The sequence below is a fragment of the Enterovirga aerilata genome (genome assembly GCF_013044135.1).
GTDB lineage: Bacteria > Pseudomonadota > Alphaproteobacteria > Rhizobiales > Beijerinckiaceae > Enterovirga > Enterovirga aerilata.
Genome location: NZ_JABEPP010000004.1, coordinates 506,615 through 618,774 on the forward strand (window position 1 = coordinate 506,615; position 112,160 = coordinate 618,774).

Here is a 112,160-nt window from a genome sequence, read left to right on the forward strand (position 1 = left end):
AGCCGAACACGACGCTGCGGTGGACGAGCTGTCCCCCGAGCTGGCGCGTGTAGCCGTAGAGCGAGCCGTGGTTGAGCCGGCCCAGGAACTCGGAATATCCGGCCGGGTCGGCGAGCGTGTCGCGCCACCATGCGGCCGCCTGGCCGCCGATCGCCGGGAGCCCCGGAAGCCATGCCGGCACCGCGATCCCGTGCCGGCGCGCCTCCTCCATGGCCGCGTAGAGGATCCGTGCCTCGCGTGCGATCTCCACGCCCGCGATGCCCAGCGGCACCAGCACGACGAGCGCGACGGCCGTCGTGAACAGGGCAGGAAGAACGAGGTCGTGCCGGCCGGCGGGCCAGCGCGCCCTGGCCCGCCGGTAGAGCGGCCAAGTGGCGATGACCAGGATCGCGGCCCAGACCAGCGCCGGCAGGAAGGCCTTCACCGTCCAGAGCCCGATGAGGACGAGGGCGAGGGCGAGCGCAAGCCGCGCCCTCGCCTGGAAGCCGGGCCGCTCGGCCCGGCGGTCCTCGTCGGAGGCAGGCTCGTCTGTCGTCATGGTCGGGTCGGAGCTCGCCGCGGCGGCGGGCAACCTGCCCGAAGGGCCGGCCTGCGGCAATGCGGTGCCGTTCGGGCGAGCATTGGGCACCCCACCCATGTATGTAGCGCGCACCGGCACCGGGCCCGCCGCAATGCCCAGGAGATCAGGAATGCAGGAACGCCGCCCCGTCATGCTCGCCATCCTCGACGGATGGGGCTGGCGCGAGGAACGTGCTGACAACGCCGTGCTCCAGGCGAGGACGCCGAGCTTCGACCGTCTCTGGGCCGAAGGCCCCCATGCCTTCCTGCGCACCTCGGGCCGCGATGTCGGGCTGCCCGAAGGCCAGATGGGCAATTCGGAGGTCGGGCACCTGAATATCGGGGCGGGCCGGGTCGTCATGCAGGATCTGCCGCGGATCGGTGCCGCGATCGCGGACGGCAGCCTGGCAGGGAGCCAGGAACTCGCGGGCTTCATCGCCAGGCTGAAGGCGAGCGGCGGCGCCTGCCACCTCATGGGGCTCGTGTCGCCGGGCGGCGTCCACTCGCACCAGGACCACGGGGCGGCGCTCGCCCGCATGGTGGCGGAGGCCGGCGTGAAGGTGTTCGTCCATGCCTGGACGGATGGGCGCGACACCCCGCCACGATCGGCCGGCGACGATCTCGCGCGACTCGCATCGGCGCTGCCTCCCGGCGCGACGGTCGCGACCGTCTGCGGGCGCTACTACGCCATGGACCGCGACAGGCGCTGGGAGCGCGTCTCCAAGGCCTATGCCGCCGTGGCGGATGGGGAGGGGCCCCGCGCCCTGGATGCGGCCTCCGTGATCCGCGAGAGCTACGCCCGGGACGTCACGGACGAATTCGTGGTGCCCACCGTGATCGGCGATTATGCGGGCATGAGGGACGGCGACGGGCTCATGTGCTTCAACTTCCGGGCCGACCGCGTCCGCGAGATCCTGGACGCGCTGCTCGATCCCGCCTTTGCCGGCTTCCCGCGCAGGCGGACGATCCGGTTCGCGGCGGCGGCCGGCATGACGCAGTACTCCGCGGAGCTCGACCGTTATCTCACGACTCTCTTCCCGCCCCAGGATCTGAGAAACGTGCTTGGCGCCGTGGTCGCGCAGGCGGGCCGCACCCAGCTCCGCATGGCCGAGACGGAGAAGTACCCGCACGTCACCTACTTCCTCAACGGCGGCGAGGAGACGCCCTTCCCGGGCGAGGAGCGCATCATGGTGCCCTCGCCGAAGGTGGCGACCTACGACCTGCAGCCCGAGATGTCCGCCCCCGAGCTGACCGACAGGGCCGTGGAGGCGATCCGGTCGGGCAGGTTCGACCTCATCGTCCTGAACTACGCCAATGCCGACATGGTCGGCCATACGGGCAGCCTGCCGGCTGCGACGAAGGCCGTCGAGGCCGTCGATGCGGGGCTCGGCCGCATCGCGGATGCGGTGCTCGCGGCGGGCGGCGCACTCCTCGTCACGGCCGACCACGGCAATGCCGAGATGATGCGCGACCCGGTCACGGGCGGGCCGCACACCGCCCACACCACCAATCCCGTGCCGGTCCTCCTCGCGGGCGTGAACGGGGCGAGGCTCCGTGACGGCCGACTGGCCGATCTTGCGCCGACGCTTCTGCAGCTGATGGGTCTGGAGCAGCCCGCCGAGATGACGGGCCGATCGCTTCTCGGCTGAGGCGGACGGGTTCCGTCAACCGTAACCCAAGCCTGGCGGGATCGATCGGCCTGAAGAGACGTTTTCCGTTGCCGGCGAGCATTCGTCCGGGGGAGCGTAGCCTGTCGACATGGCCGAAGGTTTCTCGTCGAGCAGCCGCGGCCAGGTGGAGGCCACCGCGCCGCCGCTGAGCGGCAACGCCGTCACGGTCGCCATCGGCATCGTTGCCGCGCTCTATTTCGGGCGCGAGGTCTTCATCCCGATCGCGGGCGCGATCCTCCTGAGCTTCGTCCTCGCGGTGCCGGTCCGGCTTCTCCAGGGCTGGGGTCTCGGCCACCGGCTCTCCGTCGCGCTCGTGGTCGTGCTCGCCTTTGCGGGCATTCTGTCGGTCGGTGCGATCCTGGTCTCGCAGCTCACGCAGCTCGCCGGCGATCTGCCGCGCTACCAGTGGACGATCCGCGACAAGATCTCGGCCTTCAAGGAGACGGCCGGCGGGCACGGCCCGCTCGGACGCGTGGCCGACATGCTGCAGGACCTCACGGACGAGATGAAGCTGCCGCCGCGGCCGAAGCCGGGCGAGACGGGGCCGGCGCTCGACAAGGCGCCGCCGGAGCGACCCGTGAAGGTGGAGGTGGTGGAAACACCCAAGAGCCCGATCGAGACGATCACGGCCTTCGTCTCGCCCCTCCTTCATCCGCTCGCGACCGTCGCGCTGGTCGCGATCTTCGTCGTCTTCATCCTGCTCCAGCGCAACGACCTCAGAAACCGGCTGATCCGGCTCGCGGGCTCGCACGACCTGCAGCGGACGACGGCTGCGATGAACGACGCCGCGGCCCGGCTGAGCCGCTTCTTCCTGACGCAGGTCACGCTGAACGCCTGTTTCGGCGTCGTCGTCGGGCTGGGGCTCTGGCTGATCGGCGTGCCGAGCCCGGTCCTCTGGGGCATCCTGGCGGCGATCTCGCGCTTCATCCCCTATGTCGGGGTGGTGATCGCGGCGGGCTGCCCCCTCCTGCTCGCGGCGGCCGTGGATCCAGGCTGGTCCATGCTGCTCCTGACGGCCGCCTTCTTCGCGGTCATCGAGTTCACGGTCGGGCAGGTGGTCGAGCCGCTGCTCTACGGCCATTCCACCGGGCTGTCCCCGATCGCCGTGATCGTGTCCGTGACCTTCTGGACATGGCTGTGGGGCGGCGTCGGCCTCCTGATCGCGACCCCGCTCACCGTCTGCCTGGTCGTGCTGGGCCGGCATGTGGAGCAGCTCGAGTTCCTGGACGTCATGCTGGGCGACCGCCCGCCGCTCACCGAGGCGGAGATCTTCTACCAGCGCATGCTCGCGGGCGATGCGGGCGAAGGTTTCGAGCAGGCCGAGATGTTCCTGAGGGAGCACGCCCTCTCGACCTATTACGACGAGGTGGCGCTGAAGGGCCTGGCGCTGGCCCAGCTCGACGCGAGCCGCGGCGCGCTCGACGAAACGCGCCTGTCACGGGTCGAGGAGACGGTCTGCGAGCTCGTGGACGAGCTTTCGGATTACGAGGACCTGGTCCCCGCCCCGGACGCGAAGCGGGGCGAGGGCCAGAAGCCCGGGACGAAGCGGGCCGATGGCGATGCGGGTCTCGACGAAACGCTCGAACGGGCCGACGAGCGGACGGAGACGCTGCCGGTCCTTGCGGAGGAGGATCTCGCGCCGGACTGGCGCGGCGGTTCGGCGATTCTCTGCGTCGCCGGCCGCAACCAGCTCGACCGGGCAGGCGCCCAGATGCTGGCCCAGCTGCTTGCGAAGCACGGGCTCGGCGCGCGGGTCGAAGGCCCTGACGTCCTGGCCACCAGCCGGATCGCGCCGCTCGACACGGCGGGGGTGCGCCTCGTCTGCGTGTCGTTCCTCGACACGACCGCGCCGGTGCATGTCCGTTTCGCCGTGCGGCGGCTGCGGCGCCGCGTGCCGGACGCCCGCATCATGGTCGGGGCCTGGGGGCTCGACCGGGACGCGGCGGACTCGCTCTGCGCCGCGTCCCGCTCGGATGCCTGCGCGACGCGTCTGAGCGAGGCGGTGCGCTACTGCCTCGAGGCAGCCCGCGCAGAACCGACGGCGGCGGCCGATCCGCCGCCCGCCCGGGCGAGCGCGGCGTGAACGCCGTTCAGATCCTGGGCACGGAATGGGGGTCCTGCGCCTCGGCAGCCGGCGAGGCGGCGGAAAAGCCCGGCGCGTCCACGTGCCACAGCAGGTTCCGATCGGCCAGGACGGCATAGGCAGCCTCGACCTCGGCCTTTCCCGCTCGCACCGCGGCATCGAACGTTGCGAGACCCTCCGGGAGGCGGTCCGGCGCGGCCGAGGCGAGCCTCCCGGCCACGGCGTCGCGCCATGTCTCTCCGAGCTTGCGCTTGATGATCGCGGTCATGCTCCGCCTCTCGCGGCCGCCGCGCGACCGTACAAGTTGCCGTTTCGGTTGGGAAATCGCGCGCCGGAGCGGCCGCCGCCATCCTCAGATCACAATGTGTGCACAACTGGACGGAGTTCACGGACTTCCCGGTTCGATTTGCTTAGGTCCCCGGCTGAGTGCCCTGCGCTCGCCAGTTTAGGTGTTTGATGGCGGTTGACCTGAAGGCGGAGCTAACGCGGCCGCCGGCGCTGATCCTGGCCGCGCTTGCCGCACTCGGCTGGGTGCTGTTCGCGCTGTCGTCATGGTCGGCGACCTCGGTCCAGAAGGCGCAGCGGCTGCAGATCGCGGATCTGACGGCGAGGAGCGAACGTCTCGCGGCCGATCTCGCCCGGCAGGTCGAGATGGCGGGCTCGCTCGCCGACCTCCAGACCAAGGTTGCCGCAACACGCGAGGAGCTGACCCGCGTCACCCAGACCCGTACCGACGTGCAGAACGAACTCGCGGCCGCCCAACGCAACCTCCTCGGCGTGCGCCGCGACCTCAGCGAGGCGGACCGCAGCCTGCAGAGCCAGGCTCAGAAGCTGAACGAACTCGCGACTAATGCCGAATCGACTGCAGCGACGGCCGACGACCAGCAGGCGAGCCGCTCCACCCGGCGCGGCCGCAAATGGTCCCGCCGCGGCCGGTCGGCCTCTATCGGCCGGTCCCGCTGACGCTCAGCAGGCGATGCTCTCCGCGCCTGCGACCGGACGGCTCGTCGCGCCGATCTTCGAGGCCGCGATCACGGCCTGGGTGCGGCTGTCCACGCCGAGCTTCTGCAGGATGGCCGAGACATGCGCCTTCACGGTCGCCTCCGACACGTTCAGCTCGTAGGCGATCTGCTTGTTGAGAAGCCCCTCCGACAGCATCATCAGGACGCGCATCTGCTGCGGCGTGAGGCGGCCGATGCGGCGGACGAGGTCCAGCAGCTCGCGGTCCTCCGCCGCATCGAGGTCGACGTCCGGCGGCGCCCAGATGTCGCCCGAGAGCACGGTCCGGATCGCGTTGCCGATCCCCTCGGTGTCGAGCGACTTCGGGATGAAGCCCGAGGCCCCGAACTCGACCGCGCGCCGGATGACGACCGGCTCCTCGCTCGCCGAGACGACGACGACCGGCACGTCCGGGAACTGCGCACGCAAATAGATCAGGCCTGAAAAACCCTGCGCGCCGGGCATGGCGAGGTCGAGAAGAAGAAGATCGACGTCGCGTTCCTCTGCAAGAAGCGCGTTCAATTCGTCGAGACCGCTCGCTTCCCGGATCATGCAGCCGGGCATGAACGCCTCGATTGCGCCCCGCAGCGCGCCGCGAAATAGCGGGTGGTCGTCGGCGATGATGAGCTTGGTTGAAGACAGAGGCGTAACCTCCCCGAATGCGGCCGATCTAGGACTACGCTCCACCGATTTCATTAACCGACCTTAGACTTTCGTCAGGAGCTCGACAACCGTCCGCTGTGAATAGATCGGCGTTCACGTTCCGGTAAGGTTGATGACGATCTCTCGCCGGTGCGGGCGATCCCGGTGCTCGACCAGATAGATGCCCTGCCAGGTGCCGAGCGCGAGCCGGCCGGAGACGATCGGCACGGCGAGGGAAACGCCGGTCAGCATCGCGCGGATATGGGCCGGCATGTCGTCCGGCCCTTCGGCGTCGTGGGCATAGGGCAGGTCGCGCGGCGCGAGGCGGTCGAGCGCGGCCAGGAGATCGGCGCGGACATCCGGATCGGCGTTCTCCTGGATCGTGAGCGAAGCCGAGGTGTGCCGGCACAGCAGGGCCGCCAGCCCGTGTGCGATCCCGCTTCCGGCGACGAAGCGCGCGATCGGCTCGGTGATCTCCGCGAGGCCCGGCCCGCGCGTGTCGACGACCAGGCGGCCCGCGACCTGGAGCCGGACGGGTCCGGACGAGATCGGCTCGACCCGCATTCAGCCCGCCTTCCTCATCGGGTGGAGCTCGGTCTCGCCCTTCTGCAGGATGCGCTCGAGATATTCGATCCGGTCCGCCTCCCTGGCCGGCTTGTCCCATCGGATCCTGTTGATCCGGGGGAAGCGCATCGCGACCCCGGATTTGTGCCGCGTCGAGCGCTGCAGACCCTCGAAGGCGACCTCCAGCACGAGGCCCCTGTCGAACCCGTAGGTCACCTCCCGCACGGGCCCGAAGCGGTTCACCGTGTTGTTGCGGACGAAGCGGTCCAGCTTCAGGAGTTCCTGGTCCGTGAAGCCGGAATAGGCCTTGCCGACGGGCACCAGCTCCTCGCCCTCCGGTCCGTCGCGCCAGACCCCGAACGTGTAGTCGGAGTAGAAGGACGAGCGCTTCCCGTGGCCGCGCTGGGCATACATCATCACGGCATCCACCAGGAACGGATCGCGCTTCCACTTCCACCAGGGGCCCTTGGGGCGCCCGGGCAGGTAGGGCGAATCCGCCCGCTTCAGCATGCAGCCCTCGATCGCATCGGCATCGAGCCCCGCCCCGGCGCTCGCCGGGTCGGCGCGGGCCACCGCGAGCTCGCCCCAGGTCGAGAAGGGGACGAGGGGCGAGACGTCGATGCGTGGCTCGCCGAGCCGCGCGACGAAGGCTTCCAGCCGCTTCCGCCGCTCGGCGAAGGGAAGGTGGCGCAGGTCTTCGCCGTCCTCGGCCAGGATGTCGTAGCACCTGAGATGCGCCGGGTATTCGAGGAGCATCTTGGGCGTGACCACCTTCCGGTTCAGCCGCTGCTGCAGCACGTTGAAGCTCTGGACGCGGCCGTCGCGCAGGATCAGGAGCTCGCCGTCGAGCGTCGCCTCGAAATCGAGCGCCTCCACGAGGTCCGGGAAGGCGCCCGACACGTCCTCGCCTGTCCGGGAATAGATGCGCCGGACGAGGCGGCCATGCCCGTCGCGGCCGGTCGCGGCCTGAAGCCGGATGCCGTCCCACTTCCATTCGGCCATGAACTCGGCGGCGTCGAGCCGGGCGAGATCCTCCTCCTCGACCGGATGGGCGAGCATCGGCGGGCGGAAGGGCGCCGGGTTCTCTCCCTCCGGCCGCGGGCCGCGCCCCTCGACCCAGGCGAAGAGCTCCTCGTAGGGCGGCGCGAGCCCGTGCCAGACATGCTCGATCTCGTCGGGATCGAGATCGCCGAGGCTCGCCACCGCCGTCTTGGCCAACCTGGCCGAAACGCCGATGCGGAGTTCGCTCGTGATCAGCTTCAGGAGGGCCCAGCGGCCGGTCTCGTCGAGCGCGTCGAGCCAGGTCGCCAGAAGCCGCGGCAGCTCGGTCTTGCCGGCCGTCGCGAGGCCCTCGACGACTTCCGACAGCGACGGCACGTGCGGAAGCGGTCCTTCGAGGGCGACCGGCTCGCCCGACGCGTCGAGCGGCTCGGGCGGATTGTTGTGGCCGATGGCGGGGAGCGGCGCCGTGTCGTCAGGCGCCCGCCACATCAGGGCGACGGTCTCCGACAGGTCGCCGACATAATCCCAGGAGAGGCCGAACAGGACGGGATCCGAGCGCTCGGCCATCAGGCCCCGGATGAGGTTCGGCTTCGCGTGCCGGAACGACAGCGCGCCCGTGAGCGCCGCGAGCGCGAAGCCGCGCTCGGGATCGGGTGTGTGCCGGAAGTAATCGGCCATCAGCCGGATCTTGGCGTTGCGGCGCGGCTCGTAGCCGATGCGGTCGATGAGGTGGGCGAAGCGGTTCACTGGTCCCCTCCCCCTTGCGGGGAGGGCGGACTCGGCGAAGCCGAGCCGGGTGGGGGTGGCGCCAGATGAGGCTCTAAGGTGGAGACATCCTCGTCCTGCCCCCCACCCCGCCTGCCTTCGGCAGTGGATCCTCCCCGCAAGGGGGAGGGCAGGTCGCCCCCTTCGGCCTCCCCCGGAACAACGTCCGCATCCCCCTCCTCGTCTCCGTAGCCGAGCAGGTGCAGCGGGCGCGCCTTGATGCCGCGCGACAGGCACCAATGGACCAGCGCGTCCTCCTGGCCGTGCGTGACCCAGACCTCCCCGGCCCCGGTCTCCAGGATGGAGCGGCAGAGGTCGTCCCAGTCGCAATGGTCGGAGATCACGAGCGGCAGCTCGACCCCCTTCTGGCGGGCGCGGGCGCGCACGCGCATCCAGCCCGACGCGAACGCCGTCACCGGGTCCGGGAACTTGCGCGCCCAGATCTCCTGGATGGCGGAAGGCGGGCAGATGACGATCTCGCCCGCAAGCTTCGGGCGCTCGTCCGGTGCGACCCGTGGCGTGTCCCCCAGCCCCACGCCCTGCTCCTTGTAGAACGAGGTCAGCCGCTCCATTGCGCCATGCAGATAGATCGGCCGGTCGTAGCCCGCCTCGCGCAGCAGCGCCATCACGCGCTGAGCCTTGCCGAGCGCATAGGCGCCCACGATATGGGCGCGTTCCGGGAAGAGGCGGGCGGATTCGATCAGCTTGTCCGTCTCGGCCCGCGCGTCCGGATGGCGGAAGACGGGCAGGCCGAAGGTCGCCTCGGTGATGAACACGTCGCAGCGGACGGGCTCGTAGGGCAGGCAGGTCGGGTCGCGCCCGCGCTTGTAGTCGCCCGACACGACGAGCCGGCACTTGCCCTGCTCGATGACGATCTGCGCCGATCCGAGCACGTGACCCGCCGGAACGAAGGTGACCAGGACGTCGCCGATCCGCATGACCTCGCCGAGCACGGCCTCCTGCGCCCCGCCGGCGAAATCGCTCCCGTAGCGCACGGCCATGATGGCGAGCGTCTCCGCGGTGGCCATCACATGGCCGTGGCCGGAGCGCGCGTGGTCGGAATGGCCATGCGTGATCAAGGCCCGCTCGACGGGCCGGGTCGGATCGACGTGGAAGTCGCCGCCCGGGCAATACAGCCCCTGCGGCGTCAGCGTCAGGAGGTCTGCCGCACGGGTCGCCATCGGAGGAATATAGGCATTCCGGTCCTGTCAGGAACGGGCTGGACCGGAAACCTAGTCCGGAAGCGGACGTTGGTTCCGTGCAGCGACATGGAGGCGAAGATGGCCCAGAGTACCTATGCGGGCACGACCGGGTCGGGCGCCGGGAGCGTGCAATCGGCCTCCCCGAAGGCCCTGATCGAGAGCGACCGGGTGGAGGGGACGGCGGTGTTCGGCGCCGACAACAGCCATATCGGCACGATCAAACGGCTGATGATCGACAAGAAGTCGGGCCAGGTCGCCTATGCGGTGATGTCCTTCGGCGGCTTCCTCGGCCTTGGCGAGGACACCTATACGATCCCGTGGAGCAAGCTCGACTACGATACCGATCTCGGCGGCTACAAGACGGACATCTCGCCGGAGACCATCAAGGGCGCGCCCGACTTCTACCGCGAGGGCGACTACCAGTGGAACGACCGCGAGCACGAGCGGCGGCTCCACGATTATTACGGCGTGTCGCCGTATTGGGGCCTCTGACGCTCAGGCTCGACCGAACCACCAGGCGGCGAGGACGAACCAGGCCTCGCCCGCCAGGATCCCGAGAACGAGCGAGCGGCGCAGCAGGAAGAAGGCCGCGATCCCGACCGGGAGGGCGCTCGCCCGGATCGCGAGCGGGACCTGCTCCAGCGCGGCGGCCGGCGAATAGATCAGCCTGCAGACCACCGCCGCGAGCAGGGTCGTGGCCACGACCCTGATCCAGCGGAAGAGCTCGGATTCCTCGTCGATGCCCCGCGACAGGAAGACCGCGGCGACGCGGAAGATCTCGTTCGGCAGCACTCCCGCGAGCAGGATCACGAGATAGGGCCAGAGCGCCTCGCTCATGCTGCCCGCCGCGGCAGCCAGCGGCCGAGCAGATAGGCGGCCGTGCCGCCCACAAGCCCCGTCGCCAGGAGGTCGAAATCCCTGCCGACCGTGATCTGCGCGACCGGCACCAGCCCGACGCCGAGCGCGATGGCGAGCCAGTCGGGCGCGTTCCGGGCGCTGCCGACGAGCGCAATCATGAAATAGAGCGGCGTGAGACAGAGAAGCCCCGCGGCCATGGGGCCGGGAAGCGCCCCGACCAGCAGGAAGCCCAGGGCGGTCATGGTCGAGCTGACCGCGACGCAGGCGGAGGCGAAGCCGAGGTAGTACGGCACGCGCCGGTCGGGCTCCATGCCGGGGAGGTGGCGCGTCGCATCGATCCAGGATGTCGCCGCCACAAAGTGCGCCATCAGGAGCTGCAGCCAGAGCGGCTGGCCGGGCCGGCGCAGATAGGGCCAGATCGAGAGCACCATCGGCAGCAGCCGGATGGCCGAGAGGCCGACCGCCAGCGCGGCCGCGACCAGAAGCCCGCCGCTCGCGATGGTCCCGTACAGGATGAGCTGGGCCGGCGCGGCCCAGATCAGGATCGTGGAGAGGACGGCCGCTCCGATCGGGTGGCCGGCGTCGCGCGCGAGGCTGCCGACCCCGAGCAGGGAGAAGCCGACGATCCAGGCCGGAAGCGCGAGCGCTCTCCCGAAGCCCCAGACGAAGTCGCGCCGGAAGGCGGAGCTCATCGCGCCTCAGGCCGCGCGCGCCCTCGCCTCCCGGATGGCTCGCCAGACCTTGTCCGGCGTCGCCGGCATGTCGAGGTGACCGATCCCGTACTCGCCCAGCGCGTCCACGACGGCGTTCATCACGGAGGGCAGCGCGCCCGCGACCCCCGCCTCGCCGCAGCCTTTGGCGCCGAGCGGATTGGTGGTCGCCGGGACGGGGCGGCTCATGAAGGGCGCGAAGGGCGGTGCGTCATGCGCCCGCGGCAGGGCGTAGTCCATGAAGGAGCCCGAGACGAGCTGCCCCTCCGGATCGTAGGCGGCGCGCTCGAGCAGCGCCTGGCCGATACCCTGGAGCACGCCGCCATGCGCCTGGCCCTCGACCAGCATCGGGTTCACGACGGTGCCGAAATCGTTGACCATCGTGTAGCGCACGACCTCCGTCGTGCCGGTCTCGGGGTCGATCTCGACCTCGGCGATGTGGCAGCCGTTCGGATAGGCGGCGGGCGAGTTCGCATGCACGTGCTTCACGTCGAGCGAGCGCGGCGTCGCGTCGGGCAGGCTCACGCCTTCGCGGAGCCGGTGGGCCATCTCCATGATGCCGATGCCGCGGTCGGTCCCGACCACGGTGAAGCGGCCATCCGCGAACTCGATATCCGCCTTGCCGGCCTCGAGCATCTCGGCCGCGATCTCGCGCCCGATCTCGATGACCTTCTCGGCGGCTTCGAGGATCGCGGCGCCGCTCGCCATCAGCGATTTCGAACCTCCCGTGCCGCCGCCGGCGACGAGCTGGTCGGAATCGCCCTGGACGAGCCTGATCCGCTCGAAGGGGATGCCGAGCTTCGACGACAGGACCTGCGCGAACGGCGTCCAGTGGCCCTGGCCGTAATCGAGGGTGCCGGTGACGATCGTGACATCGCCGTCCGGCTCGAACCGGATGCCGCCCATCTCGTTCACGGGCGGGGCCGTGACCTCGAGGTACTGCCCGATGCCGCGGCCGCGCAGCTTCCCGCGCCGGGCGCTCTCGCGCCGGCGGGCCTCGAAGCCGTCCCAATCGGCGGCCGCGAGCGTCTTGTCGAGGAGGGCGGTGAACTCGCCGGAATCGTAGGTCGTCTCGACGGGCGTCTCGTACGGAATCTCGTCCGGGCGGATGTGATTCAGCCGGCGGAGCGCGACGGCATCGCGGCCGGTCTCGCGGGCGGCCGTCTCGATAAGCCGCTCCATGATGTAGTTGCCCTCCGGCCGGCCGGCGCCCCGATAGGCGCTGATCGGCACCGTGTTGGTGAAGGCGCAGCGGATATCGACCTGGATCTGCGGCGTCCGGTACACCGAGGCCACGTTCTTGGCGATGTTCACGGAGGAGAAGATCGGCGCCACCGGCGTCAGATAGGCGCCGAGATCGGCCAGGCCCTCGATGCGGATGGCCAGGAAGCGTCCGTCCGCGTCGAGGGCGAGCTCGGCCTCGACCTCCAGGCCGCGGCCGTGATGGTCCGACAGGAAGCTGTCCGAACGCTGGTCGGTCCATTTCACCGGCCGCCCGAGCAGCTTGGCGGCGTGGAGAAGGCAGACATATTCCGGGAAGGGGCTCGCCTTCATGCCGAAGGAGCCGCCGACATTCGGGGTGATGATCCGGAGCTTCTCGACGGGCTCGTTCATGGCCGCGGCCATCGCGGCCCGCATGCCGAAGGCGCCCTGGCTGCCGAGATGAAGGGTATAGCGGCCGCTCTCCGGGTCGAACTCGCCGAGCGCCGCGCGCGGCTCCATGGGGTTCACGACGAGGCGCTGGCTCAGGAGGCGTAGCCGCGTGACATGCGCCGCGCCCGCAAAGGCTTCCTCCACGGCGGCGGTGTCCCCGTGATGGTAGTCGAGGAAGACGTTGCCGGGGACCTCGTCGTAGAGGGCCGGCGCACCCGCCGCGACGGCCTCCTCGGGTGCGATCGCGGCGGGAAGCGGCTCGATGTCGAGCGCGATCGCCTCGGCCGCCTCGCGCGCCGCGAAAGGCGTTTCGGCCACCACGAAGGCGACGGGATCGCCCACGAAGCGCACGCGTCCCTTCGCGAGCGCCTCCCGCGGCGGCTTCTTCATCGGCGAGCCGTCGCGGTTCTTGAAGGTCATGTTGTTCGGGAAGGGCCCGTAAGCCGCGAGGTCGTCGGCCGTGTAGATCCCGAGCACGCCCGGCATGTCGCGCGCCGCGTCCGCGTCGATGCCGCGCAGCTCGCCATGGGCATAGGGGCTGCGCACGAAGGCGGCATGAAGCTGACCGGGGAGCGCGATGTCGTCCGTGTAGCGGCCCCGGCCCTGGACCAGCACAGGGTCCTCGCGCCGATGCACCGGCTGGCCGATGCCGAACTTCATCCGCGCGGGGTCGGCGGCGGCCGACGATCCGCCCGGCCGGTCCGAAACGTCAGAGGGATATTGCCCGGAGAGCCCGCTCGCCCGCGTCATGCGCCGTCGATCCTGGTGGAGAGGCGCGCAACCAAACATGTCGGGAAGCCGCCCGCAATGGAGCGCCGCGAATGGCGGTCCGGCCAGTCATGCTCCCACCGCCCCGCTCCCACCGCCCCGCTCCCCGCGCAGAGGTTCAGCGGCCCTGATAGCCGGCGTTGGGGTGGACATAGACCCGGCCGCGGCGCGGGGCCGGGGCGTAGCCGCTGCCCGGGTCGTAGTAGCCGCGCGCCGCCATCTGCCGGTCGACCCAGCCTTCGTAGGGCGCGCCGATACGATAGCGGGCCGGGTCGTTCTCGGCTCCCGGCTCGATGAAGCGCGGGTTCTTCTGCGCGTCGTTGATGTAGGTGTCGCCGAAATTGTCGCCGCCCCTGCCGCGCTGGGCGAGAGCGTCGCCGGAGCCGAGGGCCGCGGCCCCGATCATGCCCGCGGCAAGGAGGAGAACCGGTTTGGAGGCGAACATGACTGCGTCTCCGGAAGGAGGTTGATGGACCGAAACGCCCGAGACGGGCGCTGGTTCAGACGGGTGCCGCCCAGCGGGAGGCAGCCGCGTCGTCCGCCTCTTTGGCGGCCACCCAGGCGCCGAGCTCGCCGGTTGCGAGATGCTCGCGCTTCCAGAACGGGGCGCGCGTCTTCAGATAGTCCATCAGGAACTCGGTGGCTGCGAGGGCGGGCTGGCGGTGAGACGAGGCAGCCGCGACGAGCACGATCCGCTCGCCCGGCCGGATAAGCCCATAGCGGTGGATGACGGTCAGGCCGAGAAGCGGCCAACGCCGCGCGGCCTCTCCGGCGACGCGCGCCACCTCCGCCTCGGCCATGCCCGGATAATGCTCGAGCTCCAGCGCCGAGAGCCGCCCCTCTTCGTCGCGGCACAGGCCGACGAAGCTCGCGACCGCGCCGATATCCGTGCGCCCCGACGCGAGCGCGTCCATCTCCGCCGCCGGATCGAAATCCTCGCTCTGGATGCGGACGGCCGGGTTCACGGCGGGTCAGCCGCCGGTCATGGGCGGAAAGAAGGCGACCTCCCGCGCCCCCTGCAGCGAGGCGTCCGGCCTGGCATGGACATGGTCGATCGCCGCGCGGATGACGCGCTCGTTCTCGAAGGCATGCGCATAGCCCTCGCCGCGGGACTTCAGCCATGCGACCAGCTCGGCGACGGTGCCGATCCCGGCCGGCGGCTCCACGTGTTCCTCGGCACGGCCGACCCGCTCCCGCACCCAGGCGAAGTAGACGAGCTTCATGTCAGGTCGAGCCGTTCATGGCGTGGTCGATGCTGGTCTTCAGGTAGTCCCAGCCGGTATAGATCGTGAGCGCGGCCGCAAGCCACAGGAGCACGAGCCCGATCGCGACGGTGCCGGGCAGGACGGCTTCGCCCGCCGGGCCGGCGATCAGGAAGCCGAGCGCGACGAGCTGGAAGGCGGTCTTCCACTTCGCGACGCGCGAGACCGGCATGCCGACCTTGAGCTCCGCCAGGTACTCGCGCAGTCCGGACACGAGCACCTCGCGGCAGAGGATCACGATCGCGGCCCAGAGATGGACGCCGCGGATCGTGTGATCGTTCGTCAGCATCAGGAGACACGCCGCGACGAGCAGCTTGTCGGCGATCGGGTCGAGCATGCGCCCGAGCATCGATTGCTGGGCATAGGCGCGGGCGAAATAGCCGTCGAAATAATCCGTGATCCCGGCCGCGATGTAGATCGTGAGAGCGATCCACCGGGACCAGAAATCCTCCGGCCAGAAGAGGAGGCCGGCGACCACGGGCACGGCCGCCACGCGCGAATAGGTCAGCACGTTCGGCAGGCTGAACGCCGAGGAGCGTCGCATCGGCGAGGCCAGGGTCATGGGCCGAGGAAGCATGCGGGGCGGGAGAGCGTCAACATTCGTGGAGACATGGCGGCTCAGCTCGCTCCGCCCCGGAAGTAGTCGTAGACCGTGCGGGCCGTCGCGGCGTTCACGCCGGGCGCCCGCATGAGGTCGTCGAGCGCGGCACGCTCGATCGCCTTCATGGTCCCGAAATGGTGCAGGAGCGCGCGCTTCCTGGCCGGCCCGATCCCCGGGATCTCGTCGAGCGGGCTCCGGGTCAGCTCGCGCTTGCGCTTGGCGCGGTGCGCGCCGATCGCGAAGCGATGCGCCTCGTCGCGCAGGCGCTGGACGAAATAGAGCGCGGGATCGCGCGGCGGGAGCCGAATCGGCTCGCGGCCGGGCATGAAGAAGGTCTCGCGCCCTGCCTCGCGGTCGCGCCCCTTGGCCACTCCGACGATCGGGACGCCGGTCGCGCCGACCTCCGCGAGGGCTGCACGCGCGGCTTCGAGCTGCCCCCTGCCGCCGTCGATCAGAACGAGATCCGGCCAGGCGGGGAAGGTCTCGGGGTCCTCCCCTGCTGGGAAGGACGGGCTCGCGCCTTGCGCGGGCAGGGTGGGGCTTGGCGGCTCCCCGGCTTCGGAGGCGAGCTGTCCCCCTCCGTCGATCCCCGCGGGGCCGCGACCTCCTGCAGGGGGAGGATCAGTCCGCGGGCTCTCCTTCACGAGCCGGGCGAAGCGCCGGCGCAGCATCTCCCGCATCATGGCGTAGTCGTCGCCCGGCGTGAGGTCCTCCGACCGCATGTTGAAGGTGCGGTAATGCGTCTTCATGAGCCCGCCCGGCCCGGCGACGATCATGGCGCCGACCGCGTTCGTGCCCATGATGTGCGAGTTATCGTAGACCTCGATGCGCCGGGGCGGGGAGGCCAGCCCGAAGGCCGCCCCAAGCGCGGCGAGCAGCTTCGCCTGGCTCGATGTCTCGGCAAGGCGCCGGCCCAGCGCCTCCCTGGCATTGCGGAGCGCCGCCTCGACGAGCTGGCGCCGCTCGCCGCGCTGGGGCACGGAGATCTCGACCTTGCGCCCCGCCTTCACGGTCAGGGCGGCCGCGACCAGCGCGCATTCCTCGATCTCCTCCGACAGGAGGACGAGCCGGGGCGGCGGCTTGTCGTCATAGAACTGCGACACGAAGGAGCCGAGCACCTCGGCCCGCGACATCGACCTGTCCGCCTTCGGAAAATAGGCGCGGTTGCCCCAGTTCTGATGGTTCCGGAAGAAGAAGACCTCCACGCAGAACTGTCCGGCCTGCTCGTCGATGGCGACGATATCCGCCTCTTCCGTGTTCTGTGTGTTGATACCCTGCGTCGACTGCACGGCGGAGAGTGCCGCGAGCCGGTCGCGGTAGCGCGCGGCGCGCTCGAACTCGAGCTCCTCGGCGGCCTCGTTCATCTCGGCCGCAAGCCGCTCCTTCACGGCGCTCGACCGGCCGGACAGGAATGCCCGCGCCTCTTCGGCGAGCTTGCCGTATTCCGCGAGGTCGATCTCGCCCGTGCAGGGCCCCGAGCAGCGCTTGATCTGGAACAGGAGGCAGGGCCGGGTCCGGTTCTCGTAGTAGGAATCGGAGCACGAGCGCAGGAGAAAGGCGCGCTGGAGCGCGTTGATCGTGCGGTTCACCGCCCAGACGCTGGCGAAGGGGCCGAAATAGAAGCCCCTGCGGTTGCGGGCGCCGCGGTGCTTCACGACCTGGGGCGCTTCGGAATCCGCCGTCAGCAGGATGTAGGGGAGCGACTTGTCGTCCCGCAGCACCACGTTGTAGCGCGGCCGGAGCTGCTTGATGAGGTTCGCCTCCAGCAGCAGCGCCTCGGTCTCGGTCGCCGTCGTGACGAACTCCATCGAAGCCGTCTCGGCGATCATGCGGATGATGCGGTTCGAGTGCCCCTGGCCGCGCACATAGGAGCCGACGCGCGCCTTGAGGCTCTTCGCCTTGCCGACATAGAGGACGTCGCCCTTCCGGTCGATCATCCGGTAGACGCCAGGGGAAGGCGGCAGCGTCGCCCAGAAGCGGCGGACCACCCCGGTCCCGGCTTCGATCGAGGCGGGCGTCGCCTCGAAGTCGAGCTCGACGCCCGAGCCCGCCTCCGGCGCGAGCTCCTCCTCGTCCCGCTCCTCGTCGAGGAGGTCCGGCGGCACGTCGTTGGCGGCGACACGACTCATCCGCCGTGATTTAGGCGGGCGCAGGTGGCCGGGAAAGCGGCCCGTTGCCGCCGGCCGGTGATGTTGCAGATGCGAACTGTTCCGGTTGTGACCGAACCGTGACGCTGCTAAGAGCGCGGCGCCGAAGGCTGCCGTCGCGCGGCCTCCAATCGCGTGGCGTGAATACCTTCCGATGAAGCTTGTCGCGGGGAACTCGAACCGGCCGCTTGCGGAGGCGATTTCCCAGTACCTGAAGGTGCCGCTCGCGCGTGCGACGGTGCGCCGCTTCGCCGACATGGAGATCTTCGTCGAGATCGGCGAGAACGTGCGCGGCGAGGACGTGTTCGTCATCCAGTCGACGTCGTACCCGACGAACGACCACCTGATGGAGCTCCTGATCATCGCCGATGCGCTCCGCCGCGCCTCGGCGCGCCGCATCACCGCCGTGATCCCGTATTTCGGCTATGCCCGGCAGGATCGGAAGCCCGCGGCGCGGACGCCCATCTCGGCCAAGCTCGTCGCCAACCTGATCACGCATTCCGGCGTGGACCGGGTGCTGACGCTGGACCTCCATGCCGGCCAGATCCAGGGCTTCTTCGACATCCCGACCGACAATCTCTTCGCGGCGCCCGTCATGGTCCGCGACGTGAAGGACCGGATGAACCACACCGACAAGGTCGTCGTGTCGCCGGATGTCGGCGGCGTGGTGCGCGCCCGAGCCCTCGCCAAGCGCATCGACGCCCCGCTCGCGATCGTGGACAAGCGCCGCGAGCGGCCGGGCGAATCGGAGGTGATGAACATCATCGGCGACGTGGCCGGCCGTTCCTGCATCCTGGTCGACGACATCGTCGATTCCGGCGGCACGCTCTGCAACGCGGCCGATGCGCTGCTCGACCAGGGCGCCAAGGATGTCTACGCCTACATCACCCACGCCGTCCTGTCCGGCGGAGCGGTTTCCCGCATCGCGAGCTCCAAGCTGAAGGAGCTCGTCGTGACCGATTCGATCCAGCCGACCGAGGCCGTGAAGGTGGCCCGCAACATCCGGGTCATCACGATCGCTCCCCTCATGGGCGAGGCGATCGCCCGCACGGCGACCGAGTCGAGCGTGTCGAGCCTGTTCGATTAGGGCGTGACCGGCGCCGGTTCGGGGAAGTACGTCTTGTAGCGGCGCAGACCGCGCGTCACGAGCCGAACCTCAATGCCGCTTCTCTTCCGCCGGGCAGCGCCTCCGCCGGAGCCCTCCACCATCGAGGTCCGGCATGCCGGGGCGTCCTTCGAGGTGGCGCTGCGACGCCGGCCCGGCGTCCGGCGACTGACCCTGCGCGTCTCGAATGCAACGGGCCAGGCGGTGCTGACGATCCCCGAACACGCGACCCTGGCCTCCGCCCGCAGCTTCGCCGAGGCGCATGGCGGCTGGATCGCGGCCCGCATCGCCCGGGTACCCCCGCGGGTCGGCTTCGTACCCGGGTCCGAGGTCCCGATCCGCGGCATCCCACACCGGATCGCGCATCGACCGGGCCTGCGCGCGGTCGCGCGGACCGAGCGGGACGGGGCGGAGGGCGCGCTCCTCCTCGTCTCCGGCCTCGAGGAGGCGGTGCCGGGTCGCGTGCGCCGCTACCTGACGAGTGAGGCCGGGAAGGACCTGCGGGCGGCGGTGGCCAGGCACACGCAGGCTCTCGGCATCCCGGCCCGCCGCATTGCTATCCGGGACACGAGGAGCCGCTGGGGCTCCTGTTCCTCCAGCGGGACGCTCAGCTTCTCCTGGCGGCTGATCATGGCGCCGCCCTTCGTGCTCGACTACCTGGCCGCGCACGAGGTCGCGCATCTGAAGGAGCTGAACCACTCCAACCGCTTCTGGCGTCTGCTCCGGGAACTCTGCCCCGCCACCGAGGAGGCCGAAAGCTGGCTCAGGCGCCACGGCGCCGGGCTGCACCGCTACGGGTAGCTACTCCGCGGCCACTCGCGACCGCGCCGCCCGACCCATGTCGCGGATGCGGCGCATGTCGTCCACGAAGGCCGTATAGGCCGTCCGCTTCGCATCCTCGTCCGGCAGGCGCAGCAGATAGGACGGGTGCACGGTGATGTAGCCCGGAAAATCCTCCAGCAGCTTCGCCGGACCGCGGGCACGGGTGATCGGCACCTGCTTGCCCGTGAGCGCGAGCACCGCCGTGCCCCCGAGCGCGACCACGAGCTTCGGCTCGATCAGCTCCAGCTCGCGCATCAGCCACCAGCGATAGTGGCTGACCTCGCCGGCGGTCGGCTTCGCATGGATGCGGCGCTTGCCGCGCTGCTCGAACTTGAAGTGCTTTACCGCATTCGTGAGGTACACGTCCTTGCGGTCGATGCCTGCCTCGGCCATCGCCCGGTCGAGCAGGCGGCCGGCCGGACCGACGAAAGGCCGGCCCTGGATGTCCTCCTCGTCGCCCGGCTGCTCGCCGACGAAGATGATGTCTGCGTGTTCCGGGCCTTCGCCGACCACCGCCTGCGTCGCGCCCGGCACGAGCGGGCCGGAAGACCTGATGATGGCATTGAGCTCGGCGAGGCTCGCGGGCGCCTGCTCCAGCATGGCGGCGAGCGCGCCCTCGGGCATGCGTTTCGTCGGCACCGTCGGCCCCTCCTCCAGCATGCGCTCAACGCGCGAGGAGGCGGAACGGACGAGGTTCGAGATCGTGGCGGCTTCCGGCATGTTGCGCCAGTACTTCTTGGCCATGTGCTGCTGCATCAGCTTCGGGTTCGCGCGGGCCGGGTTGAAGGTGCTCTCGTAGTACCCCGTCCAGCCGGCCTCGAACGCGTCGCCCGACGGAACGTCGGCTCGGCTTCCGGACGGGCCGAAGCGAAGCGTTACGCCGTCCCACTCGGCCGTGCCGATCGGCGTGACGATGCGCCAGCGCATCGCCCGGAACCGTTCGACGAAGAACGGCGTCGCGGCCTGGAGGATGAAATAGTCGGGCTCGAACCAGGCGGCGTAGCGCTCGGGCTCGCCGGGCGCTGTCTCGATCTGCCGGAAACGGACATAGGCGTGCATCTTGTGGATGTCGCGCCGGACCGATTTCCGCATCAGCTCCAGCCGATGCACGACGGGGTCGCTCGCGATCTCCAGCAGCCCGCGCCGGCCGTGAGTGACGCGCCAGATCACGTCGTAGAGCAGCGCGTAGCGTTCCGGATCGCGGTGGGGAACGACCTCCTCGACCAGTTCCGCGACGGGGCGCGGCAGGCGCAGGGGAGGGGCGTCGGACCGGGCATCTCCCGCCGGCTCCGCCCCGAAGAGGCTTGGCTCGGCCACGGTCCATTCGATCTGCTCCGGCGGTATGCCGTCCGCGACCAGCCCGCGCACGGCCTGACGAAAGCCGGCGAGATCGGCGCCGGGCTGGAGAGCGATCTCGCGCATCAGGTCGTCCGCGCGAGCGGCGTCCGGAGGTAGAGCTCGCGCAGCTGGCACACGAGGCCGAGAACCGGGATCGAGAGCTCCGCATCCGGACCCTCGATCCGCTCCGCCCTCCAACCGTCTTCCGCCCGCAGATGCAGGACCGCCTCCATCCGGTCCTGCTCCACGACCAGCACGGCCTCGCAGCCCGGGAGCGCTCGATACCGCTCGGTCTTCACCTCGATCTTGCGCCCGAGACCGCGGCCGATACGCCTCCGGTCGCTCGGGGAGACGACCTCCGCCGCCACGATGCACTTCGCCGTGTAGCTGGAGGTGAGATCGACCCCATGGCTGTCCAGCACCATGACATCCGGGATGTACATGTTGCCCGGGAAGACGCCGGTCAGGTCGACCATACCTTGCGGGACCGCGGCCCAGGACGGGTCCGTTTCGGCCGTCGCAGCATCGATCAGCTTCGCCAGGTTGAAGGCGATGATCTGATGATCGAGCCGGGGGCTGGCCTGCATCAGCGGCACACCATCGAACAGCTCCCAGCGCTCTTCGTCGGGCCGATCCTCGAGAAAGGCCAGAAAGCCCTCCCGGCTCAGCCCATCGGCTTCGCTCAGCCGTGCGCTCATGGCGCCCTCCATCGGACGAGGACGGCAAGGAATGTCGATGCCCTCGCCAGTGCCGTCAACGCTTCTCCGTGTACCATGTACATCGTCAGAACAGCGCTAATTGCTTGGCCGCCGGCTGCACGAGCCGCGCCCGCAGGTCGGCGCGGTCCGTCGAGCCGCCCGGATGGTGGTCGGCCGCGATCAGAAAGGGCAGGCTGCGCTTCAGCGCACCGGACAGGCGCTTCAGGTCGTCGAGCCGCAAGGTCGTGTGCCGGCGCGCCCTGACGATCTTGTCCACGGCCCGGGCGCCGAGGCCCGGCACGCGCAGCAGCATCTCGCGGTCCGCCTTGTTCACGTCGACCGGGAAGCGCGCGCGGTTCTTCAGCGCCCAGGCGAGTTTCGGGTCGACCTCCAGGTCGAGCATGCCACCCTCGGTGGCGGAGGCGATCTCCTCGACCCCGAACTCGTAGTGCCGCAGCAGCCAATCGGCCTGGTAGAGGCGGTTCTCGCGCTGCAGCGGCGGGGCCTTGGCCGGGAGCCTGGACGTGCTGTCCGGGATCGGGCTGAAGGCGGAGAAATAGACGCGGCGCAGCGCATAGCGATCGTACAGGTTCGCGGTGGTGCGCAGCATATCGGCATCGCTCGCGCCATCCGCGCCCACGATGAGCTGCGTGGACTGGCCGGCCGGGGAGAAGGAGCGCCTCTCCGCCTCCGCCTCCTCGATGCGCTCGCGCATCTGGCCCATGGCCGCCTTGATGGTGCCGGCCTGCTTTTCGGGCGCGAAGCTCTTCAGCCCCTCATCGGTGGGAAGCTCGAGGTTGACCGAAAGCCGATCGGCCCAGAGCCCCGCCTGCTCCACCAGCCAGGGGCTCGCTTCGGGAATGGTCTTCAGGTGGATGTAGCCACGGTAACCGTGCTGCTGGCGCAGCGACTTGGCGACCAGGACCAGCTGCTCCATCGTATAGTCCGGCGAGCGGATGATGCCGGAGGAGAGGAACAGCCCCTCGATGTAGTTCCGCTTGTAGAAGGCGATGGTGATGTCCACGACCTCCTGCACCGAGAAGCGCGCCCGCTCGACGTTCGAGGAGCGGCGGTTGATGCAATAGGCGCAATCGAACAGGCAGTAATTGGTCAGCAGGATCTTGAGCAGGGAGACGCAGCGCCCGTCGGGCGTGTAGGAATGGCAGATACCGATCCTGTTCGTGGACCCGATGCCGCCGCGTCCCGCTGAGCGCTTCGGCGCGCCCGAGGAGGCGCAGGAGGCATCGTATTTCGCCGCGTCCGCCAGGATGCGGAGCTTTCGCGTAAGCCGCTCGTCCATCGAATGTTCGCCGAATGTTCCCGTATGTAGGCGGGGTGTTCGGCGGGAGCAAGCGTGGCAGGAGGGGAGTTCAAGCGCTCGTGAACGGGCGCGACGCGCCCCCCTCTCCCCGGCGGGGAGAGGGTTGGGGTGAGGGGGACCAATGCTGTCCGAAGAGGGTGCAGCCCCCTCACCCGCCACCCGGCTTCGTCCGGTGGCGACCTCTCCCCGGCGGGGAGAGGTGAAGGTCAGCCCGTCGAGAGCGGCTTCAGCCCGCGTTCGATCTCCGCCCGGCGCCCTTCGAGGAAGGGCGGCAGCGCGAGCTTCTCGCCCAGGCTCTCCATCGGCTCGTCGGCTGCGAAGCCCGGCCCGTCCGTCGCGATCTCGAACAGGATTCCGTTCGGCTCGCGGAAATAGAGCGAGCGGAAGTAGAAGCGGTCCACCGGACCGCTCGACGGCACGCGCGTCTGCTGCAGCCGGTCCGCCCAGGCCTCGTAATCGGCGTCCGGGATGCGGAAGGCGACGTGATGCACGCCGCCCGCGCCCTGGCTTGCCGGCGGGGCGTCGGGTTCGATGACGACATGAAGCTCCGCGGCCGGCCCGCCCTCGCCCATCTCGTAGACGATCGCGGTCCGGTCGCCGATGCGGTATTCGCGGACCGGCCGCATCCCCATGAGCCGCTGCAGCACGATGTCCGTCCGGTTGGCTTCCGGTACGCTGATGGTGATCGGGCCGAGGCCGCGCAGCTGGTCCTCGGCTGGCACCGGGCTCTTCGCCCAGGGGTTGCCCTCGCCGCGGCCGCCGTCGTCGATCAGGCTGAGGCGCTGGCCTTCCGGGTCCTCGAAATCGAGGACGAGCCGGCCGTCGCGCTCCTGCACGCCGCCATGCGCGACGCCGGCCTTCGTCAGTCTCTCCGCCCAGCGCCGCAGGATGGCCTCGCCCGTCACCCGCAGGGCGGTCCGCACGATGCTGCGCGTGCCCCGCCGCTCGCGCGGGGCCGGCCAGTCGAAGAAGGTGAGGTCGGAGCCAGGCGTCGCCAGGCCGTCGGCATAGAAGAGGTGATAGGCCGACACGTCGTCCTGGTTCACGGTCTTCTTCACGAGCCGCATGCCGAGCGTGCGCGTGTAGAAGGCGTGATTGCCGGGCGCATCCGCCGTGATGGCGGTGAGGTGGTGGATGCCGGTGAGCTGCATGGCCGCATGTCCCTGGTGAGCCGCATCCGGAAACGGGCTCGCTGGCAGGGACATGGCCCTCGGGCGCCCGCTGCCGCAAGGCGAGCCCTGCAAGCGGCGGCGTGCGCGCCTGCAAGCGCCTCAGCAGCCGGTGAGCTGCGGGGTCCGCTCGACCTCGAGCCCGAAGAGCGGCCGAAGGCGCGTCCCGATCACGTTGCCCGCGAAAGCCGCGACGAGCCACAGCCAGCCATGCAGGCTGCCGGAGGCGATGCCGGAGAAATACGCCCCGATGTTGCAGCCATAAGCGAGGCGTGCGCCGTAGCCGAGGAGCAGCCCGCCGACGATCGCGGCGAGCACCGAGCGCGGCGGCACGCGCCAGACCGGGGCGAAGCGGCCGGCGAGCGAGGCCGCGAGCAGCGCCCCCACGATGATGCCGAAATCCATCACGGAGGTGACGTCGACGAGCGCGCTGCTGCTCAGCGCCTTGGCATTGGCCGGGTTCTGCCAATAGGGCCAGCTCGCGACGTCCGCGATCCCGGTGGCCGCCGCGATCTTCGAGCCCCAGAGCGCGAAGGCGGCCGTGATGCCCCATGGTCGGCCGGACAAGGCCAGCGTGACGAAGTTCAGGAGCGCGAGCGCGACGGCGCCCGCCACGATCGGCCAGGGCCCGCGCAGGAATCGCGCGAGGCCCTGCCGCGGCGCCGGGCCGGCGGCGGCGAGGCGGCCGTGCCGGCGCTTCTCGAGCACCACGGTCAGGGCGGCGATCGCCGCAAACACCGCGAGATGCGCAGCGAGCGCGGTCCAGGGTCCCCACAGCGTCACGAGCGAGACCGGGCCGATATTCGGCAGCGCCGCCCACCAGTGGAAATGCGCCGCCCCGACCGTCGATCCGACGATGAAGAAGGCGAGCGTCAGCAGCATGCGGGTCGAGCCGCCGCCGACCGTGTAGAGCGTGCCCGACGCGCACCCGCCGCCGAGCTGCATCCCGATCCCGAAAATGAAGGCGCCGACGAGGACGGAGGTGCCGACGGGCGATACGAGGCCGGTCACCGGCTGGCCGAAGAGGCTGCCCGAGGCGAGCACGGGAAAGAAGAGAGCGGTCGCGATCGCCAGCATCACCATCTGGGCGCGCAAACCCTCGCCGCGCCGGTCGGCGATGAAGACGCGCCAGGCGGACGTGAAGCCGAAGGCCGCATGGTAGAGTACGAGCCCGAGCGCGGCGCCGAGCAGGTAGAGCACGGCCTGCTTCGGGTTGACGATCGAGCCGATCGTCGCCGCTCCTGCGAGGAGCGCGAAGGCGGCGCCGGCCGCCGCGCCGGGATTGATGCCGGCGAGGGACGCCCGCAGCGTCGGGTGTCCGGCTGCGCCGAGAGAGGAGACTGCCATGGTCAGACGATCCGATGCGGGCCGCACATGATGATGGCGCCGTCCGCGCCGCTCCTCGGCCCTCTGTCGGAGAGATATTATCCGGAATTCAGACGTCAATCGTAAGATTGATACATGCTCGATCCGGAAAATATCGACAAGCCGCCGCGAGGCTGGCTGAGACCGGACCTGAACAGAAGCTATTTTCCGTTGGGCGGGTCCTGAGGCCGGCGCGGGTCATTCCCGGCTTCGCACGAGCAGACACAGGAGCGTGAACATCACCTGGGCGGCGACATGGGCGGTGTTCGTTGTGGCGTCGTATTGCGGCGCGACCTCGACCACGTCGGCGCCGACCAGGTTGAGGCCGACGAGGCCGCGCAGGATCTGCAGAACCTCGCGCGGCTGAAGCCCGCCGACCTCCGGCGTGCCGGTACCTGGCGCGAAGCCCGGATCGACGCTGTCGATGTCGAAGGTGACGTAGGTCGGCCCGTCGCCGACGACCTCCCTGGCCTTCGCGGCGACGGCCGTAAAACCCATCGCGACCGCCTCCTCGGCGTGGATCACGGTCATGCCGGACGCGTAGGAGAACTCCCACAGGTACTCGGCGCCGCCCCGGATGCCGATCTGGACCGTGCGCTCAGGATCCAGCACGCCGTCCAGCACCGCCTGCCGGAACGGTCCGCCATGGTGGAATTTCGACCCCTCGTATTCGCCCGAGGTGTCGCAATGGGCATCGATATGGATCATGCCGACCGGCCGGTCCCGCCCGACCGCGCGCAGGATGGGCAGTCCGATCGAGTGGTCGCCGCCCACCGAGAGCGGCTTCACGCCCGCCTCGACGATGCGCCGGACGAATGCCTCGATGTCGGCGTGGCAGCGCTCGAGCGAGAAGCGGCTCGCCATCGCGAGGTCGCCGATATCGGCGACGCGCGCCTCGCCGAACGGCGCCACCTGGAGCACGTGCTCGTAGGGCCCGATCCGCTCCACATTGCGGACCGCGCGGGGCCCGAGGCGCGCCCCGGCCCGGTTGGTCACGCCGAGATCCATCGGGATGCCGAGGATCGCGACGTCGAGTCCGGCGAAGTTCGTCTCGGCCGCGTCTGGCCGGTAGGATGCGCCCGCGAAGGTCGCGACATCGGCGAAAGGCCAGGGCCGCTTGTCCGATCCGGCGAAGACGAGATCGGCGACGCGCCGGAAATCCGGATCGAACACGTCGCGGCCATGGGCGGATGCGAACCGCGTCCGCAGGGCTTCGAGCTTCTTCGGGTCCATCCAGCGCCTCTCGCGCCCCCATCAGGAGCGGGAGGCGGGGCAAGATCAAGGCCGATAGCGATCAGAACTCCTCCCAGCCCTCCTCCTGCTGGGGCGACTGGACCGGAAGCGCCTTGCGGGCCGCGCCGCTTCGGGCCGGGACGGGACGGAGCGGGGTCACGGTCGCGCCCTGGACGGGACGGGCCCGGGCGGGCTGAGGATGAAGCTGCGTCACGGTTGCCTCGCCGAGCCGGAATCGGCCGACGAGGCCGGCCAGCTCCTCGGCCTCGCTGGAGAGAGCGTGGCTCGCCGCCGTCGACTGCTCGACCATGGCGGCGTTCTGCTGGGTCATCTGGTCCATCTGGTTGACGGCCGTGTTCACTTCCGCGAGCCCGATCGCCTGCTCCTTCGCCGAGCCGGCGATCTCGGCCACGATGCCGTTGATCTCGGCAACCCGCGCAGCGATGCGGTTCAGCGCCTCGCCCGTCTCGCCGACGAGTCCGACGCCAGAGGCGACCTGCGCGGCCGAGGCCGTGATGAGGGTCTTGATCTCCTTGGCCGCCCCCGCCGAGCGCTGGGCGAGGGCCCGCACCTCGGACGCGACCACCGCGAAGCCCTTGCCGGCCTCGCCAGCGCGGGCGGCCTCGACGCCCGCATTCAGGGCGAGCAGGTTGGTCTGGAAGGCGATCTCGTCGATCACCCCGATGATGCTGGAGATCTGGCCGGCCGAGCGCTCGATCTCGGTCATGGCCGAGACGGCGCGCGCGACCACGTCGCCCGAGCGGTCGGCATCCGTCTTGGCCGTGGAAACGACCTCGCGCGCGTGGTTCGCCCCTTCGGCGGTCTTGCGCACGGTCGCGGTGATCTCGTCCAGCGCGGCCGCGGTCTCCTCCAGGGCGGCAGCCTGCTGCTCGGTCCGCTTGGCGAGCTCGCTCGCGGCCTCGCCGATCTCGCGCGTGCCGGCATGGATGCCGTGGGTGCGGCCGACGATCGTGCGCATCGTATCCTGCAGCTTCTCGACCGCGCGGTTGAAGTCGTCGCCGAGCTTCCGGTACTCGCCCGGGAAGACCTCGGTCAGCCGGTAGGCGAGATCGCCCTCGGCCAGGTGGACGAGGCCCGTCCCGATCGCGGCGACGACCGCCCGCTGCTCGCGGGAGGCCGCCTCCCGCGCCGCCTCGTGCCGGGCGCGCTCCTCCTCCGTCATGCTGCGCTGCTCGGCCGCCTCGCGCTCCCGCCGGCGGAGGGCCAGTCCGTTGGCCTTGAACACCTCGACCGCGCGCGCCATCCGGCCGATCTCGTCTCGGCGGGCCGTGTGGCCGATCTGGGCGTCAAGATCGCCCTCGGCGAGCCGCTCCATGGCGCCCGCGATCTCGCCGACGGGCCGGAAGAGCCGGCGCGTGTAGAGGAAGCAGGCCGCCCCGATGAGGAGCGTCAGCCCGGCGCAGACGATCAGCATGCGCCGGTCCATCTCCTCCACGGGGCCGAAGAACTCGGCCTTCGGGATGCCGACATAGAGCACGCCGACGATCCTGCCGCTCGCGTCCTTGATCGGGTCGTAGGCGGTGAAGAAGGGAGTCCCGAGGATGTCCGCCTGGCCGTAGAAGGCCTCGCCCCGCTTCAGCACGGCATCATAGACCGGGCCGGGCGCGAGCCTGGTCCCAACCGCGCGGCCGCCGTCCGGCTTCCGGACGTTGGTCGTGACGCGCTCGTCGCCCATGAAGACCGTCGCGGTGCCGCCCACGAGCTCCTTCACGCGGTCGACCGGCTCGAAGAAGCCGTTCAGGACCCGGTCGCCGGCGAGGAGCTTGCCGTCCGCGAGCCGGAACTCGCCGCCATAGCTCCGCAGCACGTCCCAGGCGACGCGCATATTCGCGTGCTGGCGCTCGACGGCCTGTCGCTCGGCGCTCTCGATGCTGATGGAGCGGATCGTCAGATACGTACCGGCCCCGAGCACGACGAGGCTCAGGACGACAGCCGCGAGGACGCGCGTCGCGACCGTCAGCGATTTCAGGCGATGCAGCATGGCCGGGCTCCGGTACAACCTGGAGCCGAGCCTTTGCGAGGTTTCGCCAAGATCGGGTTACGGGCCAGAGGCCGGGCGTTTCTTGTACGAAATCGTACCAAAATGCCGCGCCCACCGGATGGACGCGGCGCTCCTGCCCCGGACCGGGGCGCCGCCCCGGTCCGATCGCTATTGTAACGGCACGCCGGCCGGGCGCTTCTCCTGACCGACCGTGACGTCGCCGATCATCAGCCCGCCCGGCCCGAGCCGGATCGGCAGGGTCTGTCCGTCCTGGACCTCGCCGGCCAGGATCATCTCGGCGAGCGGATCCTGCACATGCTTCTGGATCACGCGCTTCAACGGGCGCGCGCCATAGGCCGGGTCGTAGCCCTTCTCGGCGAGCCAGCCGCGGGCCGTCGGGTCGAGCTGGATCGTGATCTTCCGCTCGTCGAGCAGCTTCTGCAGGCGCCGCATCTGGATGTCGACGATCGCACCCATCTCCGACCGCTGCAGGCGGTGGAAGAGGATGATCTCGTCGACCCGGTTGAGGAATTCAGGCCGGAAGTGGCTGCGCACGACGTTCATCACCTGGTCCCGGACCGCGTCCGTATCCTGGCCCTCCGGCTGGTTGACCAGGTATTCGGAGCCGAGATTGGAGGTCATGACGATCAGCACGTTGCGGAAGTCAACCGTGCGGCCCTGGCCGTCGGTGAGCCGCCCGTCGTCGAGGACCTGCAAGAGGATGTTGAACACATCCGGATGCGCCTTCTCGATCTCGTCGAACAGCACGACCTGGTAGGGCCGGCGGCGCACGGCCTCCGTCAGCGCCCCGCCCTCCTCGTAGCCGACATAGCCGGGCGGCGCGCCGATGAGGCGGGCGACCGAGTGCTTCTCCATGTATTCGGACATGTCGAGGCGGACCATCGCGGTCTCGTCGTCGAACAGGAAGGCGGCGAGCGCCTTCGTCAGCTCCGTCTTGCCGACGCCGGTCGGGCCCAGGAACATGAACGAGCCGATCGGCCGGTTCGGGTCCTGTAGCCCGGCACGGGCGCGGCGGACGGCGGTCGAGACGGCCTCGACGGCCTCCTTCTGCCCGACGACGCGCTTGGCGAGCTCCTCCTCCATGTGGAGCAGCTTCTCGCGCTCACCCTCGAGCATCTTGTCGACCGGGACGCCCGTCCAGCGCGACACGACCCCGGCGACGTGGTTCGGCGTCACCGCCTCCTCCATCATGCCCGAGCCGTTGCCGCGGGTGCCGTCCTCGCCGCGCGCCTCGAGCTCGCCGAGCTGCTTCTCCAGGCCCGGGATGATTCCGTAGGAGAGCTCGCCCGCCTTTGCCCAGTTGCCCTCGCGCTGCGCTCTCGCAAGCTCGTTGCGGGCCTCGTCGAGCTTCTTCTTGAGCTCGGCGGCGGCGCCGAGCTTGTCCTTCTCGGCGCGCCAGCGCGCCGTGATGGCGGCGGACTGCTCCTCGAGATCGGCGAGCTCCTTCTCCAGCTTCTGCAGCCGGTCCTTGGAGGCCGCGTCCGTCTCCTTCTTGAGCGCCTCGGCCTCGATCTTCAGCCGCACGATCTCGCGGTCGATGTTGTCGAGCTCCTCGGGCTTGGAATCGACCTGCATGCGCAGGCGCGAGGCCGCCTCGTCGACGAGGTCGATCGCCTTGTCGGGCAGGAACCGGTCCGTGATGTAGCGGTTCGACAGGGTCGCGGCCGCGACCAGGGCCGAATCCTGGATGCGGACGCCGTGGTGCTGCTCGTACTTCTCCTTGATGCCGCGCAGGATCGAGACCGTGTCCTCGACCGTCGGCTCGGACACGAAGACGGGCTGGAAGCGCCGCGCCAGGGCCGCGTCCTTCTCGACATGCTTTCTGTACTCGTCGAGCGTGGTCGCGCCGACGCAGTGCAGCTCGCCGCGGGCGAGAGCGGGCTTGAGCAGGTTCGAGGCGTCCATCGCGCCGTCGGCCTTCCCGGCGCCGACCAGCGTGTGCATCTCGTCGATGAACAGGATGATGCCGCCCGCGGCCGACGTGACCTCGGAGAGGACGGCCTTAAGCCGCTCCTCGAACTCGCCGCGATACTTCGCGCCCGCGATGAGGGCGCCCATGTCGAGGGCAAGGAGCTGCTTGTCCTTCAGGCTCTCGGGTACGTCGCCGTTGACGATCCGCAGCGCCAGCCCTTCGACGATCGCCGTCTTGCCGACGCCGGGCTCGCCGATCAGCACCGGGTTGTTCTTCGTGCGCCGCGACAGGACCTGGATCGTGCGCCGGATCTCCTCGTCACGGCCGATCACCGGGTCGAGCTTGCCCTGGCGCGCCGCCTCGGTCAGGTCGCGGGCGTATTTCTTCAGCGCGTCATAGGCGTTCTCGGCCGAAGCGTTGTCGGCCGTGCGGCCCTTGCGCAAAGCCTCGATCGCCGCATTCAGGTTCTGGGCGGTGACGCCCGCCTGCTGGAGGATGCGGCCGGCCTCCGAATCCTTCTCGATGGCGAGCGCGAGCAGCAGGCGCTCCACCGTGACGTAGGAATCGCCGGCCTTCTGCGCCGCCTGCTCGGCCGTGTCGAACAGCTTCACCAGGTCGCGCGTGGCGGAGGGCTGCGAGGCCGCGCCCGATACCTTCGGCTGCTTGGCCAGCCACGTCTCGACGCCCTGGCGCACGTCGCGCGAGCGTCCGCCCGCACGGTCGATGAGCCCGGAGCAGAGCCCCTCCGGGTCGTCGAGCAGAACCTTCAGGAGATGGCCGGGCGCGAGCTGCGGGTGGCCCTCGCGCATCGCCAGCATCTGGGCCGACTGGATGAAGCCGCGCGCCCGGTCGGTATACTTCTCAAGATCCATCTTATCACCCCTCGCCCGGCGGTCCGCCCCACAAGGCACGGATCGCCGAAGAAGATGTCCGGCCGGCTTCCCCAAGAGGCCGCCGGACGCCGGCGCTCATCGAGCCGCCGGCTCCCGCAATGTGGTGTGGCTTTCCGGTTACACAAGGCCCGACGAGCCCCGATCCCGCTCTGGAACGGCGCCCCCGGGCGCGCATTGATCCGGCGCAAGGAGAACGTCCATGGCCGACCCGAAGGACCCCCGTTCCGAGGCCGAGAAGGCCCGGGCCGACCTCAAGCGCAACGACGAGATGGGCCTCGCCGTGCCCGAAAGCCCGGAGGAGGCGCGGCCCTCGGTGACGCCGGAGACCTTCGGCGAGCGGACCGATCCCGGCTACGAGGGGCCGGTCGACCGCGAGAGCCGCGACGACCCGCTGCCCGAGGCGCCATAAGCCCGACGGTTGTTATCATCGGGCTTGTCCCGGTGATCCCGATGCGTGAGACGCGGCGGCCCGTTGACCGGGGTGGCCGGGACGAGCCCGGCCATGACGCGCGTGCCGAATGGCGGCCGATCCGGTACACAGCCGACGCATGCGCGTCGTCTCCCTCTACCGCTACCCGGTCAAAGGCCTGTCGCCCGAGCGCCTGGACAGCGTCCGGCTCGAGCGCGGGGCGTATTTCCCGGGCGACCGGCTCTACGCGATCGAGAACGGGCCCTCGGGCTTCGACCCGGCCGACCCGCGGCATCAGCCGAAGATCAAGTTCCTGATGCTGATGCGGAACGAAACGCTCGCGCGGCTGCGCACGCGCTACGACGAGGCCACGCAGACGCTGAGCGTCGATGGGGAGGGGAGCTCGGTCACGGCCGATCTCTCTCAGCCGCAAGGCAGGCTGGCTCTCGAAGCCTTCATCCGCCGCGTGCTGCCGCGCGAGCTGCGCGGCCCGCCGAAGGTGCTGACCGCGCCGGACGGGTTCCGCTTCACGGATTCCCGCCGCGGCTACGTCTCCGTGATCAATCTGGCGAGCGTGCAGGCGGTTGCGGACATGATGGGCCGGCCGGTCGATCCGCTTCGGTTCCGCGGCAACGTGATGGTCGAGGGCCTGGAGCCATGGGCCGAGCTCGACCTCGTCGGGGCGGAGCTCGGGAGCGCGTCGGGGCTGCGCCTCAAGGTGACCAAGCGGATCGAGCGCTGCGCGGCGACGAATGTCGATCCGGCCACCGGGGAGCGTGATATGGAGATCCCGAAGACGCTGATGCGGCGGCTCGGCCATGTCGATTGCGGGATCTATGCGGAGATCGTCGCGGGCGGCGAGTTGAGGCCCGGCGAGCTCCTGGAGATCCGGCCCGAGGCCCAGGCGAGTCTTCTGCTCGCCGGGGGGACGATGCCTTTTTGAGCCACGCACGCCGCCCGCGCCGGCAGAAGCCAGCGCCCGGGATGCGGCGTACGGCTGGATACAGCTCTGAACCCCGGCTTTCGCCGGGATGAGCGGGAGGAGGCGGCAGCGCCGATCCTCCCGCGGGTCCCCTTACTCGGCTGGCTTCTCGGCCTCGGTTCCCCCGAAATCGAGGGCCTCGGCCGGCTCGGTCCGGCGTGGCCGGCGGGTGCGGCGCGGCCTCGGCTCTGGCGCGCTGAAGGCGGGCTCGGCTTCCGGCTCCGCGGCGTAGGCCGGCATCGCCTCGGCGGGTTCGGGACGCTCGTCCTGATCCAGCGCGATGGTCGAGCGCACGGGCGTGGTCAGGAAGGCCGGGAGCCCGCCTGCAGGGGCGTCGCGCTCCTCGGGTTCGGGCTGCTGCCCGGCGAAGCGCCCGCCCTCCGGCCGGCCCTGGCCGCGGTCGCGGTTGAAGTCGCGCCGGCCCTCCCGGTTCTCGCCGCGGCCGAAGCGCTCGCGCCGGTCCTGGCCTTCAGGTCGGTCCTGCCGCTCGGGCCGGTCCTGCCGGTCGAAGCGCTCGCCGTTTTGCCCCTGGCCGTTGCGCTCGAGGCGCTCGCCGCCGCCGCGCCCGGCATTGCGGTCATAGGCGTTGCCGTTCCGGTCGAAGCGCTCGCCGTTGCGATCGAAGCGCTGATTGCGGTCCTGGCGCTCTCCGCCGCCCTGCCGCTCGTTGCCGTAGCCGCGATCCTGCCGCTCGCCGCGATCGAAGCGGCCCTGCGGACCCTGGCGGTCCCCGCCGCCCTGGCGCATCTCGTAAGGATTGCCGCCCATCTCGCCGAACTCGTCGGGGCCGCCCTGCATCCCGCGCTCGGCCTGGCCGTAGGGAAAGCCGTTCGGGCCTTCCTCGTCCCCCTCCTCGCCATCCTCGTCGTAGGGGCGGCCCTGGGTCCCGAACTGCTGACGGTAGGTTTCCTGCGCGGCCGCGATGAGCCGGTAATAATGCTCGGCATGCTGCAGGTAGTTCTCGGCCGCAACCGGGTCGCCGCTCGCCGTCGCGTCGCGCGCGAGCTGCGCGTATTTGTCGGCGATATGCTGGGCCGTGCCTCTGATCTTAACGTCCGGCCCATTCGACTCGTAGGAGCGGGTCAGCGGGTTCGGACCCTTGCCGCGGTTGCGCCCCCGCATCCGCCTGTTCTGTCCTGGTCTCATCGATGTTTTCAGACCTTCGCTGGTTGCCCTGCCACGGCAGGCTCCTGCGCGGGCCGCGCTCCCGGCCTGCGCAATCCCGTCACCTCAGCGCGGACCCGGCCGCTATGCCGGACCGTCCGTCAGTGTAGGATTCGATTGACCGCGCCGCGTCTCGGCTGAACGCGCGGCCCTTGTTGTCCCCGAGCGATCGTGGGCTTCGTGCCTCGACGTCGCATCAAGCCTGGACCATTCTCGTTAACCGGCAGCAAATTAGCCGCTTCTCTTCCGGTCAACAAGCCATTTTTCGTCTGCCCCGACCATGTGGGGCACTGTCCACGGGAAACAAGGCCTACCGCGTAAGGACGATCGCGCGGCTGTGGCCGGCCAGATCGGTTCTGAGCGCCTCTTTGCGCCAGCCCTGCGCCCGGCCGAGTTCCTCGACGGCGGCCGCTTGGTCGTGCCCGAGCTCCAACACGAGGCGCCCTCCGGGGGCAAGACAACGCCATGAATCGGCAAGTATAGCCCGATAGGCGTCCAAGCCGTCGCGCCCTCCGTCGAGCGCGGCGGCGGGATCGTAGCGGGACACATCGAGGTCGAGAGCGGCAATCTCGGCAGTCCGGATATAGGGCGGGTTCGAGACGATCAGGTCGAAGCCCGTCCCGAGCGCGGCCGCCCAGTCCGAGGCCGCGAAGCCCGCCCGGAGGCCGACGCCGTTCCGTGCGGCATTCGCGGCCGCGATCCGCAACGCGTCCGGCGAGCGGTCCACTCCCACCCCGAAGGCGGCGGGCAGCTCGGACAAAAGCGCGACCAGGATGCAGCCCGACCCAGTGCCGAGATCGAGGATGCGGCGGGGCGGCTCCACACCGGCCGATCGCTCAAGCGCCGCCTCGACCACCGTCTCCGTGTCGGGCCGCGGCGCGAGGACCTCCGGCGCGAGCCGGAAGGGCAGGCCCCAGAACTCGACCTCGCCGAGGATGCGCCCGACCGGCTCGCGCGCGAGCCGGCGCCGCGCGAGCGCGCCCAGCCGCGCCGCCTGCTCCGCCGTCAGCCGTTCGTCCGGATGCGCCAGGAAGGCGGTCGCGCCGATCCCCAGCGCGGCCGCGACGAGAAGGCGGGCATCCAGCGCGGCGCTGGCGATCCCGGCCGCGGTCAAAGCGCGCCGCAGCCCAGCCTGCGCCGCCGCCCGGGTCATCCGAGCTTCGAAGACCGGGCCGTGCGCCCCCTCTCCCGTGTTCATGCCGCCCGATATCTTCTCAGGCGCGCGCCGACTAGAAGAGACGCATGCCCGACGAGACGCTCCGCACCGCGCGCGCCCGCACCGTGACGATCCCGCTCTCCGGCGCGCCGGCGGAGACCGGCGAGCGCGAGATCGCGGTCGAGACCGGCGTGGAGGTGAGCTTCGGCGGCGTGCCTTTCGCCGTGATGATGCTGACCCCCGCGGACCTGGAGGATTTCGGGGTCGGGTTCAGCCTGACCGAAGGGATCGTCGAGCGCGCCGAGGAGGTGCGGCGGGTCGCCGTGACGGAAGAGGAGCGTGGGATCGGCATCTCGATCGAGGTCGCGCCGGACCGGATGCACAACCTCCTGGCCCGCCGCCGCTCGATGTCCGGGCGGACCGGCTGCGGGGTCTGCGGCATCGAGGACCTGGAAGCGCTGGAGCGCGCGCGGCCCGTGGAGAGGGGAGGGGCATTCGCGCCGGTCCCGATCGCCGCGGTGGCGCGTGCCCTCGCCGAGCTGCCGGAGCGGCAGCGGCTCGGCCGCGCCACCGGCGCGACCCATGCGGCGGGCTTCGCGGACCGCAACGGCGCGATCTTGCTCGTCCGCGAGGATGTCGGCAGGCACAATGCCCTCGACAAGCTCGTCGGCGCCGTGCTGCGGAACGGCCTGGATCCGGCCGGCGGCTTCGTGGTCGTGACGAGCCGCTGCTCCTTCGAGATGGTCGAGAAGGCCGCCTCGCTCGGCGCCCGCCTCATCGTGGCGATCTCCGCGCCGACCTCGCTCGCCATCGAGCGCGCCGGCGCGCTCGGCGTGGCGCTCGTGGCCATTGCGAGGCGCGACACGGTCACCGTCTTCCACGGCGCGGAGGCGCTCTCCTACCCGGAGGCCTGAGCGGCGGAGCGCCTCGCGATCGCGAAAACCTCGAGAAGCTCCTCGTCGGCGCGACGCCAGCTCACCTTGACCGGACCGGCCCGATCGGGGACAAGGACGCTCGTTTCCATTCGATGTCCTCCCGGCCTTGAGCCGGGTTTTTTATGTGCGGAACCCATGGCCAACGTAGTCGTGGTCGGCGCCCAGTGGGGCGACGAGGGCAAGGGCAAGATCGTCGACTGGCTCTCCGAGCAGGCGGACGTGGTGGTGCGCTTCCAGGGCGGCCACAATGCCGGCCACACCCTCGTCATCGACGGGGTGACCTACAAGCTCTCGCTCCTTCCTTCCGGCGTGGTGCGCCCCGGCAAGCTCGCCGTGATCGGCAACGGCGTGGTGCTCGATCCCCATGCGCTCGTGACCGAGATCGCGGCCTTGGCCGGGCAGGGCGTCGCGGTCACGCGCGACAACCTGCGCATCGCGGACAACGCGACCCTGATCCTGTCGCTTCACCGCGATCTCGACGCGCTGCGCGAGGCCGCGGCCGGGGCCTCGTCCATCGGCACCACCAGGCGCGGCATCGGCCCCGCCTACGAGGACAAGGTCGGCCGCCGCGCGATTCGGCTCATGGATCTCGCCGATCTCGACGCGCTCCCGGCCAAGATCGAGCGCTGCCTCGTCCACCACAACGCGATCCGGCGCGGGCTCGGCCTCGACGAGATCCGGCCGGAGGCCATCTTCGACGAGCTCGCCTCCGTGGCCCCGAAGGTCATGCCCTTCATCGACACGGTGTGGCGGCTCCTCGACGAGGAGCGGCGGGCGGGCAAGCGCATCCTGTTCGAGGGCGCGCAGGGCGCCCTGCTCGACGTGGACCACGGGACCTATCCCTACGTCACCTCCTCCAACACGGTCGCGGGCCAGGCCGCGACCGGCTCCGGCCTCGGGCCTCGGGCGGTCGGGACCGTGCTCGGCATCGCCAAGGCCTACACGACCCGCGTCGGCTCGGGTCCCTTCCCGACCGAGCTGCATGACGCGACCGGCGAGCTGATCGGCACCCGCGGGCGCGAGTTCGGCACCGTGACGGGCCGCAAGCGCCGCTGCGGCTGGTTCGACGCCGCGCTCGTGCGCCAGACCGTACGGACCTCCGGCATCGACGGGATCGCGCTGACGAAGCTCGACGTGCTCGACGGTTTCGAGACGCTGAAGGTCTGCACCGGCTACCGTCTCGACGGCGAGGCGATCGACCATCTCCCGGCGAGCCAGGGCGCGCAGGCGCGCGTCGAGCCGATCTACGAGGAGGTCGAGGGCTGGCGCGGCTCGACCGCCGGCGCGCGGTCCTGGGCGGAGCTCCCGGCCGAGGCGGTCAAGTACGTGCGGCGCATCGAGGAGTTGATCGGCGCGCCCGTGACCGTACTATCCACCTCCCCGGAACGGCGCGACACCATCCTCGTTCAGAACCCGTTCGAGGCCTAGGGCCCGTATGGCGGACTACTACTCGCTCCTGGCGAAGCTGCTCGACGGATTGCCCGACGCGACCGCGGCGACGCGCCAGGGCGTCTACGACCGTGCGCGGCGGGCGCTCTCCGACCAGCTCCGGAGCGTGACGCCGCCGCTGACAGAAGCCGAGATTCAGCGCGAGGGCCATTCCCTCGAGACCGCCATCGCGCAGCTCGAGGCGCGATACGAGAGCGGGGCCGATCCCGGGCCAGGGGCGGTCCGGCCGGCGCCCGAGCCGGACGCCGAGCTGCGACCGGAGCCCGTCGCCATTCGACGCGGCGGACGCCGCCAGCGACCCACAGCGCTGCTCGCGGTGCTCGTCGCGCTCGCGGTCCCGGTCGCCGTGCTGGCCTGGCTCTGGCGCGACCAGCCGCGCTCTGCGCCGGAGCCCGCCCCCGAGGCGGCCGCTCCGGCCGCGCCCGCCCCGCAGGCCGACAACAAGTTCCCCGAACGGGTGGGCGGCGCGCCGCCCGGGCCCCAGCCGAGCCGGCCAGCATCGCCTCCCGCCCAGCCGGCAGCCCCGGCCGCGCCCGCCCCGCAGGCGGTTCCGGCGCCTGCTGCCGGCCAGGGCGAGATCTCGGTGGCGCAGCGCGCCCTGATCTTCGAGGAGAACCCGTCCGACCCGCAGCAGCCGATCATCACGACGGGCCGGGCGCTCTGGCGCCTGGATGCCGTGAATGCTGGCCAGGGTATGCCGCTCGAGACGGTGATCCGCGGCACGGTCGAGCTGCCTCAGGCCGGGCTGACGCTCAACATCCTGATCCGGCGCAATCTCGACCCTGCGCTCCCGGCCTCGCACACGATCGAGCTGACTTTCGCCAATACGTCCGTGAACGGCGCGCCTCCGCGCGTCGTGCGCGACGTGGCTCTTCCCATGATGCGGCCGGAAGAGACGATCCGCGGGGTGCCTGTGGCCGGGCTGCCCGTACCCGTGAAGGAGAACGTGTTCCTGATCGGTCTGTCGGACCTGAGGGGCGACGTCGACCGCAACACCGAACTCCTGCTCCGGCGCAACTGGATGGAGCTGCCGATCCGCTTCTCGTCGGGTCAGAAAGCTGCGCTGCTCTTCGACAAGGGCGTCTCGGGGGAGCGGGTCTTCCTCGACGCCTTCCGGCAATGGGGTCAGTTGCCGGCCCAGTAGCGCGCCCGGTCGGGCCGGAGCCTCAGCCGGCGAGCGCCGGCTGAGGACGCGCCGCCTCGCGGGCGGCGAGGTTCTTCTTCACGGCCTCCTGCACCTTCTCGAAGGCGCGGACCTCGATCTGGCGCACGCGCTCGCGGGACACGCCGAACTCGCCCGAGAGCTCCTCGAGCGTGATCGGGTCATCTGCGAGGCGGCGCGCCTCGAAGATGCGGCGCTCGCGTGGGTTGAGCACATCGAGCGCCTCGCGCAAGGCGGCGAGCCGGTTCGACCCCTCTTCGGCATTGGCGAGGACGGCCTCCTGGCTGGCGGATTCGTCCACGAGCCAGTCCTGCCACTCGCCCGCGCCCTCCTCCCGGAGCGGCGCGTTGAGCGACACGTCGCCGCCGAGCCGGCGGTTCATGTCGATCACGTCCTGCTCGGTGACGCCGAGCTTGGTCGCGATCTGCTGCACCTGCTCGGGGCGCAGGTCGCCCTCGTCGAGCGCCGAGATCGCGCCCTTCGCCTTGCGCAGGTTGAAGAAGAGCTTCTTCTGGTTCGCGGTGGTGCCCATCTTCACGAGCGACCACGAGCGCAGGATGTATTCCTGGATTGCGGCCTTGATCCACCACATCGCGTAGGTCGCCAGCCGGAAGCCCTTGTCCGGGTCGAAGCGCTTGACGGCCTGCATCAGGCCGACATTGCCCTCGCTCACGACCTCGCTGATCGGCAGGCCGTAGCCGCGATAGCCCATCGCGATCTTCGCCACGAGCCGCAAATGCGACGTGACCAGCTTGTGCGCGGCTTCTCGGTCCCCATCTTTCTGCCAGCGCTTGGCCAGGATGAATTCCTCGCTCGGCTCCAGCATGGGGAACCGGCGGATCTCGTTCAGGTACCGCGAAAGCCCGCCTTCGCTGGCGAGTACCGGTAATGATGCCATTCCTACCTCCTCGGGGCCCCCCTTGGAGCAGGCCCCACGGCGGCCCCGTTCGGCGGCCGCGCGACCCACGAATATAGTGACTGGAAGCGTGGCCAAACAGGGGCGGCGCCGTCCGCCGCTGGGCAGACAACGCTTATGGCCCTGGATCGTCTCAGCTTGACAGCTTGCGTTCGGGCCGATGTGCGGGAGCGCACATCCGGAGCGCGGCCCTCAGCTTCTCCAACTCCGGCGGGAGCGGGCTCTCGAAGCGCATGATGCGCCCCGTGCGCGGGTGCTCGAACTGGAGCAGCGCGGCGTGCAGCGCCTGACGCTGCAGCGCAGCGAGCGCAGATCCGGCCTGCTCGGGCAACAAGGCGGCCTTCGTCCTGAACCCCGCCCCGTAGACCTCGTCGCCGAGCAGCGGGTGCTTCACGAAAGCGAGATGAACCCTGATCTGGTGGGTGCGGCCGGTCTCCAGCTCGCAGCGGACGAGGCTGGCCGCCGGATCGGCGGGATCGCCGAAGAGCTCTTCGACCGCGTAATGCGTGACGGCATGCCGTCCCTTCTCCTCGGGCACGACCGCCATCTTCTCGCGATTGGAGTTGTGACGCGCGATCGCGGCTTCGATCGTTCCGCGCCGCGGCTCCGGCGCGCCCCAGCAGAACGCGAGATACGCGCGCTCCAGCGGCCCCGTGCGGCCGTGATCGGCAAACTGCGCGGCGAGCGCACGATGCGCCGCGTCGTTCTTCGCGGCCACGAGGAGCCCGCTCGTATCCTTGTCGAGCCGGTGCACGATCCCGGGGCGCGCGACGCCGCCGATTCCGGAGAGGCTCGCCCCGCAATGGGCGAGGAGCGCGTTGACGAGCGTGCCGCTCTCGTTGCCGGCGCCGGGATGGACGACGAGGCCGGCCGGTTTGTCGAGCACGACGAGGTCCTCGTCCTCGTAGACGACCTGGAGGGGGATGCGCTCGGGTACCGGCTCCGCCGGGGCGGGCGGCGGCTCGGCGAGGGCGATCTCGGCGGAACCCGCCGCCTTCAGCGAGGGATCGCGCACGGGCTGGCCGGCAAGGGTGACGTGGCCCCCGCGGATGAGCGCCTGCAGGCGCGAGCGCGACAGGTCGGGCCAGGCGGAGGCGAGCAGCCTGTCGAGCCGCTGGGCCGGCGCGCCCGGCGCGAGCTGGTGGATTCGGGTCGTCATCTGAGGGTCGCCTCGGCAGGGGCGCGGATGTCGCAGCGTGTCCGAGGCCGAAATGGCACCGGGATGGGGTTGTGGCCACCCCGCCGGATCATTATAGGAGCCGGACCGACCGGACAGCTCCCATCGTCTAGCGGTCCAGGACGTCGCCCTCTCACGGCGAAAACAGGGGTTCGAGTCCCCTTGGGAGCGCCAGCGACTTCAAGCACTTAGCCGGTTCTCGATTTCGAACGTCTACTAAGCGTCGAGTAAACCACCTCTGGACATCCCTGGACGTGGTTGGCGCTGCGACGCGATCGCTCAACGAATCTCGGAATGCAGAGAGGCCCCGAGTGCTGACACCGCCACCTGCGAGTTGAACGCGTTAACCTTCGTTATTTATGTCCGAGTAAGGACCGAGGGCGACCAGACGCAATAGCGATCAGCGGGAGCGCATCCGAAGCTGGGGGAGCAACATTCCAAGTTCCGCCTCACGGGCAAGTTGCGGGTCCGACAGTATCGAAGTTGACCAGAGCGGAACTCCTGAGCGTCCGGTCGTGGGCGAGCCGCCCAAGGGCCAGCAACCCGCGCCACGGACGGTGCACTCTGAGCAGTGGTATGCAGGCGGTACGGTCAGCGCCTGGGGAGCGTGCTCTCGAAGGCTTTCGCCATAAGGGATGGGACGCTCGGCAGCGATGTCTATGCCGTAGACTCGACAAGGCGACACGGAGGCGGGATCTTGCGCGACCTTCTGTGGGCCAAACGCACGCCTGACGGCGCATGGCACTCGCTGGTCGATCATTCGGCGGACGTGAGTGCTGTGCTCGCGGCGATCCTCGATCTGCCGCTTCTCCGGAAACGGCTATCCGCCCTCGGAGCGGCCGAGGCGCTCGATAGCCCGGCGGCACGAAGCCGCCTCGCGGCGCTCGCGTTCCTGCACGACATCGGCAAGGCCAATCGCGGCTTCCCGGCCCGCTCCGATCCGGCCGCGCGGATCGTCGGCCATATCGACGAGCTCGCCTGGGTGTTTTCCGAGAGCCGGGGCGCCGAGCGCGTTTGTGCCGGGCTGATCGAGGTCCTGGGCCTCTGGGCCGATACGAAGGGCGGCCGGATGAGGGTCGCCCGGCGCATGTACGCGCTGCGGCTCGGCGAGGTGCTGCCCCATCGCGACATCGCCGTGCTACGCGGCATCGAGGGGGCGCGGGTCAAGGAGATCTACCGCCAGGCCGCCGAGCGCCATGGCATACGCTGGGACGGCCGCCGCTACGACCGCCAGAATCCCGGTGCGGCCGACATCCCCAACCAGGCGCTGAACCACGCCGCCTCGGCCGTGGAGGGCGCGGCCGCGATCGCGGTCGCGGCGACCGCCACCATCCCGCAGCACGGCTTCGTGCACGAGGATTCGGGCCAGAGCTTCGTGCTCGACATCGCCGATCTCTTCCGCGACACGGTCACGGCCCCGTGCGCCTTCAAGGCCGCGAAGGCGCACGAGAAGCGGCCGTTCGATCCGGTCGAGCGCCTCGCCCGCCGCACCGTCGCCGAAAGGCTGCGCCGGGACGGCGTGATCCCGCCATGATCGACCGGATCAAGACGCTGTTCGACGAGGAGGCGCCGTGAGGAGGGAGGATGCGCGATGCCCATGACCGTGGTCGTGACGCGCGACGTCGCCGACCGGTACCGCGGCTTCCTCTCCTCCATCATGCCGGAAGCGGCGCCCGGGGTCTTCGTCGGCGCCGAGCTCTCCAAGGGCGTCCGCGAACGGCTCTGGACCGTGCTGAGCGATTGGTGGCCGCCTCGGCCTCCGCACCCTGGGCCTGCCGCCCCGAACCCTTTCCGATCTCGACGGCGCGCTCCTGCTTCGCCGTTGACGCCGCTCTTTGACATCGTCAATGATTCCAGATACTTAGCTGGCAGAGGCTCCCCCGCCCACGCGGGGATGGACCCGTTCTGTGCATTGGCCTGCTCAACGCGGCCGGGGCTCCCCCGCCCACGCGGGGGATGAGAGCTAGCGGCGGAGCGGGCACGTTCGATAGTCGCTTCTCCCACGGACGTCCGCTCTCTTGCCGTGGGGAAGTGGAAAGAACGGCGCAATCCGCTCCATCTGCCGCTCGCTCACAAGAACAACCCCATCGCCAGCGCCTCCCCCTCCCCAAGCGGAGACGCTGAAGCACACCTCATCCAAATTAACAGGTCCTGAGCCTAGCTTTGATGCGGGCAAACCCGAACGTTTTTGCCTATTTTTATACCTGATGCAGAAAATCTGTGCGGCAGCGCCCGGATGGGATCGGGACACGTTGACCGGTTGTCAGACTACAGTAATGTAGCGCTACATTAGCGCGCCGAGGCGATTATGACGTTTTCCATTATAGCCCGTGATCCCGCGACCGGGATGTTCGGGATCGGCATCGCGACGTCGGCAGTGGCAGTTGGCAACCGGTGCCCTTGGGTGAAAGCCGGCGTTGGTGCGGTGACGACCCAGCACCGTACCGACACGCGCGCGGGCCCGATCGGGCTTGAACTCCTCACCATGGGCTGCTCGGCGGCAGAGACGGTGAGGGTGCTGTCCGAGACGAACGACTTCCCGGGCGAAAGACAGTTTGCGGCGGTCGACAAGGAGGGTCGGGCCGCCTTCTGGAGCGGCCCCGAAATCGAATGCCTCAACGCGGGTCATGCTGGAGACGGCTGCGTCTCGACCGGCAACTTCATCGCCAACACAGGGGTGCCGAAAGCCATGGTCGAGGCTTTCGAGGCCTCCAGCCATCTGGTCTTCGCCGAGCGTCTGCTCGCTGCGGTCGACGCTGGACTCGAGGCGGGTGGCGAGACGAAGCCGATCATGTCTGCCGCCCTCCTCATCGCGCATCGCGAGAGCTGGCCTCTGGTCGATCTTCGCATCGACTGGGCGCAAGACCCGCATGTCGAGCTCCGAAAGCTGTGGGATTTTTACGAGCCGCACCAGGAGCGCTTCGTTAAGCAGGTCCTGACCCCGTCCGACCTCACGCTGTTGGCGGATTCCCCGATGAATGTTTAGCTGCCCGCCGCTCTCGAGGCGGCGAGCAGATGGCTCCTCTTCCCCCGCACAGGAGAGTATCTTGAAACCGAACGTGATGTTGTCTGCGCTCGCCTGCTCCTTCCTCCTGGCAGGCATGTCCTCGAGCGCGGTTGCGCAGCGGGCCACCCTCACTGTCAACTCCTGGGGCGGCGCCTACGAGAAGCTGCATAAGCAGCTCATCTTCGAGCCGTTCGAGAAGGCCAACAACGTCAAGATCAACGTTGTGACCGTCTATTCGGCCGATACGCTCGCGCAGTTGCGGGCACAAAAGGCGGCGCCGCAATACGATGTCGTCCACTTCTCGGGCGGGCAGGAAGTCGTGGCGGCTCGCGAAGGGCTGATCGCGCCGATCAACGCCGAGGAACTGCCGAATGCCGCGAACCTCTATCCGTTCGCGAAGGAGGGCATGTCGCGCGGGGAGGGGCCGGTCCATCTCGTGACGGCCATCGGCCTCCTCTACAACGAGAAGAAGGTGAAGAATCCCCCGAAATCCTGGAAAGATCTCTGGAAGCCGGAATACGGGGATCACCTCGTCCTGACCGATCTGTCGAACTCGTACGGCCTTCTCGGCTTCCTGATGATGAACAAGGTCTGGGGTGGCTCGATCGAGAACACCAAGCCCGGGCTCGACAAAGTGCGTGAACTTCTCGATCGTTCGACGATCATCTCGTCCTCACCCGAGATTCAGCAGAATTTCGCTCAGAACGACGCGTGGGTCGCGGCCTTCTCCCAGGACTACGCCCACGTCGTCCGACAGGGCGGGCAACCGGTGAAGTTCGTCATGGCCGAGGAGGGCACGCCGGCCGTGTTCTTCACCGCCAACCTCGTCGCGGGCCGTCCTAACCAGGCGCTTGCGAAGAAACTGATCGACTTCTCGCTGTCGCCGGAGGTGCAGGCCGCCTTCGCGCGCGAGATGCGCTACTCGCCGACCAATCGACTCGCGAAGCTTGATCCGGCAGTGGCGAGCGAGGTGGTCTACGGCGACGCCGTGAACGGACTTGTCCGGTTCGACCCAGCCCAGGTCGACGCGAACCGTACCGCGCTGGTCGAGAGCTGGAAGAAGCTGATCGCCCGCTGATAGGTCGCGGGCTCGTTCGGACCGGCCATGGCAAGCCATCGCGAAGACTGGGCCATCGCGGCTCCAGGCCTGCTCCTCCTCCTGCTCGCCTTCCTGGTCCCCGTCGGCAGCATCCTGGCGCTCGGGGTCAGGACTGAGGGCGGGGAGTTCACTCCCGCCTATGTGATCCGGTTTCTGACGGAGCCGTACTACCTCGGCATATCCTGGCGGACCATCAAGCTTTCGGTCGTCATTACGCTCGTCTGCGCGCTTGTCGGCTTCCCGTTCGCCTACATCATGGCCCGTGTCGGACCCCGGCTGCGGCTATGGCTCGTCATCCTGATCACCCTGCCCCTCATGACGAGCGTCGTCGTGCGGACCTTCGGCTGGATGGTGCTGCTCGGCCGGGGCGGGCTCGTGCCCGACATCATGCGCAGCCTCGGGCTCGTTCGCCGAAACTACACGCTCATGCACACCGAGGTGGCAATCGTGGTCGGGATGGTCCAGATCCTCTTCCCGTTCATGGTCCTGTCGATCCTCGGCGTGATTCTGCGCATGGATCCGCGCCTCGAAGAAGCCGCTCGGGTGATGGGCTGCACCTTTCTCCAATCGGTACGCCGGGTCGTCCTGCCGGTCGCGACGCCCGGGATCGTCGCCGGGTCGCTGCTCGTCTTCACGCTATCTGCCAGCTACTTCATCACGCCTTCGCTCCTCGGCGGGGCACGCCTTCCCGTCCTCGCCGGGTCCATCTACGAGACGGCGACCCGAACGCAGGACTGGCCCTTCGCTGCCGCGCAATCGCTGATCCTGTTCACGGCCGTGCTGCTGCTTCTGTTTCCGTATATCCGACTGACGAGGAAGGCCGGTGGTTGAGGCCGTCCCGACGGGGGTGCGAGCGGCAGCCGTCATCTTCATGCTGCTCGTTCTGGCGTTCGTTCTGGGGCCACTGGTCGTGGTCGCGGGCGTATCCTTCACGGCCGGCGACTACGTCACTTTCCCGCCGGAGGGTTTGAGCCTGCGCTGGTACCGTGCGGTCCTGTCGGCCGACGTCTACACCCATTCCGCCATTACTAGCCTCAGGCTGGCCGCGCTGGTGACTCTGGCCGCAACGGTGATCGGAACGGGCGTGGCGGTCGCCCTGCACCGGCGCCGGATACCCGGCACCGGCTTCCTGTCGGCGCTCGTGCTGTCGCCTCTCGTGCTTCCCACGATCGTCTTCGCGCTCGGGCTCTTGATGCTGTGGAGCTCCGTCGTCGGCCGAACCTCCTTCTACTCGCTCTGGCTCGGGCACACCGTCATCGCGGTTCCCTACGTGATCCGGACAACTCTCGCGGTGCTCGCAACCTCCGACCCCTTCCTCGAGGAGGCCGCCCGAACGATGGGCGCCGGGCCCTGGCGCACCCTCTTCCACGTCACCCTGCCGCAATGTCTGCCCGGCATCGCGGCCGGCGGCTTCTTCGCCTTCAACATCTCCTTCGACGAGGCGATCCTCTCACTTTTCCTGAGATCGCCCGACATCATGACATTGCCGATTCAGATCTACACGCAACTCGAGTTCAGCCCGGATCCATCCATCGCGGCGGCATCCGCCCTCATGATCGCCCTCACGATCTTTCTGATCGTCGCCATCGACCGGCTCCTCGGCATCCAGCGCGTGGCGGCATGACGATGGCGGCTGTCGAGCTCAACTGCGTCACCAAGTCCTTCGGTGACGTTCAGGTCATCAAAGGGGTGTCGCTCGCCATACGCAAGGGCGAGTTCGTCAGCCTCCTCGGGCCTAGCGGCTGCGGCAAGACCACGTTGCTCCGCATGATCGCGGGCCTCGAGAAGGTGACGACGGGATCGATCATCATCGGGGGAACGAACTCCACTCGCCTTCCCCCCGAGCGTCGGGACATCGCGATGGTGTTCCAGTCCTACGCGCTGCTGCCGCACCTGACTGTCCGCGAGAACGTGATGTTCCCGCTCCGGATGCGTCGCCTCGGGCGGAAGGACGAGCAGCAGCGCCGCGTCGACGAGGTCCTCGAGATGGTGCAGCTCGGGCATCTCGCAAACCGGAGGCCCCGGGAGTTGTCGGGGGGGCAGCAACAACGCGTGGCCGTGGCCAGGGCTGTCGTCTCACGCCCGCAAGTGCTTCTGCTCGACGAGCCATTGTCGAACCTCGATGCGCGGCTCCGGGAGAGCATGCAGGAGGAGCTGATCCAGCTGCATCGGCAGACGGGACTCACAACCGTGTTCGTGACACACGACCAGGAGGAAGCGCTGAGCCTCTCGGATCGTGTGGTCCTCCTCAACGAGGGCCGCATCGAGCAGGAAGGTGCGCCGACCGACCTTTACAGCGCCCCGGCGACGCCGTTTTCGGCCTCGTTCATGGGCTCGAGCAATCTTCTCGACGTGCAGATCGAGGCGGCGAAAGGCGCTCCGTGCGCGACTCTCGCCCCGGGTTCCGCCCTGCCGCTCGAACCAGGATGCGCGGCCGCCGGGCCGGCGACGATCACGTTCAGGCAGGAGGATGTTCAGCTTCTGCCGGCCGATGCGGAGGAGGGAATCCTCGCCACGGTCGAAACCCGCCTCTTTCTCGGATCGCGGATCCGCTATGTGATCACGGCCGGCGCGCATCGGTTCAGATGCCTCGCCTCACCCGGCCATTCATTTGCCGCCGGCCAAGCCATCCGAGTGCGGATCCCCCCTGGCCGCATCCGGGTGATCGGGCGGACGTTGGCGTGAGCCGCTTGAGAGGAAGAGGACTGACATGATCGGACGAATTTGGCGCGGCTGGGCCAAGCGCGAGATGGCGGATGAATACGAGCGGCTCCTGACGAGCGAAACGCTCCCCGCGCTCCACCGAGTGCCCGGCTACAAAGGCTCTCATTTCATGCGCCGCGACCTCGACGGGGAGGTCGAGATCGTGGAGATCACGTATTGGGAGTCGATGGCCGCCATCGAGGCCTTTGCCGGGGCGGACAGCACCAAGGCCGTGGTGCCGCCGGAAACCCAGGTGTTCTTGACGCGGTGGGACGATCGCTCTGTCCACTACGAAGCCACATGGTGTCCCTGATCGCCCTCCTTAATGCGACGTTGGCCCTCGGGCGATTGGGGCGTAGACTGCGCCCCGGAAGCTTACGTGGCTAGGGCCTAGATGCTGTCCCGTATGACGAGTTCGTAGCCGACGTCGATGATCCGCTCTGAGGGGCGGCCCGTTTCCACGCTGGCAAGGATGAGGGTCGCAGCGCGCGATCCCATCGCGTGGCCCGGTGTCCTCACGGTCGTGAGGCCGGGCGTTAGCTCTGCGGCGATGTCGTAGTCGCCGTAGCCGGCGACGGCGAGCCGGTCTGGGACCGGCCAACCGCGCCGGGCGCAATCGAAGATCGCGCCCGCGGCAAGGACGTCGGTCACACAGAACAGGCCGTCTAGCTTCGGCTCCGACGACAGGAGAGCCTCGAGCGCGAGCCGCCCCGTCGCGAACCCGAGCGCCTCCGGGCCGAAATAAAGAAGGTCGTCCCGCAACCCGGCTTGCCGGAGCGCGGCCTCGAACCCCTTCTGACGTTCGGCGAAGCGGGGGTTTCCGGGTGGGTTGTATCCTGCGAAGCCGATGCGTCGGTACCCCTTCTGGACCATCATCTGGACCATCTCGAAAGCGGCGTCGAACAGGGAGAAGCCGACCCCCATGTCGATGAACGGGCCGTTGAGGCTCCAGGTCTCGACGACCGGAACGTCGGCACGCCGAAGAAGAGCGGCGACCTCGGGGCTGTGCTCGATGCCGGTCAGCACGATCCCGTCTAATCGCCGCCCGAGGAAGGCCTGCACGGCCCGAAGCTCACGCTCCGGATCATCCGCCACGGCCAGCATCAGCTCGCAGCCGTGCTGGCCCAGCGTCTCCTCCAGCCCCTGGATCATCCCGGCGAAATTAGAGTTGCGGAGCGAAGGGACGATTGCGCCGACGATCCTGCTCCTCCCGGATGCGAGCGTCCCGGCCAGCAGGTTCGGCAGGTAGCCGAGCTTAGCGGCCGCCTCGAAGACGCGCTGACGTGTCTCCGGGCTGACCTTGGCCGGCTGCTTGTAGGTGTTCGATACGCTCATCGGCGAGACCCCAGCGAGCTGGGCCACGTCGGACATGGTAACGCCCCGCTTGGAGGAGGCGGCAGCGCGTTTGGCCAGCCTGGTCATTGATCCCTTGGGGTCCTCCGCAACGCCTCCGGTTCGTGCTCCCTACGCCCGGACCGATCCCACGAACCGCTGGACGACCAGGATAAGCGCTGAGATCAGGAGCACCTGGGCAGCCGACGCGGCCGCGATCGTCGGGTCGCTGGAATATTGCATCTGGGCTAGGATCTGCACGGGCAAGGTCGTGGTGTCGGCCGCCGAAAGAAACAAGGCCAGATTCACATCGCTGAACGAAATGATGAACGCAAAGATCGCTCCCGAGAGGATGCTCGACCTCAGGAGCGGCAGCGATACTAGCAGGAAGGCCCGGACCGGCCTGGCGCCGAGGCTCTGGGCAGCTTCCTCCAGACGTGGGTCGAGGAGGTGCAGGGCCGACATGACGACGCGGATGACGTAGGGGGTCGCGATCACCGCATGCGCAAGCCCGAGGCTGAGGAGAGTGGGCGAGGTTTCCAGGCGCGCATACATCAGGAACAGCCCGACGCCGAGAAGCACCTGCGGGAAGATGACCGGAAGGAGAAACAGCCCTTGGACGGCTCCGCGGCCGACAAAGCCGGTGCGTGCGATACCGATGGCCGCAGCCGTCCCGAGCACCGCCGAAGCGGCGGCGGTCGCGAGCGCGAGCGGCAGGCTGACCCGGAAGAGCGACGTCATGAACGGCTGGTTATCAATGAGAGCCGCGAACCACCGGCCGCTGATGCCCGTGGGCGGGAACTGATAGGTGGCCGAGGGGCCTATCGCGATGCCAATCACGACGGCGACCGGCAGCAGCAGGAGCGCAAGGACCAGGACGGCGGGGGCCGCGGTCCAGCGTCGCTCATGTCTCCTGCCTCCGGTCTGCGAGGAGCATTATCGCGACGACGACGCCTAAGGCGGCCACGACAAGAACGGATGTCGCGGCGGCTTGGGGCCAGGCAAACGCCACGAGGACGTCATCGTAGATCTGCTGCGCGACCATTCGGACCGAACGGCCTCCGAGCGTCGCCGGGACGACATAGGCGCTGGAAGAAATGCCCAGGCAGAGGAGCACGCCCGAGCGAATCATAGGCACGATGATTCGGGCAAAGATCATCCGTGGCGGCGCGCCAAGATTGGCTGCCGCCTCTTCCATCGAGACCGGGATCCGCTCGATAGCGGCGACGAGGGTCACGACCATGAACGGCAGCGAAAAATCGACGAGCCCGAAGAGCACGGACGCTTCCGTGCCGAGCAGGCCCGCGCGGCCGAAACCAAATCCATCGAGAAGGGTCGCCACAGGACCGCCTCGGCCGAGGAGAACGAACCACGCAAAGACCTTGACCACGACGCTCGTCATCAGGGGCACCATGACGAGGCAGAGGAGAGCGCCCTTCAGCTGCTCGCTCGCGCAGGCGATGAAATAGGCGAGCGAGTAGGCGAGAAAGGTCCCTATCGCGGTCGCCGCCACGGCGAGCTTCAGCGTCTCGACGATGATGCGAAGGTAGTAGGGATCGCGAATGCGTGCGTAATTCGCCGCTGTAAAGGTCCCGCCGCCGATCGAGCCGGCCGCCGGCTCCTGAAAGCTGAGCTGCACCAGCCCTGCCGCGGGGGCGAGCAGAAAGGCGAAGAGCAAGAGCCCGTAGGGCGCGATCAGTAGGAATCGTACAGGGCGAGCGGCGCATCACTGCTCCGCAACAAGAACGGCCGCGGCCGGATCGAAAGCCAGCGCGACGGCTCGAACAGAGCGAAGGCGCCAAGTTCTGGCTCCGCGTCATGAACGAGCTCAGGAACCGCGGCGTCGAGGATATCCTGCTCGCCGTCGTCGACGGTCTGAAGGGCTTCCCGGATGCGATCACGGCCGTGTTCCCCGAGACGGCGGTGCAGACCTGCATCGTCCATCTCCTGCGCCACAGCCTGGACTTCGTCTCCTACAAGGACAGGAAGCCCGTCGCGGCCGCCTTGAAGGGCATCTACCGGGCGCTCGACGCCGAAGCCGGCCGGGCCGCGCTCGCAGCATTCGAGGAGGGCCTCTGGGGCCGGCGCTACCCGGCCATTGGGCAGAGCTGGCGGCGCGCCTGGAACGAGGTCGTGCCGTTCTATGCCTTCCACGCGGACGTGCGCCGCATCCTCTACACCACAAACGCAATCGAGGCCCTGAACGCCAAGCTGCGCCGCGCCGTCCGGGCCAGGGGCCACTTCCCAACCGACGACGCAGCCATGAAGCTGCTCTTCCTGGTCTTGAAGCGAGCCGAGAAGGACTGGAAGATGCCGCCCCGTGAATGGTGCATGGCCAAGGCGCAGTTTGCCATGCTCTTCGGCCAGCGCTTCACAAGGGCTATGGCGGCCTGATGTTCAACGCGCCGTTCGCACACGAAAATCCTGACAGTCCCCAGGCCCACCATCACCGGCACCTCGCGCGAGGCCAGGGTGACCGAGACCAGCGACTGGCAGTTGGAAGTCTTGCCGAGCGCCGAGGCGTATTGTGGTGCGACCCCGACCGAGTGTTGTCCCTTCTTGGGAAGCGCCGTATCGTCGATGACCAGAAAGCCTCTCTCGTTGCCGACCAGGCGATCTGCCTCCTGCAACAGGGCAACTTCGAGCGGAGCGCTGTCCCAAACCCCTGCGGCGACGAAATGATGAAGCCGGTCATAGCCGACCGCGTCGGCACGTGCCGCCATGGGTTGCACGCTCTTGCGGTCTCCTGGACCGATCAGGCCCGCAATGTAGACCGGACACATCCGGCGACGCGCCGGGTGCGAAAGGCCGGCCAGAAACGGCTTAAGCCATCGTTCGAGCTCCTCCCTCCAATCCTGCTCCACCGCCATGGCCGGCTCTCAAACACTGACCTCTCATGAATCACGCAAACCGCCCTACGGGAATCCCTCAAAAGCGCCTCGCCACAGCATTCTGCCAAAGTAGTGCTAGTGGATGTGCAGGCCTCCATTCACGTCGACCGTAGCGCCGGCCATGAAGGTGGAGAGGTCCGATAACAGGAACAACACGACGCCCGGCACCTCCCAACGGCTTCCCGAGCGGCCCATCGGCACCAGTTTCTCGAAGCCCTGGCGGATCTCGGGAGTCTGGTTCGGGTTACCCTCGACATCGGTGTTGATGAGCGCCGGCGAGATCGTGTTCACCCGGATGCCCATGGGGGCGAGCTCACGCCCGTAGGCCTTCCCGATCGCGTTCACGGCGGCCTTTGAAGCCGAATAGGCCGAGGTGCCATAGAGGCCGCCGCCGCGCTGCCCGGCAACGGACGACATGCAGACGACCGCAGGCCTCGTGCCGCTTTTTAGGTGCGGCACGGCCGCCTGAATGACGAGGAAGGTGCTGCGGGCGTTGATGTCGAACAGCATGTCGACCTGATCGGCTGTGATCTCGTCAAACGCGCCGCCGACCGTGACCCCGACCATCGGCACGAGGCCGTCGAGGCCGCCGAGGTGGTCGACGGCATCCTCGACCACCTGCCGGCACGAGGCCGGGTCTCGGGCGTCGAACCTCACGGCCGCGGCCGCGCCGACATCCGCCACCGCCCGGAGGGCCGCCTCGTAGTCGATATCGGCGATCACCACCTTCGCGCCGTGCTCGACGAGGAGCGCCGCCGTCGCCTTGCCAAGGCCGCGGGGCGACGCGGCGCCCGTGAGGAGGACGCGCTTGCCCTCCAGCAGCTTCCCGGTGAGACGGAGCCCGCAGGTTTCAAGTTCGGCATACATATCGAATGATCGTCGGTTTGGTTGATCGCTGCCGCGATGCGCGGTTCAGACGGGCCCGCGGGTCCATTCGCGGCCGCTGTCGCCGAAGCCTTCCACCTGCCCGGCATGCGTGATGGCGACGGTGTCCTCCACCTTGATGAAGCCACGGCGCGGATGCTTGATCGCCGTCTCGATCGAGATGACCATGCCGGCCCGGAGGGAGCGCCCGGCATCGTCCGGCGGATAGGAAAAGTTCGAGGCGAGGCGCGGCGCCTCGTGTGAGACCAGCCCCATCCCGTGCGCGATGAAGTCGACCTCGTCGCGATGGGGGCTCCGGGCGATCCGCGCCTCGGCAGCGACATAGATCTCGCGGCCCGGCGCCCCGTCGGCGACCGCCCCGCGGGCGGCGGCCTGGATGTCGAGCACCTCGCCGAGGAGATTCTGCAGCTCCTCATCCGGGTCACCCAGCACCGCCATCCGGCAGAGGTCGCCGATATAGCCGCCGTAATTGCCTCCCGAGTCGAGCGAATAGATGTCGCCCTCCTTCAGAACGTAGTCGGAGGGGGAGCGGTTGAGGCTCGTCCCCGCCGAGGTGAGGCAATATTCGAAGGCGAGGCCGCGCTTCGTCTCCTCGGCGATGAGCGAGCGGACGAGATCGTTCTTGGTGTTGCCGGGCCCGTGGGTGCGCATGACGGCGAGCATTGACGAGACGACGGATTCCGAGGCCGTCTTCACGAGCGCGAGCTCCTCCTCGCTCTTGATTGCGCGCAGCAGTTCGAGGACCCGCTGCCCGTCGACCAGGGAATAGCCAAGGAGCTGGGACTTCAGCGCATCCGTCGCGTCCGCCGGGATGAAGGCGGGCTCGATCCCGATCGCAGCGCCCTTGGGCGCACGCGCCCGGATGTAGCCGATCGCGGCCTCGATCGCTTCCAGCGAGCTCCAGGTTCGCGCATGGACCTCGGGCGTCCAGAACTTCCCGAGCTCTTTCTCGAAACCCTCCATGGCGTTGCCGACATAGATGGCCTGATCCGGCCGCCCGCGGAAATAAACAACAATCGGTAAGTATCGGCTGATTCCGATCGAGTCGAAGCCCGAGAAGAAAAAGAACGAGTAGCCGCCCAGCAGGTATCGCGTGTTGTGCCGCGAGGTCGCGAGGATAACGTCGATTCCCGCCTCGGCCATCAGCTCGTCGAGGCGGTCCTGGGCGAAGGGCGGTTTGCCTGGGATTGCAGGCGTTTCCATCAGCATCGACGCATTGCTCCGTGGGGACGTCGTGGGTCCCGCTTGAGGTCCGGTTGGGGCGCTTTCCCGGGTTTTCGGTGTCGGTACAGGCGGGGAACGGACCGCGCGGACGAGCGGTGCGCCAGCGCTTCGGTGCGGTTTTGCCTTCGGCAGAAGCTCTTGGGCACGGGCGTCTGTGTTCGATCGACTACCTCGATCGTAGCCTGTCGCCGGATGGCGTACAGGGGTCGTACATGTCAAATTATTCTGTAATCTCAGAGACTTAGCTTCCTGCCGCCCGCTCAATCCCCAAATTGGTTGCGGCCGGGCTCAGTGGTCGGGCGCGGCGCTCAGCAGTGGACCGATATTGGTGCAGATCGTCTTGATGTGCCGGCGCATCGCCTCTTCCGAGCGCTGGCTGTCTTTTCGGCGGATATGGCCGAGGATGACGCGGTGCTCCTTCGAGTACTGCTCCACCGCCGGCGGGTTGAACCGGCGTGCATTGCAGATGTTCCACCGCGAGCTCTGCTTTGTCTTCTGGAGTCGATCCATCCATCCGATCAGGAGAATGTTGCCGCTTGCTTCGGCAAGCGCGCGATGGAACAGGTCGTCCCACTTCTCGTATTCGGGCCAGCATTCGGCGACGCTGGCCTTCTCGCAATAGGTCTCCATCGCTTCGTACTCGCGTGCGGTGGTCCGATAGGCCGCGAGCCGCGCCATCACCGGCTCGAATGCCTCGCGTGCCTCGAGGAGCTCGTGCAGCGAGCTCCTGCGAGCGATCTCCTCGGGCGTCGAAGCGACCGCGTCCGGCGTCGCCCCGACGAAGGTCCCCTTCCCGACATGCCGCCAGATCAGGCCGCGGTCTTCCAGGATCTGCAGCGCGCCGCGAAGCACTTGGCGCGAAACGCCGAGCTCCTCGCTCAGCCTCCGCTCCGGCGGTAGGCGGCGATGCAGCAGGAATCTGCCGTCGGAGATGAGCGTCTCGACCCGGGCCGCGACTTCGTCCGCCTCGGAGAGAGCGTGCTTCGGGTTGCCCATGTCGCGACCTCTGACCGTTTGGCCAGCGCACTCGCAAAACCCAAGCCGGCCTCACTGCTTTGGAACACCAGACTGCTCCTGCAGTTCGCCGTGCCTGCGCTCCGTGCGGGCGAACTCCCAGGCCCTCCTCGGACGATTGAAGCCGAATTCGCAAGCATTGTCAGCCGCGAACCAAAAGCGACAACCGTTGCCGGGAGCAGTCAAAGCGGGAATGACGGCCTGATCCGGCGAAGGGCCGCCAGTTGCAGAACCACTGACCGTCCGCTCTTGGGTCGGCGCCTCATATTCGGTTGCGGCGCTGGTCAGAACCAAGGCCATCGCGCTGTCCTCAAGCAGGACCAGGCGGCGTTCGAGGGCGGCACTTCCAGCGAGGCGCTACGGCTCGTATCGACGCCCTCGCATCTTCTCGCCGATCAGGCAGTCGGACCGCTCCCGCTGCTCAGCCGCTTGTATCGTTGCCTCAGGCTCGGGCGCCGCAGCGATCTCGCGGACGAGCTTCGTCCTGATCGCGTCGGCGAAGTGGCGCGCCTCGCGGACCGGAACGATGAACGCACCCGGACCGCCGGTCACGCAATCCTCGTAGTAGAGGTCGAGGCTCTCGATCTCGCCGAACCCGGTTGGCCGCTTCACCATGAAGGGCAGACCGTTGATGGTGACGCCCTGTGCGACCGCTTCATCGCGGGCTGCCGTGATGGTGCGGCCCGTGTTGTTCGGGCCGTCGCCCGAAATGTCGATCACGCGGCGCAGAGGATCGAGGCCGCTCTCTCGATGGAGCCTAAGCCCCATTTCGATCGCTCCTGAGATCGAAGTCGAGTAGATGCGGCCGATAGGTGCCATTGCGAGCCGGTCGGCGAACGCAGAAGCGGTCGCGGCACCGTCGACGAGCGTCCAAGGCACCACCACGGTCTGCTGGGCCGGACCGGACCACTCCATGTAGACAACACCGATCCGGCCGACATTTCCCTTGCGGACCGCGTCGTGGACGATTGCGGACCGGAATGCCTCGACGAATCCGTCCCGCTGGAGGCGCTGCTCGTCATCGTCCATCGAGCGAGAGACATCGACGGCAAGCACGAGCGCCACATCGACCTCAGTCTCGGACCAGCCACTCGCGGCCGACGCAGAGAGCGCGCTCGCGCCGACGAACATCGTGAATAGCACCCGAGCGAGCTTCAGCATCGATATCCCGCTTGTGAAAGGCCGAGCGTAGTCAGCTCCGATCAACGCGTCACCTCATATCGCGCTGCTCGATCTCATCCTTGCCCCGTGCGATTGGTTCGCACGGCAGGCTGTTAGTCCGAGTAGGCGGGGACGGTCCTTGGAGCTGAGAGAACTGGAGGCGTTCTTCTGGGTGGCGACGCTCCGCAGTTTCTCGCGGGCGGCGGACCGTCTGCACACCTCCCAGCCGACCATCTCCGCGCGCGTCGCGGCACTCGAGGCGCATCTCGCCGTGACGCTGCTCGAGCGCGGCGGGCGGCGCGTCCGGCTTACCCCACTCGGCACCGAGATGCTGGGCTTCGCCGAGCGCATCCTCGGGCTCCGGGCACAGGCAGAGCATGCGGTCAGCGGGGCAGCCGGGCTGCGGGGCCATGTGAGGCTCGGGACGGCAGAGACCGTCGTTCATACCTGGCTGCCGCGATTTATCAGAGAGCTCGAAACGCGCCACCCGCGCCTCAGCGTCGAGCTGACGGTCGACACCACTCCGAACCTGCGCGAGGAGCTCGTGCGCGGCGAACTCGACCTCGCGATCCTGCTCGGCCCGATCTCCGAGCCGACCATGCACAGCAGGCCGATCTCGACCTACCCGCTCTCCCTTGTTGCAGCCCCTTCGCTCGGGCTCGCCGGCCGGGAACTCACGCTGGCGGATCTCGGGGCATACCCGTTCATCACCTATTCGCACCGGACGCGGCCGACGATCGCGCTCCGTGAGTTGTTCCGCAACTCGGGCCTGCCGCAGCCCAGGCTGATTGCGTCGGCCTCCCTTGCGGCCAACATTCGGCTTGCCGTGGACGGCGTCGGCCCTGCCACTCTGCCCGAGATCCTGGTCGCTCGCGAGATCGCGGATGGTCGCCTGCATCCCCTGACGGTCGACTTCGAGCTCGAGCCGCTTCGCTTCACAGTCACCTATCCGCGCGCGCCCAGCGATCCTTTGATCGCCGCCGCCGCCGAGTTGGCCAGACAGGTTGCTTCTGCTTATCAGGAATCCTGATCGAGACTCTGCGGCTCCAGCCTCTTGATCGCCGACGAAGCGCGGCCGTTAATCGTTGCGACGGGGACGTGACGATGAATGCAGGCGCCGCCTTCGCCCTGAGCAGACCTCTCGACGGCCCCGCCGAGGTTCGCCACGCGGCGCGTGCCGGGCGCCTCCGCGGCCAGACCTCCGGGCTCGCCCCGGGCTTCGTCCAAGCGAACCTTGCGATCCTGCCGAGCGATGTCGCGGCGGACTTTCTCCGCTTCTGCCAGCGTAACCCGAAACCCTGCCCCCTGATCGGGATGTCGGAGCCGGGCGATCCGATGCTTCCCGACCTCGGGGCCGATCTCGACATCCGCACGGACGTGCCCCGTTATCGCGTATGGCGCGATGGCGAACTCGCTGAGGAGGTCGACGACATCCGGGACCTCTGGCGCGACGACCTCACGGCGTTCCTCATCGGCTGCTCCTTTTCCTTCGAGGAGGCGCTGCTCGCCGACGATGTCCCCGTCCGTCACATCGCCGAAGGCCGCAACGTCCCGATGTACCGGACGACCATCCCGACCGCGCCGGCGGGGCCGTTCCATGGCCCGCTCGTAGTCTCCATGCGGCCGCTCAAGGCGGCTGACGCGATCCGGGCGGTCCAGATCACGTCGCGCCTGCCCGCCGTACACGGGGCGCCCGTCCATCTCGGCGATCCGTCTCTGATCGGCATTCGGGACATCACGGCACCCGATTACGGCGAGGCGGTGCGCGTCGAGCCCGACGAGCTGCCGGTGTTCTGGGCCTGCGGAGTCACGCCGCAATCGGTGATCGCGGCCGCGAAGCCGCCCTTCGCCATCACGCATGCGCCGGGCTGCATGCTTGTCACCGACCTCAAGAATACCCGGCTGTCGATCCTGTAGCCGCAAGCCTCAACCAGCGCGAAGGAGTCCCCGAGATGAAGCGAGCGACATCCATTCTGGCGGCGGGCTTCGCCGCCGCCTTCCTGAGCGGCGGGATGGCATCCGCGCAGGACCTGCCGAAGACCAGCCTCAAGGTCGTGGGCGCCTGGGGAAACCTGTCCCAGTACAAGAACTTCGAGCAGCCTTTCTGGTCCAAGGAGATCACGGCGAAATCGAACGGCGCGATCACGGCCGAGATCACGCCCTTCAACGAAATGGGCCTCAAGGGAGCCGAGATCTTCCGCCTGATGCGGCTCGGCGTGATCGATTTCGGCTCGACGGTGCTCGGCTACGTCGCCGGAGACGACGCCCGCAACGAGGCCGTCGACCTTGCCGGACTCTCGCCCGACATCGAGACGGCCCGGAAGGTCTCCGACGTCTACAAGCCCGTCTACGACAAGTTCTATCGCGAGAAGTTCGGCATCAAGGTGCTGGGCATCTGGCCGTATCCGGCGCAGGTCCTGTACTGCAACGGCGAGATCAAGAGCCTCGCGGACATCAAGGGCAAGAAGGTCCGGACGGGCAACCGCACCCTTGCCGAGTTCGTCGAGGCGCTTGGCGGGACGGGCGTGACGCTCGCCTTCAACGAGGTCGTCCCCGCCCTCCAGAACAAGGTCGTCGACTGTGCCATCACGGGCACCCTGTCCGGCAACTCGGCCAAGTGGACGGAGGTTTCGACCCACATCCACGCCCTCCCGGTCGGCTGGAGCCACGTGATGTTCGCCGTCAACGCCAGGCGCTGGGACAGCCTCGACCCAAAGGTGCGGGACCTGCTGCAGAAGGAGATCGCCGGCCTCGAGGACCGCATCTGGAAGGCAACGGATGTCGAGACGCAGCAGGGCTTCGACTGCAACACCGGCAAGGACAGCTGCACCATGGGGACCAAGGCCAGGATGACGCTCGTCCCGGTGAGCGATGCCGACAAGACGCTGCTGACGAAGGTTCTCAACGAGACCGTGGTGCCGAAATGGGCGGCCCGCTGCCCTGGTGACTGCGTGCCGGCCTGGAACGAGAGCGTCGGGAAGATCCTGAACATCCAGGCGAAGGCGAACTGAGCCGCAACCGCCCGGCCGGCCCGTCCGGGCCGGCCGGCTTCGCCGGAAAGGTCAGATCGTGACCAGCTTTCTTCATCAATGGATCGGCCTCGCCGACCGGATCGCGACCTGGGCGGTGCGTATCGCGGGCGCCATGATGCTCGCCGCCGCCATCCTCGTGTCCTTCGACGTGCTCCTGCGGAAGTTCGCCTCCGTGACGGTCGGCGGCGCGGACGAGCTGTCCGGCTACGCCTTCGCGGTGGGTACGAGCTGGGCGCTCGCCTTCACGCTGCTCCGGCGCGCCAATGTCCGGGTGGACGCACTCTATGCGAGGCTCCCGGAGCGCCTCGCGGCAGCGCTCGACCTTCTGGCGCTCCTCTCGCTTCTCGTCTTTGTCGGCTATCTCACCTGGCGGGCCTCGCTCGTCCTGCAGGATTCGCTCCTGTTCTCGGCGCGGGCCACGACGCCGCTCGCCACCCCGCTCTGGATTCCTCAGACCCTGTGGCTCGCCGGGTTCGGCTTGTTCCTCTTCACGATCTTGCCGCTCATCGCGGCGGTAGCGTTCGCGCTCGCCCGCGGCGACCGGGCGACGGTGCGCCGCCTCGCCGGCGCCCGCACGCTGGAGGAGGAAGCCGCGGAAGAGAAGAGCCATACGGCCGGCCTGCAGCCGGCCGGCCTGCAGACCCTGGGCGGGGAGCGCTGAGCCGTGCTGGGCACCACCCTTCTGATCCTCATCGTCCTGCTGGCGCTCGCGATCCCGGTCGCGGCGGCGCTCGGCGTCCTGGGTCTGATCCTCGAGCGGCTCTATTCGACGATGCCGCTCAGCCTCGCCATGGGCGAGGTCGCCTGGTCGGCGGGCCGGGACTTCCTGCTCGTCTCCATCCCCATGTTCATCCTGCTCGGCGAGATCCTGCTCAGGTCGGGCGTGGCCGAGCGGATGTACGCGGCGCTGGCCACATGGCTGTCCTGGCTGCCCGGCGGGCTGATGCACTCGAATGTCGGGGCCTGCGCGGTCTTCGCCGCCACCTCCGGCTCCTCCGTCGCGACCGCCGCGACGGTCGGCACCGTCGCCCTGCCGCTCGTGCGCACCCACGGCTACAACGAGCGGCTGTTCCTCGGCACCCTCGCGGCCGGCGGCACGCTGGGCATTCTCATCCCGCCCTCGATCAACATGATCATCTACGCGGTGCTGACGGATACCTCGATCCCGAAGCTGTACCTCGCCGGGATCATCCCCGGGCTGGGCCTCGCCGGGCTGTTCATGGTGATCGTGGCGATCGCCTGCATGATCCGTCCCGAATGGGGCGGCACGCGGATACGGGCGAGTTGGGGCGAACGCCTGGCGAGCCTGCCGCATCTCCTACCCCCGCTCTTCATCTTCCTGGTCGTCGTCGGCTCGATCTATGCCGGCCTCGCGACCCCGACGGAGGCCGCCTCGCTCGGCGTGGTCGCGGCGCTGGTGCTCGCGGCCTTCTATCGTCGGCTCAGCCTCGCGATGCTGGTCGAGGTCTTCGAGAACACGATGCGGACCACAGCGATGATCATGCTGATCATCGTGGCGGCCTATTTCCTCAACTTCGTGATCACGGGCATCGGGCTCACGAGTTTGATCACGGGCGCCGTCGCGTCCCTGGGCCTCTCCAAATGGGGCATGCTGGTCGCGATGGTCGTCTTCTACCTCGTGCTCGGCTGCTTCATGGAGACGCTCTCCATGATGATCACGACCATCCCGATCATCGCACCCGTGATGGTGGCGCTCGGCTTCGACCCGATCTGGCTCGGCATCATCATCGTCATTCTGATCGAGGCGGCGCTGATCACGCCGCCCGTGGGGCTGAACCTCTACGTCGTGCAGTCGCTTCGCTCCGGCGGGAGCCTGAACGACGTCATCGCGGGCTCGCTTCCCTTTGTGATTGCGATGATCGCGCTGATCGTGCTGCTCGCGATCTTCCCCGGCCTGGCGCTCTGGCTGCCATCCCTTGTTCGAGGCTGAGCCATGCTGTCCTTCAACCGCATCACCAAGACAGGGGCGGACAGAATCGGCTTTGCGCCGGCCGCCCTCATCATCGCCGGCTGGGCCGGCCGTGACGAGGCGGCGATCCAGCACCACATCGAGGAGCTCGCGGCGATCGGCGTGCCGCGCCCATCCTCCGTCCCGGTCTATTACCGGGCGGCCGCCTCCACGCTCGTTCAGGGCGAAAGCCTTGAGGTGCTGGGACCCGATAGCTCCGGCGAGGTCGAGCCCGTCATCGTCTCGCTTACGGACGGCCTCTGGATCGGGATCGGCTCCGACCACACGGACCGTACAGCCGAGAAGATGGGCATCGCGCTCTCCAAGCAGCTCTGCGGCAAGCCCCTCGGCCCGGACCTCTGGCCGTTCCATGAGGTCGAGGACCATTGGGACGCGCTGAGACTACGCGCCTATGCGACGATCGAGGGCGAGCGCGTGCTCTACCAGGAGGGCACGCTCGCGGCGCTCCGCACCCCCTCCGACCTGATCGCGCGCCTCCCCGGCGGGAAGCTGCCGATCGGCACGGTAATGTTCGGCGGGACGCTGGGCGCGATCGGCGGCATCCGCCCGGCCTCCCGCTTCGAGATGGAACTCGAGGACGGGGTGCTTGGCCGGACCATGCGGCACGGCTACGACATCGACGTCCTGCCGGTGGTGTCCTGACCCATGATGAGCTCGAGCCGCGACCGGCTGGAGGAAGCGCTCAGCCGAGCCGACGAGCACGAGCATGTCTTCGTGAGGACGACGTGGGTCTGCCAGGGCATGACGAGGCTGAACTGGCCAATGTTCGAAGACGCCCTGGAGGGCGTGAGAAGGGCGCCGTACTGAAGGTCAACCTCGCCCCTGCGAAGCCCATCCGCCACCTTTTGGTGAATGAAGTTGGTGGGATTCTCGTTGATGCGCCAGCTCTCGAGACAGGGGATCGCTTCAGGTTAAGGTTGCTTGGTTTCGGACGAGGGTTTCGAGGTAAGCTGGGTTCAGGTTTGCGAGTTTGCGCCGGACCTTGAGGCTGTGCGCGTCCCTCGCAGCATGATGATCAAACGTACCACCACACTGCGGGATCAAACACCTAGCTTCAGAGCGAGGGCATTTCAGGGGCAAGGTCATTCGACACTTACGACGACATCATCGACGCGGCTTGCGACGCCTGGCGTAGGCTCATCGCTCAGCCCAAAACCATTACCTCCATCGGCTCACGCCAATGGGCCCTCGCAGGTCAAAGGTAGGGGCCGCTGGTATAAGGCGTGCTCGCTCCACTTCTCGGCAGGCCATCGGCCTTGCCGTGCTGGGCCCCTCTGCAGACGACGGTGCGATCTCAACGCGACTATGTGTGTTCGTCTCCGCCAATAGACGCACCACGCGATCCTCGCACGCGGTGGACCTCTTCGCGCTCTCCGTCGGCGCAGAGCTTGCTGGAGTTGTCGTGGGGGGTACCATACCGGTACTCCACGAACGCAGATCGGTGGTACTGAGAGGATCATGGTCGAGCGAGATGCTGCACATGCACCGCCGGACCTGTCCGGGAATGAGCCCGCACGCACGCAAGCGGGTCGCGGCTCGCCCCTTCGCGACGCGCTGGTCGAGATCGTGAAGGCCGCTCTCGTGTCGGAACCGGAGTTCGGGGCTGCCTGTCGCGAGAGGGCAATGGCGGCTCTCCGGCAGCACGAAGCGGATGAGATCCCGGCCGGCGCGTGGGCGCTGGCGGTTCGGGAGGTCGAAAGCGATCCCGAGATGATGAATAGGGTGGAGGTCAACCCGACGCTGCCGGCAACCTGTCCGATCGATCTGCGGACTCTCGGTTCGCCGGATTTCGACTTCGACCGGGCCGCTCAGGCGATACGGGAGAGCGCCTCCTTCGGCTGATGGGTACGGCATTGGGCGGCCCTTGTGGCACGCGGATTGCCGCCACGACCCAGCCATCGCCCGAGCGCGGATGCCCGAACCCAGCCTGACCGTTGCCATCGTCGACCCCAATCCCGCCCGCGCCGTCATACTCGAGGAGGGGCTGAGGGGGTCGGGGGTCCAGCAGGTGGTCGTCATCCCGGATACGGCCGATCTCCTGCGGCGCCTGGTCGAGGTCGATCCCGACGTGGTCGTGATCGACCTCGAGAGCCCGAGCCGAGACCTGCTCGAGCAGCTCTTCCAGGTCTCCCGGCTAGTCGAGCGCCCGGTTGCCATGTTCGTCGACCAGTCCGATGCCGCCATGATGCAGGCCGCGGTGGATGCAGGCATTTCCGCCTATGTCGTGGACGGGCTGAAGAGCGATCGCGTGAAGTCGATCATCGACGTCGCGATCCTGCGCTTCAACGCCTTCGCACGACTGCAGCGCGAGCTGCACGAGGCCAAGAACGAGCTCGCCGACCGCAAGATCATAGAGCGCGCCAAGGGCCTCCTGATGCGGGCCAAGAACCTGTCGGAGGAGGAGGCCTACGGGCTGCTCCGCCGCAAGGCCATGAACGAGAAACGCAAGCTGGTCGAGATCGCCCGCGCCCTCGTGACCAGCGCGGAGCTTCTCGGATGACGGAGCTCCGGATCGGCTTCATCCCGCTCTCGGACGCCGCGGTGTTGATCGCCGCCGCCGAGCTCGGCTTCGCGGAACGCGAAGGCCTCTCGATCCAGCTCGAGAAGGAAGCGTCCTGGGCGACGATGCGGGACAAGCTGGCCTTCGGCGTCATCGACGCTGCGCACCTCCTGGCGCCGCTCGCCATCGCAAGCTCGCTCGGGCTCGGGCCAACCCCTTCGGCCCGGCTGACCGTGCCCTTCGCGCTGCACCTGAACGGCAACGCGATCACGCTCTCCATGCGCCTCTGGGAGGAGCTGGCCCAGCCGGAGGACGCCGATCCTGCCGCGATCGCCGGCGCCCTCGCGGAGGTGGTGAAGCGGCGCAGCCGGGCGGGGGCGGCCCCGCTGACCCTCGCAACGGTGTTCCCGTACTCCACCCACACCTTCCTGCTGAGGCACTTCCTCCAACCTGCCGGGATCGACCTGGACCGGGACATCCGGCTCACGGTGGTTCCTCCCCCCTACACCGCGGAGGCGCTGAAAATCGGCGCGATCGACGGCTTCTGCGTCGGCAGCCCCTGGAACAACGTCGCGGTGGCGTCCGGGACCGGCCGTATCGTGGCGATCGGGCCCGAGCTCGTCCCGGACGCGCCGGACAAGGTGATCGCCTGGCCGGAGGGACGCCTCGACGAGGTCGCGGCAGGACGCCTGATCCGGGCGCTCAAGCTTTCCGGCGAGTGGTGCGCCTCGCCCGCCAACCATCCCGAGCTCGCATCCCTTTTGGCCGAACCCCGACACATCGGGGTCGAGGCGGCCATCCTCATGAACACGCTGCGAGGCCGGCTGCCCGTGCGGCTCGGCGGGCCCGTGAAGGCGACCGAGGCCTACCTGCGGTTCGGGGGCGAGGTGCACCGGCCCTCGATGGAGCAGGCGCGTTGGACGTACCGGGAGATGGTCGCCGCCGGGCAGATCGCGGACGCTCCCGAGACCGAAAGAGCGGCGCTCGCCGTCTATCGCCCCGACCTCTTCGACCGAGCGGTCGCCGAGGATCGCTGGTCGCCGGGCTAGACCCGGCTCTGCTCACCTCTTGTGCATTGCACAAAAAATGGCGCCGTAAATATCATCATGAATTTACTCGGCTTTCGCCGTTCTCTTCTTGACCGGAGCTGAACTTGGAACAACACTGATGCAAGCATATCCGCGTCGTCAACGATGACGGCCGCGGTCTCGAAGTCAGCAGCGCCGCTGAACTGGTCCTGAAGTGTCCGAGCGCCCCGCTCGGTCCTAGAGGATCGGTCAGCGGTTTTTTCTTTGGCCGCGAGAACTGGAGAGCGACAGATGACTGGTAGGGCGCCTTCGACCCGCAGAAGCATCGTCACGACGGGCGGCGCGATGGCCGTCGCGGCGGCCGCGAAGCTCGCCTTCCCATCCGGCGCCTTCGCGCAGGGGGCCGGGCCGGAGGTTAAGGGGGCGAGGCTCGGTTTCATTGCCCTGACGGACGCGGCCCCGCTCTTCGTCGCCAAGGAGAAGGGGATCTTCGCCAAGTACGGGATGCCGGATGTCACTGTCGAGAAACAGGCATCCTGGGGCACGACCCGCGACAACCTGGTCCTCGGCGGCGAGGGCAACGGCATCGACGGTGCTCACATCCTGTCGCCGATGCCCTACCTGATCTCGGCCGGACGCGTGACGCAGAACAACGTGCCGGTGCCGATGTATATCCTCGCGCGCCTCAACACGAATGGCCAGGCGATCTCCGTCGCCAGGGAATATCTCGATCAGAAAGTCGGGCTGGACGCCAAGGTCTTCAGGGCCGCAATCGAGAAGAAGAAAGCATCGGGCAAGTCCGTGAAGGCGGCGATGACCTTTCCGGGCGGCACGCACGACCTCTGGCTCCGGTACTGGCTCGCGGCGGGCGGCATCGACCCGGACCGCGACATCGAGACGATCGTGGTGCCGCCGCCGCAGATGGTCGCCAACATGAAGGTCGGCACCATGGACTGCTTCTGCGTCGGCGAGCCCTGGAACGCCCAGCTCGTCACGCAAGGCATCGGCTACACGGCGCTAACCACGGGCGAGCTCTGGAAGGACCATCCGGAGAAGGCTCTCGGCATGCGGGCCTCCTTCGTCGACAAGAACCCCCGAGCGGCCAAGGCCATCCTGATGGCGGTCATGGAGGCGCAGCAATGGGCCGATAGGCCGGAGAACCGGGACGAGCTCGCGCAGATCCTCGGCAAGCGCGCCTGGATCAACATCCCGCCGAGCGATGTCGCCGGCCGGACCAAGGGCACGATCGACTACGGCGACGGCCGCAAGGTCGAGAACAGCCCCTTCATCATGAAATACTGGGCCGACCACGCGTCGTACCCGTTCCAGAGCCATGACGCCTGGTTCCTCACCGAGGACATCCGCTGGGGCAAGTTCCCGGCCGACACCGACGTAAAGGCCCTTGTCGCCAAGGTGAACCGCGAAGACCTGTGGCGCGAGGCCGCCAAGGAGCTTGGCGTGGCCGCCTCGGAGATCCCGACCTCGATCTCCCGCGGCAAGGAGACCTTCTTCGACGGCAAGGTCTTCGACCCGGAGAACCCCTCCGCCTACCTCGCCGCCCTCGACATCAAGCGCGTCGCCTGACGCCTCCCGGGAGCATCTCGCATGAGCATGACCGCGACCAAGGCCGCTCTTCCGCCGCTGCGGCGGACCGCCGAGGCGACCACGCGCCGCGGTTCCGGCCACGCCGGAACGCTGCCCCGGATGGCGCAGCCGGCCGCTGCGCCGAAGCGGACGCCGATCGGGCCGAAGCTCGCCAGCCTCGCGGGGAGTCTTGCGACGCGCATCCTGCCGCCGCTCGTCGTGATCGCGCTCCTGCTCCTGCTCTGGCAACTCCTCTGCAGCCGGCCCGGCGCCGGTCTGCCCCCGCCGACCAAGGTGCTGACCGACACGTGGGACCTGATCGTCGACCCGTTCTTCGACAATGGCGGCATCGACAAGGGGCTGTTCTGGCACATCTCGGCGAGCCTGCAGCGCGTCGCGATCGGCTTCAGCCTCGCCGCCGTCGTCGGGGTCGCACTCGGCACGCTCGTCGGGCAATCGACCTGGGCCATGCGCGGTCTGGATCCGCTGTTCCAGGTGCTCCGGACGGTGCCGCCGCTCGCCTGGCTGCCGCTCTCGCTCGCGGCCTTCCGGGACGGCCAGCCCTCGGCCATCTTCGTGATCTTCATCACTTCCATCTGGCCGATCATCATCAACACGGCTGTCGGCATCCGCAATATCCCGCAAGATTACCGCAACGTTTCAGCTGTTCTTCGACTGAATGGCTTCGAGTTTTTCTATAAGATCATGGTGCCATCGGCAGCACCGTACATATTCACCGGCCTGCGGATCGGTATCGGCCTGTCCTGGCTCGCCATCGTCGCAGCCGAGATGCTGATCGGCGGTGTCGGGATCGGCTTCTTCATCTGGGATGCGTGGAATTCCTCGAAGATGTCCGAGATCATCCTCGCGCTGATCTATGTTGGCCTGATTGGCTTCCTGCTCGACCGGGTGGTGGCGCTCGCCGGCAACCTCGTGACCCGCGGCACCAGCGCCCACTAGGAGCGACGGACATGGCCTATCTCGACATCTCCAAGGTCGGCATCAGCTTCGCGCGCGCCGGCATCCGGACGGAGGTCCTGCGCGAGGTCGACCTACAGGTCGAGCGCGGGGAATACGTCTCCATCATCGGCCATTCCGGCTGCGGGAAGTCGACCCTGCTCAACATCGTGGCCGGGCTGCTGCGGGCCACGGCGGGCGGCATCCTGCTCGACGGCAAGGAGGTGAACGCGCCGGGTCCCGACCGCGCGGTCGTGTTCCAGAATCACTCCCTTCTGCCCTGGCTCACGGTTCGGGAGAATGTCGGGCTCGCGGTCGACAAGGTGTTCCGAGGCAGAAAGTCCAGGGCCGAGCGGCGCGACTGGATCGAGGAGAACCTCCGGCTCGTGAACATGATGCACGCGGCGGAGAAGCGGCCCGCGGAGATCTCGGGCGGCATGAAACAGCGTGTCGGCATCGCCCGCGCGCTCGCCATGGAGCCGAAGGTGCTCCTGCTCGACGAACCTTTCGGGGCGCTGGACGCGCTGACGCGCGCGCATCTCCAGGACCAAGTGATGGAGATCCACGCCCGGCTCGGCAACACGATCCTGATGATCACGCACGACGTGGACGAGGCGGTGCTGCTCTCCGACCGCATCGTGATGATGACGAACGGACCATCGGCGACCATCGGCCACATTCTGCCGATCCCACTGCCGCGGCCGCGCAACCGTCTCGAGCTAGTCGAGGACGCGGCCTCCGTGCATGCGCGGGCCGCCGTTCTCGAGTTCCTCTACGCCCGACACGCCGCGCCGGCGCTGGCCGCCTGAGGCAGGGTCGTGGCTGCCCGCGAGCGCCTCGTCGTCGTCGGAAACGGCATGGTGTCGCTCCGTTTCCTGGAGCGGCTCGCCGAGCACGCGCCGGGCCGTTACGACGTGACCGTCATCGGCAAGGAAGCATCGCCTGCATATAACCGCGTGCTGCTCTCGGCTTTGCTCGCGGGCGATGTCGACCTCGCCGGCTGCGTGCTCCGCGACGAGTCCTGGTACCGGCGCAGCCGGATCCGCCTCCTGACCGGCAGGACGGCCACCGCGATCCATCCTGCAGCCCGGACAGTGAGCGTCGATGGAGAATCGATCCCCTTCGACCGGCTCGTTCTCGCCACCGGCTCCGACCCGATCATGCTGCCGCGTCCGGGTATGGATCTGCCCGGCGTGATGGCGTTCCGCGACCTTGCCCACGTGGACACGATGCGGGCGCTGCGCGGGTCGGACGCCCGCGCCGTCGTCATTGGCGGCGGCCTGCTCGGGCTCGAGGCCGCCTACGGCCTGGCGCGGCTCGGTGTCGACACGACCCTGCTTCACGTCATGGATCGCCTGATGGAGCGTCAGCTCGACGCGCGCGCGGCGCGGCTGGTCCGCGCAGCCATGGAGCGCAAGGGCGTCCGCATCCTGCTCGAGGCGAACACGGAGGCCGTCGAAGGCTTTGGCCGTGTCCAAGCCGTGCGGCTTGCCGACGGCACCGTGATCCCGGCCGATCTCGTGGTGGTCGCCGTGGGCGTGCGGCCTCGGGTCGATCTTGCGCGCGCGGCCGGGCTCGCCATCGGCCGCGGCGTCCAGGTCGACGACGGGCTCCAGACGTCCCGTTCCGGCATCCATGCGATCGGCGAATGCGCCGAGCATCGCGGCCAGGTCTACGGCCTGGTCGAGCCCGGCTACGAGCAGGCCGACATCCTAGCCCGCCGGCTCGGAGGCCGGGACGAGACCTATGCCGGCAGCACCGTCGCGACGAGCCTGAAGGTGTCTGGCCTCCCGGTCTTCTCGGCCGGCGAGATCGCGGACCAAGCGGAGGGCGAGCCGATCCTGCTCTCGGATCCCGCCTCCGGCATCTACCGCAAGCTGCTGCTCCGGGACGGCCGGCTCGTCGGCTCGCTGCTGATCGGCGATGTCGCGGAGAGCACCTGGTACCGCGAGCTCATCCGAACGGGCGAACCGGTCGGTCCCTTCCGGCACGATCTCATGTTCGGGCGGCCGACCACCCTCGCCGAGGCAGAGCCGCAGCGTCTCGTGGCCTGATCCGATGACCGACTTCTCCGCCGAGCAGAAACGCTATCTCGAAGGGTTCGCCACCGGCGTCAGCGCAGTGCGGGCCGTGGGGGGCGTGCCGGGCGCCGCGCCCGCGGCGAAGGCCGAGCCGACCGGGCCGGATGCCATCCACATCAAGGCGCAGGACCGCGTCCTCACTTCCGGCGGCAAGCTGAACGATCAGGAGAAGTGGAAGCGGGCCGAGCACCCCTTCGACGCCTATCGCCGGCTCAAGGCGGATGCCGATGCGGGCAAGGCGCCGAAGCCGGACGACAATTTCCGTTGGCGCTACCACGGCCTCTTCTGGGTCGCGCCGAACCAGATCTCGTATATGTGCCGGCTCAAAATCCCGAACGGGATCCTGAAGCACTGGCAATTCGCCGGGGTCGCGGACCTCGCGGATGCGCATGGCGGCGGCTATTGCCACGTCACCACCCGCGCGAACCTGCAGATCCGCGAGATCGCGCCCGAGCATGCGGCGCCGCTGCTGGAGGGGCTGGTCGACATCGGACTCACCGCGAAGGGCGCCGGCGCCGACAACATCCGCAACATCACCGGCTCGCCGACCGCCGGCATCGATGCCCAGGAAATCCTGGACACCCGGCCGCTCGCGCGCTCCTGGCATTTCCACATCCTGAACGACCGTTCGCTCTTCGGCCTGCCGCGCAAGTTCAACGTCGCCTTCGACGGCGGCGGCATCGTTCCGGTGCTAGAGGAGACCAACGACATCGGCTTCCAGGCCGTGCGGGTGCGCGACGGGAGCGGGATCGAGCCCGGCGTGTGGATGCGGCTCGTCCTCGGCGGCATCTCCGGCCACAAGGACCTCGCCCGGGACACCGGCATCGTCTGCCGCCCGTCCGAATGCGACGCGGTCGCGGACGCGATCCTGCGGGTCTTCATCGAGAACGGCGACCGGACGAACCGCAACAAGGCGCGGATGAAATACGTCCTCGACGCGTGGGGCTTCGACAAGTACCTCGCAGCCGTCGAGGAGAAGCTCGGCCGCAAGCTCGACCGCGTCGCGCCGGACTTCGCGGAGCCGCGCGGTCCCTTCGACCGCTTCGCCCATATCGGCGTGCACAGGCAGGTCCAGCCGGGACTGAACTGGATCGGCGTGCTCCTCCCGGTCGGCAGGATGACGACCGACCAGATGCGGGCATTGGCGGAGATCGCGTGCGAATGCGGCGACGGCGACATCCGCCTCACCGTCTGGCAGAACTTCCTCTTCTCCGGCGTGCCGGACGCGAAGGTGGCCGAGGTCGAGGCGCGCGTCGCCGCGCTCGGCCTCTCGACCTCCGCCACCAGCATGCAGGCCGGGCTGGTCGCCTGCACGGGGGCAACCGGCTGCCGCTTCGCCGCCGCGCACACCAAGGAATGGGCGCTCGCCATCGCCGAGCATGTCGATGCGCGCCTGAAGCTCGAGGTCCCGGTCAACGTACACGTCACCGGCTGCCACAATTCCTGCGCCCAGCACTATATCGGCGATATCGGCCTCATCGGCGCCAAGGTGCCGGTCGGCGACGACGGCGACACGGTCGAGGGTTTCGACATCGTAGTCGGCGGCGGCTTCGCGGACGACCCGAAGATCGGCCGCGAGTTGTGGCTCGGGGTCAAGGCCGAGGAGTGTCCCGCCCGCGTCGAGAGCATCCTGCGGGCCTATCTCGCCGGCCGCAGCGGCCCGGAGGAGAGCGTCGCGCAATGGACGCGGCGACACGAGATCGATCAGCTCAAGGCGCTCTGCGAAGCCCGCACGGGACGTGAGCTGGAGGCCGCCGTATGACGATGCACGCGGCCCCGCCGACCTTCATCATCCCGGAGACCGCGCCCTTCTCGGCCGAGCAGCGGGCCTGGCTGTCCGGGTGCTTCGCGGCACTGCTCGCGCCTGCGTCGCCGGGCGCCACCCCGCTCACGGACGGCGAGGCGACCGCGCTCGGCGCGTCGGCCGGCCCCGAACTCGCCGAGAACGACACGGCGCCCTGGCACGACCCCTCCATACCGCTCCCCGAGCGGATGGACATGGCCAAGGAGCGGCCTCTCGCGCCGCGCCTGATGGCCGCCATGGCGCAGCAGGATTGCGGCCAGTGCGGCTACAATTGCGCCGACTACGCCAACGCGCTCTTCCTGAAGAAGGAGGAGCGGCTGAACCTCTGCGCGCCGGGCGGCAAGGACACCGCCCGGATGCTCAAGAAGCTCGCCGAGGAGATCGGCGGCGCGCCGGGCGGCCCGGCGCTCGAGGCCGCCGCGAGCCCGGCCACGGCGGTCGAGCAGCCGACTGGTCCCCTCGGCTATTGCCGCGAGAACCCGGTGCCGGCCGTGTTCCTGTCGCGCCGCCGGCTCAACGGCGACGGCTCCAAGAAGGAGACTTGGCACATCGAGATCGACCTCTCGGCCTCAGGCGTGAGCTACGAGGTCGGCGACTCGCTGGGGGTGTTTCCAACCAACGCGACCGTTGTCGTCGACGCAGTCATCGCGCAGCTCGGCGCCCGGCCCGAGCGGCCGGTCAACGGCCGCACGCTCCGCGACCACCTCCTCTACGACTACTCGCTCGGCGCCGCGCCCGACGCGCTCTTCACGCTATTCTCCCACATCGCCGGGGGCGAGGCGCGCAAGAAGGCGCGGGCACTGGCGGCCGGCGAGGATCCGGACGGCGACCTTGCCCATCTCGACGTGCTCGGCGCCCTGCATAAGTTCCCGACCGCGCGGCCGGACGCCGAGGCGTTCCTGGAGGCGCTGGAGCCGCTGCAGCCGCGGCTCTACTCGATCTCGTCCTCCCCCAAGGCCGATCCCGGCAAGGTGACGCTAACCATCGACACGGTTCGGTACGTGATCAACAAGCGCCAGCGTCTCGGGGTGGCCTCGACGTTTTTTGCCGAGCGGATCGAGCCCGGCGCGCCGCTCAAGATCTATGTGCAGAAGGCGCACAACTTCGCCCTGCCGGCCGATCCCGGAACGCCCATCATCATGTGCGGGCCGGGCACGGGCGTCGCGCCGTTCCGGGCCTTTCTCCGCGAGCGGAAGGCGGTGGGTGCGACGGGCCGGAACTGGCTCTTCTTCGGCCACCAGCGCCAGGCGACGGACTTTTTCTATCGCGACGAGCTCACGGCGCTTCGGGACGAGAAGTTCCTGACCCGCCTCACCCTCGCCTGGTCGCGCGACGGCGACCAGAAGGTCTACGTCCAGGATCGCATGCGTGAGGTCGGCGCCGACCTCTGGTCGTGGCTCAAGGACGGAGCCCATTTCTACATCTGCGGCGACGCCAAGCGCATGGCGAAGGACGTGGAGACCGCCCTCGTCGACATCGCGGGCCAGCACGGCGGCATGAAACCTGACGAGGCCGTCGCCTTCATCGCCGGCCTGAAAAAATCCGGCCGCTACCAGGCGGACGTGTACTAATGGGCGGAGCAGCAGGCCTTCTCCCTCCCCGGAGGGGAGGGCCGCCTCACAGCGAAGCTGCAGACCGGGGTGGGGCCTACCCGGCCGATCAGGCCCCCTCCGTCACGCGCTCCACGTCTGCCACCTCTCCCTCCGAGGGAGGAAAAACGCCATGACCGCCTACCCGACCGACTTGGGTGCGCCCGTCCGCACCACCTGCCCTTATTGCGGGGTCGGCTGCGGCGTTCTCGCCCGGCCGGACGGGACGGGGGGAGTGTCGATCCAGGGCGATCCGGACCATCCGGCGAATTTCGGCCGGCTCTGCTCGAAGGGCTCCGCGCTCGGCGAGACGGTCGGGCTGGACGGCCGGCTGCTCCACCCGGTGCTGCAGGGGAGACGCGCCTCCTGGGACGAGGCGCTCGGCGCGGCGGCTTCGGGGCTGCAGGACGTGCTCGACCGGCACGGGCCCGACGCCGTCGCCTTCTACTTGTCCGGCCAGCTCCTCACCGAGGATTACTACGTCGCCAACAAGCTAATTAAAGGGTTCATCGGCTCGCCGCACGTCGACACGAATTCCCGCCTTTGCATGTCCTCCTCAGTCGCCGGGCACAAGCGGGCGTTCGGCTCCGACACGGTGCCGGGCTGCTACGAGGATCTCGACGAAGCGGACCTCCTCATCCTCGTCGGCTCGAACGCCGCCTGGTGCCACCCGATCCTGTTCCGCCGCATGCTCGACAACCGTACACGGCGGGGCGCCAAGATCATCGTGGTCGATCCCCGCCGGAGCGCGACCGGCGACGAGGCCGACCTCTTCCTGCCGGTGACGCCCGGGATGGATACCGCCCTGTTCTGCGGTCTCCTCGTCCATCTGGTCGAGACGGACGCGCTCGACCGCGCCTATCTCGACGCGCATACCTCGGACTTCGAAGCGGCGCTCTCCCGCTCCCGCGCAATCGCGCCGGACCTCGCCACGACGGCGCGCCTGACCGGCCTGCCCAAGTCGGACGTAGCGTCCTTCTTCACGTTGTTCCGGAACACCGGGCGAGTCGTCACCTGCTACTCGCAGGGCGTCAACCAGTCGGCGCAGGGGACCGACAAAGTCGGGGCAATAATCAATTGCCACCTCGCCACCGGCCGCATCGGCCGGCCTGGCATGGGCCCTTTCTCGCTGACCGGTCAGCCGAACGCGATGGGCGGACGCGAGGTCGGCGGCCTCGCCAACATGCTGGCCGCCCATATGGGTTTTGCACCGCCCGACATCGACCGGGTGCGCCGCTTCTGGGACGCGTCCCGCATGGCCGAGACGGAAGGCCTGAAGGCGGTCGCCCTCTTCGATGCGATCGACACCGGCCGGATCAAGGCGCTCTGGGTCATGGCCACCAACCCGCTTGTCTCGATGCCGGATGCAGACCGCGTCGCAAGGGCGCTGGCAAAACTCGAACTCCTGATCGTCTCCGACAACGTTGCCTCGAGCGACACCGTCGCGCGCGGCGCGGACATTCTGTTCCCGGCCGCCGCCTGGGGTGAGAAGGATGGCACCGTCACGAATTCCGAGCGCCGCATCTCGCGTCAGCGCGCCTTCCTGCCTTTGCCCGGCGAGGCGCGGCCGGATTGGTGGATCGTCAGCGAAGTCGCGCGAGAGATGGGCTTCGCGGCGGCGTTCCCGTACCGCTCGGCGGCCGAGATCTTCCGCGAGCACGCCGCCCTGACCGCCTTCGAGAACGAGGGCGCGCGCGACCTCGACCTCGGCGCCCTCGTCGCGCTGGACCAGGACGGCTACGACGCGCTGGCGCCAGTGCAATGGCCCGTGCCGGCCGGCGGGGCGGAGGCACGCCGCCTCTTTGCCGAAGGCGGCTTCTTCACTCTGGATGGCCGAGCGAGGCTCGTCCCGCCCGAGCCCCCAAAGCTCGCGGCCTCGCTCTGCGACACGTATCCGTTCTGGCTCAACACCGGCCGCGTCCGCGACCACTGGCATACGATGACCCGGACGGGGAAAAGTCCCCGCCTCGGCTCCCACCGTCCAGTGCCGTTCGTCGAGGTGAACCCGGCTGATGCCGCGCGCCTCGGGCTTTCGGCAGGCGATCTGGCGCGGGTCTCGACCACCTCCGGCTCCACCGTTCTCGAGGTCGAGATCCATTCCGGCCAGGCGCCGGGCTCCCTCTTCGTGCCGATCCACTGGAGCCGCGACACCTCCTCTGACGGCCGGATCGGCCCGCTCGTGCACGGCTTCGTCGATCCCCATTCCGGCCAGCCCGAGACCAAGGCGACCCCGGCCGCGATCGCGCCCGAGCCGATGCGCCTGCGTGGCTTCGTTCTCTCGCGCGGGCCGGTCCGGCTCGCGGAAGGAACCTGGTGGGCGCGGGCCGCAATCGCTGGTGGAACCGGCACGCTCTTCGCCGCGCACGGCACGGCGCGGGAGATTGCCGAATGGGCGCCGGACCTGTTCCCGGGCGCCGATCTCGCCGAATACGTCGACGCGCGCGCAGACGTGTATCGTTGCGCCGCATTCTCGGAGGGCCGCTTTAAAGGCGTCCTGTTCGTCGGACCGGCGGACGGGCGACCGCAATGGGAAGCCGCCAAGCTCCTCCTCGCGCGACCCGACGAGGTGGAAGACCGGAGGGTCGCGCTCTCGGGTAAGCCGCCTGGCGGGCAGCCGACCGGCCCGCTCGTTTGCGCTTGCTTCGGCGTCGGCCTCAGCGCCATCAGGGAGGCCATCGCGTCCGGCGGCGCGACGACGCCCGAGGCGATCGGCGTGGCTTTGCGGGCCGGCACCAATTGCGGGTCCTGCCTGCCCGAGCTGCGCAGAATTGTTGTGCAAGAGGCCGTGGCATGACCACGCGCAGGCCGACTGAGACCCTCGGCGCGGGGCTGGAGCCGCTCGCCGTGCTGCCGGTATTCCTGCGGCTGCGCGGAAAGCGGGCCGTGGTCGCGGGCGGCGATGCCGGTGCGCTCTGGAAGGCGCGGCTTCTTTCCGCCGCGGGCGCCGAGGTCGACGTCTTCTCCCCGGCGATCGCTCGCGAGCTGCGCCCAGATGCGATCGACGGGCCGATCCTGCTTCACGAGCGCGAGTGGGACCCTGCCGACCTCGACGGCGCGGCCTTTGGAGTTGCGGCATTGCCAGAGGAGGCGAGCTGCGCCGCGTTCGTGGCAGCCGCACGGGCGCGCGGCGTGCCGGTCAACGCTGTCGATCGCCCGCATCTCTGCGACCTCCAGTTCGGAGCCGTGGTGAACCGCTCGCCACTCGTCGGCATCTCGACAGGCGGCGCGGCCCCGATCCTCGCCCAGCGGGTCCGCTCCGAGATCGAGTCGCTCTTTCCGCGCGGCCTCGCCGGCTGGGTCGCAGCGGCGGCGCGCTGGCGCGAGCGCGTCGGTGCGGCCTTCGTCGCCGGAGCTCGCCGGCTCCGTCGCGCTTATCGGCGCAGGGCCGGGCGATCCCGAGCTCCTGACACTGAAAGCGGTGGTCCTGGCCTTCGCGCGCCGCGAGGCGAGGACCATGCTGGTCGGCAAGACGGGCCACGGCCCTTCCTGCCGTCAGGACGAGATCAATGGCCTCATGATTTCTCTCGCCAGCCAGGGCCGCCGCGAGCCTCGGCGTGCCCTTGACCTATCGCGAGGGCGCGCGCCGGCTCCAATTCGTCACCGGCCACGACAGCCGAGGCGCGCTGCCCGAGCTGGACTGGACCGCCTTCGCTGATCCAACAGCCACGACGGCCGTCTACATGCCGCGCCGGAGGCTTCCCGAATTCGTCGACAAGGCGGTCGCCGCGGGCCTCCCGGATGGCACCCCGGTGGTAGCCATCTGCAATGCGACGCGTCCGAACGAGAAGATCATCAGCGGGACGGCGAGCACCATCTGCCGACTTCTCGCGGAAGGTGATCCGAACGGGCCACTCCTCATCCTTATCGGGGAGGCGTTTCGGCGGACACGGAGGGTCGTTCCTGAGGGATTGAGCGAAGCTCTGCCATCATACCCGCGCGCGCTCATGCTGGGAAGCTTGATCAGCGGCGTGGTCCCGGGCGGTTGAGCTCACAATTGCACCGTCTGCTCTCCGGCACCAACGCAATGCCGGCTTGTGTGAAGGGTTTCGAATGCAGGCCCCTTCACAGAACCGGCTGTACCGCATGGCGCCCATGTCGGTCGAACAGCCGCCGAACGAGCTTGCCCGAAAGCGGTCGCTCGTCACTGCCTGAGGCCGACATGATCATCTCCTACCGGAGACGTCGGTGAACACGCACTGGAACTCGTTCGCCGTCGGATATTTCCGACACCACCCGCGTCAGCGCACGCGTGCTTAGCGGTCGACCCATCCTCGGCCGCCTAAACTTATCTTCGGCTTTGGTCGTTCGGTCTGCTGCTTCGGCGTCGGCTTCGGCTCCGTGCCGAAGCTGAGACCTGTCGCGCGGCTCTGGGCTGCGATGACCTCGCCGAGCGTTCCGCCCAGCGCGGCAGTACCTGAGCTGGACGGACGACGAGGTGATGGTCAGGTAGCCTTCCCGCCAGCTCGGGGCCGCGCCGGAAGGAGACCGTGCCGGGCAAGAGCCTTCTGCATGGTCGCCGCCGTTTCAGGCCTTCGCTCGAAACAGCGCGAGGTCGGCCCCGCCACAACAACCGACAGTTTGCGGGCGCCCACCGCGATCGGAAAGGAGACGCCGGCGAGGTCCGGGATGTATTCGGACGAACTCTGATGGTAGCCGCGGGCCTCTGCGGCCGCGAGCTCGCGCTCGATCGTCTCCACGCTCATCGGCGTCGTATGGGAAAACCGCTCGAAGCCGATCTTCCGGTAGATCCCCTCCCGGACATTGAGCGGCAGCTGGGACAGCAGCGCCCGGCCGACCGAGCTTGCATGGACGGGTACGCGGTCGCCGACCTTGGCGTGGTAGCGCACGGAATGCCGGGATTCGACGACATGCAGGAACATCGCGTGGATTCCCGTCAGCGCGGCCACCGCGACGGTTTCCCCCGTCGCTGCCGCGATCTCCGCCACTGCGCTCCCGACGGCCTCCGGTAGCGGCTCCGCTTCCGTTACCGACTGCGCAAGCGAGAGCCAGCGAGGCGTGGGATAGTAGCCGCCGCGCGGCCGCGGCTCGTAGAGATAGCCCTTCTCCACGATGGTTCCGACCAGGTTGAAGGTGCTCGACCGTGGCCAGCCAAGGTCGTCCGAGATCTCGGCCAGCGTCGCCGGGCTCCTGCGGCGCTCGAAATACTCGATCAGGTCGAAAACGTTCGCGGCCTGTTTGACGTGCATCCGGCTCCGCACCTCGTGCCTTCCTCTTGCCTGAAGGGCCACCGCCAGGAGGTGGCGTCAAGCCGACCCTCGACGAAACCACCAGACCATCAACCTGCACTTGACAATTCACGTCTGTGACTTTGATATTCAAGTATGTGAACGAGAGCAGGCTCAAGTCTGCCGTCGTGGTTGCCGGTCATGTCTGGGCGACCGAGGAGGAAACATGGTGGCTTATCGCAGGTTCGCATGTTCCGTTGCCGCGCTTGCTGCGTCGCTGATGACGTCGACAGCCTTTGCGCAGGTGCCGGTGAAGCTCGGCGTACTCGCGGACATGTCGGGAATCTTCTCCGACATCGGCGGCATGGGGGCTGCGGAAGCCACCAAGATGGCCGCCGAGGACTACGAGAAGGCCAATCCCGGCAAGCTGAAGATCGAGGTCGTCTCCGCCGACGCGCAGAACAAGCCGGACGTCTCGAGCGCGATCGCCCGGAAGTGGTTCGATTCGGATGGGGTGGAGGTCCTGATCGACCTTCCGACGAGCGCCATCTCGCTCGCGATTGCGCCCCTGGTGCAGGAGAAGAATAAGGTCGCTCTCTTCACGGCCTCCGGAAGCTCCGACCTGACGGGCAAGGCCTGCACGCCCAATTCGGTCCACTGGACCTACGACACCTGGGCGCTGTCGCACGGTACGGCCGACGCGATCACCAAGGCTGGCGGCAAGAGCTGGTTCTTCGTCACCGCCGATTTCGCCCTCGGCCACGCGCTTGAGCGCGACGCGACGGCGGTCGTCACCCAGAACGGGGGCAAGGTCCTCGGCGGCGTCCGGCACCCGACCGACGCCAAGGACTTCTCGTCGTACCTTCTCCAGGCGCAGGCCTCGAAGGCGCAGGTGATCGGTCTGACGAATGCGGGTGGCGATACGATCAACGCGATCAAGCAGGCGGCGGAATTCGGGATCGTCGAGAGCGGCCAGAAGCTCGCCGGCATGCTGCTCTTCATCTCCGACATCCACTCGCTCGGGCTGAAGACCGCGCAAGGCCTGCAGCTGACGACCGCGTTCTACTGGGACCTGAACGACAAGACCCGCAGCTTCGGCGACCGCTTCGCCACGCGCAACGGCGGCCGCTATCCCAGCATGAACCAGGCCGGCGCCTACTCGGCCGTCATGGCCTACCTCAAGGCCGTGGAGAAGGCTGGCTCCGCGAAGGACGGCGTGGCGGTCGTGAAGGCGATGCGGGACGCCGGCACCTTCGACGACCCGCTCTTCGGCAGGACTTCGCTCCGGGAGGACGGCCGAGTGCTGCACGACATGATGCTGGTTCAGGTCAAGAAGCCCCAGGAATCCAAGCGCGCCTTCGACTACTACAAGGTGCTCGCCACTATTCCGGGCGATCGCGCCTGCCGCCCTCTCAAGGATGGCAACTGCCCGATGATTAAGTGACGGTGCCGTCTGGGTCGCCCTGAGGGCTCGCCCCTTCCGATCTCTGCGCCCGGTGATCGGGCTTCTCGTCCGAGGCTCCAGAAATGCGTGTTGCGAACAAGCTCGTCGTGGTCACGGCCGCGGCATCCGGGATGGGGCGTGCCGGGGTGGAGCTCTTCCTGCGGGAAGGCGCGCGCGTCGCGGCCATCGATGTGAATGAGACGGCTCTCGCTTCGCTGGCGTCAGACATGGCGGCAGCGGGCCACAGGGTCGAGACCGTGCAGGCCGACCTGTCGCGTCCGGAGGAGGCGCGCAGCTCGATCCATGCGGCGGCCGAGAAGCTCGGCGGCGTCGATGTGCTTTGGGCCCATGCCGGCATTCCGGGCCCGGGCGGCATCGAGAACCTGGACGTCTCGGCCTACCAGCTCGCGATGGATCTCAACGTCACCTCCGCGGCACTCGCCGCCGGCGAGGTGATCGGGCACATGCGCAAGCGCGGCGGCGGCGCGATCGTGTTCACGGCCTCCGTCTCCGGCCTCGTCGGCTCGATGTGGAGCCCGATCTATTCGGCCGCCAAGTTCGCGGTGGTCGGCCTGACGAAGTCGCTCGCACAGACCTTCGCGCCCGACGGAGTTCGCGTGAATGTCGTCTGCCCAGGGCTCGCAGAGACGCCCATGAAGCTCGGCTTCACGGGACGGTCCGGCGATCCTGCCGAGGCGGCGGCCGCGGAGGCCCGGATGGTCGCTGCCGTTCCTATGGGGCGCCTGTGCCAGCCGCACGAGGCCGCCAATGCTGTTCTCTGGCTAGCATCCGACGACGCGTCTTATGTCACGGGCGTCGCCCTGCCGGTGGATGGCGGCTTCACAGCGCGATAGATTGCCGGTCCCATAAGTCTGCTTCAGCCAGCACGAGAGATCCACCGCGAACTGAGCACGGCCGCACCTGATGCAACGCACGGGTTCTCGGCGGATGGGCGAGACCTATGTTCCAGCAGAGGGCCGGCGAACGCACATAACCGCGGCAGCTCAGCCTCATCTCCGTCCAGTGTCTCGCCATTGAATGAGTACACAAGCGCGCACGCCTTTGCAGCGCGCAGGAGCGCGTGATCTCGGTCGCGCTCCCGCCAGAAAAGCCGCTCGAAGAGGTCGACATCTGAAAATCCGGCGATGCTCTCGGAGCGTTCGATCGTCCCGGCGAGGGCGATCGCGATCCGGGCATTGCCGCCGGACGCCTCGGCGATGGTGCGTGCGTCAACTTCGGACACGTGCGGGAAGCGACGTCGGATCAGCTTCTCGATCAGCTCGGGCGAGGACGTGTCCAGGGTGACGACCTGCGTCCCCTCGGGCTGGTCGTCGCGCACGTCGTACTCGACCGTGAGGACGCTGACCGTGCTGCCCGATGCGGCGCACAGATCCGAGAGCCTGCGGTGGAGATCCGGAGGGCAGTTGTCGACGATCAGGATGGCGCGCGTGCGGGTCGCGATCAGGTCAGAGGCGAGGCCGGTCGGCTGCGGGTCGGGGTTGTCCAAAAGGTTGGTGTAGACGGCGAGCGACGGCGGGAGGGGAAGCGAGCCGATGCGCGCATCGAAGAGCGCCTGGACAAGGCGGGTCTTGCCCACCCCCGACAAGCCGACCAAGCGCACCATCTTGCCAGGTTGGGCGAGCCCGTCACGCAGCTCGTCTATGGCGTCGGCGACGGGCTGCGCGGGCGTATCGCGGTGCCCGCCGAGATGCAGGCGCAGCTTGTCGTCGAGCAGGTACTCGGCCTCGACGCCCTCCGCCGCGCCACTCCACGGCCCATAAGGACGCCAGCCGACGAGAGCGCGGCCTACCCTCCCGGTCCAACAAAAATGCCTCCATGTTGATGGGCTGAGTTGTCTAGCTCCGACCTTGCCCGGTCAAGGAAGTTCACGGGCGCCCACAACGCGGATTGTTCGAGGAGATCTGCACATCCGACTGGACTGTCGGGACGAGCAGAGCATGTGTGGGTCCCATCGAGGGTGACGGGAGACAAGGGTGTGAGCGCTGCGGGCCTGAGCATTATGGGGTGTCTGACGGAGATCAGCGCCAGGCTGACTGACGCGGCCGCGATCGCGAAGGGTGCGGTCGCGTGTGCCGAAAGCGGGTCGGAGCGCGAGGCCGTCCGGATCGCGATGGATCTCGACGAACTCCTTCATCAGGTCGGCACCCTGCACGGTGCCATGGGCCTGCTCGGCCGGATGGGCCGGGAGACCGAGCGTACTGCCCCAGCCTAGCCGCCTCTACCCGCTCGTTGCTCTGCCCCGCCGGCTTCCGGGCCGATTGCGGGGCCGAGGTGGTGCCGGGGCTCGTCCCGGCAGGGAAGCCACCCAGATGACCACCATCACGCTGAGCAAGACCGAAACGACCATCCTCCTTGCGGCCGCCGAACGAGGCGGCGCGATCGAGATCCCGGAGTCGATGAAGCCCGTCACCCGGCAGCGGCTCATGGGCCGCTTCGAACGCGACGGGCTGATCCGCGCCGGGGAGGGCAGGCACGTGTTGACCCCCGTCGGCTACCGGGCCGTCGGGCTCCGCCCGCCGCGACAGAGACGGGTCGAGGATGGCACTCCGCGTCCAGCCAGCAAACAGACGCTGATCCTGGAGTTGCTGGGGCGGGCGGAGGGGGCAAGCATCGCTGAGCTGATGAACGCGACGGGTTGGTTGCCGCACACGACCAGGGCGGCCCTGTCGCGGCTTCGCTCGGCCGGCACCCCGCTCCTGAAGAGCTCGCGCGAGGATGGCACGGCGGCGTACCGCATCGTGACGGAAGAGCCTGCCGCACCGAAGCGCCGGTCGCGCTCTCGTCCGGTGGAAGGGGTCGAGGCGGCGCTGGCCTGAGCGGTGCCCGCGATGTCCCGGAACTCGGACGATCGGCTTAAGGCCGACCTCGCCCGGCTCGCTGCGATGGACCTCGTCAGCCTGCGGCGACGCTGGCGCACGCTGTTCGGGCGCTCCGCCCCCGAAAGCCTGCCGCGTATCCTCATGCAGCGGATGCTGGCCTACCGGGTCCAGGCGGACGCGCTCGGTGATCTCGACCGTGAGACGGTTCGGGCGCTGGAGCGGCTCCGGCGAGGGGAGGGGATATGCCCCCTCCCGAGATGCGCGGCACCAAGCCTGGCACGCTGCTTGTGCGCGAGTGGGAGGGCACGCTCCACCGGGTCATGGTGCTGGAGGAGGGCTATGCCTGGAACGGGCAGAGCTTCGAGAGTCTCTCCAAGGCGGCCCGCGCCATCACGGGCACCAACTGGAATGGGCCGCGCTTCTTCGGGCTGAGACAGAAGGAGAACGTGAAGGGATCACAGGATCGGAGGACGGCATCGTGAACGCCCGCCCAACCCTCCGCTGCGCCATCTACACTCGTGTCTCAACGGAGCACGGGCTCGACCAGGACTTCAACTCGCTCGACAACCAGCGGGAGGCTGCCGAGGCCTACATCAAGAGCCAGGCCCATGAGGGCTGGCGGCTCATCCGGGACCGCTATGACGATGGCGGGTTCTCGGGCGGGTCGATGGAGCGGCCCGCCCTGCAGCAGCTCCTCGCGGACATCCAGGCCCGCCGCATCGACGTGGTGGTGGTCTACAAGGTCGACCGGCTGACCCGAAGCCTGGCCGACTTCGCCAAGCTGGTCGAGCTGTTCGATGCGCACGGCGTCTCGTTCGTCTCCGTCACGCAAGCCTTCAACACGACGACCAGCATGGGGCGGCTCACGCTGAACGTGCTGCTCTCGTTCGCGCAGTTCGAGCGGGAGGTCACGGGCGAGCGAATCCGCGACAAGATCGCGGCATCCAAGAAGAAGGGCATCTGGATGGGTGGCGTGGTGCCGCTCGGATACGGGGTCAAGGCCCGCGCGCTCCACATCGTGGATGAGCACGCCGAGCTGATCCGCGCCATCTTCAGTCGGTACCAGCAGCTCGGTTCTGTGAGCGCCCTGAAGAGCAGTCTCGACCGGGACGGCATCGTCGTTCCCGAACGCCAGGACGGGGCAGGGCGACTGACCGGCGGAAAGCCGTTCAGCCGTGGGCACCTCTACAAGATCCTGTCGAACCCGATCTATGTCGGGCGGCTCACGCATAAAGGCTGGGTGCATGAGGGCCAGCATCCCGCGATCCTGGACCTTGCCACCTTCGAGGCCGTCCAGGCGCAGCTCGCCGCCAACACCCGCAGCCATGCCCGCCAGCGGCTCGCCTCCGATCACCTGCTCACCGGCCGCATCCGGGACGAGCACGGGAAAACCATGACCCCGACCCATGCCCGGAAGGGTCCGAAGCGCTACCGCTACTATGTCTCGCAAGCCGCGCTGCAGGGCAGGGATGGCCCTGCCATCACCCGCGTCCCGGCGCCGGAGATCGAAGCTGCCGTGATCGGGGCTCTCCGCTCGCTCATCCCAGCGCAGCGTCAGCCCGAGAGTGATGTCGCCCTCGTCCAGCAGCATTGCAAGAGCATCGCGGTCGAGCCGGAAGGCCTGATCCTCACCCGATCCGATGATCAAAGGATCGAGATCGCCTGGATTCCGGCTTCATCCCGCAAGCGCCGAGAGATCATCCTGCCGCCCGGGGCCGACAACAACCTCCGGCCAATGAAGCCGGAGGACCGCACCCGCATCCTGCGGGCGATCGCAAGGGCCCGGTTCTGGATGGGCGAGCTCACCTCGTCGACCATCGGCAGCACGGATGCGATCGCGAATCGCGAGAGCCTGACCGAGCGCTCGGTCAGGATGACGCTGTCGCTCGCCTTCCTGTCGCCGGCCATCGTCAAGGCGATCATCGATAGCCGCCTGCCTCGCGGCATCGGCCTCAGAACGCTGATCGACCTTCCTGCATCCTGGGCCGAGCAGGAGCGGGCGCTGGGGATGTGATCAGCCCTGCTTCAGCGTGCGCGAGCAACCATGATCGAGGAGGTTCTCGATGCTGCGCCGGCTGGATCGTGTGGCAGCGAGGATGAAGTGGTCACCCGCCTCGACCAGCAGCACCTTGGACCGGGAAAGATCGCCGCCGGCTCCCGGCAGCGTGGCCACAACCTCGAACAGGTTGCCGGAGGCGAGATCGTCCCGGCTCACCGCGCGGGCGAGGTAGCGCTCGCGATCGATCACCGCCCGAACCGGATGCCATCCTGATCCAGGCGGGACTCGGTCAGCTCGCAGAGCAGCCATCACGTCCGGCCGGAAGCACTCGGCATGGATGTGGAGCTGGTCCTGGCTCCTGGTGTCCATCGAGTTGAGGGCGAGCCCCACGGCGCTCTCCCCGATGCGCCCGCCTGCGCTCTCGATCACATAGCGCCGCGCCGCGAACGCCGCCCGCCAATACGCACCTGCACCATCGCGCAGCACCTTCGGGCTCTCGACGCCGGCGATGTGGACTAGCGGCGTGACGATGATGTGGGTCGAGCGATCCGGTGCCCGGACGATGGCGTAGCCCGGCTCGGCACCCCGACCAGCATCCACCTTCAGGCACGGGAACGGGCTGCCGATCGTATTCTGCGCGACGATGCAGGACCGGACCACGAGCCATAGCGCATCGCGGGGCAGGGGAAGCGCTGCCGCCCCGAACGCGAGCAGGCCGAGGCCGAGCGACAACAGGATGGCAGCGCGTCGCATCAGCATCTTCGGAAACGGTTTTTGCGGGGTCAGAGACTGAGCCGCCAATCGGGCCCACGGAGACCGGAAACCAGGCCCAGAGACCGCATGTCCCACCAAGCCCCTCGGCTAAGTCGCGGAAAACACGGCCATATTCCTGGCCGCCAGGGAACCGGGAGTTTGGGAAGATACCCTGGTGGAGCTGAGGGGATTCGAACCCCTGACCTCTGCAGTGCGATTGCAGCGCTCTCCCATCTGAGCTACAGCCCCAGGGCGCGGGCCTTGTAGGGTGCCCAGGGCGGCGCGTCAACGGCGCGAGGTCGCTATTCCGGCCGTCCCGACGCGGCATCTCGCCCGCCGGTTCCCGGCCTCCGCCATTCTCCTCTTGGCGTCTCTGGTCCTGGGTCGTCTCGTCGAGGCACGGCGCAGGCTGGCCTGCCGGCGAGCTCCGGGTTGTCCCGGCAGGGCCGGCCGGGTACATCGCACCAACCTGTCCGCGGTTCAGATCTCCCATGCGCGCGCTTCTCGACGTCATCATGCTGGCGTTGCAGCTCTACGTCTGGATCCTCATCGCGTCCGCGGTGATGAGCTGGCTCGTCGCCTTCGGCGTCGTCAACATGCGCAACGACGTCGTGCGCACGATCTGGAACTTCCTCTACCAGGCGACGGAACCGGCGCTCCGGCCGATCCGCCGCGTCCTGCCGAATCTCGGCGGCATCGACATCTCGCCCATCATTCTCCTGCTCGTCATCTTCTTCATCCAGCGGGTGATCGAGCTCTACGTCTACCCGGCGGCCTTCTGATGGCGCCGAGACCCTGGCGGGAGGCGCCCGGCGGGGTGCTGCTCACGGTGCGGGTGACGCCGAAGGGCGGCCGCGATGCGGTGGATGGCCCCGACGTGCTGGCGAATGGCCGGGCCGTCCTCAGAATCCGGGTCCGGAGCGCGCCCGAGGGCGGCGCCGCGAACGAGGCTGCGCGCCGCCTGATCGCAGGCATGGTGGGCAGGCCCGTCTCGGCCGTCCGCCTCGAGGCTGGCGCGACGGCCCGGATCAAGACCTTGGCGATCGCGGGCGATGCGGCCGCGACGGCGGCGGCGCTCGGCCGGGCGACGGCAGCATGAGCGCGACGGTCGTCGACGGAAATGCGCAGGGCGCAGCCCTCCGCGCCCGGGTCGCCGAAGCCGTCCGGGGGCTGCGCGCGCGCGGCGTCACGCCCGGCCTCGCGGTCGTCCTCGTGGGCGAGGATCCGGCAAGCCGCGTCTATGTGAAGAACAAGTCGGCCCGGACCGTCGAGGCCGGGATGCGCTCCTTCGACCACAAGCTCCCGGCCGACGCGTCGGAGGCCGAGATACTCGACCTGGTCCGGCGGCTGAACGCGGACGAGGCGGTCGACGGCATCCTCGTGCAGCTGCCGTTGCCGCCGCATATCGCTCCGGCCAAGGTGCTGCTCGCGATCGACCCCGCAAAGGATGTCGACGGCTTCCATCCGGTCAATGCCGGCCGGCTCGCGACCGGGCAGAAGGCCCTCGTTCCCTGCACGCCGCTCGGCTGCGTGATCCTGGCGAAGAGCGTGCATCCGAGCCTCGCCGGCATGGAGGCGGTCGTCGTCGGACGCTCGAACATCGTCGGCAAGCCCGTGGCGCAGCTGCTCCTCGCCGAGAGCTGCACGGTCACGATCGCCCATTCGCGGACACGCGACCTTCCTGCCGTGTGCCGCCGAGCCGACCTTCTGGTGGCCGCCGTCGGCCGCCCGGAGATGATCCGCGGCGGGTGGATCAAGCCCGGCGCGACGGTGATCGATGTCGGCATCAACCGCGTCCCGAACCCGGCGGCGGGAGACGGAAAGACGAAGCTGGTGGGCGACGTCGCCTTCGCCGAGGCGGCCGAGGTCGCGGGCGCGATCACGCCCGTCCCGGGCGGCGTCGGCCCGATGACGATCGCCTGCCTGCTGCGCAACACGCTCCAGGCCGCCTGCGACCGCCGCTCACTCCCGGTGCCGGAGATGCCCGCATGAAGACCGATCCCGGGCGCTTCTTCGAGGATTTCCGGATCGGCGACACGATCCGGCACGCGACGCCGCGCACGCTGACGGTCGGCGACACCGCCCTCTACACCGCGCTCTACGGCTCCCGCTTCGCGGTGCAATCAGCCGACGCCTTCGCGGGCGCGGTCGGGTATCCGCGCTCCCCGGTGGACGATCTCCTCGTCTTCCATGTGGTGTTCGGGAAGAGCGTGCCGGACATCTCGCTGAACGCCGTGGCCAATCTCGGCTATGCGGACGGGCGCTTTCTCGCGCCCGTCTATCCCGGCGACACGCTCACGGCCGTCTCCGAGGTGATCGGCCTGAAGGAGAACTCCAACCGGCAGACGGGCGTCGTCCATGTCCGCACGCGCGGCTTCGACCAGCATGGCACGCCCGTTCTCGAATATTGCCGCTGGGTCATGGTGCGGAAGCTCGCCGAGCGCGCGCGGCCGCACCGGGAGGAAGTGCCGAGCCTGCCCGACGCGGTTCAGCCGGCCTCCCTCGGGCTGGCCTGTCCGCAGATCGACGGCAGCGCGTGGAGCGATGCGCTTTCGGGATCGCCGCACCGCTTCGGCGATTACCGGGCGGGCGAGCGCATCGACCACGTCGACGGCATGACGGTCGAGGAGGCCGAGCACCAGCTCGCGACGAGGCTCTATCAGAATACCGCGAAGGTCCATTTCGACGGGCATGCGGCGGCGGGCACGCGCTTCGGCCGGAGGCTCATCTATGGCGGCCACGTCATCTCGCTCGCCCGCGCGCTCTCCTTCAACGGGCTCGCGAATGCCTTCCATATCGCGGCCATCAATGGCGGCCGGCATGTCGCGCCGCTCTTCGCGGGCGACACGGTGTATGCCTGGAGCGAGATCCTGGAGACCGCGGACCTGCCCGGCCGCAAGGATGTCGGAGCGCTCCGCATCCGGACCATCGCGACAAAGAACCAGCCCTGCGCCGACTTCCCGGGCCGCGTCGAGGGCGGGTATCACCCGGCCGTCATTCTCGATTTCGACTACTGGGCGCTCATCCCGCGATGAGCGCGGTGCCACGATGCAGGACATCCGGCCGCGAGGGCTGAACGACCGGGCGCCGCTGGACGAGGCGAGCCTCGCCGTGCTGCTCGACCGCTTCTACGCCAAGGCGCGGCGCGACCCGGCGCTTGGCCCCGTCTTCGCCGGCGCGATCGCGGAAGCGGCCTGGCCGGAGCATATGGCCAGGATCGCCGGCTTCTGGCGCTCGGTGCTCTTCAAGACCGGGGACTACAAGGGCAATCCTTTCGGCGCGCATCTGCGGCTCCCGGGCCTGACGCCGGCCCTGTTCGCGCGCTGGCTCGCGCTGTTCGGCGAGACATGCCGCGAGGTGCTCGAGCCGGAGGCGGCCGCCGCCCTTCAGGAGCGGGCGGAGCGGATTGCCGAAAGCCTGCAGGCCGGGCTCTTCTTTCTGCCGGGCCGGGTCGCGTAAAGACCATGCTCGTCCGGATGCCGGGCGGGGAGGGTTGATATGACGACTGTGCGCCTCTGGTCCGATGCCGAAGCGGAGGCCGATCCGGCCGTGAAGGCCGTCTTCGACGACATCCGGGCCACCCGGAAATCGGACGTCGTGAACAATTTCTGGCGCGGTCTGGCGAATGATCCCGTCCAGCTGAAGCGCACCTGGGAGAACCTGAAGGCCATCATGGTCGCGCCCGGCGCGCTGGACCCGCTCACCTGCGAGCTGGTCTACATGGCGGTCTCCGCAGCCAACAATTGCAGCTACTGCATCCACTCGCATACCGCAGCGGCGCGGGCAAAGGGCATGACGGACGCGCAATACGCCCATTTCCTCCAGATCGTGGGCATGGCCGCGCACACGAATGCGCTGGTCACGACCATGCAGATCCCGGTGGACGAGGCGTTCCAGGTCGAAAGCTGAGGTCCCACACCGCTCCATTCGGGCGGCTGTCCGGGCGCCGGAACGAATCGTGGCTCCTGCGTCCCGGAGGTAGGCGGGTCCTCGCAAGCGAGGCAGCAGCTCAGCTCCGAGCGCGTGAGCGGCTGCCCACATTTCGAGCAGTTAACACGCGGCGTAGGACAGAATTGGTAACGCTCCGGTGAGGAGACTTGCTTAGCCTCCCCAAGCTGGCCGGGCGGATCACCTGGCCAAGGGGTTAAGGGTGAGCCCGCAGGACTTCATCTCCTTCCACAACGCGTCCAGGCAGAGCGGCGTGATCATGTCGTTCAGCGGCGACGTGTCGGAGAAGGTGCTGTTCTCCCTAGGCGAAGTTCTGAGATTCAGGATGACGCAGGGCGCTACGGACGCGTCCATCGCGAAGCGGGTCTTCTCCGTTTTCGTCGAGCAGGCACAGAACATCATCCGGTATTCCGCGGACAGGGTCGCGGGCGGCAGCCCGGACGGGAGCGGGGTCAGCGCTGGGATGATCGTGGTCGGGATGGAGGAGGGCCGCTTCTTCGTCGCCTGCGGAAACGAGGTCCCGCAAGCGCAGGTCGAGCCGTTGCGGGCCCGCCTGTCGCGCATCGCCGGTATGAACCAGGACGAGCTCAAGGCCTATTACCGCGAGAAGATCAGGCAGCCCGCGGAAGAGGGCAGCCTCGGCGGCAGCATCGGGCTGATCGAGATCGCCCGGCGTGCGAGCGCACCGGTGGAGTTCGACTTCCGGGATCTCGGCGCGCACCGAAGCTTCTTCTGCCTCAAGGCCTATATCTGACGGACCGCTGCCATGGATCGCATCTCCATAGCCGGGACGGAGCGGACGCCCGAGGTCGATTTCGACTTTCCGCAGGGACGGCTGAAGCTCGGCGGGGAATCCTACCCGGAAGACGCGGCGGCGTTCTTCGGGCCTCTGCAGCAGGCGCTTGCCGCGTTTCTCGAGAATCGGGAGCGCGGCCCGCTCACCTTCGAGATTGCGCTCACCTATTTCAACAGCTCGAGCGCGAAGGCGCTCATGAACATGTTCATGCTCCTCGACGACGCGGCGGCAGGCGGTGCGGCGGTCACCGTTCGGTGGCTCCACGCGGCTGACGACGACACGATCCAGGAGGCAGGCGAGGATTTCGCCGCCGATTTCGAGCACGCTCGTTTCGAGCTGGTGGAGCAGCCATGACCCGTCCGGCGACCGGCAGCCAGCCCCCAGGCGCCCAGCCCCACATGCAAGGAAAGTCGCGCTTCAGCCTCTATGCGACCGAGGAGGCTGTGCTCGAGAAGTCCGACGTGATGCTGAGCCGCCTGGCGGAGGTTGCTGGAGGCGTCCAGGACCTGGCGGAGGCCTATCGCCGGAGCTACCGGGAGCAGCGCCAGCTCGTCCGCATGAGCGACCGCATGCAATCCGACCTGCAGAACGCGGTTCAGCGCCTCGCCGAGCAGGCGCGCGAGCTGCAGGAGCTGAACGAGAAGCTCTCGGAGGAGATCCAGCACCGGGCTGCGCTCGAGGCAGAGCTGCGCCGGATCGCGGAGACGGACGTCCTCACCGGTGCGCTCTCGCGGCGGCGCTTCATCGAGCTCGCGCAATCGGAATGGGCGCGGCAGAAGGAGACTGGCTCCGCCGCCTGCCTGCTGATGCTGGATCTCGACCGGTTCAAGCGCATCAACGACCTGCACGGGCACGCGGCAGGAGACCGGGCGCTCGAGAGCTTCGGCGCTGCATGCCGGGCCGAGTTGCGCTCCCTCGACCTCATGGGGCGGCTCGGCGGCGAGGAATTTGCCATCATCCTGCCCGATACCCGGGTCGAGGCTGGTCGCGAGATGGCCGAGAAGCTGCGCGCTGCCATCGCGGCGATCTCCTTCAGGACCGACAAGGGCGCGGTGTCGTTGTCCGTGAGCATCGGCGCGGCGCAGGGAGAGCCCGGCGAGGCGCTCGAGGACACGATGTGCAGGGCCGATCGGGCGCTCTACCGGGCCAAGAGCGCGGGCCGGGACCGCGTTCAGATCTTCACGCCGGAGCTTCTGGAGCGGGAGGTCGCTGCGTGAGCGCCGCCGAGCTCGCGCCGGAGGAGGAGGCCGGGCGGCAGGCTCGCCCGGTTTCGCTCAGGGGTGCGGGTCCGGCCCGTTTTGCGGGCGCTGAAGGCGGTGTCGGCAATCTGCCGACAGCCGATGCGGGGGCGACCATGAACCCCGGAGCCCTGCGCGGGGCCGCGCAGGTGCGCGACCTCGACAGCCTTGCGCACACTCTCTTCGTCCGAATCTATCCGGTGATCGGGGCGGCGCTTCTCTTCACGCAATGCGCCATCGCCTTCATCAACTACTCCGATACGACCCGGATCCGAACGGAGCAGGCGCAGAGCCTCGCGCATCTTGCCGCGGCCGCTATCGTCAAGCCCGGGTGGGAGCAGGACCCAGCGACCGAGCGCACACTGCAGGCCGTTGTGGCCGAGCCGGGCGTCCGCCGCGCCGTGCTTCGCGACAGGGGTGGCCGCCTCCTTGCGGCGGCCGGCGAGGAAATCGGCCCGCGTGCCCCGGGGGTGCTGTCCGTTTCGGCCGAGATCTCGCGTGGACAGGACGAGGGGCCGGAGGGCACGCTCGCGCTGATCGTCTCGGGCGAGAACCTGCGGGTCTTCGCGCAGCAGCAGGCGCTGCTCACGCTCGGTGCGATCCTTGTCCTGATGCTCGCCTTCGTGCTGACGCTGCACTTGAACGTGCGCCGGCACGTGCTCGCGCCGTTGCAGCGGCTCCTGCGCGCCATGAACCAAGTCGAGCGCAAGACCTGGACGCATGTCGACCCGGAAGGACGCTTCCGTCCCGCGAACGAGATCGATTCCGTCTGCCTCGCCTTCAACCGCATGGTGGACGGATTGCAGGCCGGCGACGAGGCGAAGCAGCTTCTGGCGCGGCTGGAGGAGGCGCACCGCCAGCTCGAGGCGGCCAACCGGCTCGTGATGGAAAGCATCGGCTACGCGCGCCGTATCCAGACCTCCACCCTCCCGGCCCGGGACGCGCTTCGGGGGAGCGGGCTGGAGGTGGCCGTGCTCTGGCAGCCGCTTCATCTCGTCGGGGGCGATTATTACTGGATGGAGGAGCTCGACGACGTCTCGGTCCTCGTCGTCGCCGACTGCACCGGCCACGGCGTCCCGGGCGCGTTCATCACGCTCATCGTCGCGATGGCGCTCGACCAGATCCTCCACCACGACCGGCTGCGCTCGCCCTCGGCAATCCTCGCCGCTCTCGACAGGATCGTGCGGGTTCGGCTGCGCCAGGATGGGCGCGGCGCCGAATCCGATGACGGCCTCGATTGCGGGATATGTGTGTGGAGGCGGGCAACGCGCGAGGTCGTCTTCTCCGGGGCCGGGTTGTCTCTGATCTACGTCCAGGATGGCCAAGCCGTGCGCGTCCGCGGCCGGCGGCGGGGCATCGGCTTTGCGGGCCGCGACGCGGCCGACCCGACTTTCGAGGAGATCCCGATCCGGGCCGGGGAGGGAACCTGCTTCTACCTCGTCACCGACGGGGTCACCGACCAGATGGGCGGTACAGGGGGCAGTACACGCAGGCTCCTCGGCTATAGGGGGCTCGGCGGCATCTTCCTCCGCCACCAGGAGCGGCCGCTCTCGGTCCAGATCGACGCGCTGAAAACGGAGCTCGCCCACTATCGCGGAAGCCAGGAGGCGCGCGACGACATGACGGTAATCGCCTTCCGGCCGCTGCGTCCAGAAGGCGCCACAGCGTAGCCTTGAATACGAGGCTCCTCGACGATACCTAACCATCGCCGTTCGCGGACGGCTCTGCTGCTTACGCATCGACGTCTGCGTGCAGACCGCGGCTGCACTCATCATCCGTCAACAATCAGCTGAACGCTCCACGCTCGGTGCCGAGGGGGTTTGTGTGAGGTGCTATTTCCACCTTCAGAAGGGCGGAGAGGAGATTCGGGACGAAACGGGCGCCGAGGTGTCCGATCTGGACGAGGCCCGGGCCGAAGCCCTCAAGGCGATTGCGGAGCTTCGCGGCGAGGACCCCGACCTCCAGGAGGATTGGAACGGCTGGAAGCTACGTATCGTGAACGATCGTGGGGAGCTGCTTTCGGTTCTTCGCCTCAACCAGATCAGCCATCCCGTGCCGGGGCAGCACCCGATAGGCCGCGCCGGCGACGATGACCCGCGCCCGGTCGAGGGTGATCCGGAACACTAGCCATTTCACATGCTCGCGCAGCGCGCGGCGTCGCTCGTCGTCCGGCATCAGAGGTCCGCTCCGCCGTGGATGACGGCGAATGCGGGCATTGCATTCCATGCCACCGCCTGATGGACGCTGCCGCACTTCCATCCGGCTGGGGATCAGGGCTGGTTCGCGACCGTCGGCAGGAGGACGGATTCGCCCTCCGCCTCCTGGCCGCGTTTGCGGAACCCGACGAAGTCGGTCGCGGTGCGGCCCCAGACGAAGCGGACCCGCGCCCCGGCCGGTGCCGCGTAGCGGTTCCGGTCGAAGACGTTGCCCCCGCTCTCGATGATGCCGAAATTGGCTGCGCCCGGCGGTGCATCGGAGACGCCGCCGGCGGCGCCGTCGCCCAGGAAGACCACCCTGTTCCCGATCACCCGGTTGCCGCGCGTCCGGTAATATCCGCCGCCAAGCCGATGCCGGTTCTGGTCGATGAGCATGATGGCGCGCCCGCCCGGACGGACGACGATTTCATTGCCCGTGACCAAGGCCTCTTCCGAGGCGGCGATCTGAATGTCCGCTCCCCAGTACCAGCCCGGCTTCGCCTGGCCGTTCTCGACGATCCTGTTGTCCTGGATGGTCGCCCCGGCCGAAAGCTCGAAGAAGATGCCGGCGCCCTCGTTGCGCTCGACATGGTTGCCCTCGATCAGAACGTCGCCGCACCGCTCGTCGCACCAGAGCCCCGGGCCGCGATTGCCGGCGACGTGGTTGTCCCGGAACGTGACCTCCCGCGCATCCGTGACCTTGATCCCGCCCGCCTCCCAGGACGCGGAGAAGCCGAAGATGTTGTTGTTCCAGATCCGGTTCCCCGCGAAGACGAGGTGATTGCCGTCCCCCGTCGCACCGAGCTGGCCGTTGGAGTGGATGAGGCAGTCGAGAACTGCGCCCTCCGCGTCGATCGAGACGCCCGCCCCGCTGTTGAAGCGGAACTCCGAATGCTCCACGCGCCAGCCTGGCCCCAACCCTCGCACGGCTCCCTCCTGCGCCGGATTGGCGTATCTCTCGACGGTCAGTCCGACGATCCGAACCGAGGGGGCCGTGCCCGTGAACGCGAAGGTGGCTTCGGATGCTTCGACCATGCGCCCGCGCGGGTCGTCTCCCAGCGTTACCTCGCGTGCGGCGGGGTCGTAGAAGAACCGTCCGGGCCCGACCTCGCCCGCATGGACGCGCCTGAGGGGCTGTCCATCGAGAAAGACCGCCAGCGGCAGGCGGCAAAGCACGCCGCCATCCTCGCAGACGCCCCGCTCGACGGTTGGCGGCCGCGGCACCGTCGCCACCCAGCGGGTGCCGTGCCGGACGAAACCGGAGAGGATGCGGGCGCCGTTCAGGACGGCGCCGCGTTCGCCGTAGAAGGACTGTCCTGCTTTCGGCTCGATCGATTGCAGCCGATGCACGCCGCCCGCGATGCAGAAGCGGGCGCCGGGCGGCGCGCGGCTGGCGGCGAGAGCGACCTCCTCGCCCAAGGCGACCGGGATCGCGTCGGTCGGGCAGGCAAGAGCATGCGCCGGTCCAGCGCGCTCGGCGACGGGCGCGGATAGCCCCCATGGCGCGCCGGTGCAGGCAATGATCAATGCCGCGAAACACGGTCGCGACCGGAAGCGATCAGCGCCCAAGCACCGGCCCCGGGACCAGGGCAAGCGGGGCGCCCTTGGACCCCTCCGCCATTCGCTGCGGTGCCCGGAAGATCATGACGGCGGCGCAGCCGAACCCGAAGATGCACCAGAACCAGATGCCGAGCATCGGGCCTTCGATGGCGACGTCGAACGTCGCGTCGATGACGACGGAGCCGCCGTAAGCTACGATCCAGATGAACAGCTTCTCCCAATGCGGCTGCCCGAGGCGTCGCGCCTCGACGGCGGCGCGCGTCAGGGATAGGAACCAGGTGGCCAGGACCAGCGCCCAGAGCGCGAGTCCGGGTACCCCCATTCGGGCAAGGACGTTGTAGTGGATGTTGTGCGGGGCGCGGACCGGCGGCGCTCCGCGTCCGTCCCCCAGCGTGAAACCGTCTGCCTCGGCCAGATTCACGCCAAACCCCTTGCCGCTCCACATGTAGCTGCCGCGCAGGGCGTAGTCCTCGATCGTTCGCCACCAGTGCAGGCGCCAAGCCTTCGTTCCGTCGAGATTCGACGCCTTGCTGCTGCCGAAGAGGCTCTCGACATTGTGGATGATCTGTTCCGGGCCGATGCTGCGTTCGCCAACGCCGGAAATCGGCACCGAAACGCCGAGCGCATAGGCGGAGACGAACAGCGCGGCCCCGACGCACAAGGCCGGAAACATGCGTTTCAGCGCGCCCCCGACCAGGGCGACGAAGACCAGCGGGATGAAGCAGGCGAGCATCGCGCCCCGGCTCGGGCTCACCACGACCAGGGTGACCAGGAAGGCAACAATCCAGTAGGGCCGCACTTTCCTGAAGCCGAGCAGGACGAAAGCGCCCGCTCCGGCCACGTGAACGGCCGCCTCGCCCAGGCGCACGAACACGAATGGGACGCCGGCCGCTGGCCAAGTAGGCAGCAGCCCGCCGACGAGCGAATTCGCGTTGAGCAGGATCGGCGCGGCCAGGCCGTAGAACCATGCGAACCCTCCGAAGCGGCGGAGAAGCCAGTCCAGGCGCGCGGGCTTCTCCAGCAGGAGGGCGAGCACGATGAATGCAAATAGACCGTAGAAGACGATGACGCTGTCCCGCACCGCCTCGATGCCGTGCGTGCCGAGGAACGGGACCATCCGCGACGCCGCCCACATCATCAGGAGCACGAGGCAGATGCAGGGAGGGCTTCCCAGGATTGCAAGCCACGATCCCGTCCGGAGAAACACGACGAGCCCGAGCGCGAGCAGGACCTCGCCCACGAAGAGCGGTGGCACGCCTACATAGGCGTAGCCCTTGCCGAGGATCGCATAAGCCGCGAGCGAGAAGCAGAGGAAGCGCAGGTAGCGGTCGTGCAGGTCGCTTCCGAGCGCAGCGCCTCCGGCCGTCGGCAAGCCCCAGGCCGGCCAGTTGCGGCCGGGTTGCGGAAGCGAGAGGGACGCCATGGGTTCGCCCGGGTCTAGCCGGCCCTCGGCCGGCTACCGAACGGACCCGCCTCTGCCGCACCGGCTCCGCTCTCGCCCAACGACATCACCACCTCCAGGACCGCCGTACAGGAAAACAGACCGGCCCGGCGATCCGAAGCAGGCTTTGGTGGTACCTCCTCCCGCCATCCCGACGCCGAGAGCGCGCCCAGGATCAGGGCAAAATCGCCAACGATCTAACCGAATTACTTCGGTTAACCTGAAGCAAACGAAGCTTCATCTTGCTCGCTGCGTGTTATCTGATCATTCCGAACGATGCTCTTCAGAACCGGCATCGAACGACAAGTCCGCGTTGCGGGCGAAGCGGGATAAGGGGGTGCCATGGCTACCGAGCGACGCAGCGAAATCCAGCTCCTGCGCGCCATCGCGGCCATCGAGGTCGTCGTCGTTCACTCGGACCTCGTCACCAAGCACTTCTCCCCGGGTACCGTGCTCCAGGGCGGATACGAGCTCGTCGGCGGCATCGGGGTCGAGCTCTTCTTCATCGTGTCCGGCTTCATCATGTGCATGCGTGCGGCCGAGAGCCGGAGCGGTTGGAGCTTCATGCTGGGCCGTATCCGCCGTATCGCGCCGATGTACTGGGTCTTCACGAGCCTGATCCTCGCCCTCTCGATCGCTCAGCCGAATTGGATGATCGCCCCCCGGAGCCTCGAGGCCGAGCGGATCCTGAGCTCCTACCTCATCCTGCCGCAGGCCGACTTCCCGCCTCTCGGCCCGGGCTGGACGTTGGAACACGAAATGATCTTCTACGCGCTCATCGCCTGCGCGCTCGGCACGTTGGGGCTCAAGCCGGATGCGAAGCTAGCCTTCGGCTGGGCTCTCGCGGTCTTGGGTGCGGCCGGCTGCATCCTGGGCCCGCAGGAGGGAAGGTCGCTTTTGTCGTTCCACGTTCTCAGTCCGTACATGTTCGCCTTCTCGTTCGGCTGGCTGGTCCGGTGCTGGGAGGAGCGGCAGGGGGCCGGCCGTCTGTGGATCGCGTTTCCTTATGCGCTCGCGCTCGGCGTCGGGCTGGGCATGAGCAGCGCTTGGGGCCTGCAGCTTCTCGGCCGTTTTCTGGCGGCCGGCACCGTCTTCGGCCTCTTCCTGGCCGGCAGGCGCATGCTGTCCGCCGATGGATGGCTGGGGCGCGCGGGCTGGGAACTCGGCGACGCGTCCTACAGCATCTACCTGGCGCATTGGTTCGTGCTCTCCGCCTCCGGCAAGCTGCTCGGGCGGCTGGGTGCGCCGCCCGATGCGGCGATGGCGCTGCGCCTCCTCGGCATCGCGTCGGCGATCGCGGTCGGGCTCCTCTGCTTCCGGTGGTTCGAGCATCCGCTCGACCGGCGGCTCCGGGAGCTGTCGTTCAGCCGGACCAGAAGGCTGCCGGCCCAACCGGACGTGCGCGTTCAGCGACTCTAGCCGCTCATCTTTCGTCGGGTCCCAGGCCAGACACCTTGCGCTGGCCCGGTTCTTCACACGAACCAGGAGCGCAGATCTGCATAGCAGCGTAAGATCCGGGCTCTCTTCAGCCGCGAGGGGGCGTTCGTCTTTCGTGCACCTTGTACATCTTCAGCGCTGAGATAGGTGATTGCATTCGCTGGGCCGGTGCGAAGCGCGAGAACTCGCGAAGCCGTGATCGCTCCTTCGGAGACGGGGAGTGTCGGACGTGCGTTCCCATCTACCGGGGAAGCCTGTTTTCAGCGAGGTAGAGGTGAGGTGCTATTTCCACCTGTTCTCGGCCGAAGAGGACATTTCCGACGAGCACGGGGCCGAAGTGGCGAGTCTCGACGAGGCTCGCTCGCAGGCATTGCGGGCGATCCAGGAACTCGCGCGAGAACAGCCCGGCCTTAAGTCCGATTGGGAGGGGTGGGGGATGAGGATCGTGGTGGACGGACAGGTCGTGGCGACCATGCGCCTGAGCGAAATCGCATTTCCGCCTGCAGAACAGACCGCGCAATAGGAGCCTGCACGCGCAGCGATTGAGGGCCCGGTCTGCCGGGACACTTACGGCAGTTCGTCACCGGCAATTCCCCGCCGCTTCGAGGGACGCGACCACCGCCCCAACCTCATGCGGCGTCCGGGTGGAGACCGGGCGGCCAGCTCAGGCCTCTGCCTTGCTCAGCTCACGGCGGGCGAAGAAGCCCTCGTAGCGCCGGTAGGCCGCGCATTGGTCCTCGATCCGGAAATCGCGATGCGCCTTCATATCGACATTGGTCAGCACGGCGCCGTGCAGCTTGACCGAGAAGTCGCGCATCCGGCGCAGCGCCAAGCCCACCGTCCGGCGGTGCGTGCCATGCCAAGAGACGACGTGGATGACGCTTTCGGCGTGCCGCGAGAGCTGGGCGAAGTCCACCACCAGGAGGACAGGAGGTGCCTCCATGATGATGAGGTCGTAATGCTCGCGCGCCCGCTGCATCATGTCGGAGAAGACCGCGGCGCCGAACTGCTCGCCGGGCGGGACGGCTCCTGAGGGACGCAGGATGACCAGGCGCCGGTCAGCGAGTTCCGAGAAGAAGGCGCGCTCGGGATCCTTCAGGACCTGGTCGAGCGTGGCGCCGGCATTGCTCCCGGCCTCGTCGCGCTCGGCTGGCCGCCAGTCGACGATGAGCACGCGCTGGCCATCGGCCATGGCATCCCGGGCCAGGGCGAGGGCGAGGAGTGACTTTCCCTCCCCCGGAACCGAAGAGGTCAAGAGGATCGTCTTGGCGCTCGACGAGAGCGAGTGCAGGTCGAGGGCGGCGGAGATCAGCCGGACCGCCTCCCCGAAGATCCGGCGCTCACCATCCGCCTGCCCACGCGACCAGAGCGGCACCATGCCGATGCAGCGGGTTTCCGTCTCGGCCTCGAACTGGTTCGCCGACCTGAATCCCGTGTCGCGCTTCTCGAGCAGGAGCGAGGCCGCGATGCCTGCTCCGAGACCTCCCACCAGCGCGAGCCCGAGCACGATCGAGCCGCGCGGGCCGGACGGCACCGGGATCGGCTGGGCCTTGACCACCACCTGGGCGGGAGCGCTGGCGAGGGCGGAGAGCGAGAGAGCCTGCTCATGGCTCTCGGTCAGGAGCTTCAGGCGCGCGCGCACGGTCGCCGCTTCGGCCTGGAGGCTCTTGAGCTGCGTTTCGCGGCTTCGGGCGGCGATGAGTTGCTCGCTCACGTCCTGGACGCGTGCCTCGAGCGTTGCCACGTCCGCCGCGGTCGAGCGTGCCTCGCCTTCGAGATTGCCGATGGCGCGCTCGATCTCGCTCCGGAGCTGCTGCTGGATCTGCTCGAGCACGGCGTTGGCCCGGGCGAGACCGGGATGTTTCGGCCCGATCAGCGCGAGGTCGGCGACCTCCTTGCGGGCCGCCGTTTCGTTTTCCAGGAGGCGCTGGATCAGAGGAGCACCGTTCAGGTCCTGGGCGGAAGGAACCTCGCCGGAGGCATAGGCGGCCTTTGCCCGCATTACTCGGCCATCGGCCGCGATGCGGGCGAGCTTCGCGGCGCTGAGCTGCGCCGTGAGCTCCCTCAGGAACTGCTGCTGCAGTCCCGCGCCATCGGGCTCGGCCTCCACATAGCCCGTGCTCCGCCGGAACGCGTCCACGGCCTGTTCGGCCGTGGCGAGGCTCTGCCGCGTCTCCGCGATCTGGCCCGCCAGCCATTCGCTGGTCCGCTGGGCGGTGGCGGCACTCGCTTCCGCGCGGCTGCGCAGATACTCGTCCGCGATCGCGTTGGCGACGAGGGCCGACCGGTGCGGATCGCCGGACGTGAAGGAAATCGTGATCAGGTAGGAGCGCATGTCGTTGGCGACGGAAACATTCCGCATGAGGGCGATCGCCGCGACCTCCGTCCGCACCGCCTCCGCCTGTTCGGGGCTGCCGGCGGCTTCGCCCGCCGGGCTGGCGAAGAAGATCCTCCGGACGGCATGAGCCAGCTCGTGGTGCCAGGCTGGCGCTGCGAGTTCTGCCTCGCGCTGCAGTCCCAGCCGCTCGACGACGCGGCGCGCGATCGCCCGGGACTTGATCACTCGCGCCTCGCTCTCGATCACCGCTGTCGCATCCAAGGAGACGCCCCGTTCCGGGCTCTGGCCCGGCGCGACGGGCCGCGAGCCGTCCGCTCGCGCGGCGTCGACCTGAAGCAGGGTGTCGGCCGTGAACTTCTTCTGCAGGACGGCGCCGAGCAGCAGGCCGGCGATCGCCAGCGAGCCCGCGACGATGAGCAGGATCATGTAGCGGCGCCGCCAGATCGTCGTGAGCGCGGTCAGGGCCTTGTCCTCGTAGTGCCGCACCAGGCTGACGCTCTGGAGGGGAACGGGATTTTGCGGGATCCAGTACATCGTGCCTCGAAGGTGTTCTGTTGGCGTTGCCGCCTGGCGGGGACGGAGCCTCCGGACAGGCGAGGGCGGTTGCTCCGGCCGAGCTCTCTCCTCAGGGCGGCGGCGGGACGGAATCGCGCATCGTGATGGGGCCGATCCCTCGCACTTCGGCGTTGGCCGGCTCGATCCGGACCTCCACGATGTCGCCCGGCCTCACGGGGGTCGTTCCCTGCGCGGCCGTGGTGAAGGTCTCGCCCTTGTGGCGGCGGATGATGGCGATCGAACGCTTCTGGTCGGCCCGGTCGGCGATCGAGCCGCTCTGCTGAAGGCGCGCGGCGAGGATCTCGCGGGCGCTCGGGAGCGAAGCCCGGATCTCGGCGATCTTGGCCATCGTGTCCTCGACCTCGGCGAGGATCCGACGCCGATAGGTATTGGTCGCGGTCTGGATCCGCAGCTCGGTCTCGATGAGCGCCAGGTCGAGGCGCGCCATATCGGCATTCAGGCGGGCGATGTTGCCCGTGTTGCGGGCCTCCTCCCGCTGCAACTCGATGCCCGTGTAGCGGCGGGCGTAGCCCTGCGCCATGAGCTGCGTGAAGCCGGAGATATGCTCCCGAATCAGGTTGAGCTGCACCTGCTCGGACTGCCGTTGCACCTCGAGCGCCTGCTTCTCGGCCTCGATGCGGGGCTTTTGCTGGCGAAGAAGCGCGAGCTCCTGGGCAAGCGCGCGGCTGTCGGCCGTGAGGGCCCCACGCTCGCGCTCCAGCGCCGGCAGGTATTCGGTCGGCGTCATGCCGTCCGGCCGAGGCGGATCGAAGGGGGCGTCGTCCCGCTGGGCATGGAGCCGCGCGAGCTTCAGGACGAGGGCGCCGAGCTTGCCCTCGAGCACTCGCACCCGTTCGTCCGCGAGGATCAGCTCGGTGCGGGCGGCCGCCGCGGGCTGGTCCTGCGCACCGAAGCCGCCCGCCAGGGCGACTGCGCTCATGACCGAGGCGCCGAACCTGAACGGATAGCTGCCCGGAGCCCGCACGTCGCCGACGACATAGACCGGCCGGAGCTCCACGATCCGGACCGTCACGGCCGGATTGACGATGAAACCGTCCTTCAGCTGCTCGACGAAGCGCTTCTGGATCTCCCCGAGCGTGGCATCCGCAACCGCGACTTCGCCGATGAGCGGAAAGACGATCATCCCGTCGTCGCCGACCAGGAACTCGCCGCTCATCTCCGGCTGGCCGAAGACGGTGACGGCAAGCCGGTCGCCCGGCCCGATCTGCAGGCTCTGCGCTTCCGCCCGGCCTGCGCCTGCGCAGCAGATCATCGCTGCGATCGCGGCCGCTCGCAGCGTCCGGAGCACGGGGCTGCGCGTCGCCTGCCGGCTGGGTTGATCGGTTGCCATGGTTTCACCTGGGGAACGGACCACGCGGCCCGGTGAAATCATCGCCTGGAACGCAGAAAACCGGACCTGACCTTCCGGAGTAGCCCAAGCTCCGCAGGCGCGACCGGTCGAGTTCGTCGCCTGCGCCTTGGACCTGCGCACAGTCGGGGTAATTCTCCTTCCCAGATGCGTCGCCGGCTCTGGCGCCTAACCTGGAGCATCCAATCAGCACGGTGCCCCCCATGGCCGGCGACGAAATCAGCGCAGATCCTCCCAGGGCGGAGATCCTCGGGGTCGGCGTCAGCGCGGTCGACATGGATGCGGCCGTCGCCGAGGTCGAGGGTTGGATCAGCTCGGGTCGACGCTCCTACGTGTGCGTCACGAGCGTGCACGGCGTGATGGAGTGCCAGAGCTCCCCTCTTCTGAGGGCGATCCACCGGGGAGCGGGTCTCGTCGTGCCTGATGGCAAACCGCTCGTCTGGATGGCCCGGATGCTCGGCTTCAAGAAGACGCGGCAGGTCTTCGGGCCGGACCTCATGCGGCGCCTAACGGAGCTTTCGCCAGCGCGTGGCTACCGCCACTTCTACTATGGCGGGGCGCCGGGCGTGGCCGAGGAGTTGAGCGACAAGCTTCGCCGAAGCTTTCCGGGGCTGCAGGTCGTCGGCACGTACTGCCCACCCTTCCGTCCTTTGACGCCCGAGGAGGATGCCGCCGTGATTCGGCAGATCAACGCTGCGCGCCCGGACATCGTCTGGGTGGGGCTCAGTACTCCCAAGCAGGAAAAGTGGATGCACGACCACGCGCCTCTTCTCGATGCGCCGGCCCTCGTCGGGGTCGGCGCCGCCTTTGACTTCCTGTCTGGCCGCAAGCGCCAGGCGCCGCTCTGGATGCAGCGCTCCGCGCTCCAGTGGCTGTTCAGGCTCGCCACCGAGCCGCGGCGGCTCTGGCGGCGTTATCTGTGGATCGTGCCCGGCTTCCTCTGGCGGGCGGGCCTGCAGCTCGCTTCGCACCGTGTCGCGCTTCGGGTGCCGCGATAGCGGCCCCGAGGAGTACCCCTTCGGGCGCGTAGCTGTTCCGGGGCGATTCCTGCACCCTGATTCCGTCAACCCAGCCGAGGCGGCTCGATGACGCGCGCACGCTTGGAGGTCTCAACGCCGGCCAGCCGGACCGAGCGGCGGCCGCCCGAGCGCGGTGGGCCGGGCGGCGTCTCCAAGCTCCCGGCGCTGGCATCCGACACGAGCGAGGCGGACAGGCTGCTGGACGGCCTCGCGCAGCGCGGGACCCGGCGCGCGCAAGCACTCCGGCATCGGCGAACGGCCGTGGCGACTGTCTGCGCGGCGGCGCTTCTGGCCGGCTTGGCCGGTACCGAACTCGCGTTCCGGAGCCGGCCAGAGGTCGGGCAGAGCCTGCCGGAACCTGGACGGACGAGCCAGGTGGAGCGGCCCGCGGGTCAGGCGGCGGGCCCGGCGAAGCTCTCCGATCTAACGGGCCAGAGCACGCCGGCCGCCGCCCGCGATTCGGAACGGGCCGAGTTCGAGAGCAGGATCGCACAGGCACGGGCCGAGGCCGATCGCGCCGCGCGCGCTGCGACGGCGCAGAACGAAGCGCTTGCCGCCGCGCTCGCCGCCCGCTCGGCCGAACTCGCGGAGGCGCGGCAGGCTCTGGACCGGCTCGCGGCCGAACGAAAAGGCGCGGCCGAGCAGGCGTCGCGCGATCTCGCAGCCGAGAAGGCAGCCGCGCAGGTCCTCCGCGGCCAGCTCGAGCGGGACCGTGCCAGACTGAAGGAGGTCGAGGAGCAACTCGCCGCATCGTCGCGCCAGCAGGCGGAGCGGGTGAACGCCCAGAGTGCGGCGGCGGCTCTGTCTGCCGAGGCCGCATCCGCGGCGACCGAGAAGACGCGTCAGCTCGAAGCGAAGCTTGCGGGAGCCGAGCGCGAGGCCACGGGCTTGCGCGCGGCGCTCGAGACACAGCGCGCGAACCTCGCCCGTGCGGAGGCGAATCTTGCCGACGCCGGGCGACAACGCGCTGCGAGCGAGGAGGCTGCGGCGCAAAGCGCCGCCGCGCGTCGGAGTGCCGAGGACGCCGCACGGGCGCTCTCGGAGCGGCTCAGACAGGAGCAGACCAGGGCCGCGGGCGGGCAGCGGCAGCTCGACGGTTTGCGCGTCTCTCTCGAGGCGGAACGCAGCAACATCCAAGACCTGGAAGCGAAACTCGCCGAGGCCGTGCGGAACCGCGGCAGGAGCGAGGACGCGCTCGCACAGCAGAGCGCCGCGCGACGCGAGGCCGATAAGACGGCACGGGCCGCTGCCGAGCGCCTCCGGGTGGAAGAGGCGCGCGCCGAGGCGTCCGAAGCGCGCCTGCGGGAGCTTCAGGCCGGGCTCGACGGCAAGGATGTCGAACTCAGGCAGCTGGAGGCAAGACTGGCCGAGATCGGCCGCGATCAGGCAAAGGTCTCCAGCGAGCGTGACGACGCCGTGGCGCAGGCTGCTAGGGCCGCGGGCGACCTCGACGGCATCCGGAGTGGCACGGCCGAGATCCTGGCCTGGCTGGAGGGGCGCCTTCGCGCAATGCTGCTTGATCCGGTCGGAAGCGAGCGCGCGACCGGAGAGAGGCAGGCCTCTGCCGGCGCTCCGGCCCCGGCAGATCCGGCCATACGCGACGGGCTCGCTCGCATCGCCGCGCTCCTCGAACTCCGGGCCGGCGAGGCACGGGCGCTCCGCGACAGACTGCAGGCCCGGCTTTCGCAGGGTATGGTCCGGCTGAGCTCGCCGCTGCAGGATCTTAACGCCGTCTGGACGGGAGCCGGTCCGCAGACGGCGATCTTCAGCAAAACCCTCGCGCTCCCCGACGCTCCTTCGGTGCAGGAGGCGAGGCACGCAGCCCCTCCGGCCGAGGATCCGCGACCCCAGCCGCACACTGAAGAAACAATAGCTCCGCAAGTGGATGGCACCGCCGTGCTGGCGCGGGCCGAAAGCTTCCTCGCCCGGGGGGACCTGGTCGGCGCCCGCCTGCTGCTGGAGCACGCCGCCGGCGCAGGCCATGCGCTGGCGCTGTTCAAGCTCGCCGAGACCTACGATCCACGAAACCCGATCCTTCGCCGCATGGGCGGCGCGCTCGCCGATCGCGTCCGGGCCATGCAGCTCTATGCCGACGCGGCCTCCGCCGGCTTCAAGGGGGCGGAGGATCGAATTGCCGCCCTGCGATGAGCTCCGCCCGTCGGGACAAGCAGGTCTCCTTGTCGGACCTGTTCCAGCGCGAGCGAGCGTTGGCATGCTTGCCCGCCCCTCGAGCAGACGCCGCGCCCTGATCCTGGCGGATGGGTTCAGGCTGCAATACCGGGTGCTGCGCTGCGCCGCCGAGCATTTCGCCGAGGTCTACGTGCTCGGGACGGCGGCGGCCGCCAATCTCCGCCTGTCCCTGGCATGCTGCCGGTACCTTCCCGCCGCAGGCTCTTTCGAGAATGGATCCGCCTGCCTCGTGGACCAGATCAACGTCCTGTGCAGAGAGCACGCCGTCGATCTGATCCTCCCGAGCTGCGCGGCCACCACGCGCTTCCTCGCCGCGCACGGGGAGGAACTCGCCGCGCGGCACTTTCCTGTCCCGGCGGCAGAGGTCTTCGATATCCTCGACGATAAGTGGACCTTCACCGCCCTCTGCGGAGGGATCGGCGTTCCCGTGCCGCGGTCGCGCCGGTTCGAGACGCGGGCCGAACTCTTGGAGGCCTCGCGCGCGGGCGAGCTGGAATGGCCCATCGTCGTGAAGCCACTGAACATGTGGGGGAGCTTCGGTGTCGCCAGGCTCGACGGTCCGGCCGAACTGGAGCCGGACGGATACGAACCGATCCTGGTTCAGGAATACGTTGCCGGGCGTGACATCTGCGCCGTCTATCTCTGCTCCGAGGGTCGGGTGCTCGTTTCGGTGAGCTACGCGCGAACGCAGCAGGGCCTGACCTTCCTCAGCACGCCCGCGATCGACCGGAGCGCCGAGGCCATCGTCTCGCATCTCGGCTGCAGCGGCGTGATCGGGTTCGACCTGCGCTGCAGACCGGATGGCTCCTTCGTCTTCATCGAGTGCAACCCGCGCTTCTGGTATCGCATGGACATGGCGGCCCTGGCCGGGCTCAACTTCGTGGCGCTCGGCTGCGGGCCGCCGGAGGCGGCGCGCCGCGCGGGCCGGATAGCGGCCGGGACGACGTTACGCTCTCCGACTGCGCTCCTGGCTGCGGCTCTCGCGCCCTGGCACATGAGCCGGCAGGACCTCCGGCTGCTGCGCTATCTCGCCCGCGACCCAGTCTCGACCCTGCTTGCCGCCTTCTACAAGCTCACGGGCCAGAACAGGTTCGCCTCCGGCCAGATGCTCGCCTGCCTCTTGGCGCTCGCACTCGGCTGCTGACGGCGGAGTACTCCGGAAGGACCGGGACCGATCCTTTCGCTCTATGCCGGGGGGACGCCGCAGGGTGTAGGGATCGCGGCCCTCAGCGCTCCGGAGCGGCAGACATGAACCCCTGGTCAGCCCTTGCGATCGCCGGCGCGGTCGCCGTCGGATCCTTCGCGGATGCCTCTCCTGCGTCTGCGCAGCGCGCTCAGTACAATCGGGCCCAGGAGGCGCCTGTTCGCGAGAAGCTCAACGCCTGGACGCTGGGCCTTGCCGCGGGCCTGCTCGAGGGGGCGCCGATCCGCTTCGCCGTGGAAATGGCCCGGATCGTCGACGACGGCGAGAACCTGCACGTCCTCCCGATCGTCACGCGCGGGCCGGCCGAGAACCTCGAGGCGCTGCTCTATATCCGGGGCATCGACGCGGCGATCCTGAACACGGACTCGCTCGAGCAGTTCAAGCCCCTCGTCCCCAACATCCAGAAGCGGATCACGAGCATCCTGAACCTGTTCCCCTCGGAACTGCACGTCTTCGTGCGCCCGGAGATCGGAAGCCTCCAGGATCTCGCGGGCAAGAAGGTCAACTTCAACACGCCCGGCACGGCAGCCGCCTATTCCGGGCCCATCATCTTCGACCGCCTCGGCGTGCAGATCGAGAAGACCTTCGTGCCGCACCAGGCGGCGCTCGAGCAGATGAGGCGTGGCGAGATGGCGGCCGTGATCTTCATCACCTCCAAGCCGGTCGACGCCTTCTCGCGAACGGAATGGCCGCAGGGCTTCAAGTTCCTGCCGGTCGAGTACGACAAGCGTTTCGAGGACTATTACCTTCCGTCCTCCCTCACCGCGTCCGACTACCCGCGGCTGATCGGGGCCGGGACGAGCGTGCGGACGATCGCGGTTCCCACCTTCCTGGCCGCCTATAACTGGCCGAGATCCTCGCCGCGGTACCAGCGTGTCGCACGTCTGGTCGACCGGCTCTTCAGCCACATCGGCAAGCTCCAGGAGCCTGGGTTTCACCCCAAATGGCGCGAGGTGAGCATCCTGGCCACCGTGCCCGGGCTCGATCGCTTTCCCGCCGCCCAGGAATGGCTGGACCGCGCACAGGGAGCGCCCCGCAGTGCGAGGGGCGACCGGGCGGCGCTGCCCGACGAAGGCGAGCAGCCGGGCGCTCGGCCGTAGCTGCGGCTCCAACCCTGCCGCGGGCCTGTCCCCCTAGCCGAACGGAGCCTCCATGATGGTGCGGTCGAAAATACGGATTGCAGCCGTGGCGCTCGCTGCGGCGGTCCTCGCCACGACGACGGCCGCGGCGCAGACCCGTCCCACGCCTCCGCCTTCTCCCTCCACGAAGGGATCGCAACAGGCTGCCCAGCAGAAGTCCCGTCAGGATATCGTCCATCGCGTGGTGGTTCAGATCACTCAGAACGATGCCACGACGATGAATGCTGCATTGAACAACATCGACAACATGATCAAGTATTTTGCCGACAAGGGCGAGAAGGTCGAAGTGGAGCTCGTCGCCTATGCGGCGGGCCTGCACATGCTGCGCGAAGACACCTCGCCCGTGAGGGCGCGCCTGTCTGCGCTTGCGGGCCGCAAGGGCGTTACGCTGTCCGGCTGCGAGAACACGATGGCGAACCACTCCAAGCAGGAGGAAAAGCCCATCACGCTGGTCCCGGAGGCGCGAACGGTAGCGAGCGGGATCGTCCGGGTGGTGGAACTGCAGGAACAGGGGTGGATCTACGTGAGACCGTGAGGAGTGCCCCCCGTGCGTAGCGACCCGCCGAGATGCCTCTCGCCCAAGCGGCGCCTGGGTGATCTCGGTGCTGCGGTCTTACTTGTGCTTCTCGGCACAAGCCTCGGGACGCCGTCTGCCTGGGCCCAATCGGGCGAACGATGCGCCACCTGCCGCACCCAGGTCCAGGCCTGCCGCGCGCGCCAGGACGGCTGCGTGCTCGAATGCCGCGCCCGCCTCTTCACCGTCGATCCGCGGCGCGCGGAATGCGTCGAGCGTTGCCAGCAGGCTCTACGCAACTGCAGCGAGCCGGTTCTCGCAGAATGTCCGGCAGGGTGCCGATGATCGCCCGGACCGGCATGGACTTCGAATGCGGCGAGCCCGGTCCGCCGGGCCTCGGCGCGGCGCTTCTCGATCACGCCCGGCCGGAGAAGGGTATGCCGCGCATTCTCATCTTCGACGAGCACGGCGTCTACCGCCTCGGGCTGGCCCTGACGCTCAAATCCGCCCTCGCCACCTCGAGCGTCTTCCAGACCGGCTCGATCGAGACCACGCTGTCCATGCTTCAGACCGAACCGGGCATCGACGTCGCGCTTCTCGATCTCGACATTGCCGATCCCGAGAGTGCGGGGTTCCTGCGCGACATGGCCCGCGCGGCGCCGCAGACCCGTCTCGTCCTCCTGATCCCGTGGAACTCGCCGGAGGCCGTGTTGGCCGCGATCTCGGCCGGACTTCATGGCGCCGTCTCGAAGGCGCAGTCGGACAGCGAGATCATTCACGCGATCTCCGACGTCCTGTCCGGCCGAATCTATGTTCCCGTCTGGATGGGGGGGCCCCGAGAGGAGCGGGCGGGCGAGCCGCAGCCGGGCTCGGAATGGCGCGAGACCACCAAGGCGGAGAATCGCATGTTCCGTTTGACTCCGCGGCAGAGAGAGGTTTTCCTTCTCATCGCGGAAGGGCTCTCCAACAAGGAAATCGCACAGAGGCTCGAAATCTCAGAGGCGACGGCCAAGATACATATCGCCGCCGTGTTCCGTGTTCTGCAGGTTCGGAACCGGACTGAGGCTGCGCTCCTTGCCCGCGAGTGGCGTGATTAGCGGCTTGCGCCAGGGAGCTTGTCGAGTGCGCCTAGCCCGAATTGGCTATATCGAGGCTAATACTATCTCGCACAAGAATCTCCCCTCTGCGGAGAAACGAGTAGTTGCATATAAATCGTTATTTTACTACTATGTGCCTGGAGAGTAGCCCAGGCGCCGTACTGCAGGCCCTGCCTCTTCTCGGTTGCAGTTGCGCATGGGGGTACCAATGTGTCGAGCGGTCGCCACCTGCATCCTCTCCGAAACGACCCTGTTCCGCGATGGCTTGGCCCGAATACTCGGGCGTAGTTCCTTCAAGGTCGTCGCGCAGGGATCTACGGATCTCGTCCCCAAGCTGCAGGGCGGCAAAGCCCCGAAGCTCTTCATCGTCGCGTTCGAGGGCGCAGCGCCCCACCCGCCCGGAGTCATCGAGGCGATCCGCTGCGCGCATCCCGACGCGTATGTCGTCGTGGTCGCTTCCCACCCTTCCGCCGAGGATATCGGGCGCGCCTTCCGATCCGGCGCGCACGGCTTTCTCGCCAATTCCATCAGCTCCGACGGGCTTCTGAAATCGCTCGAGGTGGTCATAGCCGGGGGGACGGTCCTGCCAGGCGACGTATCTGCGCTCTTTACGTCACCGAAGACCGAGCAGATCCGCGCCCTGCCCAGCCTGGTCGAGCCGCGCGTGCCGTCGGCCGCGGGCGACTCTCCCCCGCTCTCCTCGCGCGAGCTCGTCATCCTGCGCTCGCTCGTGAACGGGGATTCGAACAAGCACATCGCACGGCAGCTGGAGATCGCCGAAGCCACCGTGAAGGTCCATGTCAAGGCGATCCTGCGGAAGATACGAGTGCGAAACCGGACTCAGGCTGCCATCTGGGCCATGAATGTCGGCCTGTCCCAAGGGAGCAGCTCCGACGATCAAGGAGTGGAGCGGGACGGTCATCGCCTGCCGCCGTCCAAGCCGGCGCTCATCTCGCTGAATTCCTGACAGGAGAACCGCTCGATCGCCCGGCCAGCCCGGGCGTGGCTCCGCAACTCGCGCGCTCCCGCGCACTCCATCAGCTTCCATAGAGCCCCAGCAGCCGGGAGCTGATTTCCCCCCAATCGCCGAAGCCGATGACCATCTCGTGCGCATGCCGGGACATCAGGTTCCGGTCGGCCGGGCTCGCGCGCTCGGCTGCCATGAGAGCTGCGGCAAGGCTCTCCGCGGATGGATGCCGGACCGGGATCCCGGCGCCGAGGCGTTCGACATCCTCCAGAAGCCCGGTTCCCGGCGTGACCAGAAGCGGCAACCCCGACAGGGCGGCTTCGAGTGCGCCGATCGGCGAGCCCTCGTATCGCGACGGCTGGACGAAGTAATCCCAACGCCCGAAGGCCCTCGCCTTTCCGTCACCGAACAGGGCGGCGCCGATCCTGACGCAGCTGCCAAGATCCAGCTCGCGCGCGAGATCCGCGATTTCCTTCCGCGCCGGACCGGTGCCGAAGAGCTCCAACTCGCCCGTGCCTCCTTGGCGGCGGTACCGTGCGAAGCCCCGCAGGAGGATATCGAGCCCCTTATGCTCGATGGCGTAGCGTCCGAGATATCCGAAGCGCAGCGGCGCGCGGCTCGATGCGCGCCGGAGCGGAACGGGAAGTCGCCCATCCAAAGCCAGCGAGAAAGCGGCGTTCGGCACAACCTTGATGCGTGAAGCGGGCGCGATGCGTGCGATGATCATTCGCTCGCGCTCCGACACGGCTTGCACGAACTGCGCCCGTTCCAGCGCCCTCCGCTCGCACAGATGCAGGTAGAGCCGCGACAGCCCCCGCCGCAGGCCCGGCATCTCGACCAGGTGCGAGTAGCGGCCGTGCACAGTGACCGCATAGGGAATCCCAGCCCGGTTCAGGGCGCGGCAGACGGGGAGAAGCAGCGGCTCGCGCGCCCCATGGATGTGAAAGAAGGTTCGTCGCTCGGCGCCGGCGACGAGCGTCTCCAGGATCTCCGGCGCCAGCCGATAGTGCTTACCTCGCACGGACGGTCCCACGATCGGCAGGATCTGGGACGGAACCTCGAGCCGACCGGTCCGGGCGCCTTCCGGGACGGCGGAGAGGATCACGAGCCGCGTGTCGTGGCCCGCCGCGGCCTGCTCGACGGCGAGGTGCCGTGCGACCCTGTGGACGCCGTTCGCCTCGCTCGGATGGGCGTCCGAGGTGTCGAAGACGAGGTGGCGCACCTCGACCAGCCTCCTGGTGGCCGCGGGCGGCTGTTCCGAAGTCCTGGTGCGCTGATGGGGGCCGGCTTCAGGCCAGGCGGGCCTGATCATCATGGGCGATCGTCCTGAGCAGGAGAACCTGGGAGAGGAGAAGCCGGATCAGGTTGGCCACAAGCAGGGCCGAACAGGCTCCGATCAGGCCGAACTCCGCCGCGAGGAGCGGGACGAGAGCCAGCGCCGCGACCATGCCTGCGCCGTTGATGAGGAGGGCGGTGCGCGCCAGATCCACCCCGTGCAGGTAGGAGCAGATCATGTCCGTGCCGTAGTTCAGCGCGGACGCGACGGCCAGGATCTGCACCGCGTTGGCGAGCTGCACGTAGGGCGAGCCCGGGCCGTAGATCGCCGCGAGGATCGGTCCCGGCGCGATGCATGCGAGCGCGTAGATGACGAGGATGGGAGGGGCCCCGACGAGCGCGTAGGGGCGGGCGGCCTGCCAGGCCCGGGCCTTGCCCTCCGGGTGGGCGCGCGCCGCCGTCTGCGGGATGATGTTGCACAGGCCGAGGATGATCGGATTGGCCATGTTGACGACGTTCGCGGCCGCCTGGAGCTCTCCTGCTACAGCCGGTCCGTTCAGGAGGGCGAGGGTCCAGGCCAGGAGAGGATAGCGCAGCGCGAGAAGGCTTCCGTTCAGGAGCGACCAGCCCCCGAGCGCAACGAATTCACGGAACGTCCGGCCGAGACGAACCGGTCCCCTCCGCAGCGCGCCGGCCTGTGCCAACTGGAGGGCGCCCGCAGCCGCAGCGCAGGCGCCCATGCCGATGAAGGCGCGAGAGAGCGTCAGCTCACCGGCAAGGCCGAGCGAGATCACGACGGCGGCCTGCCCGATATAGGATAGGGCATCTCCAGGCAGGGCCGTCCTGTGGGCGAGCTCCGCCATGAGGCTCCGGCGCGCCATCTCCTGGAGCTGCCAGGCGGCGAAGTAGAACGTCACCCCCGCGGCCAGATCCCCTCGCCCCGCCCAGAGCAGTACGGCCGCGAGGGTCAGCGAGAGCGGAGCGCAGAAGAGGAGCGTCAACACGAAGGTCGCCCGGACCAGCGCGCGGCCGTCCTGCGCCTCCCGCGCATTTCGCCTGATC

Annotated in this window: 104 protein-coding genes, 2 tRNA genes and 4 pseudogenes (2 of these 110 running past the window's edge); 65 read left to right on the forward strand and 45 right to left on the reverse strand. The window is 68.6% G+C overall.

From position 1 onward, the window contains the following. Window positions 1-538 carry the 5' end (the start) of an AI-2E family transporter gene (locus tag HJG44_RS16460; RefSeq protein ID WP_171219417.1) on the reverse strand. Its footprint begins 617 nt before the window's first position, so 538 of the gene's 1,155 nt are visible here — the first part of the coding sequence; it begins with the start codon at window positions 536-538; its stop codon lies beyond the left edge, outside the window. Between the two features lie 151 nt (window positions 539-689). Here HJG44_RS16460 and gpmI point away from each other — a divergent pair, with 151 nt between their 5' ends. Then, complete coding sequence (gpmI, locus tag HJG44_RS16465) at window positions 690-2,207, forward strand: 2,3-bisphosphoglycerate-independent phosphoglycerate mutase (RefSeq protein WP_171219418.1); 1,518 nt, start codon at window positions 690-692, stop codon at window positions 2,205-2,207. Between the two features lie 109 nt (window positions 2,208-2,316). Beyond that, on the forward strand, window positions 2,317-4,311 hold the full coding sequence (locus tag HJG44_RS16470) for an AI-2E family transporter (RefSeq protein WP_171219419.1): 1,995 nt from the start codon (window positions 2,317-2,319) through the stop codon (window positions 4,309-4,311). Window positions 4,312-4,318: 7 nt separating this feature from the next. Here HJG44_RS16470 and HJG44_RS16475 read toward each other — a convergent pair whose 3' ends face one another. After that, window positions 4,319-4,579 carry a hypothetical protein gene (locus HJG44_RS16475; protein ID WP_171219420.1) on the reverse strand — a complete coding sequence of 87 codons (261 nt, stop codon included), beginning with the start codon at window positions 4,577-4,579 and terminating at the stop codon, window positions 4,319-4,321. Between the two features lie 188 nt (window positions 4,580-4,767). Here HJG44_RS16475 and HJG44_RS16480 point away from each other — a divergent pair, with 188 nt between their 5' ends. Further along, window positions 4,768-5,274: a hypothetical protein gene (locus tag HJG44_RS16480; protein WP_171219421.1), complete on the forward strand. Its 507-nt coding sequence runs from the start codon at window positions 4,768-4,770 to the stop codon at window positions 5,272-5,274. A gap of 3 nt (window positions 5,275-5,277) precedes the next feature. On the opposite strand, the gene HJG44_RS16485 is transcribed toward HJG44_RS16480, so the two are convergent. The 4 genes from HJG44_RS16485 to HJG44_RS16500 are packed head-to-tail and all read right to left on the reverse strand — an operon-like array spanning window position 5,278 to window position 9,464. Continuing rightward, window positions 5,278-6,006, reverse strand: a complete 729-nt coding sequence (locus HJG44_RS16485) for a response regulator (RefSeq protein WP_171219422.1) — start codon at window positions 6,004-6,006, stop codon at window positions 5,278-5,280. 60 nt (window positions 6,007-6,066) lie between these two features. Beyond that, window positions 6,067-6,516: a secondary thiamine-phosphate synthase enzyme YjbQ gene (locus HJG44_RS16490; RefSeq protein ID WP_171219423.1), complete on the reverse strand. Its 450-nt coding sequence runs from the start codon at window positions 6,514-6,516 to the stop codon at window positions 6,067-6,069. Beyond that, window positions 6,517-8,265 (reverse strand): cisplatin damage response ATP-dependent DNA ligase, encoded by a 1,749-nt coding sequence (locus HJG44_RS16495; RefSeq protein WP_171219424.1) that lies wholly within the window; start codon window positions 8,263-8,265, stop codon window positions 6,517-6,519. Further along, window positions 8,262-9,464, reverse strand: coding sequence for a ligase-associated DNA damage response exonuclease (locus HJG44_RS16500; RefSeq protein WP_171219425.1), 1,203 nt, complete (start codon window positions 9,462-9,464; stop codon window positions 8,262-8,264). The genes HJG44_RS16495 and HJG44_RS16500 overlap by 4 nt, the downstream gene beginning before the upstream one ends. A gap of 99 nt (window positions 9,465-9,563) precedes the next feature. Here HJG44_RS16500 and HJG44_RS16505 point away from each other — a divergent pair, with 99 nt between their 5' ends. Then, window positions 9,564-9,977: a PRC-barrel domain-containing protein gene (locus HJG44_RS16505; RefSeq protein ID WP_246736286.1), complete on the forward strand. Its 414-nt coding sequence runs from the start codon at window positions 9,564-9,566 to the stop codon at window positions 9,975-9,977. 3 nt (window positions 9,978-9,980) lie between these two features. Here the strand turns inward: HJG44_RS16505 and HJG44_RS16510 are convergent, their stop codons facing one another. From HJG44_RS16510 to uvrC, 8 genes are all read right to left on the reverse strand, one after another. Further along, window positions 9,981-10,322, reverse strand: coding sequence for an AzlD domain-containing protein (locus HJG44_RS16510; RefSeq protein WP_171219426.1), 342 nt, complete (start codon window positions 10,320-10,322; stop codon window positions 9,981-9,983). Then, window positions 10,319-11,035, reverse strand: a complete 717-nt coding sequence (locus HJG44_RS16515) for an AzlC family ABC transporter permease (RefSeq protein WP_171219427.1) — start codon at window positions 11,033-11,035, stop codon at window positions 10,319-10,321. Before HJG44_RS16515 ends, HJG44_RS16510 begins: the two co-directional genes overlap by 4 nt. Window positions 11,036-11,041: 6 nt before the next feature. Continuing rightward, on the reverse strand, window positions 11,042-13,366 hold the full coding sequence (locus HJG44_RS16520) for a xanthine dehydrogenase family protein molybdopterin-binding subunit (protein WP_171219571.1): 2,325 nt from the start codon (window positions 13,364-13,366) through the stop codon (window positions 11,042-11,044). A 226-nt stretch (window positions 13,367-13,592) separates the two neighbouring features. After that, window positions 13,593-13,919, reverse strand: coding sequence for a hypothetical protein (locus tag HJG44_RS16525; RefSeq protein ID WP_171219428.1), 327 nt, complete (start codon window positions 13,917-13,919; stop codon window positions 13,593-13,595). A gap of 55 nt (window positions 13,920-13,974) precedes the next feature. Then, a complete protein-coding gene (locus HJG44_RS16530) occupies window positions 13,975-14,439 on the reverse strand; it encodes a molybdenum cofactor biosynthesis protein MoaE (RefSeq protein ID WP_346767187.1) in 465 nt (154 codons plus the stop codon). A gap of 6 nt (window positions 14,440-14,445) precedes the next feature. Next, window positions 14,446-14,697 carry a molybdopterin converting factor subunit 1 gene (gene moaD, locus HJG44_RS16535; protein WP_171219429.1) on the reverse strand — a complete coding sequence of 84 codons (252 nt, stop codon included), beginning with the start codon at window positions 14,695-14,697 and terminating at the stop codon, window positions 14,446-14,448. A 1-nt stretch (window position 14,698) separates the two neighbouring features. Beyond that, on the reverse strand, window positions 14,699-15,298 hold the full coding sequence (pgsA, locus tag HJG44_RS16540) for a CDP-diacylglycerol--glycerol-3-phosphate 3-phosphatidyltransferase (protein ID WP_171219430.1): 600 nt from the start codon (window positions 15,296-15,298) through the stop codon (window positions 14,699-14,701). A 56-nt stretch (window positions 15,299-15,354) separates the two neighbouring features. Then, complete coding sequence (gene uvrC, locus HJG44_RS16545; RefSeq protein WP_171219431.1) at window positions 15,355-17,466, reverse strand: excinuclease ABC subunit UvrC; 2,112 nt, start codon at window positions 17,464-17,466, stop codon at window positions 15,355-15,357. Between the two features lie 172 nt (window positions 17,467-17,638). Here uvrC and HJG44_RS16550 point away from each other — a divergent pair, with 172 nt between their 5' ends. Next, complete coding sequence (locus HJG44_RS16550; protein ID WP_171219432.1) at window positions 17,639-18,571, forward strand: ribose-phosphate pyrophosphokinase; 933 nt, start codon at window positions 17,639-17,641, stop codon at window positions 18,569-18,571. A 72-nt stretch (window positions 18,572-18,643) separates the two neighbouring features. Continuing rightward, window positions 18,644-19,390 carry a M48 family metallopeptidase gene (locus HJG44_RS16555; RefSeq protein ID WP_171219433.1) on the forward strand — a complete coding sequence of 249 codons (747 nt, stop codon included), beginning with the start codon at window positions 18,644-18,646 and terminating at the stop codon, window positions 19,388-19,390. Here HJG44_RS16555 and HJG44_RS16560 read toward each other — a convergent pair whose 3' ends face one another. The 8 genes from HJG44_RS16560 to clpB all read right to left on the reverse strand — a co-directional run bounded on the left by HJG44_RS16560 (window position 19,391) and on the right by clpB (window position 31,342). Continuing rightward, window positions 19,391-20,833: a UdgX family uracil-DNA binding protein gene (locus HJG44_RS16560; RefSeq protein WP_171219434.1), complete on the reverse strand. Its 1,443-nt coding sequence runs from the start codon at window positions 20,831-20,833 to the stop codon at window positions 19,391-19,393. Beyond that, complete coding sequence (locus tag HJG44_RS16565; RefSeq protein ID WP_171219435.1) at window positions 20,833-21,447, reverse strand: Uma2 family endonuclease; 615 nt, start codon at window positions 21,445-21,447, stop codon at window positions 20,833-20,835. The genes HJG44_RS16560 and HJG44_RS16565 overlap by 1 nt, the downstream gene beginning before the upstream one ends. 85 nt (window positions 21,448-21,532) lie before the next feature. Beyond that, complete coding sequence (locus HJG44_RS16570; RefSeq protein WP_171219436.1) at window positions 21,533-22,747, reverse strand: putative DNA modification/repair radical SAM protein; 1,215 nt, start codon at window positions 22,745-22,747, stop codon at window positions 21,533-21,535. A 227-nt stretch (window positions 22,748-22,974) separates the two neighbouring features. Beyond that, complete coding sequence (locus HJG44_RS16575) at window positions 22,975-23,919, reverse strand: ring-cleaving dioxygenase (protein WP_171219573.1); 945 nt, start codon at window positions 23,917-23,919, stop codon at window positions 22,975-22,977. A gap of 120 nt (window positions 23,920-24,039) precedes the next feature. Next, window positions 24,040-25,284 (reverse strand): YeeE/YedE family protein, encoded by a 1,245-nt coding sequence (locus tag HJG44_RS16580; protein ID WP_171219437.1) that lies wholly within the window; start codon window positions 25,282-25,284, stop codon window positions 24,040-24,042. Between the two features lie 216 nt (window positions 25,285-25,500). Continuing rightward, window positions 25,501-26,535 carry an agmatinase gene (gene speB / locus HJG44_RS16585; RefSeq protein WP_171219438.1) on the reverse strand — a complete coding sequence of 345 codons (1,035 nt, stop codon included), beginning with the start codon at window positions 26,533-26,535 and terminating at the stop codon, window positions 25,501-25,503. A 61-nt stretch (window positions 26,536-26,596) separates the two neighbouring features. Next, window positions 26,597-28,537, reverse strand: a complete 1,941-nt coding sequence (locus tag HJG44_RS16590; RefSeq protein WP_171219439.1) for a methyl-accepting chemotaxis protein — start codon at window positions 28,535-28,537, stop codon at window positions 26,597-26,599. A 168-nt stretch (window positions 28,538-28,705) separates the two neighbouring features. Next, window positions 28,706-31,342: an ATP-dependent chaperone ClpB gene (clpB, locus tag HJG44_RS16595; RefSeq protein WP_171219440.1), complete on the reverse strand. Its 2,637-nt coding sequence runs from the start codon at window positions 31,340-31,342 to the stop codon at window positions 28,706-28,708. A gap of 220 nt (window positions 31,343-31,562) precedes the next feature. Between clpB and HJG44_RS16600 the strand changes: the two genes are divergently transcribed. Both HJG44_RS16600 and HJG44_RS16605 read left to right on the forward strand, forming a co-directional pair. Further along, window positions 31,563-31,772 (forward strand): hypothetical protein, encoded by a 210-nt coding sequence (locus HJG44_RS16600; protein WP_171219441.1) that lies wholly within the window; start codon window positions 31,563-31,565, stop codon window positions 31,770-31,772. A gap of 139 nt (window positions 31,773-31,911) precedes the next feature. Further along, the gene (locus tag HJG44_RS16605) at window positions 31,912-32,715 is read left to right on the forward strand and encodes an MOSC domain-containing protein (RefSeq protein ID WP_171219442.1); all 804 of its coding nucleotides are present in this window, start codon (window positions 31,912-31,914) and stop codon (window positions 32,713-32,715) included. Between the two features lie 132 nt (window positions 32,716-32,847). Here HJG44_RS16605 and HJG44_RS16610 read toward each other — a convergent pair whose 3' ends face one another. After that, entirely contained in the window at window positions 32,848-33,876 is a 1,029-nt protein-coding gene (locus HJG44_RS16610; protein WP_246736287.1) for a DUF4167 domain-containing protein, read from the reverse strand. Between the two features lie 352 nt (window positions 33,877-34,228). Next, window positions 34,229-35,116: a peptide chain release factor N(5)-glutamine methyltransferase gene (gene prmC, locus HJG44_RS16615; RefSeq protein WP_246736288.1), complete on the reverse strand. Its 888-nt coding sequence runs from the start codon at window positions 35,114-35,116 to the stop codon at window positions 34,229-34,231. 44 nt (window positions 35,117-35,160) lie between these two features. On the opposite strand from prmC, the gene fdhD reads away from it, so the two are divergent. The 3 genes from fdhD to HJG44_RS16630 all read left to right on the forward strand — a co-directional run bounded on the left by fdhD (window position 35,161) and on the right by HJG44_RS16630 (window position 38,602). Beyond that, window positions 35,161-35,988: a formate dehydrogenase accessory sulfurtransferase FdhD gene (gene fdhD, locus HJG44_RS16620; RefSeq protein ID WP_171219444.1), complete on the forward strand. Its 828-nt coding sequence runs from the start codon at window positions 35,161-35,163 to the stop codon at window positions 35,986-35,988. Between the two features lie 156 nt (window positions 35,989-36,144). Beyond that, a complete protein-coding gene (locus tag HJG44_RS16625; protein WP_171219445.1) occupies window positions 36,145-37,437 on the forward strand; it encodes an adenylosuccinate synthase in 1,293 nt (430 codons plus the stop codon). 7 nt (window positions 37,438-37,444) lie between these two features. Beyond that, entirely contained in the window at window positions 37,445-38,602 is a 1,158-nt protein-coding gene (locus tag HJG44_RS16630) for a histidine kinase (RefSeq protein ID WP_171219446.1), read from the forward strand. Window positions 38,603-38,624: 22 nt separating this feature from the next. Here HJG44_RS16630 and rpoH read toward each other — a convergent pair whose 3' ends face one another. Together rpoH and HJG44_RS16640 are read right to left on the reverse strand one after the other, a co-directional pair. Further along, window positions 38,625-39,518, reverse strand: a complete 894-nt coding sequence (rpoH, locus tag HJG44_RS16635) for an RNA polymerase sigma factor RpoH (RefSeq protein ID WP_171219447.1) — start codon at window positions 39,516-39,518, stop codon at window positions 38,625-38,627. A gap of 151 nt (window positions 39,519-39,669) precedes the next feature. Continuing rightward, complete coding sequence (locus HJG44_RS16640; RefSeq protein WP_171219448.1) at window positions 39,670-40,695, reverse strand: RluA family pseudouridine synthase; 1,026 nt, start codon at window positions 40,693-40,695, stop codon at window positions 39,670-39,672. 116 nt (window positions 40,696-40,811) lie between these two features. Here HJG44_RS16640 and HJG44_RS16645 point away from each other — a divergent pair. The 9 genes from HJG44_RS16645 to HJG44_RS16690 all read left to right on the forward strand — a co-directional run bounded on the left by HJG44_RS16645 (window position 40,812) and on the right by HJG44_RS16690 (window position 47,835). Then, a tRNA-Glu gene (locus HJG44_RS16645) sits at window positions 40,812-40,887 on the forward strand. Between the two features lie 523 nt (window positions 40,888-41,410). Beyond that, the gene (locus HJG44_RS23420; RefSeq protein WP_210261150.1) at window positions 41,411-42,247 is read left to right on the forward strand and encodes an HD domain-containing protein; all 837 of its coding nucleotides are present in this window, start codon (window positions 41,411-41,413) and stop codon (window positions 42,245-42,247) included. Window positions 42,248-42,310: 63 nt separating this feature from the next. Beyond that, window positions 42,311-42,673 (forward strand): type I-E CRISPR-associated endoribonuclease Cas2e, encoded by a 363-nt coding sequence (gene cas2e, locus HJG44_RS24460; RefSeq protein WP_210261151.1) that lies wholly within the window; start codon window positions 42,311-42,313, stop codon window positions 42,671-42,673. Between the two features lie 348 nt (window positions 42,674-43,021). Then, the gene (locus tag HJG44_RS16665; RefSeq protein ID WP_281411523.1) at window positions 43,022-43,699 is read left to right on the forward strand and encodes a DUF1028 domain-containing protein; all 678 of its coding nucleotides are present in this window, start codon (window positions 43,022-43,024) and stop codon (window positions 43,697-43,699) included. A 61-nt stretch (window positions 43,700-43,760) separates the two neighbouring features. Continuing rightward, entirely contained in the window at window positions 43,761-44,798 is a 1,038-nt protein-coding gene (locus HJG44_RS16670; RefSeq protein WP_246736289.1) for an ABC transporter substrate-binding protein, read from the forward strand. A 27-nt stretch (window positions 44,799-44,825) separates the two neighbouring features. Next, window positions 44,826-45,650 (forward strand): ABC transporter permease, encoded by an 825-nt coding sequence (locus tag HJG44_RS16675; RefSeq protein WP_171219450.1) that lies wholly within the window; start codon window positions 44,826-44,828, stop codon window positions 45,648-45,650. After that, a complete protein-coding gene (locus HJG44_RS16680) occupies window positions 45,643-46,443 on the forward strand; it encodes an ABC transporter permease subunit (protein ID WP_171219451.1) in 801 nt (266 codons plus the stop codon). The genes HJG44_RS16675 and HJG44_RS16680 overlap by 8 nt, the downstream gene beginning before the upstream one ends. Continuing rightward, the gene (locus tag HJG44_RS16685) at window positions 46,440-47,504 is read left to right on the forward strand and encodes an ABC transporter ATP-binding protein (protein ID WP_246736290.1); all 1,065 of its coding nucleotides are present in this window, start codon (window positions 46,440-46,442) and stop codon (window positions 47,502-47,504) included. Before HJG44_RS16680 ends, HJG44_RS16685 begins: the two co-directional genes overlap by 4 nt. 25 nt (window positions 47,505-47,529) lie before the next feature. Continuing rightward, window positions 47,530-47,835, forward strand: a complete 306-nt coding sequence (locus HJG44_RS16690) for an antibiotic biosynthesis monooxygenase family protein (protein ID WP_171219453.1) — start codon at window positions 47,530-47,532, stop codon at window positions 47,833-47,835. A 77-nt stretch (window positions 47,836-47,912) separates the two neighbouring features. Here HJG44_RS16690 and HJG44_RS16695 read toward each other — a convergent pair whose 3' ends face one another. The 3 genes from HJG44_RS16695 to HJG44_RS16705 form a co-directional block, all read right to left on the reverse strand. Beyond that, complete coding sequence (locus HJG44_RS16695; RefSeq protein ID WP_210261152.1) at window positions 47,913-48,893, reverse strand: LacI family DNA-binding transcriptional regulator; 981 nt, start codon at window positions 48,891-48,893, stop codon at window positions 47,913-47,915. 93 nt (window positions 48,894-48,986) lie between these two features. After that, entirely contained in the window at window positions 48,987-49,694 is a 708-nt protein-coding gene (locus HJG44_RS16700) for an ABC transporter permease subunit (RefSeq protein ID WP_210261153.1), read from the reverse strand. A gap of 64 nt (window positions 49,695-49,758) precedes the next feature. Further along, window positions 49,759-50,493, reverse strand: coding sequence for an ABC transporter permease (locus tag HJG44_RS16705; protein WP_171219456.1), 735 nt, complete (start codon window positions 50,491-50,493; stop codon window positions 49,759-49,761). A 140-nt stretch (window positions 50,494-50,633) separates the two neighbouring features. Between HJG44_RS16705 and HJG44_RS16710 the strand changes: the two are divergent. After that, a pseudogene (locus HJG44_RS16710) lies at window positions 50,634-51,248 on the forward strand (IS256 family transposase); the annotation flags it as partial. Window positions 51,249-51,262: 14 nt separating this feature from the next. Here HJG44_RS16710 and HJG44_RS16715 read toward each other — a convergent pair. The 6 genes and pseudogenes from HJG44_RS16715 to HJG44_RS16740 form a co-directional block, all read right to left on the reverse strand. Next, window positions 51,263-51,724, reverse strand: a pseudogene (locus HJG44_RS16715) (IS701 family transposase); the annotation flags it as partial. 96 nt (window positions 51,725-51,820) lie between these two features. Then, the gene (locus HJG44_RS16720; RefSeq protein WP_171219457.1) at window positions 51,821-52,612 is read right to left on the reverse strand and encodes an SDR family NAD(P)-dependent oxidoreductase; all 792 of its coding nucleotides are present in this window, start codon (window positions 52,610-52,612) and stop codon (window positions 51,821-51,823) included. Between the two features lie 45 nt (window positions 52,613-52,657). Further along, on the reverse strand, window positions 52,658-53,839 hold the full coding sequence (locus tag HJG44_RS16725) for a M24 family metallopeptidase (RefSeq protein ID WP_171219458.1): 1,182 nt from the start codon (window positions 53,837-53,839) through the stop codon (window positions 52,658-52,660). Between the two features lie 303 nt (window positions 53,840-54,142). Beyond that, window positions 54,143-54,850: a FadR/GntR family transcriptional regulator gene (locus HJG44_RS16730; protein ID WP_171219459.1), complete on the reverse strand. Its 708-nt coding sequence runs from the start codon at window positions 54,848-54,850 to the stop codon at window positions 54,143-54,145. Window positions 54,851-54,901: 51 nt separating this feature from the next. After that, window positions 54,902-55,168 (reverse strand): hypothetical protein, encoded by a 267-nt coding sequence (locus HJG44_RS16735; protein WP_171219460.1) that lies wholly within the window; start codon window positions 55,166-55,168, stop codon window positions 54,902-54,904. A gap of 57 nt (window positions 55,169-55,225) precedes the next feature. Then, window positions 55,226-56,029: a DUF1194 domain-containing protein gene (locus HJG44_RS16740; protein ID WP_246736291.1), complete on the reverse strand. Its 804-nt coding sequence runs from the start codon at window positions 56,027-56,029 to the stop codon at window positions 55,226-55,228. Between the two features lie 139 nt (window positions 56,030-56,168). Here HJG44_RS16740 and HJG44_RS16745 point away from each other — a divergent pair, with 139 nt between their 5' ends. The 17 genes and pseudogenes from HJG44_RS16745 to HJG44_RS24465 all read left to right on the forward strand — a co-directional run bounded on the left by HJG44_RS16745 (window position 56,169) and on the right by HJG44_RS24465 (window position 76,580). Beyond that, window positions 56,169-57,059, forward strand: coding sequence for a LysR family transcriptional regulator (locus HJG44_RS16745; RefSeq protein ID WP_171219461.1), 891 nt, complete (start codon window positions 56,169-56,171; stop codon window positions 57,057-57,059). A 74-nt stretch (window positions 57,060-57,133) separates the two neighbouring features. After that, complete coding sequence (locus HJG44_RS16750) at window positions 57,134-57,946, forward strand: putative hydro-lyase (protein ID WP_171219462.1); 813 nt, start codon at window positions 57,134-57,136, stop codon at window positions 57,944-57,946. A gap of 35 nt (window positions 57,947-57,981) precedes the next feature. After that, a complete protein-coding gene (locus HJG44_RS16755; protein WP_171219463.1) occupies window positions 57,982-59,040 on the forward strand; it encodes a TRAP transporter substrate-binding protein in 1,059 nt (352 codons plus the stop codon). A 58-nt stretch (window positions 59,041-59,098) separates the two neighbouring features. Continuing rightward, window positions 59,099-59,722, forward strand: a complete 624-nt coding sequence (locus HJG44_RS16760; RefSeq protein ID WP_171219464.1) for a TRAP transporter small permease subunit — start codon at window positions 59,099-59,101, stop codon at window positions 59,720-59,722. 3 nt (window positions 59,723-59,725) lie between these two features. Beyond that, window positions 59,726-61,012, forward strand: a complete 1,287-nt coding sequence (locus tag HJG44_RS16765) for a TRAP transporter large permease subunit (RefSeq protein ID WP_171219465.1) — start codon at window positions 59,726-59,728, stop codon at window positions 61,010-61,012. Between the two features lie 3 nt (window positions 61,013-61,015). After that, complete coding sequence (locus HJG44_RS16770) at window positions 61,016-61,693, forward strand: DUF2848 domain-containing protein (protein WP_171219466.1); 678 nt, start codon at window positions 61,016-61,018, stop codon at window positions 61,691-61,693. A gap of 816 nt (window positions 61,694-62,509) precedes the next feature. Beyond that, window positions 62,510-62,893 carry a hypothetical protein gene (locus HJG44_RS16775; RefSeq protein ID WP_171219467.1) on the forward strand — a complete coding sequence of 128 codons (384 nt, stop codon included), beginning with the start codon at window positions 62,510-62,512 and terminating at the stop codon, window positions 62,891-62,893. A gap of 70 nt (window positions 62,894-62,963) precedes the next feature. Beyond that, window positions 62,964-63,551: an ANTAR domain-containing response regulator gene (locus HJG44_RS16780; protein WP_171219468.1), complete on the forward strand. Its 588-nt coding sequence runs from the start codon at window positions 62,964-62,966 to the stop codon at window positions 63,549-63,551. Next, window positions 63,548-64,600 carry a CmpA/NrtA family ABC transporter substrate-binding protein gene (locus HJG44_RS16785; RefSeq protein ID WP_171219469.1) on the forward strand — a complete coding sequence of 351 codons (1,053 nt, stop codon included), beginning with the start codon at window positions 63,548-63,550 and terminating at the stop codon, window positions 64,598-64,600. The genes HJG44_RS16780 and HJG44_RS16785 overlap by 4 nt, the downstream gene beginning before the upstream one ends. 270 nt (window positions 64,601-64,870) lie before the next feature. Continuing rightward, window positions 64,871-66,163 carry a CmpA/NrtA family ABC transporter substrate-binding protein gene (locus tag HJG44_RS16790; RefSeq protein ID WP_171219470.1) on the forward strand — a complete coding sequence of 431 codons (1,293 nt, stop codon included), beginning with the start codon at window positions 64,871-64,873 and terminating at the stop codon, window positions 66,161-66,163. Between the two features lie 120 nt (window positions 66,164-66,283). Then, window positions 66,284-67,123, forward strand: coding sequence for a nitrate ABC transporter permease (gene ntrB / locus HJG44_RS16795; RefSeq protein ID WP_246736332.1), 840 nt, complete (start codon window positions 66,284-66,286; stop codon window positions 67,121-67,123). Between the two features lie 11 nt (window positions 67,124-67,134). Continuing rightward, a complete protein-coding gene (locus HJG44_RS16800; protein WP_171219472.1) occupies window positions 67,135-67,929 on the forward strand; it encodes an ABC transporter ATP-binding protein in 795 nt (264 codons plus the stop codon). A gap of 9 nt (window positions 67,930-67,938) precedes the next feature. Beyond that, window positions 67,939-69,174, forward strand: coding sequence for an FAD-dependent oxidoreductase (locus HJG44_RS16805; RefSeq protein WP_171219473.1), 1,236 nt, complete (start codon window positions 67,939-67,941; stop codon window positions 69,172-69,174). A gap of 4 nt (window positions 69,175-69,178) precedes the next feature. Then, window positions 69,179-70,963, forward strand: a complete 1,785-nt coding sequence (locus HJG44_RS16810; protein WP_171219474.1) for a NirA family protein — start codon at window positions 69,179-69,181, stop codon at window positions 70,961-70,963. Next, window positions 70,960-72,576, forward strand: coding sequence for a sulfite reductase subunit alpha (locus HJG44_RS16815; protein WP_171219475.1), 1,617 nt, complete (start codon window positions 70,960-70,962; stop codon window positions 72,574-72,576). The genes HJG44_RS16810 and HJG44_RS16815 overlap by 4 nt, the downstream gene beginning before the upstream one ends. A 151-nt stretch (window positions 72,577-72,727) precedes the next feature. Continuing rightward, window positions 72,728-75,388: a nitrate reductase gene (locus tag HJG44_RS16820; RefSeq protein WP_171219476.1), complete on the forward strand. Its 2,661-nt coding sequence runs from the start codon at window positions 72,728-72,730 to the stop codon at window positions 75,386-75,388. Next, a pseudogene (locus HJG44_RS24465) lies at window positions 75,385-76,580 on the forward strand (siroheme synthase family protein). The gene HJG44_RS16820 and the pseudogene HJG44_RS24465 overlap by 4 nt, the downstream one beginning before the upstream one ends. 456 nt (window positions 76,581-77,036) lie before the next feature. On the opposite strand, the gene HJG44_RS16830 reads toward HJG44_RS24465, so the two are convergent. After that, window positions 77,037-77,801, reverse strand: a complete 765-nt coding sequence (locus tag HJG44_RS16830) for an IclR family transcriptional regulator (protein ID WP_171219477.1) — start codon at window positions 77,799-77,801, stop codon at window positions 77,037-77,039. Window positions 77,802-78,060: 259 nt separating this feature from the next. Between HJG44_RS16830 and HJG44_RS16835 the strand changes: the two genes are divergently transcribed. Beyond that, window positions 78,061-79,224, forward strand: a complete 1,164-nt coding sequence (locus HJG44_RS16835) for an ABC transporter substrate-binding protein (protein WP_246736294.1) — start codon at window positions 78,061-78,063, stop codon at window positions 79,222-79,224. 83 nt (window positions 79,225-79,307) lie between these two features. Continuing rightward, entirely contained in the window at window positions 79,308-80,078 is a 771-nt protein-coding gene (locus HJG44_RS16840; protein WP_171219479.1) for an SDR family NAD(P)-dependent oxidoreductase, read from the forward strand. Window positions 80,079-80,101: 23 nt separating this feature from the next. Here the strand turns inward: HJG44_RS16840 and HJG44_RS16845 are convergent, their stop codons facing one another. Next, window positions 80,102-80,839: a hypothetical protein gene (locus tag HJG44_RS16845; protein WP_210261154.1), complete on the reverse strand. Its 738-nt coding sequence runs from the start codon at window positions 80,837-80,839 to the stop codon at window positions 80,102-80,104. 381 nt (window positions 80,840-81,220) lie between these two features. On the opposite strand from HJG44_RS16845, the gene HJG44_RS16850 reads away from it, so the two are divergent. From HJG44_RS16850 to HJG44_RS16865, 5 genes and pseudogenes are all read left to right on the forward strand, one after another. Next, window positions 81,221-81,457: a hypothetical protein gene (locus HJG44_RS16850; RefSeq protein WP_171219481.1), complete on the forward strand. Its 237-nt coding sequence runs from the start codon at window positions 81,221-81,223 to the stop codon at window positions 81,455-81,457. A 97-nt stretch (window positions 81,458-81,554) separates the two neighbouring features. Beyond that, window positions 81,555-82,061: a DUF3489 domain-containing protein gene (locus HJG44_RS16855; RefSeq protein ID WP_171219482.1), complete on the forward strand. Its 507-nt coding sequence runs from the start codon at window positions 81,555-81,557 to the stop codon at window positions 82,059-82,061. A gap of 66 nt (window positions 82,062-82,127) precedes the next feature. After that, window positions 82,128-82,235: pseudogene (locus tag HJG44_RS24045) on the forward strand (DUF2924 domain-containing protein); the annotation flags it as partial. Between the two features lie 71 nt (window positions 82,236-82,306). Next, window positions 82,307-82,546, forward strand: coding sequence for a DUF2924 domain-containing protein (locus HJG44_RS24050; RefSeq protein ID WP_281411524.1), 240 nt, complete (start codon window positions 82,307-82,309; stop codon window positions 82,544-82,546). Continuing rightward, complete coding sequence (locus HJG44_RS16865; RefSeq protein ID WP_346767188.1) at window positions 82,543-84,078, forward strand: recombinase family protein; 1,536 nt, start codon at window positions 82,543-82,545, stop codon at window positions 84,076-84,078. Before HJG44_RS24050 ends, HJG44_RS16865 begins: the two co-directional genes overlap by 4 nt. On the opposite strand, the gene HJG44_RS16870 is transcribed toward HJG44_RS16865, so the two are convergent. Both HJG44_RS16870 and HJG44_RS16875 read right to left on the reverse strand, forming a co-directional pair. Continuing rightward, window positions 84,079-84,816 carry a CDP-diacylglycerol diphosphatase gene (locus HJG44_RS16870; protein ID WP_171219483.1) on the reverse strand — a complete coding sequence of 246 codons (738 nt, stop codon included), beginning with the start codon at window positions 84,814-84,816 and terminating at the stop codon, window positions 84,079-84,081. A gap of 173 nt (window positions 84,817-84,989) precedes the next feature. Then, window positions 84,990-85,065: transfer RNA gene (locus HJG44_RS16875), tRNA-Ala, on the reverse strand. Between the two features lie 242 nt (window positions 85,066-85,307). On the opposite strand from HJG44_RS16875, the gene HJG44_RS16880 reads away from it, so the two are divergent. The 11 genes from HJG44_RS16880 to HJG44_RS16930 all read left to right on the forward strand — a co-directional run bounded on the left by HJG44_RS16880 (window position 85,308) and on the right by HJG44_RS16930 (window position 92,925). After that, on the forward strand, window positions 85,308-85,598 hold the full coding sequence (locus HJG44_RS16880; protein WP_171219484.1) for a YggT family protein: 291 nt from the start codon (window positions 85,308-85,310) through the stop codon (window positions 85,596-85,598). Further along, window positions 85,598-85,915, forward strand: coding sequence for a DUF167 family protein (locus HJG44_RS16885; RefSeq protein ID WP_171219485.1), 318 nt, complete (start codon window positions 85,598-85,600; stop codon window positions 85,913-85,915). Before HJG44_RS16880 ends, HJG44_RS16885 begins: the two co-directional genes overlap by 1 nt. Beyond that, entirely contained in the window at window positions 85,912-86,808 is an 897-nt protein-coding gene (folD, locus tag HJG44_RS16890) for a bifunctional methylenetetrahydrofolate dehydrogenase/methenyltetrahydrofolate cyclohydrolase FolD (protein WP_171219486.1), read from the forward strand. Before HJG44_RS16885 ends, folD begins: the two co-directional genes overlap by 4 nt. Then, on the forward strand, window positions 86,805-87,851 hold the full coding sequence (locus HJG44_RS16895) for a MaoC family dehydratase (protein WP_171219487.1): 1,047 nt from the start codon (window positions 86,805-86,807) through the stop codon (window positions 87,849-87,851). Before folD ends, HJG44_RS16895 begins: the two co-directional genes overlap by 4 nt. Before the next feature lie 13 nt (window positions 87,852-87,864). Beyond that, the gene (locus tag HJG44_RS16900; RefSeq protein WP_171219488.1) at window positions 87,865-88,275 is read left to right on the forward strand and encodes a group III truncated hemoglobin; all 411 of its coding nucleotides are present in this window, start codon (window positions 87,865-87,867) and stop codon (window positions 88,273-88,275) included. 39 nt (window positions 88,276-88,314) lie between these two features. Then, on the forward strand, window positions 88,315-88,725 hold the full coding sequence (locus tag HJG44_RS16905) for a carboxymuconolactone decarboxylase family protein (RefSeq protein WP_171219489.1): 411 nt from the start codon (window positions 88,315-88,317) through the stop codon (window positions 88,723-88,725). A gap of 241 nt (window positions 88,726-88,966) precedes the next feature. Beyond that, complete coding sequence (locus HJG44_RS16910) at window positions 88,967-89,518, forward strand: SiaB family protein kinase (RefSeq protein WP_171219490.1); 552 nt, start codon at window positions 88,967-88,969, stop codon at window positions 89,516-89,518. Between the two features lie 12 nt (window positions 89,519-89,530). Continuing rightward, window positions 89,531-89,914 (forward strand): DUF1987 domain-containing protein, encoded by a 384-nt coding sequence (locus tag HJG44_RS16915; protein WP_171219491.1) that lies wholly within the window; start codon window positions 89,531-89,533, stop codon window positions 89,912-89,914. After that, window positions 89,911-90,777, forward strand: a complete 867-nt coding sequence (locus HJG44_RS16920; protein WP_246736295.1) for a GGDEF domain-containing protein — start codon at window positions 89,911-89,913, stop codon at window positions 90,775-90,777. Before HJG44_RS16915 ends, HJG44_RS16920 begins: the two co-directional genes overlap by 4 nt. Continuing rightward, entirely contained in the window at window positions 90,774-92,468 is a 1,695-nt protein-coding gene (locus HJG44_RS24270) for a SpoIIE family protein phosphatase (RefSeq protein WP_171219492.1), read from the forward strand. Before HJG44_RS16920 ends, HJG44_RS24270 begins: the two co-directional genes overlap by 4 nt. Window positions 92,469-92,547: 79 nt before the next feature. Continuing rightward, window positions 92,548-92,925 carry a DUF6894 family protein gene (locus tag HJG44_RS16930; protein ID WP_171219010.1) on the forward strand — a complete coding sequence of 126 codons (378 nt, stop codon included), beginning with the start codon at window positions 92,548-92,550 and terminating at the stop codon, window positions 92,923-92,925. Window positions 92,926-93,068: 143 nt separating this feature from the next. On the opposite strand, the gene HJG44_RS16935 is transcribed toward HJG44_RS16930, so the two are convergent. Beyond that, window positions 93,069-94,412, reverse strand: a complete 1,344-nt coding sequence (locus HJG44_RS16935; RefSeq protein ID WP_171219493.1) for a right-handed parallel beta-helix repeat-containing protein — start codon at window positions 94,410-94,412, stop codon at window positions 93,069-93,071. 139 nt (window positions 94,413-94,551) lie between these two features. Next, a complete protein-coding gene (locus tag HJG44_RS16940) occupies window positions 94,552-95,976 on the reverse strand; it encodes an O-antigen ligase family protein (protein ID WP_171219494.1) in 1,425 nt (474 codons plus the stop codon). 360 nt (window positions 95,977-96,336) lie between these two features. Between HJG44_RS16940 and HJG44_RS16945 the strand changes: the two genes are divergently transcribed. Together HJG44_RS16945 and HJG44_RS16950 are read left to right on the forward strand one after the other, a co-directional pair. Next, a complete protein-coding gene (locus HJG44_RS16945) occupies window positions 96,337-97,413 on the forward strand; it encodes an acyltransferase family protein (protein WP_171219495.1) in 1,077 nt (358 codons plus the stop codon). Window positions 97,414-97,651: 238 nt separating this feature from the next. Then, window positions 97,652-97,954: a DUF6894 family protein gene (locus tag HJG44_RS16950; RefSeq protein WP_171219496.1), complete on the forward strand. Its 303-nt coding sequence runs from the start codon at window positions 97,652-97,654 to the stop codon at window positions 97,952-97,954. A 141-nt stretch (window positions 97,955-98,095) separates the two neighbouring features. Here HJG44_RS16950 and HJG44_RS16955 read toward each other — a convergent pair whose 3' ends face one another. Next, window positions 98,096-100,303: a GumC family protein gene (locus HJG44_RS16955; protein WP_171219497.1), complete on the reverse strand. Its 2,208-nt coding sequence runs from the start codon at window positions 100,301-100,303 to the stop codon at window positions 98,096-98,098. 91 nt (window positions 100,304-100,394) lie between these two features. After that, window positions 100,395-101,675 carry a polysaccharide biosynthesis/export family protein gene (locus tag HJG44_RS16960; protein ID WP_171219498.1) on the reverse strand — a complete coding sequence of 427 codons (1,281 nt, stop codon included), beginning with the start codon at window positions 101,673-101,675 and terminating at the stop codon, window positions 100,395-100,397. A 221-nt stretch (window positions 101,676-101,896) separates the two neighbouring features. Here HJG44_RS16960 and HJG44_RS16965 point away from each other — a divergent pair, with 221 nt between their 5' ends. The 7 genes from HJG44_RS16965 to HJG44_RS16995 all read left to right on the forward strand — a co-directional run bounded on the left by HJG44_RS16965 (window position 101,897) and on the right by HJG44_RS16995 (window position 109,823). Then, window positions 101,897-102,691: a WecB/TagA/CpsF family glycosyltransferase gene (locus HJG44_RS16965; RefSeq protein ID WP_210261155.1), complete on the forward strand. Its 795-nt coding sequence runs from the start codon at window positions 101,897-101,899 to the stop codon at window positions 102,689-102,691. Between the two features lie 87 nt (window positions 102,692-102,778). Further along, on the forward strand, window positions 102,779-104,860 hold the full coding sequence (locus tag HJG44_RS16970; protein WP_171219499.1) for a coiled-coil domain-containing protein: 2,082 nt from the start codon (window positions 102,779-102,781) through the stop codon (window positions 104,858-104,860). Window positions 104,861-104,924: 64 nt separating this feature from the next. Beyond that, window positions 104,925-106,046, forward strand: a complete 1,122-nt coding sequence (locus tag HJG44_RS16975) for an ATP-grasp domain-containing protein (RefSeq protein WP_171219500.1) — start codon at window positions 104,925-104,927, stop codon at window positions 106,044-106,046. A 104-nt stretch (window positions 106,047-106,150) separates the two neighbouring features. Next, window positions 106,151-107,206, forward strand: a complete 1,056-nt coding sequence (locus HJG44_RS16980; protein WP_171219501.1) for a TAXI family TRAP transporter solute-binding subunit — start codon at window positions 106,151-106,153, stop codon at window positions 107,204-107,206. A gap of 52 nt (window positions 107,207-107,258) precedes the next feature. Beyond that, window positions 107,259-107,780: a DsrE family protein gene (locus tag HJG44_RS16985; protein WP_171219502.1), complete on the forward strand. Its 522-nt coding sequence runs from the start codon at window positions 107,259-107,261 to the stop codon at window positions 107,778-107,780. A 302-nt stretch (window positions 107,781-108,082) separates the two neighbouring features. Further along, window positions 108,083-108,856 (forward strand): response regulator transcription factor, encoded by a 774-nt coding sequence (locus tag HJG44_RS16990; protein WP_210261156.1) that lies wholly within the window; start codon window positions 108,083-108,085, stop codon window positions 108,854-108,856. A gap of 208 nt (window positions 108,857-109,064) precedes the next feature. Further along, the gene (locus HJG44_RS16995; RefSeq protein WP_171219504.1) at window positions 109,065-109,823 is read left to right on the forward strand and encodes a response regulator transcription factor; all 759 of its coding nucleotides are present in this window, start codon (window positions 109,065-109,067) and stop codon (window positions 109,821-109,823) included. Between the two features lie 70 nt (window positions 109,824-109,893). Here HJG44_RS16995 and HJG44_RS17000 read toward each other — a convergent pair whose 3' ends face one another. Both HJG44_RS17000 and HJG44_RS17005 read right to left on the reverse strand, forming a co-directional pair. Next, window positions 109,894-111,138 (reverse strand): glycosyltransferase, encoded by a 1,245-nt coding sequence (locus HJG44_RS17000; RefSeq protein WP_171219505.1) that lies wholly within the window; start codon window positions 111,136-111,138, stop codon window positions 109,894-109,896. Further along, window positions 111,113-112,160, reverse strand: the 3' portion of a protein-coding gene (locus HJG44_RS17005) for a lipopolysaccharide biosynthesis protein (protein WP_171219506.1). It continues 197 nt past the right edge of the window; only the last 1,048 of its 1,245 coding nucleotides appear in the window; the start codon falls outside the window, past its right edge; its stop codon occupies window positions 111,113-111,115. The genes HJG44_RS17000 and HJG44_RS17005 overlap by 26 nt, the downstream gene beginning before the upstream one ends.

What these genes read in the sequence shown, in the direction of transcription:
- HJG44_RS16570 (WP_171219436.1), bottom strand. Translation starts at nt 22,747, where the DNA reads ATGGACGAGCGGCTTACGCGAAAGCTCCGCATCCTGGCGGACGCGGCG.
- HJG44_RS16900 (WP_171219488.1), top strand. Translation starts at nt 87,865, where the DNA reads ATGCAGGACATCCGGCCGCGAGGGCTGAACGACCGGGCGCCGCTGGAC.
- HJG44_RS16800 (WP_171219472.1), top strand. Translation starts at nt 67,135, where the DNA reads ATGGCCTATCTCGACATCTCCAAGGTCGGCATCAGCTTCGCGCGCGCC.
- ntrB (WP_246736332.1), top strand. Translation starts at nt 66,284, where the DNA reads ATGGCGCAGCCGGCCGCTGCGCCGAAGCGGACGCCGATCGGGCCGAAG.
- HJG44_RS16600 (WP_171219441.1), top strand. Translation starts at nt 31,563, where the DNA reads ATGGCCGACCCGAAGGACCCCCGTTCCGAGGCCGAGAAGGCCCGGGCC.
- speB (WP_171219438.1), bottom strand. Translation starts at nt 26,535, where the DNA reads ATGGACCCGAAGAAGCTCGAAGCCCTGCGGACGCGGTTCGCATCCGCC.
- fdhD (WP_171219444.1), top strand. Translation starts at nt 35,161, where the DNA reads ATGCCCGACGAGACGCTCCGCACCGCGCGCGCCCGCACCGTGACGATC.
- HJG44_RS17000 (WP_171219505.1), bottom strand. Translation starts at nt 111,138, where the DNA reads ATGATGATCAGGCCCGCCTGGCCTGAAGCCGGCCCCCATCAGCGCACC.
- HJG44_RS16990 (WP_210261156.1), top strand. Translation starts at nt 108,083, where the DNA reads ATGTCCGGCAGGGTGCCGATGATCGCCCGGACCGGCATGGACTTCGAA.
- uvrC (WP_171219431.1), bottom strand. Translation starts at nt 17,466, where the DNA reads ATGAGTCGTGTCGCCGCCAACGACGTGCCGCCGGACCTCCTCGACGAG.
- HJG44_RS16840 (WP_171219479.1), top strand. Translation starts at nt 79,308, where the DNA reads ATGCGTGTTGCGAACAAGCTCGTCGTGGTCACGGCCGCGGCATCCGGG.
- HJG44_RS16770 (WP_171219466.1), top strand. Translation starts at nt 61,016, where the DNA reads ATGCTGTCCTTCAACCGCATCACCAAGACAGGGGCGGACAGAATCGGC.
- HJG44_RS16505 (WP_246736286.1), top strand. Translation starts at nt 9,564, where the DNA reads ATGGCCCAGAGTACCTATGCGGGCACGACCGGGTCGGGCGCCGGGAGC.
- HJG44_RS16630 (WP_171219446.1), top strand. Translation starts at nt 37,445, where the DNA reads ATGGCGGACTACTACTCGCTCCTGGCGAAGCTGCTCGACGGATTGCCC.
- HJG44_RS16475 (WP_171219420.1), bottom strand. Translation starts at nt 4,579, where the DNA reads ATGACCGCGATCATCAAGCGCAAGCTCGGAGAGACATGGCGCGACGCC.
- HJG44_RS16510 (WP_171219426.1), bottom strand. Translation starts at nt 10,322, where the DNA reads ATGAGCGAGGCGCTCTGGCCCTATCTCGTGATCCTGCTCGCGGGAGTG.
- HJG44_RS16560 (WP_171219434.1), bottom strand. Translation starts at nt 20,833, where the DNA reads ATGCGCGAGATCGCTCTCCAGCCCGGCGCCGATCTCGCCGGCTTTCGT.
- HJG44_RS16605 (WP_171219442.1), top strand. Translation starts at nt 31,912, where the DNA reads ATGCGCGTCGTCTCCCTCTACCGCTACCCGGTCAAAGGCCTGTCGCCC.
- HJG44_RS16590 (WP_171219439.1), bottom strand. Translation starts at nt 28,537, where the DNA reads ATGCTGCATCGCCTGAAATCGCTGACGGTCGCGACGCGCGTCCTCGCG.
- HJG44_RS16730 (WP_171219459.1), bottom strand. Translation starts at nt 54,850, where the DNA reads ATGGGCAACCCGAAGCACGCTCTCTCCGAGGCGGACGAAGTCGCGGCC.
- HJG44_RS16720 (WP_171219457.1), bottom strand. Translation starts at nt 52,612, where the DNA reads ATGTATGCCGAACTTGAAACCTGCGGGCTCCGTCTCACCGGGAAGCTG.
- HJG44_RS16940 (WP_171219494.1), bottom strand. Translation starts at nt 95,976, where the DNA reads ATGGCGTCCCTCTCGCTTCCGCAACCCGGCCGCAACTGGCCGGCCTGG.
- HJG44_RS16725 (WP_171219458.1), bottom strand. Translation starts at nt 53,839, where the DNA reads ATGCTGATGGAAACGCCTGCAATCCCAGGCAAACCGCCCTTCGCCCAG.
- HJG44_RS16640 (WP_171219448.1), bottom strand. Translation starts at nt 40,695, where the DNA reads ATGACGACCCGAATCCACCAGCTCGCGCCGGGCGCGCCGGCCCAGCGG.
- HJG44_RS16575 (WP_171219573.1), bottom strand. Translation starts at nt 23,919, where the DNA reads ATGCAGCTCACCGGCATCCACCACCTCACCGCCATCACGGCGGATGCG.
- pgsA (WP_171219430.1), bottom strand. Translation starts at nt 15,298, where the DNA reads ATGACCCTGGCCTCGCCGATGCGACGCTCCTCGGCGTTCAGCCTGCCG.
- HJG44_RS16815 (WP_171219475.1), top strand. Translation starts at nt 70,960, where the DNA reads ATGACGATGCACGCGGCCCCGCCGACCTTCATCATCCCGGAGACCGCG.
- HJG44_RS16820 (WP_171219476.1), top strand. Translation starts at nt 72,728, where the DNA reads ATGACCGCCTACCCGACCGACTTGGGTGCGCCCGTCCGCACCACCTGC.
- HJG44_RS16995 (WP_171219504.1), top strand. Translation starts at nt 109,065, where the DNA reads ATGTGTCGAGCGGTCGCCACCTGCATCCTCTCCGAAACGACCCTGTTC.
- HJG44_RS16810 (WP_171219474.1), top strand. Translation starts at nt 69,179, where the DNA reads ATGACCGACTTCTCCGCCGAGCAGAAACGCTATCTCGAAGGGTTCGCC.
- HJG44_RS16565 (WP_171219435.1), bottom strand. Translation starts at nt 21,447, where the DNA reads ATGAGCGCACGGCTGAGCGAAGCCGATGGGCTGAGCCGGGAGGGCTTT.
- HJG44_RS16695 (WP_210261152.1), bottom strand. Translation starts at nt 48,893, where the DNA reads ATGTCCGACGTGGCCCAGCTCGCTGGGGTCTCGCCGATGAGCGTATCG.
- HJG44_RS16775 (WP_171219467.1), top strand. Translation starts at nt 62,510, where the DNA reads ATGGTCGAGCGAGATGCTGCACATGCACCGCCGGACCTGTCCGGGAAT.
- cas2e (WP_210261151.1), top strand. Translation starts at nt 42,311, where the DNA reads ATGACCGTGGTCGTGACGCGCGACGTCGCCGACCGGTACCGCGGCTTC.
- HJG44_RS16785 (WP_171219469.1), top strand. Translation starts at nt 63,548, where the DNA reads ATGACGGAGCTCCGGATCGGCTTCATCCCGCTCTCGGACGCCGCGGTG.
- HJG44_RS16525 (WP_171219428.1), bottom strand. Translation starts at nt 13,919, where the DNA reads ATGTTCGCCTCCAAACCGGTTCTCCTCCTTGCCGCGGGCATGATCGGG.
- HJG44_RS16690 (WP_171219453.1), top strand. Translation starts at nt 47,530, where the DNA reads ATGATCGGACGAATTTGGCGCGGCTGGGCCAAGCGCGAGATGGCGGAT.
- HJG44_RS16985 (WP_171219502.1), top strand. Translation starts at nt 107,259, where the DNA reads ATGATGGTGCGGTCGAAAATACGGATTGCAGCCGTGGCGCTCGCTGCG.
- HJG44_RS16485 (WP_171219422.1), bottom strand. Translation starts at nt 6,006, where the DNA reads ATGAAATCGGTGGAGCGTAGTCCTAGATCGGCCGCATTCGGGGAGGTT.
- HJG44_RS16555 (WP_171219433.1), top strand. Translation starts at nt 18,644, where the DNA reads ATGCCGCTTCTCTTCCGCCGGGCAGCGCCTCCGCCGGAGCCCTCCACC.
- HJG44_RS16755 (WP_171219463.1), top strand. Translation starts at nt 57,982, where the DNA reads ATGAAGCGAGCGACATCCATTCTGGCGGCGGGCTTCGCCGCCGCCTTC.
- HJG44_RS16970 (WP_171219499.1), top strand. Translation starts at nt 102,779, where the DNA reads ATGACGCGCGCACGCTTGGAGGTCTCAACGCCGGCCAGCCGGACCGAG.
- HJG44_RS16685 (WP_246736290.1), top strand. Translation starts at nt 46,440, where the DNA reads ATGACGATGGCGGCTGTCGAGCTCAACTGCGTCACCAAGTCCTTCGGT.
- HJG44_RS16550 (WP_171219432.1), top strand. Translation starts at nt 17,639, where the DNA reads ATGAAGCTTGTCGCGGGGAACTCGAACCGGCCGCTTGCGGAGGCGATT.
- HJG44_RS16780 (WP_171219468.1), top strand. Translation starts at nt 62,964, where the DNA reads ATGCCCGAACCCAGCCTGACCGTTGCCATCGTCGACCCCAATCCCGCC.
- moaD (WP_171219429.1), bottom strand. Translation starts at nt 14,697, where the DNA reads ATGAAGCTCGTCTACTTCGCCTGGGTGCGGGAGCGGGTCGGCCGTGCC.
- folD (WP_171219486.1), top strand. Translation starts at nt 85,912, where the DNA reads ATGAGCGCGACGGTCGTCGACGGAAATGCGCAGGGCGCAGCCCTCCGC.
- HJG44_RS16470 (WP_171219419.1), top strand. Translation starts at nt 2,317, where the DNA reads ATGGCCGAAGGTTTCTCGTCGAGCAGCCGCGGCCAGGTGGAGGCCACC.
- HJG44_RS16955 (WP_171219497.1), bottom strand. Translation starts at nt 100,303, where the DNA reads ATGTACTGGATCCCGCAAAATCCCGTTCCCCTCCAGAGCGTCAGCCTG.
- HJG44_RS16965 (WP_210261155.1), top strand. Translation starts at nt 101,897, where the DNA reads ATGGCCGGCGACGAAATCAGCGCAGATCCTCCCAGGGCGGAGATCCTC.
- HJG44_RS16675 (WP_171219450.1), top strand. Translation starts at nt 44,826, where the DNA reads ATGGCAAGCCATCGCGAAGACTGGGCCATCGCGGCTCCAGGCCTGCTC.
- HJG44_RS16520 (WP_171219571.1), bottom strand. Translation starts at nt 13,366, where the DNA reads ATGAAGTTCGGCATCGGCCAGCCGGTGCATCGGCGCGAGGACCCTGTG.
- HJG44_RS16980 (WP_171219501.1), top strand. Translation starts at nt 106,151, where the DNA reads ATGAACCCCTGGTCAGCCCTTGCGATCGCCGGCGCGGTCGCCGTCGGA.
- HJG44_RS16750 (WP_171219462.1), top strand. Translation starts at nt 57,134, where the DNA reads ATGAATGCAGGCGCCGCCTTCGCCCTGAGCAGACCTCTCGACGGCCCC.
- HJG44_RS16490 (WP_171219423.1), bottom strand. Translation starts at nt 6,516, where the DNA reads ATGCGGGTCGAGCCGATCTCGTCCGGACCCGTCCGGCTCCAGGTCGCG.
- HJG44_RS16920 (WP_246736295.1), top strand. Translation starts at nt 89,911, where the DNA reads ATGACCCGTCCGGCGACCGGCAGCCAGCCCCCAGGCGCCCAGCCCCAC.
- HJG44_RS16580 (WP_171219437.1), bottom strand. Translation starts at nt 25,284, where the DNA reads ATGGCAGTCTCCTCTCTCGGCGCAGCCGGACACCCGACGCTGCGGGCG.
- prmC (WP_246736288.1), bottom strand. Translation starts at nt 35,116, where the DNA reads ATGAACACGGGAGAGGGGGCGCACGGCCCGGTCTTCGAAGCTCGGATG.
- HJG44_RS16480 (WP_171219421.1), top strand. Translation starts at nt 4,768, where the DNA reads ATGGCGGTTGACCTGAAGGCGGAGCTAACGCGGCCGCCGGCGCTGATC.
- HJG44_RS16500 (WP_171219425.1), bottom strand. Translation starts at nt 9,464, where the DNA reads ATGGCGACCCGTGCGGCAGACCTCCTGACGCTGACGCCGCAGGGGCTG.
- clpB (WP_171219440.1), bottom strand. Translation starts at nt 31,342, where the DNA reads ATGGATCTTGAGAAGTATACCGACCGGGCGCGCGGCTTCATCCAGTCG.
- HJG44_RS16625 (WP_171219445.1), top strand. Translation starts at nt 36,145, where the DNA reads ATGGCCAACGTAGTCGTGGTCGGCGCCCAGTGGGGCGACGAGGGCAAG.
- HJG44_RS16870 (WP_171219483.1), bottom strand. Translation starts at nt 84,816, where the DNA reads ATGCGACGCGCTGCCATCCTGTTGTCGCTCGGCCTCGGCCTGCTCGCG.
- HJG44_RS16740 (WP_246736291.1), bottom strand. Translation starts at nt 56,029, where the DNA reads ATGCTGAAGCTCGCTCGGGTGCTATTCACGATGTTCGTCGGCGCGAGC.
- HJG44_RS16880 (WP_171219484.1), top strand. Translation starts at nt 85,308, where the DNA reads ATGCGCGCGCTTCTCGACGTCATCATGCTGGCGTTGCAGCTCTACGTC.
- HJG44_RS16960 (WP_171219498.1), bottom strand. Translation starts at nt 101,675, where the DNA reads ATGGCAACCGATCAACCCAGCCGGCAGGCGACGCGCAGCCCCGTGCTC.
- HJG44_RS16945 (WP_171219495.1), top strand. Translation starts at nt 96,337, where the DNA reads ATGGCTACCGAGCGACGCAGCGAAATCCAGCTCCTGCGCGCCATCGCG.
- HJG44_RS16855 (WP_171219482.1), top strand. Translation starts at nt 81,555, where the DNA reads ATGACCACCATCACGCTGAGCAAGACCGAAACGACCATCCTCCTTGCG.
- HJG44_RS16830 (WP_171219477.1), bottom strand. Translation starts at nt 77,801, where the DNA reads ATGCACGTCAAACAGGCCGCGAACGTTTTCGACCTGATCGAGTATTTC.
- HJG44_RS16895 (WP_171219487.1), top strand. Translation starts at nt 86,805, where the DNA reads ATGAAGACCGATCCCGGGCGCTTCTTCGAGGATTTCCGGATCGGCGAC.
- HJG44_RS16835 (WP_246736294.1), top strand. Translation starts at nt 78,061, where the DNA reads ATGACGTCGACAGCCTTTGCGCAGGTGCCGGTGAAGCTCGGCGTACTC.
- HJG44_RS16665 (WP_281411523.1), top strand. Translation starts at nt 43,022, where the DNA reads ATGACGTTTTCCATTATAGCCCGTGATCCCGCGACCGGGATGTTCGGG.
- HJG44_RS24050 (WP_281411524.1), top strand. Translation starts at nt 82,307, where the DNA reads ATGCCCCCTCCCGAGATGCGCGGCACCAAGCCTGGCACGCTGCTTGTG.
- HJG44_RS16915 (WP_171219491.1), top strand. Translation starts at nt 89,531, where the DNA reads ATGGATCGCATCTCCATAGCCGGGACGGAGCGGACGCCCGAGGTCGAT.
- HJG44_RS16610 (WP_246736287.1), bottom strand. Translation starts at nt 33,876, where the DNA reads ATGCGGGGGCGCAACCGCGGCAAGGGTCCGAACCCGCTGACCCGCTCC.
- HJG44_RS16515 (WP_171219427.1), bottom strand. Translation starts at nt 11,035, where the DNA reads ATGAGCTCCGCCTTCCGGCGCGACTTCGTCTGGGGCTTCGGGAGAGCG.
- HJG44_RS16905 (WP_171219489.1), top strand. Translation starts at nt 88,315, where the DNA reads ATGACGACTGTGCGCCTCTGGTCCGATGCCGAAGCGGAGGCCGATCCG.
- HJG44_RS16790 (WP_171219470.1), top strand. Translation starts at nt 64,871, where the DNA reads ATGACTGGTAGGGCGCCTTCGACCCGCAGAAGCATCGTCACGACGGGC.
- HJG44_RS16735 (WP_171219460.1), bottom strand. Translation starts at nt 55,168, where the DNA reads ATGGCCTTGGTTCTGACCAGCGCCGCAACCGAATATGAGGCGCCGACC.
- HJG44_RS16975 (WP_171219500.1), top strand. Translation starts at nt 104,925, where the DNA reads ATGCTTGCCCGCCCCTCGAGCAGACGCCGCGCCCTGATCCTGGCGGAT.
- rpoH (WP_171219447.1), bottom strand. Translation starts at nt 39,518, where the DNA reads ATGGCATCATTACCGGTACTCGCCAGCGAAGGCGGGCTTTCGCGGTAC.
- gpmI (WP_171219418.1), top strand. Translation starts at nt 690, where the DNA reads ATGCAGGAACGCCGCCCCGTCATGCTCGCCATCCTCGACGGATGGGGC.
- HJG44_RS16885 (WP_171219485.1), top strand. Translation starts at nt 85,598, where the DNA reads ATGGCGCCGAGACCCTGGCGGGAGGCGCCCGGCGGGGTGCTGCTCACG.